68 protein-coding genes and 1 pseudogene (1 of these 69 running past the window's edge) are annotated in these 115,343 nt (G+C 32.4%); 61 read left to right on the top strand and 8 right to left on the bottom strand.

Going from position 1 to position 115,343, the window contains the following annotated elements; translation table 11 throughout:
• The 4 genes from MPF19_RS11300 to MPF19_RS11285 all read left to right on the top strand — a co-directional run.
• Positions 1-1,537 carry the 3' portion of an arylsulfatase gene (locus MPF19_RS11300; RefSeq protein ID WP_249988318.1) on the top strand. The gene continues 257 nt to the left of window position 1, outside the view, so 1,537 of the gene's 1,794 nt are visible here — the last part of the coding sequence; the start codon falls outside the window, past its left edge; it ends in the stop codon at positions 1,535-1,537.
• An 11-nt stretch (positions 1,538-1,548) separates the two neighbouring features.
• Positions 1,549-4,197, top strand: coding sequence for a VPS10 domain-containing protein (locus MPF19_RS11295; protein WP_249988317.1), 2,649 nt, complete (start codon positions 1,549-1,551; stop codon positions 4,195-4,197).
• A 34-nt stretch (positions 4,198-4,231) separates the two neighbouring features.
• Complete coding sequence (locus tag MPF19_RS11290) at positions 4,232-6,427, top strand: glycoside hydrolase family 3 C-terminal domain-containing protein (protein ID WP_249988316.1); 2,196 nt, start codon at positions 4,232-4,234, stop codon at positions 6,425-6,427.
• A gap of 283 nt (positions 6,428-6,710) precedes the next feature.
• Positions 6,711-7,892 carry a carboxypeptidase-like regulatory domain-containing protein gene (locus tag MPF19_RS11285; RefSeq protein ID WP_249988315.1) on the top strand — a complete coding sequence of 394 codons (1,182 nt, stop codon included), beginning with the start codon at positions 6,711-6,713 and terminating at the stop codon, positions 7,890-7,892.
• Positions 7,893-7,989: 97 nt separating this feature from the next.
• On the opposite strand, the gene MPF19_RS11280 is transcribed toward MPF19_RS11285, so the two are convergent.
• Together MPF19_RS11280 and MPF19_RS11275 are read right to left on the bottom strand one after the other, a co-directional pair.
• On the bottom strand, positions 7,990-9,522 hold the full coding sequence (locus MPF19_RS11280; protein ID WP_249988314.1) for a sulfatase family protein: 1,533 nt from the start codon (positions 9,520-9,522) through the stop codon (positions 7,990-7,992).
• A 308-nt stretch (positions 9,523-9,830) separates the two neighbouring features.
• Positions 9,831-12,248, bottom strand: a complete 2,418-nt coding sequence (locus MPF19_RS11275; RefSeq protein ID WP_249988313.1) for a LamG domain-containing protein — start codon at positions 12,246-12,248, stop codon at positions 9,831-9,833.
• 586 nt (positions 12,249-12,834) lie between these two features.
• Here MPF19_RS11275 and MPF19_RS11270 point away from each other — a divergent pair.
• The 30 genes and pseudogenes from MPF19_RS11270 (at position 12,835) to MPF19_RS11125 (ending at position 59,598) form a co-directional block, all read left to right on the top strand.
• Positions 12,835-15,426 (top strand): WD40/YVTN/BNR-like repeat-containing protein, encoded by a 2,592-nt coding sequence (locus MPF19_RS11270; RefSeq protein WP_249988312.1) that lies wholly within the window; start codon positions 12,835-12,837, stop codon positions 15,424-15,426.
• Between the two features lie 171 nt (positions 15,427-15,597).
• Entirely contained in the window at positions 15,598-16,956 is a 1,359-nt protein-coding gene (locus MPF19_RS11265) for an MGH1-like glycoside hydrolase domain-containing protein (protein WP_249988311.1), read from the top strand.
• 37 nt (positions 16,957-16,993) lie between these two features.
• Positions 16,994-18,559: a sulfatase family protein gene (locus tag MPF19_RS11260; protein ID WP_249988310.1), complete on the top strand. Its 1,566-nt coding sequence runs from the start codon at positions 16,994-16,996 to the stop codon at positions 18,557-18,559.
• Complete coding sequence (galB, locus tag MPF19_RS11255) at positions 18,556-21,057, top strand: beta-galactosidase GalB (RefSeq protein ID WP_249988309.1); 2,502 nt, start codon at positions 18,556-18,558, stop codon at positions 21,055-21,057. The genes MPF19_RS11260 and galB overlap by 4 nt, the downstream gene beginning before the upstream one ends.
• 45 nt (positions 21,058-21,102) lie before the next feature.
• Entirely contained in the window at positions 21,103-22,620 is a 1,518-nt protein-coding gene (locus MPF19_RS11250) for an alpha-L-fucosidase (protein ID WP_249988308.1), read from the top strand.
• A gap of 39 nt (positions 22,621-22,659) precedes the next feature.
• The gene (locus MPF19_RS11245; RefSeq protein ID WP_249988307.1) at positions 22,660-24,300 is read left to right on the top strand and encodes a sulfatase family protein; all 1,641 of its coding nucleotides are present in this window, start codon (positions 22,660-22,662) and stop codon (positions 24,298-24,300) included.
• A 42-nt stretch (positions 24,301-24,342) separates the two neighbouring features.
• On the top strand, positions 24,343-26,454 hold the full coding sequence (locus tag MPF19_RS11240) for a hypothetical protein (protein ID WP_249988306.1): 2,112 nt from the start codon (positions 24,343-24,345) through the stop codon (positions 26,452-26,454).
• A gap of 48 nt (positions 26,455-26,502) precedes the next feature.
• Positions 26,503-27,726 carry an SGNH/GDSL hydrolase family protein gene (locus MPF19_RS11235; RefSeq protein WP_249988305.1) on the top strand — a complete coding sequence of 408 codons (1,224 nt, stop codon included), beginning with the start codon at positions 26,503-26,505 and terminating at the stop codon, positions 27,724-27,726.
• 67 nt (positions 27,727-27,793) lie between these two features.
• Positions 27,794-29,305, top strand: coding sequence for an alpha-L-fucosidase (locus MPF19_RS11230; protein ID WP_249988304.1), 1,512 nt, complete (start codon positions 27,794-27,796; stop codon positions 29,303-29,305).
• A gap of 1 nt (position 29,306) precedes the next feature.
• Positions 29,307-30,722 carry a sulfatase family protein gene (locus MPF19_RS11225; protein WP_249988303.1) on the top strand — a complete coding sequence of 472 codons (1,416 nt, stop codon included), beginning with the start codon at positions 29,307-29,309 and terminating at the stop codon, positions 30,720-30,722.
• Between the two features lie 13 nt (positions 30,723-30,735).
• Positions 30,736-32,151, top strand: coding sequence for a sulfatase family protein (locus MPF19_RS11220; RefSeq protein ID WP_249988302.1), 1,416 nt, complete (start codon positions 30,736-30,738; stop codon positions 32,149-32,151).
• A gap of 24 nt (positions 32,152-32,175) precedes the next feature.
• The gene (locus MPF19_RS11215) at positions 32,176-33,588 is read left to right on the top strand and encodes a sulfatase family protein (protein WP_249988301.1); all 1,413 of its coding nucleotides are present in this window, start codon (positions 32,176-32,178) and stop codon (positions 33,586-33,588) included.
• A 10-nt stretch (positions 33,589-33,598) separates the two neighbouring features.
• Entirely contained in the window at positions 33,599-35,104 is a 1,506-nt protein-coding gene (locus MPF19_RS11210; protein WP_249988300.1) for a sulfatase family protein, read from the top strand.
• A 120-nt stretch (positions 35,105-35,224) separates the two neighbouring features.
• A complete protein-coding gene (locus MPF19_RS11205) occupies positions 35,225-36,784 on the top strand; it encodes an arylsulfatase (protein ID WP_249988299.1) in 1,560 nt (519 codons plus the stop codon).
• A gap of 5 nt (positions 36,785-36,789) precedes the next feature.
• On the top strand, positions 36,790-38,307 hold the full coding sequence (locus MPF19_RS11200) for a sulfatase family protein (protein WP_249988298.1): 1,518 nt from the start codon (positions 36,790-36,792) through the stop codon (positions 38,305-38,307).
• A gap of 51 nt (positions 38,308-38,358) precedes the next feature.
• A complete protein-coding gene (locus MPF19_RS11195; RefSeq protein WP_249988297.1) occupies positions 38,359-39,957 on the top strand; it encodes an arylsulfatase in 1,599 nt (532 codons plus the stop codon).
• Between the two features lie 9 nt (positions 39,958-39,966).
• The gene (locus MPF19_RS11190; RefSeq protein ID WP_249988296.1) at positions 39,967-41,538 is read left to right on the top strand and encodes a sulfatase family protein; all 1,572 of its coding nucleotides are present in this window, start codon (positions 39,967-39,969) and stop codon (positions 41,536-41,538) included.
• Between the two features lie 9 nt (positions 41,539-41,547).
• Entirely contained in the window at positions 41,548-43,110 is a 1,563-nt protein-coding gene (locus MPF19_RS11185) for a hypothetical protein (protein ID WP_249988295.1), read from the top strand.
• A 36-nt stretch (positions 43,111-43,146) separates the two neighbouring features.
• Complete coding sequence (locus MPF19_RS11180; protein WP_249988294.1) at positions 43,147-44,922, top strand: arylsulfatase; 1,776 nt, start codon at positions 43,147-43,149, stop codon at positions 44,920-44,922.
• 6 nt (positions 44,923-44,928) lie between these two features.
• Positions 44,929-46,422 (top strand): annotated as a pseudogene (locus MPF19_RS11175) (sulfatase family protein).
• 17 nt (positions 46,423-46,439) lie between these two features.
• Entirely contained in the window at positions 46,440-48,071 is a 1,632-nt protein-coding gene (locus MPF19_RS11170) for a sulfatase-like hydrolase/transferase (RefSeq protein WP_203393816.1), read from the top strand.
• Between the two features lie 550 nt (positions 48,072-48,621).
• Positions 48,622-50,292, top strand: coding sequence for an apiosidase-like domain-containing protein (locus MPF19_RS11165; RefSeq protein WP_249988293.1), 1,671 nt, complete (start codon positions 48,622-48,624; stop codon positions 50,290-50,292).
• Between the two features lie 78 nt (positions 50,293-50,370).
• Complete coding sequence (locus MPF19_RS11160) at positions 50,371-50,625, top strand: hypothetical protein (RefSeq protein WP_203393817.1); 255 nt, start codon at positions 50,371-50,373, stop codon at positions 50,623-50,625.
• A 39-nt stretch (positions 50,626-50,664) separates the two neighbouring features.
• Positions 50,665-52,245 (top strand): alpha-L-fucosidase, encoded by a 1,581-nt coding sequence (locus tag MPF19_RS11155; protein ID WP_249988292.1) that lies wholly within the window; start codon positions 50,665-50,667, stop codon positions 52,243-52,245.
• Between the two features lie 97 nt (positions 52,246-52,342).
• Positions 52,343-53,905: a sulfatase family protein gene (locus MPF19_RS11150; RefSeq protein WP_249988291.1), complete on the top strand. Its 1,563-nt coding sequence runs from the start codon at positions 52,343-52,345 to the stop codon at positions 53,903-53,905.
• A 308-nt stretch (positions 53,906-54,213) separates the two neighbouring features.
• Positions 54,214-55,224 carry a helix-turn-helix transcriptional regulator gene (locus MPF19_RS11145; RefSeq protein ID WP_249988290.1) on the top strand — a complete coding sequence of 337 codons (1,011 nt, stop codon included), beginning with the start codon at positions 54,214-54,216 and terminating at the stop codon, positions 55,222-55,224.
• A 114-nt stretch (positions 55,225-55,338) separates the two neighbouring features.
• Positions 55,339-56,514 (top strand): MFS transporter, encoded by a 1,176-nt coding sequence (locus tag MPF19_RS11140; RefSeq protein WP_249988289.1) that lies wholly within the window; start codon positions 55,339-55,341, stop codon positions 56,512-56,514.
• Positions 56,515-56,520: 6 nt separating this feature from the next.
• Positions 56,521-57,666, top strand: coding sequence for a Gfo/Idh/MocA family protein (locus tag MPF19_RS11135; protein WP_249988288.1), 1,146 nt, complete (start codon positions 56,521-56,523; stop codon positions 57,664-57,666).
• Between the two features lie 16 nt (positions 57,667-57,682).
• Positions 57,683-58,735 (top strand): sugar phosphate isomerase/epimerase family protein, encoded by a 1,053-nt coding sequence (locus tag MPF19_RS11130; RefSeq protein WP_249988287.1) that lies wholly within the window; start codon positions 57,683-57,685, stop codon positions 58,733-58,735.
• A 14-nt stretch (positions 58,736-58,749) separates the two neighbouring features.
• On the top strand, positions 58,750-59,598 hold the full coding sequence (locus MPF19_RS11125; RefSeq protein ID WP_249988286.1) for a 3-keto-disaccharide hydrolase: 849 nt from the start codon (positions 58,750-58,752) through the stop codon (positions 59,596-59,598).
• Positions 59,599-59,674: 76 nt separating this feature from the next.
• On the opposite strand, the gene MPF19_RS11120 is transcribed toward MPF19_RS11125, so the two are convergent.
• Positions 59,675-60,355, bottom strand: coding sequence for a hypothetical protein (locus MPF19_RS11120; protein ID WP_249988285.1), 681 nt, complete (start codon positions 60,353-60,355; stop codon positions 59,675-59,677).
• Between the two features lie 377 nt (positions 60,356-60,732).
• On the opposite strand from MPF19_RS11120, the gene azu reads away from it, so the two are divergent.
• From azu to MPF19_RS11095, 5 genes are all read left to right on the top strand, one after another.
• On the top strand, positions 60,733-61,242 hold the full coding sequence (azu, locus tag MPF19_RS11115) for an azurin (RefSeq protein WP_249988284.1): 510 nt from the start codon (positions 60,733-60,735) through the stop codon (positions 61,240-61,242).
• A 115-nt stretch (positions 61,243-61,357) separates the two neighbouring features.
• Entirely contained in the window at positions 61,358-61,747 is a 390-nt protein-coding gene (locus MPF19_RS11110; protein ID WP_249988283.1) for a transmembrane 220 family protein, read from the top strand.
• A 159-nt stretch (positions 61,748-61,906) separates the two neighbouring features.
• Complete coding sequence (locus tag MPF19_RS11105) at positions 61,907-64,714, top strand: TonB-dependent receptor (RefSeq protein ID WP_249988282.1); 2,808 nt, start codon at positions 61,907-61,909, stop codon at positions 64,712-64,714.
• A gap of 104 nt (positions 64,715-64,818) precedes the next feature.
• Positions 64,819-66,702 carry a 3-keto-disaccharide hydrolase gene (locus MPF19_RS11100; RefSeq protein ID WP_249988281.1) on the top strand — a complete coding sequence of 628 codons (1,884 nt, stop codon included), beginning with the start codon at positions 64,819-64,821 and terminating at the stop codon, positions 66,700-66,702.
• Between the two features lie 18 nt (positions 66,703-66,720).
• Complete coding sequence (locus MPF19_RS11095; RefSeq protein WP_249988280.1) at positions 66,721-68,700, top strand: plastocyanin/azurin family copper-binding protein; 1,980 nt, start codon at positions 66,721-66,723, stop codon at positions 68,698-68,700.
• 337 nt (positions 68,701-69,037) lie between these two features.
• Here the strand turns inward: MPF19_RS11095 and MPF19_RS11090 are convergent, their stop codons facing one another.
• Genes MPF19_RS11090 through MPF19_RS11075 form a run of 4 tightly spaced genes read right to left on the bottom strand, consistent with a single transcriptional unit; the run spans position 69,038 to position 76,345 of the window.
• Positions 69,038-70,429, bottom strand: coding sequence for a c-type cytochrome domain-containing protein (locus MPF19_RS11090; RefSeq protein ID WP_249988279.1), 1,392 nt, complete (start codon positions 70,427-70,429; stop codon positions 69,038-69,040).
• A gap of 18 nt (positions 70,430-70,447) precedes the next feature.
• Complete coding sequence (locus MPF19_RS11085) at positions 70,448-71,554, bottom strand: twin-arginine translocation signal domain-containing protein (RefSeq protein WP_249988278.1); 1,107 nt, start codon at positions 71,552-71,554, stop codon at positions 70,448-70,450.
• A gap of 10 nt (positions 71,555-71,564) precedes the next feature.
• On the bottom strand, positions 71,565-73,079 hold the full coding sequence (locus tag MPF19_RS11080; RefSeq protein ID WP_203393832.1) for a DUF1501 domain-containing protein: 1,515 nt from the start codon (positions 73,077-73,079) through the stop codon (positions 71,565-71,567).
• A 26-nt stretch (positions 73,080-73,105) separates the two neighbouring features.
• Positions 73,106-76,345: a DUF1553 domain-containing protein gene (locus MPF19_RS11075; RefSeq protein ID WP_249988277.1), complete on the bottom strand. Its 3,240-nt coding sequence runs from the start codon at positions 76,343-76,345 to the stop codon at positions 73,106-73,108.
• A 157-nt stretch (positions 76,346-76,502) separates the two neighbouring features.
• Between MPF19_RS11075 and MPF19_RS11070 the strand changes: the two genes are divergently transcribed.
• From MPF19_RS11070 to MPF19_RS10970, 21 genes are all read left to right on the top strand, one after another.
• Positions 76,503-77,366, top strand: coding sequence for a helix-turn-helix domain-containing protein (locus MPF19_RS11070; RefSeq protein WP_249988276.1), 864 nt, complete (start codon positions 76,503-76,505; stop codon positions 77,364-77,366).
• Positions 77,367-77,370: 4 nt separating this feature from the next.
• Positions 77,371-78,234 carry a helix-turn-helix domain-containing protein gene (locus MPF19_RS11065; RefSeq protein WP_203393835.1) on the top strand — a complete coding sequence of 288 codons (864 nt, stop codon included), beginning with the start codon at positions 77,371-77,373 and terminating at the stop codon, positions 78,232-78,234.
• Between the two features lie 161 nt (positions 78,235-78,395).
• The gene (locus MPF19_RS11060; protein WP_249988275.1) at positions 78,396-79,184 is read left to right on the top strand and encodes an IclR family transcriptional regulator; all 789 of its coding nucleotides are present in this window, start codon (positions 78,396-78,398) and stop codon (positions 79,182-79,184) included.
• A gap of 182 nt (positions 79,185-79,366) precedes the next feature.
• Positions 79,367-80,383, top strand: coding sequence for a zinc-dependent alcohol dehydrogenase (locus MPF19_RS11055; RefSeq protein WP_203393837.1), 1,017 nt, complete (start codon positions 79,367-79,369; stop codon positions 80,381-80,383).
• Positions 80,384-80,531: 148 nt separating this feature from the next.
• Positions 80,532-81,296 (top strand): SDR family NAD(P)-dependent oxidoreductase, encoded by a 765-nt coding sequence (locus tag MPF19_RS11050; RefSeq protein ID WP_203393860.1) that lies wholly within the window; start codon positions 80,532-80,534, stop codon positions 81,294-81,296.
• A gap of 34 nt (positions 81,297-81,330) precedes the next feature.
• Complete coding sequence (aldA, locus tag MPF19_RS11045) at positions 81,331-82,785, top strand: aldehyde dehydrogenase (RefSeq protein ID WP_284041483.1); 1,455 nt, start codon at positions 81,331-81,333, stop codon at positions 82,783-82,785.
• A 24-nt stretch (positions 82,786-82,809) separates the two neighbouring features.
• Positions 82,810-84,366: a sulfatase family protein gene (locus MPF19_RS11040; protein WP_203393838.1), complete on the top strand. Its 1,557-nt coding sequence runs from the start codon at positions 82,810-82,812 to the stop codon at positions 84,364-84,366.
• 7 nt (positions 84,367-84,373) lie between these two features.
• Entirely contained in the window at positions 84,374-85,468 is a 1,095-nt protein-coding gene (locus MPF19_RS11035) for a mandelate racemase/muconate lactonizing enzyme family protein (protein WP_249988274.1), read from the top strand.
• 28 nt (positions 85,469-85,496) lie between these two features.
• Complete coding sequence (locus MPF19_RS11030; protein ID WP_203393840.1) at positions 85,497-86,531, top strand: aldose epimerase family protein; 1,035 nt, start codon at positions 85,497-85,499, stop codon at positions 86,529-86,531.
• A 49-nt stretch (positions 86,532-86,580) separates the two neighbouring features.
• A complete protein-coding gene (locus MPF19_RS11025; RefSeq protein WP_249988273.1) occupies positions 86,581-87,594 on the top strand; it encodes an L-rhamnose/proton symporter RhaT in 1,014 nt (337 codons plus the stop codon).
• A gap of 10 nt (positions 87,595-87,604) precedes the next feature.
• Positions 87,605-90,115, top strand: a complete 2,511-nt coding sequence (locus MPF19_RS11020) for a glycoside hydrolase family 2 protein (protein ID WP_203393842.1) — start codon at positions 87,605-87,607, stop codon at positions 90,113-90,115.
• A gap of 111 nt (positions 90,116-90,226) precedes the next feature.
• On the top strand, positions 90,227-92,452 hold the full coding sequence (locus MPF19_RS11015) for a DUF7133 domain-containing protein (protein ID WP_249988272.1): 2,226 nt from the start codon (positions 90,227-90,229) through the stop codon (positions 92,450-92,452).
• On the top strand, positions 92,449-93,654 hold the full coding sequence (locus MPF19_RS11010; protein ID WP_249988271.1) for a glycoside hydrolase family 117 protein: 1,206 nt from the start codon (positions 92,449-92,451) through the stop codon (positions 93,652-93,654). Before MPF19_RS11015 ends, MPF19_RS11010 begins: the two co-directional genes overlap by 4 nt.
• Positions 93,655-93,769: 115 nt before the next feature.
• Complete coding sequence (locus MPF19_RS11005) at positions 93,770-95,305, top strand: alpha-L-fucosidase (RefSeq protein ID WP_249988270.1); 1,536 nt, start codon at positions 93,770-93,772, stop codon at positions 95,303-95,305.
• Between the two features lie 329 nt (positions 95,306-95,634).
• A complete protein-coding gene (locus tag MPF19_RS11000; RefSeq protein ID WP_249988269.1) occupies positions 95,635-98,838 on the top strand; it encodes a SusC/RagA family TonB-linked outer membrane protein in 3,204 nt (1,067 codons plus the stop codon).
• Between the two features lie 15 nt (positions 98,839-98,853).
• A complete protein-coding gene (locus tag MPF19_RS10995; RefSeq protein WP_249988268.1) occupies positions 98,854-100,800 on the top strand; it encodes a RagB/SusD family nutrient uptake outer membrane protein in 1,947 nt (648 codons plus the stop codon).
• A gap of 23 nt (positions 100,801-100,823) precedes the next feature.
• Complete coding sequence (locus MPF19_RS10990) at positions 100,824-102,905, top strand: hypothetical protein (RefSeq protein ID WP_203393847.1); 2,082 nt, start codon at positions 100,824-100,826, stop codon at positions 102,903-102,905.
• 227 nt (positions 102,906-103,132) lie between these two features.
• Positions 103,133-105,601, top strand: a complete 2,469-nt coding sequence (locus MPF19_RS10985) for a glycoside hydrolase family 2 TIM barrel-domain containing protein (protein ID WP_249988267.1) — start codon at positions 103,133-103,135, stop codon at positions 105,599-105,601.
• 56 nt (positions 105,602-105,657) lie between these two features.
• Entirely contained in the window at positions 105,658-108,492 is a 2,835-nt protein-coding gene (locus MPF19_RS10980; RefSeq protein ID WP_249988266.1) for a VPS10 domain-containing protein, read from the top strand.
• Between the two features lie 64 nt (positions 108,493-108,556).
• Entirely contained in the window at positions 108,557-109,651 is a 1,095-nt protein-coding gene (locus MPF19_RS10975) for an SGNH/GDSL hydrolase family protein (protein WP_249988265.1), read from the top strand.
• Positions 109,652-109,698: 47 nt separating this feature from the next.
• Positions 109,699-111,252 carry a DUF4955 domain-containing protein gene (locus MPF19_RS10970; protein ID WP_249988264.1) on the top strand — a complete coding sequence of 518 codons (1,554 nt, stop codon included), beginning with the start codon at positions 109,699-109,701 and terminating at the stop codon, positions 111,250-111,252.
• Between the two features lie 93 nt (positions 111,253-111,345).
• On the opposite strand, the gene MPF19_RS10965 is transcribed toward MPF19_RS10970, so the two are convergent.
• Positions 111,346-111,645 (bottom strand): hypothetical protein, encoded by a 300-nt coding sequence (locus MPF19_RS10965; RefSeq protein WP_249988263.1) that lies wholly within the window; start codon positions 111,643-111,645, stop codon positions 111,346-111,348.
• A 486-nt stretch (positions 111,646-112,131) separates the two neighbouring features.
• Between MPF19_RS10965 and MPF19_RS10960 the strand changes: the two genes are divergently transcribed.
• The gene (locus tag MPF19_RS10960; protein WP_249988262.1) at positions 112,132-115,050 is read left to right on the top strand and encodes a glycoside hydrolase family 2 protein; all 2,919 of its coding nucleotides are present in this window, start codon (positions 112,132-112,134) and stop codon (positions 115,048-115,050) included.
• The last annotated feature ends 293 nt before the right edge of the window (positions 115,051-115,343 follow it).

Raw genomic sequence — 115,343 nt, 5'->3', positions numbered from 1 at the left:
TATTACAGGGAAATATCCTATTAATAATGGTGCATGGGCAACTTTTAAAGGACGAGACGCTTTAACTCAAAATACCAAAACCATGGCAGATGTTTTTAAACAAAATGGTTATAAAACGGCGATGTTTGGTAAATGGCATTTGGGTGATAATTACCCAACAAGACCAACAGATATGGGGTTTGAAACAGCAACGCATCACTTAGCAGGTGGCGTTGGAGAATTGTCTGATTATTGGGGAAATAGTTATTTTGACGATGTGTATTATGTAAACAACAAACCCAAGCAATTTGAAGGATATTGTACAGATGTTTGGTTTGAAGAATCAACAAAATTTATCAAAAAAAATAAAGAAAAACCATTCTTTTTGTATCTACCAACAAATGCGCCTCATGATCCTTTAATTGTTGCAGAAAAATATGCAGCACCTTATAAAAAATTAGAAGGAAAAGATATTATTAGCGCCAATTTATATGGTATGATTGCCAATATTGATGAGAATTTCGGGAAGTTTCATCAATTTTTAGAAAATGAAAAGCTGTTAGAAAACACCATTCTTATTTTTATGAGTGATAACGGAACCAGATTTGGATATTCTAAAGATGGCAAGTTAGGTTATAACAAAGGTTATAGAGGAATAAAAGGAAGTAAGCAAGAAGGAGGGCATAGAGTTCCGTTTTTTATTCGTTGGCCTAATGGAAATGTGCAAGGAGGAAAAGACATTAATAGTTTGGCAGAACATGTAGATTTAATTCCGACGTTGGCGGGTTTGTGTAATTTAAAAATCCCGAAAGGAATGAATTTAGACGGACAAGATTTTTCGCCTTTGCTAACTGGAGAAAAAAATAAATTAAAATCGAAAGTTGGTTTTATTCATCATAGGCAAGATTGGAGGCAACCAAAAGATGTGGATCAAACGTGTATTATGAAAAATCAATGGAGATTGATTAATGGTAACGAACTTTATGATATAGAAAAAGACCCAAAACAACGTACTAATCTTGCTGATAAATATCCTAAAATAGTATCAGAATTATTAAAAAAGAATGCTAAGTTTTTAGAGCGTGTAAAAGAAAATCGTGAGTATTATGAACTGCCTTTTAGTGTTGTTGGTAATGAAGCTCAAAAAGAAATTAAATTAACTATTCAGCATGCTATTGGAGAGGATTCAGGAATTTGGAAACCAGAACAAGTTGCTGCAGGAATGAAGAATACCAATAATAAGCATGCTTTAAAAGTAGAAAAAGCAGGCTTGTATCAAATATCTTGCAGACGATGGCCAAAAGAATGTCCAGGGCCAATTTTAGGAATTCCAACGGAAAATCCAAAGAATTTATTCAAGTATGAAACGATATCGCCTGAAAAAGTTAGGATTAGTATTGCAAATCAAATGCTTGAAAAAGACATAAAAGAGGATGAAGCTGAGGTTTTGTTTACTGTGAAGCTTGAAAAGGGAAAAACAATTTTAGAAAACGATTTTATAGAAGGAAAAAGTAAGTATGGTGTGTATTATACTTATGTAAAATATTTAGGAGAATAATAATTAAGTAAATGAAAAAATTAATTCTTTTAGTTTCAGTTTTGATTTTCGCTTGTAAAAGTGAATCAGATTCTCAGTTTTTCGATAAAATTAAAAATACAAAAATAGCATCCGATCAAAATGTAGAATGGAAAAACTTTGGACCAGGAATGTCTGGTTATAATGAAGCATTTTGGAGTCATCCTACCGACCCAAACGTTATGTTTTTGGGACCTGATATGCACGTTGCATACGGAACTTGGGACAACGGTAAATCTTGGCAATCCATTAAAGATCCTGATGGTTTAGGACTTGAAATGAAACGAGTTTTAGATATCGAGTTTTCAATGCAAAATCCAGATTTTGGAATGGCGTTAGATTGGAATGGTTGGGTGTATGAAACTGCAGACAGAGGTCGTTCTTGGCAAAAAACGAAGGAATTAGGTAAAAGTTATAAAGAAGTTGGTATTGATCCTAACGATTTAAATTCTTTTAAAAAAGGATGGTATTATGAACAAGAAGGAACACGTCACAGTGAATTGGCAGTAGACCCAACCAATGAAAATATTTGGTATGTAGGCGCTGGCGATTTTTGGAATGTAAAAAATAATGTAAGAACGAGAGCTAATCCATATGGAACTACTTTTAAATACGCTTCTTATGGTTATATATACAAATCTACCGATAAAGGAAAATCTTGGAAAAAGATTTCTAAAGGGCTACCTAAAAATACCGATGTTGGGAGAATTATAGTAGATCCAAATAACAATAACACTGTTGTTATGGCTGCTAACATGGGCTTGTTTCATAGTTTTGATGGTGGTTTGTCTTGGAATATAATAGCAAAAGGCTTACCTAATAATATTCCAAGAGATTTAACTTCATATTATAATAAGGACACCAAAGAGTTTGTGTTGTACTTGGTAGAACAAACAATGTACGAACCTAAAGGAAAAAGTATTTCAACAAAAGGAGGTGTTTATAAAAGTATTGATACCGGTAAAAACTGGACAAGTATTACCGGTGATTTAGGTGTTGATTTTAATGAAATAAATGACCAATCGCATAGAAATAACTATTACAAAGCCTTGAGTATTTTTTTAGAAGAAGATTCAAAAAAGTTATATCCAATTATTCCTAAAAATACGTATTCAGCGTTTAATAAAATAGTGGTAAACCCAACAAATAAAGATGAAATTTATTTAGTAGCAAATCAACGTCACGATAGAAGTTTTGGTCCAGGTGATGCTTGGAAAACTGAAAACGGTGGTAAAACTTGGGTTATTTGTGCACGTTCTGGTGAATACTGGTTGAATAAGAAGGATGAAAATTATTGGAAAGAAAAAGGAAATCCTATTGGAGCAAATGTTGAATTTTCTCATGTAAGTCGTTCTTATGAAGAAATGAGTGAAACTCGATTTGGAAACAGAGTGTTAGGAATCAATTCGATAGGAGATGTTTTTATTGAAGTTGGTCAACAAACACAACGATCTACAGATGGTGGTGCAACTTGGAAGCAAATAGATGATTTTGAAACATCAAAGGGTAGTGGAAAATGGATTGGTCGTGGAGATAGTAATTTACCGGGAAGATTTATGTTGCATGAAACAGGGATTAAAGAAAGAAGATTGCTTTGCAGTGGAGAACACGGTTTATGGCAAACTACAGATTTAGACGGTTGGCCAGATAAACAAGCTGTTGCTGTTGAGCAAATTGAAGGTCAGAATAACGATCACGGTGGAAAACACGGAGCACATTCAATTTCTACGGTGGCTGTGCATCCTAAAGATCCAAATACTATTTACATTTTAGCATGGCGTCAAGAACATAGAGGTAAATTACGTAAAACAACTGATGGAGGTAAAACGTGGAAAAATATAAGTACCATTTTTGAAGCTGCTAATGCAGAATATCGAAATTTAGCGCCACAAAATTCATTACTTATAGATCCTGTGAATCCAGATAATATGTATTTCTGTTCAACGACTGTTAAAATAGCAGAGATTAGTGGTTCTCCTGCGGAAAAATTAACAAAAGGAGGTTATGGATTCTATCGTTCTTCTGATGGCGGGTACACTTGGGAACTGAGTAACAATGGTTTTCATAAAGATGCAAGTGTAAGAAGAATTGTTATGGATTTAGATAATCCAGAAACGTTGTATGCAGCTTTAAATGACGATAATGGAGGTTTGTATAAATCTACAAATAAAGGAAGTGATTGGGAAAGAGTCACAATTCCTTCAGTAATAAAATCGGTTAATAGTGTTTTTATAGACCGAAATACAAAAGACATTTTAATTAGTACAGGAAGACGAACCGGAACTTATGAAGAAGGTGGTGTTTGGAGAAGTAAAAATGAAGGCAAATCTTGGAAACGGATTTTCAAAGCACCCTATGTTTGGCAGGCAGAAACGTCGCCAGTTAATTCAAAATTAATAGTGATTAGTGTTCCTGGGCAAATTGTAAGTAAGGCGCATGAGTTTATGAATCCAGGGATTTATCTCTCTAAAGATGATGGAGAAAACTGGACGAAAATAAATAAAGGTTTAGGAAACCAAGATAAAATGACGGACATAAAACCAGATCCATATAACGAAAATGTTATTTGGAGTGCAGCTTGGGGTTCTGGTTGGTATGTTGCCTATTTAAATGGATCAACGGATGGTTGGTTAAAAGAATAAAATAATGAATATAATAACTTTTAAAAGAAGAAAAATGAAAATTAAATTTACGTTAACGATGTTTTTTGTATTGTGTTTTGTTAGTCTAAAAGCTCAAAATAAAGAAATAGATTTTTCGTTTCAAGACACTAATTTATCATTAGATAAAAGAGTAGAGATTTTGGTGTCTCAAATGACTACCGATGAAAAAATAGATCAACTAAGAAATGGTGCGCCCGAAATTGAGAGATTAAAAGTGCCAGATTATGATTGGTGGAACGAAGCTTTACACGGTGTTGCCAGAAACGGAAAAGCAACTATTTTTCCGCAAGGAATTGGTGTAGGAGCAACCTTTGATCCTGAATTGGCAGAAAGAGTGGCATCTGCAATTTCTACAGAAGCAAGAGCAAAATATATTATTTCTCAAAAACATGGGAATCATAGCAAATATGCTGGTTTAACTTTTTGGACTCCAAATGTAAATATTTTTAGAGATCCACGTTGGGGAAGAGGACAGGAAACCTATGGAGAAGATCCTTTTTTAACATCTAAAATAGGTGTTGCCTTTGTAAAAGGATTACAAGGAAATGATCCTAATTACCTAAAAAGTGCTGCGTGTGCTAAACATTATGCGGTTCATTCTGGTCCAGAATCTATAAGACATCATTTTAATGCAGAACCTACAAAACAAGATTTATACGAAACGTATTTACCTGCTTTTGAGGCGCTTGTAGTGGAAGGGAAAGTAGAAGGAGTTATGACGGCTTATAATGCTGTTTATGGTGTGCCTGCAGGAGCTAGTAAGTTTTTAATACAAGATATTTTAATTGATGATTGGAATTTTGATGGTTATGTAACTTCAGATTGTGGTGCTGTTAGTGGAATTTCTAATAAGTTGAAATACGTAAAAACAGCGGAAGAAGGAGCTTCTGTAGCTTTAAAAGTAGGAATGAATTTAAACTGTGGAGGTGCTTTTAGTCAATTGAAAAAGGCAGTTAAAAACGGATTAGTTTCTGAAGAATTAATTCATGAAAGAACCAAACAACTTTTTAAAACACGTTTTAGATTGGGGATGTTTGACAAGGTTGATAACAATCCATATACTAAATTAGGATCCGAAAACATTCATAGTAAAGAGCACATTTCTTTAGCAAGAGAAGCAGCTCAAAAATCGATTGTTTTATTAAAGAATACCAACAATACCTTGCCTTTATCCAAAGAAATAAAAGTTCCTTATGTTACAGGTCCTTTTGCAAATTCTGCGGATGTATTAATGGGAAGTTATTACGGAGTAAGTCCAGGAATTGTTACCGTTTTAGCAGGAATTACAGACGCAGTTTCTTTAAGTTCGTCTTTAAATTATAGAAGCGGAGCATTGCCATTTCATAAAAATATTAATCCGAAGAATTGGGCGCCTAATGTAGCTGCAGAATCGGATGTAACTATTTGTGTAGTAGGTTTGTCTGCTGATAGAGAAGGAGAAGAAGTAGATGCAATTGCCGCTTTAAATGTTGGTGATAAAATAGATTTAAAATTACCAGAAAATCAAATTAACTATGTAAAACAAATTGCAAAGGTTAAAAAAGGTCCTTTGGTGTTGGTAATAGCCAGTGGAAGTCCAGTTTCTTTAGAAGGAATTGAAGAATATTGCGATGCAATTTTACAAATTTGGTATCCTGGAGAACAAGGTGGAAATGCGGTTGCAGATATTTTATTCGGAGATATTTCGCCTTCAGGACATTTGCCAATTACGTTTCCTAAAAATGTGGCACAATTGCCTTCTTACGAAGATTATTCTATGCAAGGTCGTACCTATAAATACATGACTAAAGAGCCAATGTTTCCTTTCGGTTTTGGATTAACCTATTCTAAAACCACACTTAAGAATCTTACTGTAAGTGATAAGAAATTAAAAAAGGATGAAAAATTAGAAGTAACTGTTGATGTAACGAATACCGGAAATTGCGATATTGATGAGGTTGTTCAATTATATGTAAGTCCAATAAACAACAAAGAAAATTTACCTATTACCAGTTTAAAAGCTTTTAAAAGAATAGCCTTGGCAAAAGGAAGTTCTAAAAAAGTGTCTTTTTCTATTGATGCTGATGATTTAAAAGTAATTAATAAAAAAGGAGAAAAAGTGTGGTATAAAGGTGATTATAAGTTGATTGTTGGAAATTCATCACCAGGGAAATTAAGTGAAAAATTAGGAGCAGCAATGCCTCAAGAAGCGATAATTACCTTAAAATAATTGTTTTAAGGTAATCACATAAAAACCATAAGTTCTATTAAAAAAGACATACAAAGTATTGGTTTGTTTAAAATGTAAATATATTTCGGTGCTAATTTTAAAACAATTTGTTACGTACAAAAATATGAGGTTGCTTTATTGTAAGCAATTATAGTACTTAAAGTAGTACTTTTTTTTGACTAAATAATTGTATCATTTTAGTGATTGTAAATGTTAGCTTTTTTTAAACGGTTAACGTTAGCGTATTTCAAATTAATTTTATTCAAATTAAATCTATTATTTTATGTTTAAACTAAATAAATACTTTTTTTTCTTTTTATTAATCGGGGTAACATTTTCGGTTAATGCTCAACAAAAAAATCTAAAGCTAAGTGGTTTGGTAGTTGATGAATTCAATGAGCCTATTCCGTACGCAGCAATTGGTGTTCCTGCAAAATCTATTGGTACAGCAACAACAGAAGAGGGTACATTTTTTCTATTAATCTCTAAAACGAATTTAGTGGATGTTTTAGAAGTTTCTAGTATTGGTTTTGAAACTTTTAAAATTAAAATTCAAGATTTTTTAAATTTAAAGGAACAAAAAATTGTTTTAAAAGAAGCAGCTACACAGTTAGATGAATTTGTTTTATCAACCATAAAACCTATCGACTATATAAAAACGACCATGAAAAAACTCTCTAAAACCACTATAAATAGAGAGCATAAACTAAAAGTGTTGTACAGACGCTTTTCTGTTGAAGATAAAAAAGCTAGGTTGTTGGTAGAGCATTATTTGTATGTTTTAGATCCTGGTCCTAAAAGAGGAGATTTTATTGGAATAAATATTGTTGCAGGACGTAAATCTGCCGATTATAGATTTGTGAAAAAGAAAATTTATGGACATCCAATGCATGTAATAGGGTATAGAAATCCTATGCGAAAAGGGTTTAGAACAAAAGATTATAATTGGGAAAGAACGGGAGATACTTCTTATGATGGTGAAGATGTATTAATTGTAGAAGGTAGGCTTAAAAAGAATAAAAATGATTTTATTCGGTTTTATGTAGGTATGGATTCTTACGGAATCTATAAAATTGAAACGTCAGATTTAAAGGCATTATATGTGTATAAAAAAGATGCGGATGGCAAACTCGTTTTAAGCTATCATAATAGAACAAGAACAAACAATATTAAATTGACAGATTTTCAAAAGAAAGCACTGAACACCAAAAAGAATTTTATTACAGAGTCTTATAAGCATGAAGTGTATGTGCTTGGAGTGGAAACAAAGGGAAGAGATGTATATGATTGTGATTATATTAGAACAAAAGGAGATATTGGTGATTTAAAAGTAAATTACAATCCTGACTTCTGGAAAACTTTTAATATGCCTCCTAATACAGCCTTTTACAAGCAAAGTGCAAAAGAATTAGAATCTATATACGGCGTACCTTTGTCCGAACAATTTAAACTAGTGAATCAGTAAATTTTAAAGCTCTAAAAGGGTTAAGAATAATTGCATAAAAAAAAGTGTATTGAATAATTTCAATACACTTTTTCTATTTTAAGAAATACTTAATATTTTAATTATCGGCATTAAACTTAGTTTGTATTGATGAAATATCTAAAGGGTCTTTCATCTCTTTTTGCAGCTGAATTAAATCTGTAAATAAGGTATTTACTTTAGATTTATATGCTGAATTGTCAGCTAAATTGGTTATTTCTTCAGGGTCATTTTTTAAATCGAATAGTAATACTTTATCAATTTTAGGATAGATAATTAATTTAAAATCATCTTTTCTAATCATACGTTGTAAATCTCTATAACCATTGTAAATACCATCATAATGGCTTTCTTTTCTGGTGCCATCAACAATATCCATAACGCTATTGTAAAAAATATAATTAGGTTTTTTAACGCCAGCAAGGTCTAAACTTGTAGCCATGGCATCTTGTAAATAAATGTCTTTATCTATTTTTGCTCCTTTTTTAATATTAGGACCAACAATCATAAAAGGAGCTCTAATACTATGGTCAAATTGAGATTGTTTTCCTATTAAACCATGTCTACCAGCAGCTATACCATGGTCTGCAGTAAAAATAATATAGGTATTATCCATTTTTCCAGTTGCTTTTAATCGCTCTATAATTTTACCAATTTGCACATCTAAATGCGTAATTAAAGCATAATACTCACGTATATGTGTTTTTGTTGCAAACGGAGTTCTAGGGAAAGGAGCTAAAGCTTCATCTCTTAAATTTTGGCCACATCCCATATCATCTTTATAAGTATATTCTGGCATCCAACTTTTAGGTAAACTAATTTTGCTTACGGGATATTTATCTAAGAATTCTTGTGGAGCTTGTCTAGGATCATGAGGCGCATTAAAAGCTAAATACATAAAAAATGGATTGTCACTTTTTTCTGCTTTATCAATAAATCCAATAGCATCATCTTTTAAAACTTCACTCCAATGTTTACCACCTTTCCAATAACCTCCATATTTAGTGTCAGAAGATGTCCAGATAGTATCATTTTCATTCAAAGGTCTATTGTAGCCTACAGGCATTATAGTTGCTGGGTCTATATCTGTACCTTCTATTTCTTTAAACTTTTTAGTCATTGCTGCAAAATCCCATGAATCCTTAGGCATACCACCTCTTACGTGTACTACATTTTGAAACACTTTATTAGGCTGTGCATCTACATGCCATTTACCAGTCATGTAAGTATCATAACCACCACTTTCCATCAGTTTTCCCCAAGTTTTGTCTATTTCTTTATTTTTCTTCCAATTTAGTCTAAAATCGTTTACGTCCCAAACACTTCTTCCAGATATAAGCATTGCTCTAGAGGCAGCGCAAATAGCACCACTCCAAGATCCCATATTGTAAGCATGCGTAAAAGTAGTTCCTCGTTCTACTAATTTATCAAGGTTAGGCGTTTCAATTTCAGAATTACCCAATGCATTTATAGCGGAGTAAGTCATATCATCAGCAAAAATAAACACAATGTTCGGTTTTGTTTTTACTGTTTTTGTAGCTTTAGAGCATCCCCAAGAAAGAAATAATATTGAAGATAATAGTATTAAAAAAAATCTTTTGTTCAGATTCATAAAAAATAAATTTTAGTGTACAGTTAGAATAAAGAATAAAATTATGGTAAAATATTGTAAATCACAACGTTTAAAATAGTTTGTGTCCTTAATAAGAACATTTGAGATATTAAAAAATTGATTCGTATTATGAGTAAGGATAGTATTATACTTTCAGCTTTTAGGCATTGCTTAAAAGGCATTAACAAAAGAAAAATACTTGTCGTAAAAAAACAAATTGGAGTGATTTTACATACTTATTTATAAGTTAGCATTACATGTCGTTGTTTGTGATATTGCAATTAGAAAGAAACAGTAGTTTAGGGAAACTACTCCCAAATATTTTTTAAGTCTTCTTGTAAAAACTCTTTCAGTTTGTACCTAAATTTAACAGCGTTTATTACTTCATATTTTTGGCAGAAATTATCAAAAATAAAAATTATCTTGTTCTTACTTCCTTCTTTAGATAAGCTATGTAGTTGATAATACAAAGCTTGTATATTTAGTTCATCAATGGATTTAACATAAGTTGTAACTTGCAATACTGTTTGGAAATTTTCTTTGTAATATTCTTCTTTGCAGTAACATAATAGGGGATCGAGAATATCAAAATTTAAATTAGAACGCTCTTCTAAAAGCCATTCTTTTTTTGCTTCTGGTAAAAATTTCCCTCTTTTAACAACTTCAAAAAATTGTTGGTAATTGTGCAACCTAGAATTTATGAAACCGAGAACCCAATTGTAGTCTAAATAAATATTTTCATTCAATTCAACTTTCCAAAATTTATTTTGATAAACTACATTAATACCCTCGGTAGATTGAAGTATTTTTTTTAATGCATTAAAAGAAACACCTCTATTGTTTGCTGCCTTGGCAGGAGGAAATCCTTCCCATAAAATATCTGTTAATTCGCTTGTGGTAATCCCTTTTTTATTTTTTATAGTTCTAAGTAAAACAAGTAAAAATAATTCTTTTAATTTAGGAGAAAAATCGGCTGCAATATCAACGCCATTGGCATTAATTAAACTGAACTTTCCAAATAAATAAATTGCATTTTTCTTTGGAATATTTTCTACAGAAACTAAAGGTTCTACCTTTTTTTTCTTAGCACGTCTTACATAAATACTTAAAAAAATTAAAGCTATTACTAAGCACGAGCTAATGATTAAAAGTAGGGGAGTCGTTTTATACGTAGTAGGCTTTTTCTTTAAGTCTAAAGTATTGTGTGCTAACCATTTTATTTCATCATCATTTAGGGCTCTGTTCCATATTTGTAAGTTATCTATATAGCCGTTAAAATAATTATTATTATTTTTAATACCGTATCCCAATAAAAGATTTGAGGTACCAATAAAAGATGGACGATTTGTCGCTTTGCCAACAATAGCGCCATCAATATAAATACTTTGATTTTGTGTGTCTAAATTATATTTTACAACTAAACGGTGCCATTTTTCTGGGCTAACAGAGTAGTTTGGTTTACAGTCGTTGGTGTAAAAGCCAAATACTGGTTTTTTAGAAAGAATGCTTACATGTAAACCTTTTCTAAAACCTTGTTCATCACTACCTAATATGCAGTATGTTTTTTGATCTTCCGTAGTAATATATTTAAAATCGACGGCAATTGTAAAACTAGAATTCACCAATTTATAATTTGCCACTTCTTGTAGCTTGATGTAGTTTTTGTTTTCAATTTTTAAAACGGTTCCCTTAACTTTATCATTAATAAATACAGGAGTGTTTTTGGCTAAGTGTTCTTGCTTAATTTCATTGTCTAAGGTATTTTCAAATTTGTATACTGCCGTTAAATTTTTAGTGATATCTAATTTTGTAGCTTCAAATTTAAAGCTTTTATTAGGTATGATTTTATCAGAGATTTTAACGGAACTAGGTGTAAATTCATATCCTTCTTTTAAAGGTTTTAGTACAAATTCTGTCCCCTTTTCATATGGGAAGTTATAATAACCATCGGTATAAGATTTTATTTTATGTTGCCAGTTTATACCTTTTAAAATATTGGTTTGGCTCAAAACTGTTCCTTTAATAGAGGGTGTTTCATTTATTAAATTGGTTAAATAAAAGAGTGTGTTTTTATGTTTTATTGATGAGTAAAAAATAAAATTAGGACGTTTTCCTGTAATTTTCCAAGCACGAAGTAAATATTGAATGCTATAAGGGTTTGTACTAATACTATTCCATTGTTTTGGAATATTGTTCTTTGCTATTTTTTTTTCTGTAAAATGTTTAATGGATAAAAATTCGTTTCCTATAACGCTATCTAAATCTGTCTTATCTCCATTATTAAATAGGGCATATTTAGTAATGTGATTAGATGTGTTGTTTATATAATTACTTTTAGAATCTTTATTGAAGATAATCAGTTGTTTTTTCTGCTTAATGATATCTTCTATAGTTGGCCAGCGTTCTCCAACCGGATTATAAAAAGATTTATCAAGTAAATTTGTAGCACTAAGTAGCTTTATTAATTTGTCATCATTGCCAGAGTACTTAATAAATAATGGAAATACTTTTTTTTCTGTTTTATTTATTTGAATAGAGAGTAACTCAAAAAATCTTTTTAAAGGTAAACTACCTTTATCCAGTTTTAATTTTAAGTCAGCTGTATTAGGTTCTTCGATAACATGAATAGACATACCATAATATCCTTTTGATAAATCATCTTGCAGAATAGATGTTATACTCTCTTTGTCTGAAAATTCAGCGATAGCAAAACTACGTTCGTTCATATTTTGACTGAAGCTGTTTTGTACAAGAAACAATAAAAAGAAAAGGATTGTTTTTATTTTAGTTGGTAAATATTTTTTTTCTTTTCTAAACATAAAGGTTAAAGCATTCTATATTTTGGTATGGAGTTCAAACTTAAGAAAAACAAATAATAAATCAAGCTGTTTTATCCAGAAATTAGGAAACAAAAGGGTTTAATTACTTTGAGAATAATTATTTTTAATATTTTTTAATTATTTGTTTTACAGTGTTTTATTGTTTTTATTAAGTGCTGTATTAAGTGTTGGTTAAGTGTCTGTTAATAGTATTTTAAGGTGCTTTTAATTAGTGACTGTTACATTTACTTTTTTATTAAAGTATTTTAATCGTAGGGCGATGGCCAAGGTTTCAATTCCCCGAGGCTTGCCTCGAGATTTAAAAAAAATGTATCGGAAGCATACCTCGTATCCTTGGGGCGAGGTTGTTGATTTAATAAAACTATAATATAAGGAATGCGAAACTAAATGTATTTAAAAGGAATTAGAATATTTAAGTGCAATGAGGGAATTCAAAAGCCGAAATTAAAAAAATAATTTAAGACATAACATCATGAAAAAATTACTGAAACTAGCTATAATAAGTATGCTATCTTTTAATGTTTTGATACTATTTGCGCAAACTCCACAATATTTTAAAGACCTACAAACCAAAAAAAAAATATCAACAACATCTGTGAATTGGACAAATGTTGGTCCTGGTATGTCTGGGTATAATGAAATATATTATGCACACCCAACGGATCCAAATAGTATGTACATGTCTTTGGATATGGGGAATGCATATTATACACACGACAATGGTTTAAACTGGACAACTATAAAAGATTGGGATACTGACGGAGAGAAAGGACGTACAATGGATGCTGATTTTTCAAGACAAAACCCTGATTTTGGATTTGCGCTTGATGCTTCAGGGAAACTAATGGTTACTCATAATAGAGGAACATCATATCAATGGGTTTCCTCATGGCCTGGTTCTAAAAAGCATTCATGTATTACTGTAGATCCAAATAATGATAACAATTGGTATGTAGGAAGCGGACAATTTTGGAGGGTTAAAAAAATGCATAGAAGCAAAGCAAAACTTCATGGTACAATTCCATTATCAGGAACTGAATATGGTCATATTTATATTTCTAAGGATAAAGGTTTAAGTTGGAAAAAAATAACAGATAAATTTAATTCAGATTTAGATGTTGCTAAAATATTTGTAGATCCCAAAAATTCTGATGTAGTATATACTTTTACAAATTATGGTTTTTATAAAAGTACTGATGGTGGGTACACTTGGGCGCGTAAAGGAAAAGGATTACCATATAACTTACCTCGTGATGGTGGTATTTTCTTCAATAAAAAAACAAGTGAAGTTAGCCTTTATTTAGTAGAGCAGACCAATTATAAAGATAACGGCAAAGGTGGAGTTAAAACATCAGGAGGAGTTTTCAAAAGTATCGATGGAGGAGAAAACTGGGTTTCTATTTTGGGAGACTTACCTTTCGATTTAAATAAAATTAATTCTTATGATAATACTGTAAGATATTACAAAACATTGGCAAATTGGTTTAGTATTTCTATAAACGAAGCCAAAAAAAGGTTTCCAAACAAGCCTGCATTCACGTATCCTGTTTTTAATAAGTTAGTAATAAGCAAAACGAATTCAAATGAAATTTATTTGAGTTCAAATGTTGGGCACGACAAATCTTTTGGCCCTGATTTGTGGGTAAGTAAAAATGGTGGTAAGCACTGGGAAGTTTGCCTGCGTACTGGAGCATATTGGGTGAATAAGACAGATAAAGAATATTGGAAAAGTAGAAATCAGCCGTTGGGTATGAATGCCAAATTTGCTCATTTACATAAAGAAAAGACAGAGGCTAAGGTATCTTCAAGTGTACGAATGTTATTTTCAAAAGTTAATGGAGAAATAATTACAGGTTGTGGGCAACAAACACTTCGGTCTACAGATCAAGGAACTAGTTGGCAACAAATTCATGACGACGAAACAACTCCTGGTTCTGGTGCTTGGGTTGGTAGAGGTGGAAGTAACCTTCCAGGGCATGACATGTTGTTGGAAACAGGAACCTCACAGTACCTTCTTGTTACTGGAGAGCATGGTTTATGGACAACTACTACAGGCGGAGAAAAAATTAAACCAGATGCAGTAGCCGTAAAACAACTTGAAGGACAAACACAAGGAAATACTAAGAATAATAAACACTCAAGTTCGGTAGCTGCAGTAGCTGTTCATCCAAACGATCCCAACACTCTTTATATTCTTTCATTTAGGCAAAGTAACAGAGGTGCATTTCGAAAATCAACAGATGGAGGTAAAACTTGGAAAAATATTAGTCAGCCAGTTTCAGATAGCTCGAAATTAACAAATTCAATTGAGCAAAAAGATATATTGATAGACAAAAAGAACCCAAATAACATCTTTTTTATCGTTCCACTTGAAGACCACGCTCCTTGGGCCAAAGAACTTCGAATGATAAATGGACGAAAGACAAAAAGAGAATTTGAAGTAGGAGTATATAGATCGCAAGATGGAGGTTATAACTGGGAGGTCGTAAATAAAGGTTTACCAAAAGGTGCTAATGTTTTTAGATTAGAAATGGATCCTAAAAATTCGAAAATATTGTATGCTTCAGTGAATAGACCTATGGATAAATCAGCTAAGGGGGGATTATATAAATCAAAAAATAGCGGTAATACTTGGTCTAAGGTAAAAATTCCTTCTGAAATAAAAAGTGTTAACCATTTTAGTATCAATAAAAAAACAGGAACCTGGTACCTAAGTGCAGGTGAGGGAATTGGAGAAATTGATGCAGGTGGTACATGGATTAGTAAAAACAAAGGAAAGAAATGGAAGAAGATATTCTTTATGCCTAATGTATTCGAAACATATTCATCTAACGTTGATTCTAATACCATTTTGGTTAATGTACAAATGGGACATAAAATTAAAAATCTTAATCCGGGAGTTTATTTTTCAAAGGATGGAGGTACATCTTGGACAAAAGCAAATTATAAAATAGGACAACCTGCTCGTATTATGACGTTACGTCCAGATATTAAAGATGCCAATGTCTTTTGGTTAGCAACATATGGTAGCGGATTTTACAGAGGGATATATAAACCTCAATAATTAGATTATAGTTCGCATTCATCACTATAAAAAATAAAACATTCATAGAATGCTGTGAAACCTTAGGTTTAATAGTATTTGTGTCCTTAATAAGAACATTTGAGATATTAAAACAATATTTTTTTATGTTTTTTTGAAGAGGCAAAAGTTTCAATAATTAAAATAAGTTTTATGTCGAAAGTATTAATTGTTAAAAAAGTTATTTTTTTAAGTGTCTTTTTGATGATGTTCTTTGCTTTAAATGCAAACGCACAAGATAAAAAGAAAGAACAATTTAAATCAAAAATTAGTAAAAAGTATGTTGCTCCCGCTCATGTAAAATTTGATGCAAATTCAATTGTATTAAAAACAAGATTAAGAGAACTAAATAGAGATATAAATAATTTCGGAATTTTATTAGACACCGAAATAACCAACAAAAAATTGTTAACAGGATATAGATACGAACAATTTTACGATTGGGATTTATATTTTGAAAACATTTATATGTCGTACTACGGAATTTCAAAATACAACTTCGATAATTTAGAGGGCTTTTTTGCAGTGCAACATCCAGATGGATTTATTAAAAGATCATTTGGCCCAAAATTATTTGGCGCAGATCATCACTTTAAACCCTTTATAGCCCAAATTATAGTATTGGGATCTCGTCAAACTAAAAATTGGGAATGGGCTAAAAAGTACTATCAAAAAACGCAATTATATTTAAAGCATTGGTTTGAATACGATACAGATAAAAATGGATTGGCCTATTGGTCTGGGCAGCAAAAAGGAGCTTGGTCTGGCGCATCAGACCATAGTGGTATGGACAATCAAAATACTAGAACTCTTGGTTTAAGTGAAGGTGTAGATTTAAATTGTTATTTGGTGCGTGAATTACAAGCAATGGCAGTTATAGCAAAAAAATTGGGGAAACATAAAGATGCTAAAAATTATTTAAAACATGCTGATAAGTTAAAGGACTTGATCAACAAATATTTATGGGATGAAGCGTCTGGTTTTTATTACGATAGAAATGAAGAAAATGGAAAAACAACTTTTGTAAAGTCGGTTTCTGGTTTTACACCAATTTGGGCAGGAGTTGCATCAAAAAAACAAGTAAAACGAATGGTTGACGAGCATTTGAAAAACCCAAAAGAATTTTGGTTAGAATATCCTGTTCCGGGTTACGCAAAAACAGAACCAGATTATCGTCAGAATTATCAAGGACAAAAAGGTTGTAACTGGAAAGGTTCTACTTGGATTCCTACCAATTATATGATTTGCCATGGATTAATGGATTATGGGTATGATTCTTTAGCAAAAGAAATTGCGCTAAAAACGTATAATATGGTATTAGGAAATAAAAATACACGTGAATTTTTTAATTCAGAAACCGGTGAAGGACTAGGAATGAATCCATTCTTTGGATGGTCTTCTTTAGCCTATATTTTACCTTTAGAATTAGAATTAAAGTACAATCCTACAAAGTTAAATCAAGAAAAGATACAACCAATTGTTATTGAGAAAATGGGTGTAAATTTTAAATAATTAGGATTTGTTAAGGAATGAATCAATAAAAAATATCATGAGAAATAAGTATAAAACTTTAAAAGCTACAAGTAGGTTTGGTTTGGCACTTCTAATAGTGACATTATCACTAATTTCTTGTGAAAAAAAAGTAGAGAAAAAACCAAACATTCTTTTTTGTATTGCAGATGATGCTTCTTTTATTCACACATCTATACAAGGAACAAGTCAACTTAATACACCAAATTTTGATAGGGTTGCAAGACAAGGAGTGCTTTTTAATAACGCTTATAGTAATGTGTCATCTTGCGCTCCATCAAGGGCTGCTATTTTAACAGGAAGAAACCTTTGGGAATTGGAAGAAGGAGGATTGTTATTTGGAGGGTTACGTAAAAAGTTCCCTACGGTTTCAAATATGTTAAAAGAAACCGGTTACGCTACAGGATATACTGGTAAAGGGTATATGCCTGCAAGTTTAAAAGAACCGTATCAAACAGAACCATTGGCGCCGGAGTTAAACAAAATCAGAATGAAAGTTCCTAAATTTATTTCAAATAAGGATTATGCTAGCAATTTTGAAGACTTTCTTGATAAAAAAGAAAAAGACAAACCTTTCTTCTTTTGGTTTGGATCTCACGAAGCACATAGGGCTTATAGTCAAGGAATTGGAGTAAAACATGGAAAGGATATTTCGAAAATTAAAGTACCCGGTTTTTTACCAGATACAGATTTAGTACGAAGCGATATTGCAGATTATTATTATGAAATAGAATGGTTTGATACGCATTTAGGACGTATGATTAAAGCATTGGAAGCTTCTGGTGAATTAGAAAACACCATTATTATTGTTACTGCTGACAATGGAATGCCTTTTCCAAGAGCAAAAGCATCATGTTACGATTATGGAACCCATATGCCATTAGCTATTTATTGGGGAAATAAAATTAAAGGAGGCGCTAACGTTGATGATTTTATCAGTTTTACCGATTTTGCTCCTACATTATTAGAAGCTGTTGGTCTTGATATTCCGAAAGAAATGTCAGGAAAAAGTTTTTTAAATGTTTTACTTGCCAATAAAAGCGGACAGGTAGACGCTACAAGAAATCGCGTTTTTACAGGCTTAGAACGTCATGCGTATTGCCGTCCCGAAGGTTTGGGTTATCCTGTACGTACCATTAGAAAAGGAGATTGGTTATACATGGTAAACTTTGAACCAGACAGATACCCTGGTGGAAATCCCGATTTTTATTCAGTACATCAAGGTTATTATGGAGAGGTTGATGCTGGACCTACACGTTCTTATTTAATTGATAATAAAGAGGATATCGATGTAAAATATTATTTCGATTTACAGTTTGCTAAACGTCAAAAAGTAGAATTATATAATGTAAAAGAAGATCCTTATCAATTAAAAAACTTGGCATCCGAAGAGAAATATACAGATTTATGTGATTCTTTAAAAACAGAACTTTTTACTTATTTAAAAGAAACGAATGACCCAAGAATGGAAGGGAAAGCTCCTTGGGATAATTATCCGTATTACTTTAAAGGATTGGATAAGAAATATTTATTACCAATAGGGCAGAGAGATATTAACTATAAAACCAAAAAAATCAACAAATGAGAAACTCCAAACTTCTGAAATTCATTTTATTTACACTATTTGTAGCTTTTTATATATCATGCAAATCTGGGGCTAGTGAGTCTGCATCAGAATCATTATCCGTATCTGATGAGAACTTTAACAAAGGATGGCTTTTTTCTAAAGGTGATTTTAAAAATGCACAAAATGTCAATTTTGATGATGCGAGCTGGAGAAAATTAAATCTACCCCATGATTGGGCTATTGAAGGTCCTTTTGACAACAAATACAACGCAAGAACAGGTGGTTTACCTGTACATGGTGTTGCTTGGTATAGAAAACATTTTAAGGTTGACAGTCAGTTTAGTGAAAAACAAATTTCTGTTGAGTTTGATGGAGCCATGAATCTTGCTAAAGTTTGGCTGAATGGTGAATATATTGGAGAAAGACCTTATGGTTATATCGGCTTTGAACTTGATCTTACCAAGCATATTAAATTTGGAGAGGATAATGTTATTTCTGTGCAGTTATCACCAGAAGATTTAGCAGCACGTTGGTATTCCGGAGCAGGAATATACAGAAACGTAAGACTTAAAATGAATGAGCAAATTCATATTCCGCAGTATGGAACATTCATTACAACCCCAAATGTTACCAAAGAGAACGCTGAAATAAAAATTGAAACGAAAATTAAAAACGCTTCTACCATTACAAAAAAGGCGGAACTTAAAACAATCATTAAAAATAATAAAGGTGTTGTTGTTGCTGAAAATACTACAAAATTATCAGTAGTTAAAGGTGCTGAAGTAAAAGAGTTGGTTTCTTTAGAAGTAACAAATCCTGAATTATGGGATCTAAAATCACCTACTTTATATACCGCAAAAAGTATTGTAATTGTTGGTGGACAAATTGTGGATGAATATGAAACTAAATTCGGAATTAGAACTATTAAGTTTGATAAAGACAACGGTTTTTTATTAAATGGAAAACAAGTTGAATTAAACGGTGTGTGCATGCATCATGATCAAGGTCCGTTGGGAGCAGCTATAAATAACAGAGCCAAACAACGCCAAATGCAAATTATGCAAAGTATGGGCGTAAATGCATTAAGAACGAGTCATAATCCGCCATCACCAGAAATATTAAGAGTTTGCGATGAGTTAGGTATTGTTGTTATTGTAGAAGCTTTTGACGAATGGAAAATAGGAAAAGTAGAAAACGGTTATCATAAGTTTTTTGATGAATGGCACGAAACCGATTTAAGAGATATGATTAAAAGAGATAGAAATCATCCTTCTGTAATTATGTGGAGTATTGGTAATGAAATTCTGGAACAAAGTAAAAAAGATGGATGGAAACTAACTAAAAAGTTAAATGATATTTGCCATGATGAAGATAATACCAGACCAACTACCGTTGGATTTAATTATTTCCCTGCACCGTTTAAGAACAATTTAGCAGAGCAAGTAGATATTGTTGGTATGAATTATTGGCCAGAAGAGTACAAAGCTATTTTAGAGAAAAATCCGGATATGATTGTATATGGTTCAGAAACATCTTCATTAACAAGTAGTAGAGGCGTGTATCATCTGCCAATAGAATTCACTCAAAAACATGAAACCAATCACGTTTCGAGTTATGATGTAATTGTTGGTCCACCTTGGGCATACGCACCAGATATTGAGTTTGATGCGCAAGCTAAAGAGCCAAGATCTTTAGGGGAATTTATTTGGACAGGTTTTGATTATTTAGGAGAGCCAACACCTTATGGAGGAAGAGATAACTCAACCAACGGACATTGGAATGATGATTGGCCATCACGTTCATCTTATTTTGCTCCTGTTGATTTATCAGGATTTCCAAAAGATCGTTTTTATTTATATCAAAGTCAATGGACAACAGAACCAATGGTACATGTTTTACCGCATTGGAATTGGGAAGGTAAAGAAGGTGATATCATTCCGGTATATGCGTATACCAATTGTGATGAAGTAGAACTATTTGTAAACGGAAAGTCTTTTGGTAAAAAGATTAAAGGAAAAGATTTTACTGAAATACCATCAGAATATCATGGGTTTAAAAAAGGAATGTACAAATCTAAATACAGACTTTCATGGAATGTGCCTTATCAACCAGGAGACATCAAAGTAATAGCATATAAAGATGGCAATGAAGTAGCTTCTAAGCAAATTAAAACTGCAGGAACTCCTGCTACCATAGAATTAGTCGCAGATAGAACTGAAATTGATGCAGATGGTAATGACCTTTCTTTTATTACAGTGAAGGTTTTAGATAAAGACGGTAATTTTTGTCCGCTTGCAGATAATTTAATCAACTTTAATATCTCTGGAGAAGGCGTTTTAGCAGCGGTAGGAAATGGAGATCAAACATCATTAGCGTCTTTTCAAGCAAACAAAAGAAAAGCGTTTAATGGAATGTGTTTATTGGTGGTGAAATCGACAGAAAATAGCGGAATTATAAACATTACAGCATCTTCAGATAATTTGGAATATCAAAAAATAGCAATACAAACAAAATAAAAAAATAGATAGTAATACTGCTAACAAACCCCAAAGTAAATAGACATGAAACAAAGAATATTATTAATACTAGTAGCTGTTATGACAGCAATAAATGTATCAAACGCACAAGATAAATTTAAGCCAGAATGGGAAAGTTTAAAAAAACACAAACCTTCTCCAGAATGGTTTGCAGATGCAAAATTAGGCGTTTATTTTCATTGGGGAGTGTACAATGTGCCTGCTAATGGAAATGAGTGGTATGGTCGTTTTATGTATGATAAGGACCGTAGAAAAAGTTGGGGTAAAGATATTTATGATTACCACACAAAAACCTACGGAAGAGATAAGCAATACCACGATTTTATCCCAGAATGGAAAGGAGAGCAATTTAGTGCGAAAGAATGGGTTGATAAATTTGAATACATGGGTGCTAAATTTATAGGTACTATAGCTGAACACCATGATGGATTTTCGCTTTGGGAAAGCAAAGTAAATGAATGGAATTCTAAAAATATGGGACCTAAAATTGATGTTGTTAAAGAAATGGCATTAGAGGTTAAAAAGCGTAATTTAAAATTCATGACTACTTTTCATCATGGTTTTCATATGATGTTTTTTCCAAAAGTAGAAAATAGTGCACTTCGTCCTTTAAGTCAGCACAACGCAGTTTACCAAAACTGTGAAGTACCTCAAGACCCAAAATACCGTAAGCTTTACGGAAATATGAGTTATCAAGAAGAATGTGATATATGGTTAGGAAAACTAGATGAAGTTATAGACGAATATTGTCCTGATTATATTTGGATGGATTTTGCTCAGGGTTATGTAAATGAAAAATATCGTAAGCAATTTTTAGCAGACTATTTTAACAAAGCAGCTGAGTTAAATAAAGAAGTAGTTGTAAATACTAAAGGAGATTTTTTTCCAACGGATTTAGCAATTGTTAATTTAGAGAGAGCAACCATGGAAGACATTACGCCTGAGGTTTGGGTAACAGATTTTCAAATAGGAAGTTCTTGGGGATACAATAAGGACAAACGTACTGCTATTAATCCACAAAAAGCAATTAGAATTTTAGCTGAAGTTGTAAGTAAAAACGGAGTGATGATTTTAGCTGCTGCACCAATGGCAGAAGGAATTATTCCGGAAGAACAAGTGGCTGCAATGGAAGGTATTGGAGACTGGTTAGGAGCATATGGAGAGGCTATTTACAAAACACGTCCTTTTGTAGAGTTTGGTCAAGGTTCAACCATATTAAAAAGAAACCCGGAAGATGAGTGGAATGCTTATGGAGCAATTAAAGCAGGTTTACAAGACTTAAATTCTAAAGATATTAGGTATACAAAAAATGGTAAAAATGTGTATGCTATTCAATTAGGGTGGCCAGGTGCTAAACAAGAAATTACGCTTAAAACTTTTGCAGGAAAAGCGAAAGATTTAAAAATTAAATCGATAAAAGTTTTAGGAAGTAAAGAACGTATCAAATGGAATAAAACAGCAAACGGATTAACAGTTACATCACCTAAAAAAATGCCAGAATTTGGTGAAGCTGCCATTGTATATAAAATTACTTTAAAATAAGTATCAGATATAAAATCATAAAGTGTAAATCAGAATAGTATGAAAACTCCAATGTTGAATTTTCTTGTTGTAACCGTTGCTTTTTTAAGTTTAAGTAGCTGTGGTGTTGATAAAAGTGAAGTAAAAGAACGTCAAAAACCGAATATCATATTTATCATGGCAGATGATCATACATCGCAAGCTATTGGTGCGTATGGTAGTCGATTGGCAAAACTGAATCCTACACCAACAATTGATAGATTGGCAAAAGAAGGAATTCTTTTTGAAAATGCCTTTTGTACCAATGCTATTTGTACACCATCAAGAGCAAGTATTATTACAGGACAATACAGTCAAGCTAATGGCGTGTTAGATTTAGACGGGAATTTACCTGCAGACAGACAATATTTGCCTATCGAAATGAATAAATTGGGCTATCAAACGGCGGTGATGGGAAAATGGCATTTAAAAGATGCACCGGAAGCTTTTGGTTATTACAAAGTATTTTACAATCAAGGAGAATACTTTAATCCTGTAATGCGAGAAAAAGGAGCGTTAGATTCTGTTTCTAATTATAAGCTTTATAAAAAAACGGGAACGTTTCCGGGGAAAAGATACGAAGGTCATTCTTCTGATGTTGTAACGGATGCTTCTTTAAATTGGTTAAAAAATATTAGAGATAAAAGCAAGCCATTTATGTTGTTGCATCATTTTAAAGCGCCGCATGATATGTTTGAATTTGCGCCACGTTACAAAGATTATTTAGAAGATGTTACCATTCCAGAACCTGCAAGTTTATGGGATAATCAGAATAATGGTTCTATAGCTACTAAAGGAATTAATGGTTCTTTAATGGATACCATAGGTTCATCCGTCGGAAAAAGAAATGTAATTAGAAACATGGGGCAACATATGGAAATTGATCCAAATCTTTCTGATGATGAATACAAAAGACAAGCGTATCAAGAATATTTAAAAAGGTATTTGCGCTGCGTAAAAGGTGTAGATGATAATGTAAAACGTCTTTTTGATTATTTAGAAAAAGAAGGATTGATGGACAATACTATAATTATGTATACCGGAGATCAAGGTTTTATGCTGGGAGAACATGATTATATCGATAAAAGATGGATGTATGAAGAAGCAATGCGCATGCCGTTTTTGGTGAGATATCCTAAAATGATAAAAGCCGGAACAAGAACTGATGCCATTGTAAATAATACAGATTATGCACCAACCATTATAGAATTGGCAGGAGGTAAAACGCCATCTTATATGCAAGGAAACAGTTTTAGTGAGTTATTAGAAACGGGTAAAGAACCAGAAAGTTGGCAGCAATCTACCTATTATCGTTATTGGATGCACATGGCACACAAGCACAACAATCCTGCTCACTTTGGAATTAGAACAAAAAAGTACAAGTTAATATTTTTTTATGGTGAACCATACAGAGATGATTTGGTGCATTGGAAAGGTAAAAAGAAAAGACCATTATTTGCCATGAATACGCCAGCAGCTTGGGAGTTTTATGATTTGGAAAAAGATCCGAAAGAAATGGATAATAAGTACAATGATCCTGCGTATGCAGAAATTATACAGCAATTAAAAAAGGATTTAAAAGAAAAGCGAAAGTCTTTAAATGAAGAAGATGCTAAGTATCCTAATATTCAGAAAGTAATTGAGGACAATTGGGATAAGTAGTTTTGATTAATTCGGATAATTTTAAACGTTAGAAAAGAAATAATGAAAAATAATTTAAAGAGTATTTTATTTTTGATAGTAGGTTTCCTGTTTTTAGGAAATGTTACTGCTCAAAATAAAGATTTTATAATCCATACAGATATAAATACAGGAGGTATCCAAAAGATTATGAATAAGGGTGATAAATACAAAATGAATTGGATTTTCAATTGTGATGGATCCGATTTAGAATGGTTTACACCTGAATATGCATGGGGACTTGGATTTATTACTCTAGAAAAATCAGGAAAGCAAGAAACCTATAAATGGAATTCAGTATCTGATATTTCTGAAAAGAATGGTAAAACAATATTGTCTTATGAATTTACAGATTTCACTTTAAAAATTACACGTTCTTTTAATGCTGATGGGGATTTAATAGAGAATTTCAAAATTGAAAATAACAGCTCAGAATCCTTAAAAGTAGTTGATATGGGTATTTATACTCCTTTTAAAGATTGGTATGCTGGTGGCGCAGAAGTATGTATGACGAGTCGTTGTAATACACATGTTTGGGCTGGTGGATATAATTCGTCTTATGTAAATGCTATTAGAATGGGTACTGAAGCACCGCATTTAGGTTTGGTTTTAACAGAAGGAAGTATTCGTCATTATGAATTAATAAACACAAGAGATTTACCAAGAAAAGTAGCAGGTTCTAATCTTCGGGGAGGAATTACACTAAAAGTGGAACCAACAACCATTAAACCAGGAGATAATTATGGTTTAACATGGAAAGTGTTTTGGCATAAAGGATATGAAGATTTCTACAAAAAAGCGTTGGAAAGTGGAACTGTAATTGCAGAAGCAGATAAGTATTTTATCCCTGTTGGAGAAACAGCAAAAATGCGTTTTAAATCAAAAAATAAATTAGAAAATGTAAGTTGTAGTGTTGATGGAAAGTCACTTAAATTCAAACAAAATGGGAATTTAATTTCAGTTGAATACAAGGCCAAAAAACCAGGAGACAAAATAGTAACCTTAAACTACAACGGAAAAAAGACGGTCATCAATCTTTTTTATTCGACTCCTACGGAAAAGTTAATGAAAAATAGAGTTGATTTTATCATCGATAAGCAACAAATGGGAGATAAAACGGATGAGAAATTCGGTGCTTATATGGTGTATGACAATGAGGAGAAAGAGATTTATCCGAATATTCCTTTTAAAGTAGATCATGATGAAGGAGCTGAACGTTTGGGAATGGGAGTTGCCATTGCGAATTGGTTGCAACAATTTCCAAATTCAAATAAAAAATATAAGAAGTCTCTTGAAGAGTATTATCAATTTGTACGTTACAAATTACAAACAAAAGACTATAAAGTATACTCTACAGTCGCTCATAATAAAAGACATAGAGGGTATAATTATCCTTGGGTAGCAGCATTTTATGCAGAATTATACAAGCAGACTAAAAACCCTGTTTACATAATGGATTGTTATCATACCATGCGAAAATGGTATAAAGAATTTGGATATGATTTTTATGCAATCTGTGTACCCATCAAAAAAAGTATTGATTATTTGCGTGAAGCAGGTTTTAACAAAGAAGCTGAAATTCTGTTGAATGATTATAAAAAAGTAGCAATAGAGTATGACAAAAACGGTATTAATTACCCAAGTCATGAAGTGGTGTTTGAACAGTCTATCGTTTCTCCTGCCGTTAATTTTTACATGGAATTGTACTTAATTACTCAGGATACACATTATTTAGAAGAAGGAGAAAAACATTTGGCAATCTTAAAAGCTTTTAATGGTCAGCAACCAGATTATCATTTAAATGAAATAGGAATCCGTCATTGGGATGGGTATTGGTTTGGTAAAAGACAATCTTGGGGAGATACAATGCCGCATTACTGGTCTGCACTTACTGGTCGTGCTTATATATTATACTACGCAGCTACTGGTAATGAAGATTATTTGCGTAGAGGGAAAATTTGCTTAGAAAACAATCTGTGTAATATTAGAAATGATGGAACTGGCGCTGCTGCATACATTTATCCAGAAAAAGTAAATGGAGTTAAAGCTGAGTTCTATGATGAGTTTGCCAACGATCAAGATTGGGCCTTGTTCTTCTTTTTGGAGATGAATGAGTTATTGAGTTGGAAAATTTAGTATTACCAAGAATAATAAAAGATTAAATATTAAAAAAAAAACATACAGATGAAATTTAAAATCACATTATTTTTTAGTTTGCTTATAATCGCTTCAAGCAGTTTATTAGCACAAGTTTCCAAAGAAAAATTTAATTTCGATCCAAATAAAACAGAGGAACTTAGAGTAAGGAACGGTTTGCCAAACTTCTTTAAAAAACTAAAAGCAGGCGAAGATGTAAAGATTGGATATATTGGAGGAAGCATCACCAATGGTGGATTGTGGCGAACTAAATCTATAGAATGGCTTAAAAGTGAGTATCCAAAAGCAAATATTACACAAGTAAATGCTGCAATTGGAGGAACAGGTCCAGAATATGGAGCTTGTAGAATAAACAATCATTTGTTGATACGCAATCCAGATATGGTTTTTATTGAATACAGAGTTAACAATGGTGGCGCGTATCAAGGGCGTGCTTTAGAAGGATTGATTCCACAAATTTGGAAACAGAATCCGAATGCAGATATCTGTATTGTATATACAATTTCTAAAGGAATGATTGCCGATATTCAAAAAGGAAATCAAACCAATGCAGGTAAATTTATGGAGCCAGTTGCTAATCATTATGGAATTACTTCCATAGAATTTGGATTGGAAGTTGTAAAGTTATTAAATGAAGATAAGCTTGTGTTTCAAAAAGGAGACAGTCCATCAAAAGGGAAAATAGTATTTACAAATGATGGTACACACCCGGTAGAAGCAGGGCATGATATTTATAGAGATGTTTTAGTAAGGTCTTTAAAATCTATTGAAAATTTTGGGACTCCAGGTATTCATAAAATACCGAAACCTTTAAAAGAGAATAATTTTTCCGGAGCTTCTTTAGTGCCCGTAACTCAAGCTAAATTTAGTAAAAATTGGCAAAATGTTGATTTAGGTGATGAAACGATGATCAATGATGATTTAACAGATAAAAATGGTGGTACTAAAACACTGTTTGAGAAAGCGATGAAAACTGAAACCATTGGCGAAACATTTACATTAAAATGGGAAGGATTTTTATTAGGTTTTACTTCAATATTAGAAGCTAAAGGAGCAATAAAAGTAGAAGTAACTACGGATGGTATTTCTAAAATTTTCGATATGAAATCTCGAAATGGAAAAACTCAAACCAAATATACTTTTTTGAAGGAACTAAAAAGAGGAGTGCATACAACCACAGTAAAATTGATAAAATTAGCACCAGGTAAAGTATTTCAAGTAGGTCAGTTTTTGGTGGTTGATCATCAGTAATATCAATGGGTTTTTAGAAAGTATTAGTTGAACTCAAAACGAAAAAGGAATATAACTTTCTCATAATATGAATACTAAAAAATATATAATTTTCTTGTTAATTGGAGTTTTATCAATTTCTTGTAAAGTAAAAAACGAACAGATTGCAGAAGCTTCAAAAGAACAATATCAGGCCAATTGGACTTCTTTAAGAAAGCACCAAACGCCTAATTGGTTCGATGATTTAAAGTTTGGTATTTATTGTCATTGGGGACCTCAAACAGTTGAGGTTATGTATAAAAAAGATGAAATTACACGGTTGCAAGCTATCGAGCAATGGAAAGGAGATAAGTTTAGTGCTAAAAATTGGGTAGATGTAATGCAGAGAACAGGTGCGCAATTTGGTGGTCCTGTGGCTTGGCATGGTAGTGGTATTGTAAATTGGGATAGTGATATTACAAACTGGAATTCTACCAAAAAAGGACCTAAAGTTGATATTTATGGCAGTTTGTCTAAAGAACTTCATAAAAGAGGAATGCCCGTAATAGCAAGTTATCATACAGGTGATTTTTGGAGCAGAATGTGGGGACAAATAAGTTTAGAAAATAAATCAATTATAGATCCTACACAAGACAATTCTAAATATGCAGTTTCTAATAACGGACGAATTAGCGATCAAATTTTTGATGCGTGGTACGCCAGAATTTCAGAATCTGTAGATAAATATCAACCAGATATGATTTGGTTTGATACCGGTTTTGGAGGTACGGTTCATAAAGTTCTAAAAAAGGAAATGGTAAATGGCCGTTTACTTCCAAATGTTTCTAATAAATTGATAAGTGCGCCAGAAACATATCAACAAAAAATGATTAGTTATTTCTTTAACAAGGGGTTAGAGTGGAATAAAGAAGTTGAGGTTATTTATAAAACGCATGATATTCCTGTTGGCATTGGTGTAAGAGATATTGAAGATGGTAATTTATTGGGTTTACAATATGATCCTTGGATGGCAGATGTAAACATGCAACGTCATTTTGATTGGCGCGCTACTTGGTTTTACAATCCTTTAAACAAAGTGAAAGATGCCGGCATGTTGGTAGATATGTTAGTGGATATGACCAGTAAAAATGGTAGAATGTTATTAAATGTTCCTCCAAAAGCAGACGGTACTTTTGCAGAAGAAGTTAAAAAAGAACTTTTCGAAATTGGAGATTGGTTAAAAATGAATGGAGAAGCAATTTATGGTACCATGCCTTGGGTATTTTATGGTGAAGGCCCAACAGAAGTTACAAACCCGGGTCATCATGGTCAAGGAAAAAATCATGGAGATTTTATTCCAAAATACACTTCGGAAGACATTCGTTTTACACAAAAAGAGAATGTATTGTATGCTATTTGCTTAGACTGGCCAGGAGAAGAATTAAATATTAGAAGTCTAGGAACTTATGGAAAACTATATCCTGGTGATATAAAATCGGTTTCGATGTTAGGTAGTAATGAACAGATTAAATGGAGCCAAAACAAAGAAGGAATGCTTTTAAAATTACCTTCAACACAGCCATGTAAATTTGCAGTGGTTTTTAAAATTGAAAGAAAATAATATGCAGAAATTTAAAATACTAATCGCTTTTTGTTTATTGATAAACATGATGCATGCTCAGACCCAGAAAAAAAACTTCATCATTATTTTTACGGATGATCAAGGTTATGAAGATTTAAGTTGTTTTGGCTCTAAAAATGTCCATACACCTAATATAGATCAAATGGCAGCAGAGGGAATGAAGCTAACAAGTTTTTATGTAGCTTCATCAGTATGTTCTCCTTCAAGAGCGGCTTTATTAACCGGTAGAATGCCAAAACGCGCGGGAGTTCCCAAAGTTTTATTTTCTACTCCAGCCATTTTTAACGGACACGGATTGCCGCCAGAAGAAATTACAATTGCAGAACATTTAAAAGAAAAAAATTATGAAACCGCATTGGTTGGTAAATGGCATTTAGGTCATGAAAAAGAGTATTTACCTTTAAATCAAGGTTTTGATTCTTATTACGGAATTCCATATAGTAATGATATGTCTATTGCGCCTAATATGGAAATTTCTCCGGATGTAGTTTTAAATGATGGCTATACCATTGAACAGTTACATTCTGATGCAAAAAGAGTGGATAAACATTATAGTGAATTAAGAAACAAACCGCCTTTAATGAGAGGGAATAAGGTGATAGAATATCCTGCAGATCAATCAACTTTAACAAAAAGATATACCAAAGAAGCCATCTCATTTATCAAAAAAAACAAAGAAAAACCGTTCTTTTTGTATTTCGCACATACGTTTCCACACAGACCCATTTATGTGAGCGATCCATTTAAAAATTCAAGTAACGGTGGTCCTTATTACGATGCAATTAAAGAAATTGATTGGAGTGTTGGTGAAGTTTTAAAAGCTTTAAAGGAAAATAAATTAGATAAAAATACAGTGGTTATTTTCTGTTCAGACAACGGTCCTAATAGTTTAGGTTCTGCCAAACCTTTAAAAGGGAAAAAGTTTTCTACTTATGAAGGCGGACAAAGAGTGCCAGGAATTATTTGGGCGCCAGGGGAAATTAAAGCAGGATCTGAAAGTGACGAATTAATTTCTTCTTTAGATATTTTTCCTACCATAGCTAAATATGCTGGAATTAAAATGCCCGATAATAGAATTTATGACGGATATGATCAAACCGCATTTTTAAGTGGGAATTCAAAAAAATCGGCTAGAAATGAAATGTTTTATTATTCTGCAAATACAACAGTTATTGATGGAGTTCGTGCTGGTGATTGGAAATTTCTATATAAAGGACACAAAGTAAAAAATGCAGGGAAATTAAAAGGCGATGATTTGGTTGATAAACTATACAATGTAAAAAAAGACATTTCAGAAAAAAACAATTTGTTTAAAACAAATCCTAAAAAAGCAGAAGAGCTTATTAAACTAATGAAAGTATTTGATGTAAAATTAGAAGAAGATATTCAACAATAAAAAAAAAGAAAATATGAAATATTTTGTAATACTATTTTTAGCATTGTTCCAAACAGCAATACTACAATCTCAAGTAAAAAACGTGATTGTTATTTTTACGGATGACCAAGGGTATGAAGATTTAAGTTGTTTTGGTTCAAATAAAGTAAAAACACCTTACATAGATCAGATGGCAGAAGAAGGACTAAAACTAACAAGTTTTTATGTAGCTTCTTCTGTTTGTTCACCATCACGAGCTGCTTTATTAACTGGTAGAATGCCTAAACGAGTTGGGATTCCTGGAGTTTTATTTCCTAAAAAAAATGAAAAAGGACTTTCTCCAAATGAAATTACTATTGCGGAATTATTAAAAGAAAAAAACTACGCAACGGGTTTGGTTGGAAAATGGCATTTAGGGCATGCTAAAAAATACTTACCACTGAATCAGGGTTTTGATTCTTATTACGGAATTCCTTACAGCAATAATATGTCTATTGCCTCTGGAATTGATATTTCTCCAAACATAGTTTTAAACGATGGTTACACATTAGAAATGATGTATGATGATATTAAAAAAGTAGATAGCGGAGAGAAAAAATACAAGAATGAATTAAAAGATAAAGCGCCTTTATTAAGAGGTAATGAGATTGTAGAGTATCCTACAAATCAAACAACTTTAACGGAGAGATACACAAAAGAAGCAGTTTCATTTATCAAAAAAAATAAAGAGAAACCTTTCTTTTTGTACTTCGCACATTCTTTTCCTCATGTACCAATTTTTGTAGGTGATAAATTTAAAGGAATCAGTGGAACAAGCCCTTATTACGATGCTATTGCAGAAATAGATTGGAGTGTTGGTGAAGTTTTTAAGGCTTTAAAAGAAAATGGTTTAGATAAAAATACCTTAGTGATTTTTGCCTCAGATAATGGGCCAAATAGTCATGGTTCTGCAAAACCATTAAAAGGAAGAAAGTTTGAAACCTATGATGGAGGACAAAGAGTACCAGCAATATTTTGGGCTCCAGAAGAGATTAAAGCGGGCATTACAAGTGATGAAGTAGTTTCTTCGTTAGATGTTCTTCCAACTATTGCAAATTTCACCGGTATTTGCATGCCAAAAGATAGGGTTTATGATGGTTATGATCTTTCAAAATTTCTAAAAGGGAAAACGAAAGAATCACCAAGAAAAGAAATGTATTTCTATGGTTCTAATTCTACAAAAATAGATGGAATTCGTCAGGGAGATTGGAAATATTTAATTAAAGGGTACAGAAAAGCAGGTTGGTATAAACCTAAAGGAGATGATCTTAAAATTAAGTTGTTTAATCTGAAAGAAGATATATCAGAATCTGAAAATTTAATTGAAAAAAATCCTAAGAAAGCAAATGAGCTTTTAAATAAAATGAAGGATTATGATGCTGATTTAACTAAAGATATTTCAAAAAAATAAAAAACATTTTTAATTTTAAGACAGATGAAATGTAAAACCAATATTTTAAATTCCTTATTGATGTTTTTAGTTTTTATCCAGCTTTCTGCACAAGAAAAACCAAATATCATTCTTATTATGGCAGATGATGTAAGTTGGAATTGCTTTAGCACTTATGGAGCAGAAGATTATAAAACACCCAATATTGATGCTTTGGCGGCAAAAGGACTTCAATTTAATCATTGTTATTCTATGCCAATTTGTACACCGTCTCGTGTAAAAATTATGACGGGTCAATACAATTTTAGAAATTATACTCATTTCGGGTATTTGAATCCAAAAGATAAAACTTTTGGGAATTTAATGAGAGATAACGGTTATAAAACAGCCATTGCTGGTAAGTGGCAACTAAACGGTTTGTATAATAAATTACCAGGAAGTTTAGATAAAACAAGACCATTTAAGGCAGGGTTTGATGAGTCTTGTTTATGGCAAGTAACTACAGGAAAAAAAGGAAAAAATGGAGGAGAACGCTTTTGGAGTCCACCTTTACTTCAAAACGGGAAATTTCTTAGCATAGAAGATAATCAAGGAAAATACGGTCCAGATATTATGTCTGATTTTGTTTGTGATTTTATTGAAAAGAATAAGGATGCACCTTTCTTTGTGTATTATCCAACGGTGTTGGTACACAGTCCTTTTGTTCCTACACCAGATACTATAGGAGATGGAGATAGGTCTCAAAATGCAAATCATACGCCGAAAGACAAAAAATTAAAAAAAGCCAATTATGTGGCAATGGTGAGTTATTTGGATAAAATAGTGGGTAAAATAGTTGCTAAAGTTGAAGCTGTTGGTCAGTTAGAGAACACAATTATATTATTTACTTCGGACAACGGTACAGCTTCTATTACTTCAAAATGGAAAGGAGAAAATGTTGTTGGAGGAAAAGGAAAAACCATAGATATGGGTACACATGTGCCGTTGGTTGCTTATTGGAAAGGACATACGCCAAAGGGTGTTCAAAGTAACGATTTAGTAGATTTTACAGATTTCTATGCAACAATTGCAAGTGCTGCAAAAATTAAACTTGGTAAAGACGATCCTATTGATGGACGTAGTTTTTTACCACAATTAGAAAATAAAATAGGAAATCCAAGAGATTGGGTGTTTTGGCAATATCAACCCTATTGGGGGAAATTTGAAGGAATTCAGTTTGTTAGAAATCAAACTTATAAATTATATAAAACAGGAGAGTTATATGATATTCCGAATGACTTGCATGAAAAAAACAATTTAAAGTTAGATACAAACAATATTGAGGCTCAGAAAGCTAAAAATAATCTTCAAAAAGTGTTAGATGTAGCACCACCAGCACCATTAGTTGTTGGAGGCAGATATGCTAAAAAGCGAGAAGTGTATCCAGATTGGAAGAATATTGTAAATCCTAATGATTAAAAATAAAATAATGAGAACAAAACAATTCCTTAAAATTTTAGTGCTATTTTGTTTATTCGCAAATACTATTTCAGCACAAAACAAACCCAATATTGTAGTAATTATGGCTGATGATATTGGTGTGGGAGATATTGGTTTTTATCACAAACAACGTACCGGGAAAGAACCTGTAGTGCCAACCCCAAATATTGACAAATTAATAGACCAAGGAATGCGGTTTTCTGATGCGCATTCACCGGCTTCACTTTGCGCACCTACACGTTTTTCTATGATGACGGGTAATTTTTCATATCGAAATAAAAAAGGACCTTGGGGCGTTTGGGGACCAGATAGAGATGCTGGAATAGAACCAAACTTTACAACAGTAGCGCGTGTAGCAAAAAAAGGAGGATATAATACCGCTTTTTTCGGAAAATGGGGACTTGGTGGCGATTGGGATGCGAAGCCAAAGAGTATTTCTGGTTATGAAAACTTGCAAAAAGGAGCTGGTTATTACGGTTTTGATTATTCTGTTGCTTTGCCAGAAGGTATTCAAAATGTTCCGTATGCATTTTATGAAGATGGAAAATTTATGAAGCTTAAAGCAGATTCTAAAATTACAAAAATCCCTTTTGAGCAACTAAAATATTCTGACGAGAATAAAAGAAAAGTAGGAGGTAGTGTTGGTGATTCTAATTGGGATCCTGCGTTAACTGGACCTATTTTAGCTAATAAAGTGGTTTCTTATATTAACCAACAATCAAATAATAAAAAACCTTTCTTTCTTTACTATTGTAGTCAAGCAGTGCATGTGCCACACACTCCTTCATCAACATTAAATGGAGAAAAAATTTCAGGTTCTACACTTGAGAATCATGGTGATATGATTAAAGAATTGGATGCACAAGTAGGTATGATGATTGCCGCTTTGAAGAAAAATAATTTATATGATAATACTCTTATCGTGTTTACATCAGACAATGGAGGTTTGTCAAACAGTAAGCACAGTCCTCTTTTAGAAAAAGCGGGACATGATTCTAGTGATGGTAAGAATGGATATAAAGGTTCCATTTATGAAGGTGGACATAGAATTCCGTTTGTTGCCGTTTGGTCTGGACATATAAAGCCAAAAAGTGAATCGGATATTGTTATGGTTGGTCATGATGTTATGCCAACAATAGCAGCAGTTACAAATGTTAGTTTAGAAAAAGAGGAAGTGCTAGACGCTGCAAATTTATTACCAATTCTAACAGGTAAATCCGAAGCTCCTATTCATAAATATTTAATGCATCAAGCTCAAAAAGGGAAAGGTGGTTATTACGCTATTCGCGAAGGAGATTTTAAATTAGTGATGTCTGTAACTAAAAGAGATGTTTTTGATGATTTAAAGGTTGATGGGTTGTATAATCTTAAGGATAATGTTTTAGAAGATCCATCAGGAAATCTTAAGGAAAAAGAAGTGTACAAAGAAAAAATAAGTCAATTGAAAAATAAGTTTTTAGCATTGAGAAAACCAGGTGCATCTACTCTTTATTAAGGTAGGTAAACTAATATTCAATACTAATTATTTAGATGGTGCTATTAGATGCAGGTATTTATATGCGACCATTTTTCCTGAAGCAAAATAATAAATAATAAAGGTAAAAATTAAAAGTATATGAAACTGAATGTAAAAGTTGTTTCTAAATTAGTATTTGTATCTTTTTTGATACTGACAAATATAGTTGTTGGGCAAACAAATCATAAAAAACCCAACATTGTTTTAATTATGGCTGATGATATTGGTTTCTCTGATATTGGTGCGTATGGAGCAGAAATAGAAACGCCAAATATAGATAAGCTGGCAAGTGAAGGATTACGATTTACCACATTTTATAATATGGCAAAATGTGCAGCAACAAGATCATCACTCTTAACAGGTTTGTATAATGGAGGTAAAGGAGCGGTTCATTTAGCCAACTTAACAAAACAAGCGGGTTACACCAGTATGATGAGTGGTAAAGAGCATTTTAATAATTGGGTACCTGAGTATTGCAGATCACAAAATGCTTTTGATAAATCGTTACTTTTTTGGGCAACTACAGAGTATTATTTACCTCCATCTGGAGAATTTTCGCAGAAATTCCTTTTAAACGGTAAAGAATTAAAACCGAGTGAAATTAAGCATGAAATTTCACCAATGTATAAAACAGATTTTATGACGGATTATGCATTGAATTGGTTAGATGAATCTTTCAAAGAAGAAAAGCCTTTCTTTTTGTATTTACCTTATCATGCCGGACATTATCCATTACAAGCAAGACCTGAGGATATTGAGAAATATAGAGGAAAGTATAAAAAAGGTTGGGATAAATTACGTGAAGAACGTTACAAAAAAATGCTTGCCTTGGGCGTTATTTCTAAAGAGCATAAGTTAAGTCCGCCAGAGAATAATTTAAACAAAAAAAGAGGTCCTTTTGTAAAGGATTATACCGATTATTACCCTTGGGAAAGTTTATCCGAAGCAAAAAAAGATTCTCTAGATTTAGAAATGTCTGTGTATGCTGCAATGATTGATAGAATGGATCAAAACATAGGTCGTGTTTTAGATAAATTAGAAAAAGAAGGCGTGCTAGAAAATACAATTATTCTTTTTTTAAGTGATAATGGGGCTTGTCCTTTTTATTCTAATAGAGTAAAAGATGTACAACCTGGGCCAGCAAATTCTTATTGGAGTTTGCGTACAACCTGGGCAAACTTAGCGAATACACCTTATAGACAATATAAGCAATCTGGAATGGAAGGCGGCAGTCATACGCCATTTATTGCCTATTGGCCAAAAAATATCAAACCCAATACGTTTACTGATCAACCAGGACATGTGGTGGATATTGCACCTACTTTTTTAGATATTCTAGGTATTGAATACCCAGAAACTATAAATGGTGTTGCTACAAAACCTTTACACGGAAGTTCTTTAATGCCAATTTTTAAAGGAGAACAACGTAAAGAACCAGATTTCTTTATTTCGGGGATTAATGGATTTAAAATGTTTAGAAGTGGCGATTTTAAGATAGCACAAATGAACAAAGGAGAATGGGCATTGTATAATATTAAAAAAGATCCAACGGAGTTGGTTAATCTGGCAAGTACAAATCCAGAGAAAGTAAAAGAATTGGCTAATTATTACGCAAGAGCGCTTAAAGGAAAGAATTCAATAAAAAAGAATAAAAAATAGAAATCATGTATAAAATAATCAGAAATTTAATCGTTTTAGTAGGTTTTATTAGCCAAGTTTCTATGGCGCAAACCAAAAGACCAAATGTATTATTTGCAATTGCAGATGATATGTCGCACGCTAGTGCTTATGGATATCATTTTTTACAAACACCTAATTTTGATAAAGTAGCCAAAGAAGGATTGCTTTTTAATAATATGTTTACACCAAGTAGTAAATGTTCTCCTTCTAGAGCAGTTGTTGTTACAGGTAGAAATCCATGGCAAATAGAAAATGCAGCTAATTTAACACCTATTTGGCCAGATAAATTTAAAAGTTTTATTGAAGTGATGGGTGAAAACGGATATACTACCGGTTTTACCGGAAAAGGTTGGGGACCAGGTATGTTTGAAAAAGGTAAAAAAAGAGAACTCACAGGTAAAGCATATAACGAAATTAAAAATAAAAATGTACCGGCTGCAGGTATTAATAAAATAGATTATGCTGAGAATTTTAAGGTTTTTATGGATAAAAAACCAAAGGATACTCCTTTTTTCTTTTGGTATGGTTGTAAAGAACCACATAGAAGTTACGAGTTTAAATCTGGTGTAAATAAAAATGGAAAGAAGTTTTCTGACTTAGATTTTTATCCAACATTTTGGGGAGATTCTGATGATGTGAAGCACGATATTTTAGATTATGCAGTAGAGGTAGAGCACTATGACAATCACTTAGGTAAAATGCTAGATTACTTAGCTAGTATAGGCGAATTAGAGAATACAATTATCATAGTAACTTCAGATAATGGAATGCCATTTCCGAGATATAAAGGGCATCCTTTTGATTTTGCTACAAGAGTTCCTTTTGCTGTAAAATGGCCATCTAAAATAGTAAAACCAGGTAGAGTTGTCAATGACTTTGCAAGTTTTATAGATATTGCGCCAACTATTTTTGAAATTTCAAATATTAAAGAAAAAGGTAGCGGAATGATAAAAATGGAAGGGAAAAGTTTGCTAGATATTTTTAATAATAAAGCGGATAAAAGTAGAGATATTGTAATAACAGGAAGGGAAAGAAATGACCCAAGTAGACCAAATGGTTGGGGATATCCTGTACGTAGTATTCATAATAAAGACTTTGTGTATTCTTATAATTTTCATCCGGAAAGATGGCCAAGTGGTACTCCTGATGCAGATTATAGAGATACAGATACTAGTCCAACTAAAAAATATACTAAAAACTTACCTAAAACGAGTTTGCCTTTTCAGTGGAATTACGGAAAAAGACCTCAGGAGGAATTATACGATTTAAAGAGAGACCCGGAATGTTTACATAATTTGGCATCAAACTCTAAATATGATCAAATTAAAAAGAAGCTTCATAAAGAACTTTTTTGCGAATTAGAAAAACAAAAAGACCCAAGAATGTCAGATAATGGAGATGTCTTTGATTCGTATGAAGGCGAGGCAAGAACTAAAAAATATTTATTATTGGTAGAGTGGTTTAAAACGGGTAAAAAACCAAAAGGAATTAAACCACAGTAAAAAAAACGAAAGATATTATAACGAGCAATCCGTTTTGAAAAATTATAGCATATGAAGTTTAAAATTATAAAATTAGTACTGTTTGTAGGGTTGCTAAGTCAAGTTGTTAACGCACAAACTAAACAACCCAACGTCATATTAATTATGGCAGATGATATGGGCTATTCTGATATCGGTTGTTATGGAGGTGAAGTAAAAACCCCAAATTTAGACGGATTAGCAAAAAACGGAGTACGTTTTAATCAATTTTATAATAACGCAAGATGTTGTCCAACCAGAGCTTCCATTTTAACAGGACTTTATCCGCATCAAGCAGGTGTTGGCGGAATGGTTGGCAATGGTTATGGAGATTTAAGTGAAAAGGCAGTTACAATTGCTGAGGTTTTAAAATCAAACGGATATGCAACCTATATGACAGGTAAGTGGCATGTTGCAGACTCTTATACAAAAGAGGATATACACAATTGGCCAAAACAGCGTGGTTTTGATAAGTTTTTTGGAACCATACAAGGTGCAGGAAGTTATTTTGATCCCTTTACGATAAGCTATAATAATGAAAGCGTAGATTTAAAAACAACAGATAAGTTTTATTATACAGATGCAATTTCAGATTCTACAGTAACATTTTTAGATCAACATTTTAAAGAAAAAGCGAAGCAACCCTTTTTCTTTTATGTTGCTTATACAGCTCCACATTGGCCATTACATGCTTTAGAAAAGGATATTGAAAAATATGAAGGTGTTTACGATAAAGGATGGGATATTTTAAGAGAAGAGAGATTAAAAAGAATGAAAAAAATGGGAATTGTTCCCAAAAACACCAAACTAAGTCCACGTGATCCTCGTGCAAAAGAATGGAGTTCTGTAGAAAATAAGGAGTGGGAATTACAGCGCATGAAAACTTATGCGGCCCAAGTAGATAATATGGATCAAGGTATTGGTAGAATTATAGATGAACTAAAAAAAGAAGGCGAATTTGAGAATACCTTAATTTTATTTTTATCTGATAATGGTGGGTGTATGGAAACTTTGAATGAAGTTGAAAAATATATTGATTCACGTGAATTGACTGTTACTTTGGATGGTGAAAAAGTTATCTCAAAAAATATTCCAAATCTTATGCCTGGGCCAGCTACAACATATCAAAGCTATGGTCCATCTTGGGCTAATTTAAGCAATACACCTTATAGAAAATACAAAAAATCTGGTCATCAAGGTGGGGTTGCTACTCCATTTATTATGCATTGGCCGAAAGGAATCAAAAATAAAAATGTTTTAAAAAAAGAGGTTGCTAGTATTATTGATATCATGCCAACTATTATAGATGTTACAAATGCTGAATATCCTGTAAATTATCATGGAAATAAAATTCAACCTATGGAAGGGCTAAGTTTGATACCTGTTGTTCATGATAAAAAATTAGACAGAGACGAGTGGTTTGTAGAGCATGGTACCAATAAAGGGTATAGAAAAGGAGATTGGAAAATTGCATATTCAAGAGATGGAGATGGAAAAAAATGGGAACTCTATAATTTAAAGAAAGACCCTACTGAATTGAATGATCTCGCATTGGTACATCCTCAGAAACTAAATACCATGAAAGAGAGATGGTATGAATGGGCTAAACGAGTAAAAGTAGTTCGTAAATAAAATTAAATATTGAAAAAAACTATAATAGAAATGAATAGAATTGAAATTTACTTAGTAACTCTAATTTTGATGGTTGGTTTTACAAATAATACTCAGGCACAAAAGAGCAAAAAACCGAATGTAATTGTTGTTTTAGCTGATGATATAGGGGTAGGTGATATTTCACATTATAGAAAATTACATAGCAATCATATTGTTTTAGAAACTCCACATATTGATAATTTAGCATCGCAAGGAATGATGTTTACGGATGCTCATGCTTCTGCAGCATTGTGCGCAACATCTCGATATTCAATTATGACCGGAAATAGCTGCTACAGAAGCACAGAACCTTGGGGTGTTTGGGGAGGTTATTCTCAATCTGCAATTCAAGATGACCAGCTGACTCTTGGAAGATTAATGCAGAAAGCAAATTACCAAACAGCATTCTTTGGAAAATGGCACTTGGGTACAGGTTTTCCTCAAAAAGATGATCCCAAAACTATATTTGTTCCAAAAAGAGGAAGCAAGGAAGCTCGTGCACCTGTTGATATTAGTAGAATTTTGCGTGGTCCAAAGCAATTCGGTTTCGATTATAGCCTTACTTTACCTGCCGGAATTCAGGGTATGCCGTATGCAATTTACGAAAACCATGATTGGTTACCACTTCGTAAAAATTCAACCATAAAAGTGATTGAGAAGGCATATATGACCAGTATTGGTGTAGACCACTTTAGTAGAGAAGGTTATGGAGATTCAAATTGGAATCCGAGTGAAATAGGGCCTCTATTAGCAAATAAGGCTGTAGATTATATTGCACAAAATGCAAATAAGAAAGATCCGTTTTTTATGTATTACTGTTCTCAAGCAGTTCACACACCACATGCAGCTCCTGTTGAACTTAATGGCGTAAAAATTAAAGGAACAACACCATCTAAACATATCGATATGATCAAAGAGTTAGATGTACAGGTAGGAATGCTAGTCGATGCACTAAAAGCTCAGGGCATTTATGAAAATACGGTTATTATTTTCACATCCGATAACGGAGGGTTACATACTGATGGAGATACTTGGAATGCACATCATGAACCAAGTGACATATACAGAGGCGCAAAAAATGACCCTTTTGAAGGTGGACACAGAGTTCCATTTATAGTTGTTTGGCCAAATGTAGTAGAGAAAAACACGAGTAGCAATAAGCCTATCATTGGATTAGATATTATGGCAACTTTAGCCGGTATCACAAAACAAAAAGTAGGTAAAAAGGTTGCTCAAGATTCTCATAATTTGGTTCCAGTATTTAAACAGATAAAAGGAGCTAAAACACATGATTTTTTAATGATACAAGGTGGTGCTAGGAAAGAATATGCAATTAATGATAAAGGTTGGAAGCTAATACTTCAAGTAAATAAAAAAACAAAAGATTATTTGACTGCTAAACCAGTTTCCTTATTTAATCTGAACGATAATATTACTGAAGATGATATGAAAGATTATATAAACAATCCTGCATATCAAGAAAAAGTTCAAGAACTATTAGAAAAGTATAAAAAAACTATTAAGAGTAAGGTTTATTTAGGGAACCATAAATTAAAATAAGTTACAATTATGAGAAAACAAACGATATTTATAACAATGCTTTGTTTATGCACTTTCATACTTCAGGCAGAAGTAAAAGTTGCCAATATTTTTGGTAGCAAAATGGTATTACAGCGTAATCAGAAAAACCCTATTTGGGGAACCGCATCTATCGGAGAAAAAATTAAAATTTCAATTGCAGGACAGACATACAAAACTGTTGCCAATAAAAATGGACAATGGCGTATAAAGCTGAATTCAATGAAAGCAGGTGGTCCATATACAATGATTATCAAAGGAACAAATAAAATCATTTTTAATGATATTCTTGTAGGTGAAGTTTGGATATGCACCGGACAATCTAATATGCAATGGAGTGTAGAGGACTCTAATCATTCTGAGTTAGAACTCTTAGCTGCCGATTATCCTGAAATACGTTTATTTACAATTCCTCTTGTTGCATCTTCTAAACCACAAACAGAAATAAGAGATTCAGTATGGCAGGCTTGTACACCAAAATCATTACCTAAGTTTTCGGCTGCTGGTTATTTCTTTGGAAAAAGATTGCATAAAATTTTAGGAGTTCCTATTGGTTTAATTAATGCTTCCTGGGGAGCTTCTTCCTTAGAAACCTGGATTCCGCGTGATGCGATAGAAGAAAAATACAAACATCCTGAATTCTTAGAAGATTGGGATTGGAGAATGACCCAGTTTACAGATAAGATGTTTAAAGATTATACAAAACAATATATCGCATGGGAAAATGCAGGGAAACCTGGAAAAAAAATGCGTCCACCAAGAGATATTCGAATTGGACAAAATGCACCAGCAAATGCTTATAATGGTGTTATTAACCCTGTAATTGGCTATGGAATAAAAGGTTCTATATGGTGTCAGGGCGAAGGAAACCTTGGACGTGGTGATCAATACAGCGAACTTTTTCCAATTATGATAAACTCATGGAGAGAACGCTGGGGGCAAGGAGATTTCCCTTTCTACTGGATTCAAATAGCAAGTATGAAAGAACCAGATTTAGAACCAAAAACGAGTTCATGGGCAGAACTACGCGAAGGAATGTCCAAAACACTTTCCTTACCAAATACAGGAGAAGTAATTTCCATGGATAAAGGAGAAGGAAACTTCATTCACTATCGCAACAAACAAGAAATGGGAAACCGTTTGTCTCGATTAGCTTTAGATGAAGCATATGGATACAATATAGAAGGTAAAAGCCCACGTTATAAGTCGATGGAGATTAAAGGAAATAAAATAATTATTACGTTTAATAATATAGACCAAGGTTTATATGCTTTTAACACCAATACTATTAAAGGATTTTCTATGGCCGGAGCAGATCAAAAGTTTGTTTGGGCAGAAGCGAAAATAATTAGCGAAAATAAAGTTGAAATATTTTCTAATAAAATAAAAAATCCTGTTGCTGTTCGTTACGCATGGTCAGATAAACCGAATAGTAATTTATATGATAAAAATGATTTACCAGTAGCTTGTTTTAGGACAGATACTTGGCCTATAGCCTCAGAAGGTAAATATTTATCACCAAGAAGATATGAATACAATAATACTAAAAAATAAGAAATAATGTTCAATAAATTCTTTTATTTCATTTTAATGGTCCAATTTTTTGCAATTGGAACAGCACAAGTTAAAAAAAAACCTAATGTAATTTTAATTATCACAGATGATCAGGGTTATGGCGATATTGGAGCCCTGGGGAACAGGATTATTAAGACCCCCCACATGGATAAACTCCATGACATTGGAATACGTTTTACCAATTACCATGCAGGTACTACTTGTGCACCTAGTCGTTCTGGTTTAATGAGTGGAGCTGAAGGAAACCGTGCAGGCGTTTGGCACACTATTGGAGGATGTAGTATAATGAGGGAGAAGTTCACTATTATGCCGCAAATATTCAAGCAAAATGGGTATTCAACAGCGATGTTTGGAAAATGGCATTTGGGGGATTCATATCCATACAAACCAGAAGATCGTGGTTTTGATGAAACAGTAGTACATGGTGGAGGTGGAGTAGGGCAAACACCAGATTTTTGGGATAATGATTATTTCGATGACACCTATTGGCACAATGGTACTCCTCAAAAATATAAGGGCTATTGTACCGATGTGTTTTTTTCTGAGGCCATCGATTTTATTGAAACTAAAAAAGACGAACCATTCTTTGTATACTTGTCTACCAATGCGCCACATGGCCCGTATAACGTTCCCAAAGAATATTATGACCTGTATAAAAAGGATACCGAATTAAATGAATTGCAGAAAGCTTATTTTGGTATGATTACCAATATCGATGATAACATTGGAATTCTTGAGAAAAAGCTAGAAGAACTAGGCATAAAAGACAATACCATTTTAATTTTTACTACGGATAATGGTGCTGCTTACCAAACCGTAAAAGATGGAAAAAGTAAATATGTGTACAATGCAGGAATGAAAGGTTTTAAAGGATCTGCTTACGAAGGAGGACATAGAGTTCCTTTCTTTATTCATTGGAAGGATGGTAAAATAGAGGGCGGTTATGATATAAATGAACTCGCTATGAATTTTGATATTTTACCTACATTAATTGGTTTATGTGGATTAAATAATGATCCTAATTCAGGGCGAGATGGACGCGATCTTTCTCCTTTAATTAAACAAGAAGTAAAAGACTGGCCAAAACGTTTTTGTGTGGTCGATAACAACAGAATTCAACAGCCAGAAAAATGGCGTTCTTCTGCTGTAATGGAGAACGATTGGCGACTAATTAATGGAAAGAAATTATATAACTTAAGCAGAGATCCAGGTCAAGAAACGGATATCGCAAATAAAAATCCACAAAAAGTAGAAGAAATGCGTGATGCTTACGAGCAATGGTGGGCATATACCTCTCGTGATTTTGGACACTATGAGGCTTACCCAGTTGGAGTACCTAATATTAAGGAAACTACCATTACAGCACACGACTTACACACTTTTGACGAGGTGACTTGGGATCAATCCTACATTAGAGATCCATACAGTAGCAAAAAGCCTGCATTAGGTACTGGTTATTGGATGATTGATGTGCAACAAGAAGGTGATTATGAAATTGAGTTAAGAAGATGGCCACACGAATCTAATTTAGGATTTAGTGCTGCCGTACCACAATTAGGAGTAGAATCTTCTTGGTATGATATAAAACCAGCAGGTGTAAAACTAGAGGTTAAAAAAGCAATACTAGACATTGAAGGTATTCATATGGAGAGAAAAGTAGATATGCAAAAAAAGGAAGTAAAATTCAAAGCATATTTATCAGAAGGAAGACAGCATCTTGAAGCCAATTTTATAGGAGAAGACCAAAAGAAGTTTGCTGCTTTTTATGTGTATATTAAAAAACTAAAATAGAAAGAAATGAATAAAATACTATTAGTATCCTTAATTGTAGTTCTCTTTACCGCAACTAAGTTCACTGCCCAAAATAAACCAAATATAGTTGTTATTATGGCAGATGATATTGGTGTGGGAGATATAGGATTTTATCACAATCAACGAACAGGAAAAAAACCTATTGTACCAACTCCTAATATTGATAAATTAATTGATCAAGGGATGCGATTTTCTGATGCGCACTCACCTTCATCACTTTGTGCACCAACTCGATTTTCTATGTTAACCGGTAATTTTTCATATAGAAATGAAAAAGGACCTTGGGGTGTTTGGGGTCCAGATAGGGATGCCGGAATAGAACCTAAATTTACTACCGTAGCACGTATAGCAAAACAAGGAGGATATAATACTGCCTTTTTTGGGAAATGGGGTCTTGGAGGAGATTGGGATTCTAAACCAAAAACGGTTTCAGGTTATGAAAAAGTTGACAAGGGAGCTGATTATTATGGTTTTGATTATTCTGTTGCCTTGCCAGAAGGGATACAGAATGTACCTTTTGCTTTTTATAAAAATGGAAAATTCATGAAGCTACAAGAAGATTCAAAAATGACTCGGGTTTCTTATGAACAGCTAAAGCTTAAAAATGAGAAAAAAAGAATAAAAGGAGGTAGTGTGGCAGATTCTAATTGGGAACCTTCAGAAGCAGGACCCATTTTAGTGAATGAAGCTGTAAATTATATTCATAAACAAGCAAACAATAAGAAACCGTTTTATTTGTATTACTGCAGTCAAGCAGTTCATGTTCCGCATGCACCTACCGCTACATTAAATGGACAAAAAATTGCAGGTGCAACTTTAGGAACACACGGAGATATGATTGTAGAGTTAGATGTGTAGGTTGGGATGTTAGTAGCATCTTTAAAAAAGAATGGATTGTATGATAATACGTTGTTTGTGTTTACATCAGATAACGGAGGCTTAAACGAAAATAAGTTACTTGTAGACGCAGGGCATAATTCTAGCAATCAATTTAGAGGTAAAAAAGGAGCTATTTACGAAGGAGGTCACCGTATTCCGTTTGTAGCAGTTTGGCCTGGTAAAATTAAACCGAATAGCCAATCTAATGTTGCTGTTTTTGGGCAGGATATGGTAGCAACTATTGCTTCTGTTGTAGGAGTTTCTGTGGATAGAACTAAAATAATAGATTCAGCCAATCTGCTACCTATTTTTACAAAAGGGAAAAAGAAAGCGCTTCATAAATACTTAATGCATGCTTCGCAAGAAGCTGGAGGTCCATTTTACGCCATACGTGAAGGTAATTGGAAATTAATAATGAAAGGTGAAAGTATGAAGGTTTTAGGAGAGCTTAATCCAATAGAATTGTACAATCTTAAAGATAATGAAACTGAAGATTTCACAAAAAACTTAATTAATAACCCAAAACAAGCAAAGCGAATTGAACAGATGAAAGCAAGCTATTTAGCACTTCGTTCAAATAAGGCTTCTACATTATTCTAGAATTAAAAAAATATCAAATGAAAAAATTACTATTAATAACAGTGCTAGCCTTGTATGCTTTTGCAGCAAGTGCTCAAAAAAAACCAAATATAATTTTTATTCTAACGGACGATCAATCCTATGGAATGATGGGGTGTACCGGGAATGAAACAATACAAACACCAAACCTTGATAAATTGGCAGGAGAAAGTGTTCTTTTTACAAATGCACATGTAACTAGTGCTATATGTACGCCTAGTAGAGTTTCTATTTTATTAGGACAATATGAGCGAAAACATAGTGTAAATTTTAATTCGGCTACTGCTGTTTCTGAAGAAGCTTGGGCTGAATCTTACCCTGTATTAATGCGTAAAGCAGGATATTATACAGCTTACATTGGTAAAAACCATTCGCCAATTGGTACCTTAGGTTATGAAAGCGGATTAGCAGAAAAAAGTTATGATTATTGGTACGCTAGTCATGGTGGTGTTTATTTTTATCCGAAGGAAAGACATAAAATATATGAAGATGCTATTGCAGAAACACAAGTTGAAGTTTTAGAAGAAGGTGTAGATCAATTTTTAGATCCTAATGCAAGAAGATTAAAAGGAGCAATTAGCTTTTTAGATAATCGCCCTGCGGATAAGCCATTTTTATTAAACTTAATGTTTAATATACCACATGGAGCAACCACATCTACTATGAAATTAAGAGAAACAGATGATGCTATATACCGCACATTATATCGTGACCTTGATATACCATTACCGGATAACTATATTGCTAAAGCAGATATAAAAACACCTAAATTACCAGCAGAATTGCTACATGCTAGCGACCGCCAAATGGGGTATAATTATGTTGATACGCCTGCTACAGAAAGAGAAAGATATATTCGTCAAATACAGTGTATAACAGGGATAGATCGTTTAGTGGGGAAACTTAGAAAGCAATTAAAAGAGATGAAATTAGATAAAAACACGATTATTATTTTTACTTCAGATCATGGTTTATTTATGGGGGAACAAGGTTTGGGAGGAAAGGCATTGTGTTACGAGAAAACAACTCATGTACCAATGTTTATATACAATCCAAAGCAGAAAAAAGGGTATAAAAGTGATGCTTTGGTACAAACTATAGATATTGCACCAACTTTATTATCTCTAGCTGGCGCACCTATTCCAGAAGCATTTCAGGGGAAAGATCTTTCCGGTTTTATAAATGGAAATACAAAAGAAGTTCGTGATTACGTGTATACAGAAAATTTATGGTCTACTAAATTTGGGAACCCAAGATGTGAAGCTGTTCAAACTAAAGAATGGAAATATATTCGGTATTATCAAAACAATAATATTTCGGCAGCAAAATCTGTAGAATATTCAAAGGAATATAAGGTGTCTCAGCGCATTATGCTATATGAAGTGCACCCAAGTCAATTTGCAGTGTATCGTAATTTTATTGAAGGACCTTTAGAGGGAGAGAAACCGGTGTATGAAGAATTATATCATTTAACAAAAGATCCAAACGAATTACATAACTTAATTAATGAACCTAAGCATACATCAATTCTAAATGAATTAAAAGCTGCTTGGAAAGTTGAAATTAAGAATGCTCGTGGAACAGGGAAACCTAAGGTTCGAATTTATACCAATATAAAATCGCCTGTATAAACATCTTTTAAATTATAAAAAATATAAATTTTTGAACTAAAAAATAAAGGTTAGAGCGTTAGTTAATATGTATTAAAAACAGCATTTTTATGCTGTTTTTAATGTGTATTAGATTCCCTAATTATAGTTAATCAATCAACAAATAAAGTTTTGAAACCAACTATACAGTAATTTTTTTTATTATAATTAATGAAGTTAAAGTAGAATTGGGTTTCATTATTTTACATTGTTTAAAAATTCAATTAAAACGGTGAGGGTGCTGTGGTATTGCATTATGCAACAGATTCAGAAAATATATTGAAGTTCAAGGAACACTAGAAACTTGAAATTCAACTTACGGATACAAAAGATAACACAAAAGTATTCGGTAGTAAATGGAAAAATATAGTAGTGTTGCATCCTAATGCGGGTACGGACTGAATTATAGCATTTACGAGTCTATAATAAAAGGGTATCCAAAAGCAGTAAAAATTAGAAAAGTATTATAGAAAAAAGTTATTTAAAATAATAAGAGTTTTCAAAAAATAAGAACCGCTAAAACACCATTTATATGACGTTAAAAATTATTACATTAATTACTGTTTTATTAGTGACACAAATTGGCTTTTCACAAATAAAGGTCTATGATAAACCTAAGTCAAATAAAACAATTCAATCGGTTCAATGGGAAGTAAATGATTTGATTTATCATACAAGAAAGTCCATTGAAAAACCATTTTCTAAAAAAGTTTTTGCCATTGTAAAAAGTGAAAAAGAAGAGCAAAAAGTACCCTTGTTTTATAATGGTAATAATGAATGGGTGTTTAGATATTCAAGTTCAATAACCGGAAAAAAAACGTTTGCCATTACTTCAGAAATAAAAGAACTGAATGGAAAAAAGGGGGAATTTAATTTCACGGAGAATAAGAAAAAAGAGCGTCATGGCGGTATTGTAAAAAATAAAGATGATTTGAGGCATTTTTATTACGAAGACGGTACTCATTACTTTAATCTAGCTTTTGAATGTGATTGGTTGTTTGCGCTTGATTATGGTAACAAAGATATTTCAAAAACCGAACATCTATTGGGTTTGATTAATGAAAATAAATTCAATCAAATTGTCATGAATGTGTATGCTTATGATCCAGATTTAGATTGGGTTAAAGATGATCGACTAAAAGAAAATCCGCAGCATAATTACGGTGCCCGAGAAGATATATTTCCATTTTTAGGATCTAATTCTAAACCAGATTATAGTAGTTTAAACGTAAATTTCTTTAAACATTTTGATAAAGTAATTGCTGAAATGCACAATAAAGAAATTGTAAGTCATTTAATGATTTATGTTTGGAATAAACGTGTAGCATGGCCAAAAGCAGGTTCGGAAGCAGATAATATGTATTACGATCATGTGATACAGCGTTACCAAGCATTTCCAAATATTATTTGGGATGTTTCTAAAGAAGCAGCTTCAAGTATTGCAATTGCTCAGAATAAAAATATTGTTGAACATTTGGAAGAACGCATTGTTCGTACTCGAAAATTAGATGCTTTTAATCGTTTATTATCGGTACATGATTATGGTTTTTGTAAAACACATAAAGAGGATGTCGATTTTATTTCTACGCAAGATTGGAAACTTACAATTCATCAGAGTATGTTAAAAGCATATAACCAATTTCCAGATAAACCTGTGTTTAATATAGAACACGGTGGATATGAAGAGTCTCCGTATAACGTTTTTCCTGGAGGATATAGCAATGCAGAAATGTGTTTGAAAAGGAATTATTTATGTCTGTTTGCAGGAACTTATACCACCTATTATTGGCAAGGAACATCTTGGAATGCGATCATTCATAATCCGTTTGAACAGCCAGATAATTTTATAAAACCACATTTTGAATATTTTAAATATATGAGAAAGTTAATGGACAAAGTAGGTTATGAGAATTTTGAACCAGTAACAAAATACAATGTAAGGTCTTATAATTTAACAGATTATAAAAATGGAACCATCATGTTGTATATTCCTAAAGAAGTGCATTTTGATGATGTAGAGCGTCAACTTAAAGCAGAATTTTATTATAAAGATGCTACAAAACAATGGTTTAATACCCTTACAGGAGAGTTTACCAAAGAAGAAAAATTAGTATTTAAACATAAATACGGATTTTGGGATTATAGACCTTGGAGAAATAAAGCAGATGCCATTCTTATTATAAGTAACTTAAAGAAAATTTAGAAATTGCAGTTTTTTTTGCTAGGTACAAATAGCGAAACGAGTAAAAGTAGAAATTACTTAGAACTAAAAATAAAACAAATGAAAACGAGACTTTTTATACTTATAACTTTAATAAATATTCAGTTTGTTTTATCACAAAAGAACATTGGTGTAGAAACTTGGTCTTTTAATAATTTTACTTTCGAAGAAACTTTAAGTAAAATGGAGACGGTAAATATTAGCACTTTAGAGATGTATCCTAAACAAGTGTTTAGCGCAACAGATAAATCTTTAACGACTTATAAAAAGCCAAAAGAAAAACTAAAAAAGATGCTAAATAAATATATAATCTAGCATTTTTAAAAAAGCACATTAACTAACTATAAAAGCGGAATGAAAGTATTAAAATTTATCTTTTTTGCCTGTATTATAAGTCAATTTACCTCATGTAAAAATAATTCCGAAGGAAAAGTAAAGGAGGACGTTGTACAGGATACGACACTATTTAACAGTTCAGATGCATCTTTAGTGAATTATGAAATTCCAGAATGGTATAAAGATGCAAAAATAGGCTATTGGGCTACATGGGGAGTATATTCTGTGCCAGCGTATGCTGGAGATCATGCTGCAGAATGGTATGGTAGATGGATGTATACTGTTGATGACGGTTCTGGAGAAAAAAAAGGGAAAACATTTGATCAAAGAGGTTTAAAAATGGCAGCATTTCATAAAGAAAAATATGGTGATCCAGCTGTTTTTGGTTACAAAGACTTTATTCCGATGTTTAAAGCAGAAAAATGGAATGCAGATGAATGGGCAAATTTATTTGAAGAAGGTGGTGCTAAATTTTTTGTTTTTATGGCGATGCATCATGATAATTTTTGTTTGTGGGATTCAAAAACTCAACCTTATAATTCTGTTAGAATGGGACCAAAAAGAGATTTTACTGCAGAAATGAAAATTGCAGTGAAGAAAAAAGGGATGCATTTTGGAGTTTCTAACCATTCTGCTTGGAATGGTAGTTTTTTTGAATACAATCACATCAATGGTTTTGATGGTTTAAAGAAAGAAAATCAAGGTTTGTATGGTACCGGAAAAGTTGATTCATTAGCGATAGATCGCTGGTGGAAAACAACTATTGAACTGGCAGATAAATACCAACCAGATTTATACTATTTTGATTGGGGATGGAATTTAAAACCTTTTCAAGAAAAGCATCGAAGAAAATTTTTAACGCATTATTATAACAAAGCTTTAGAATGGGGGAAAGGAAAGTATCCTGCTCCAAATGTTGTTGTGAACTATAAAAACAGATCTAAGTTACCTGTTGGTTCTGCTGTTTTAGATTTAGAACGTGGTGGTATGAAAGAAATAGAGAAAGAATTGTGGCAAAATGATACTTCATTGGGGTTAAAAAGTTGGTCTTATGCAATGGATGAAGAGTACCGTTCTGCAAATCAAGTGGTAGATATGCTTATGGATATTATTAGTAAAAACGGTGTTTTATTGCTAAATATTGGTCCCAAAGCAGATGGTAGTATTCCGCATGAAGCTGCCATCCCTATAAAAGAAATAGGAGCATGGTTAAAAATTAATGGTGAAGCAGTTTACGCAACCAGACCATGGGAAATATTTGGAGAAGGACCAACGGTACCTAATGAGAAAATGCACGGAGATCAAGTTGAATATACATCTAAAGACATTCGTTTTACAAAAAGTAAGGATGATAAAAATTTATTTGTTACATTTTTAGGATGGCCTTCCAATGATGCCATTGTTACTTCTTTAAAATCTGATAAAATTGATTTAACTTCCTTAGAAAAAGTTACCTTGTTGTCAAATAATGAAGATATTAAGTGGAATCAAAAAAACGATGGATTGCATTTTTATTTGCCTCAGAATAGTAATGTAAATGAGCATGCTTATTCTTTTAAATTAGCGTTTAAAGATAAGATTACTGGGTTAAAAAAATGATTGATGAAAAGGGAGGTATTTCACCTGAATTTTAATAAGAAATAAAAAGTAAAGAACTTATGAATTGTAATAGTTATATGTTTAAAAATAATGTTTTATGAAGAATACAAATTATTTAAAATTGGGGTTTCTTTTCCTATTCGTATTCTTTTTTACAGGAATAAAAGCACAAAATTCAGCAGTAAAAACGCCAAATGTTATTGTTATTCTTGCTGATGATATTGGGTATGCAGATGTAGGATTTCAAGAAAACACTGCACTTGGAATTCAAACTCCGAATTTAGATAAATTAGCAAAAAAAGGTATCGTTTTTAATAATGCATATGCTTCTGCAGCGGTATGTAGTAATTCTAGATTGGGTCTTTCCACAGGTCGTTATCAACAAAGATGGGGAGCTTACTATTATAATCAAGGGGGATTACCAAGTAACGAATTTACAATAGCAGAAATGATGCGTGAAGCCGGATACAAAACCATGAAGGTTGGGAAAACTCATTTAAATGGTGGGCCAAAATCAGATCCTATGAAACATGGATTTGATCATTGGTTAGGCTTTAAAAGTCATTCATATGATTATTTCTTGTTGAGTCAAAAAGATGTAGATGCTTACAATAAAAAATATCCAGGAAGTGCTGCAAAAGCAAAAATGATACCTTTTGGGCCTTTAGTTCGCGATAGTAAAACAGTAGAATCGTTTGAGAATACAAACACCACAGAAGTGTTTACAAATGAATCTGTAAAATTCATTGAAAGTGCCAATGAAAAACCTTTTTATCTGCAACTAGAATACAACGCGTTGCATACACCGTTATACAAGGCACCGGAAGTAATGCGTAAAAAATATGCAATCCCAACTCGTTCTTTTAATAGAGATGATAAAGTTTGGGAATATCCACATTGGGACCCAATTATTGAACCTGATTACTCTAAATGGTATAGTGAAACCTGTCATTTAGGAATTGCAGATCCTTATGGTCGTAAAATTTATTTAGCACATTTGGAGTATATGGATATGATGATTGGTAAAATTGTAAAGGCTTTAAAAAAGAAAGGAATTTTAGATAACACCATTATTGTTTTTTCTTCGGATAATGGCGGGTCAAATCAATCTTATGCTAATAATTTACCAATTAATTCATACAAATATTGTTTGATGGATGGCGGAATTAAAGTTCCTATGTTTATACATTGGCCAGAAGGAATCGCTAAAAATAAAAAGGTGGATGCGCTTATTACGCATCGCGATTTATATGCGAGTCTTTCTGAATTAACAGGAATAGCCCCTAAAAAGAAGTTAGACGGTAAGAGTCTTTTTCCGTTGTTTAAAGGGGGTGAAAAAGAAATACATAACGAACCTTTATTTTGGGATTCTGGTGATAAAGAAAAAAATTGGGTAGTGCGTTCTAACAATTGGAAATTAGTTTATAGAAACGAATCTAAAAACTATGCTTCTTATGTTTTGGATAAAAAAGGATTGGTTACAGGACTAACTGAAGAGCCTATTCCTGCTGGTTATCAACTTTATGATTTAAATAAAGATCCTTATGAAACACAAAATATAGCAAGTGTAAATACAGCAAAAGTAGCTGAAATGAAAAAGCTATATACCGATTGGCGAGCGCAAATGGGGAAACCAATTAGAGGAAGTAAAGCAAAATAATTGTATTTAATTAAGCATGTTAAAGGGGGGGCATTTTAAGATATCGAGCATTTTTCTTTACTGCGTCTTTACACGATATTTCTATAATTCAAATTTACCAGAAAAAGATGCTGAAGCCTGTTTGTTTTAGTTCGGAGAAAAAAAATGAACAGTTTTGTGATTTATTAATAATAGATGTTATTTTGTTATTAAAATAAATTACTTGTTGCTGGTGCTTATCTTTTAGTGGTTTTTATCTTTTTTATGTTGGGTTAAATTTGCTAAATTGTATTTTTTTAAATGTATAATATATTTCAATGAGTTTAAAGATGATAAAAATACAACCGTATAGAGAAGAAAATGTAGTTTATCATGCAGACACATGTGCTGCTCTGATTGATGCAGCAGATAGAAAAAAAATAGAATTAAATGCGTTGGGTAGGTATACATATCCGGGTGAACGATTAGGCGATGAAACAATAGGATTAAATAGTGTTGGTTGTTGGAATGCAAATGAGTCTCAAGATTGGGGATTAGATTGGCATAGAAATGAAGGGATTGAATTTCATTTTTTAGAATCTGGTTCAATGCCGTATGCTCAAGAGGATAAAGAAATGTTATTAACGCCAAACCATTTAACAATCACACGTCCTTGGGAAGTACATAAAGTTGGGAATCCTACTATTGGAATGGGAAAATTTTATTGGCTAATTATTGATTTAGGAGTAAGAAGACCTCATCAAGAATGGGTTTGGCCTAAATGGATTTCTCTTACAGAAAAAGATCTCTTAAGATTATCAATTATTTTAAGGCAGAACGAAAAAATGTCATGGAAAACCGATAAAAAAATTCTGGAATGTTTTAAAAAGATTGAACAAGCTATTAAGACTTTTGATAAAGGGAAAAAGGCTTCTAAATTAAGGGTTTTAATTAACTATTTATTGGTTCTTGTTCTAGAGTTGTTAGATACAGATGATGTGGTTTTAAATGAATCGTTAACAGATAGTTCTAGAAGTGTATCATCTTTTTTAAAAGAATTAGACAATGATTTGTCGCGAGATTGGACGGTTAAAAGTATGTCTGATTCTGCAGGAGTAGGAGTAACCCGTTTAACGCATCATTGCAAACGACTAACAAATTTAACACCCATGAAATATTTATTTATTAGACGGTTAGAAATGTCTAAAAAAATACTTCAAGAAGATAACGGGCTTACTATAAGTGAAATTGCCTATAAATGCGGTTTTTCTAGCAGTCAATATTTTTCTACAATTTTTAAAAAGTATGAAAAATGTACGCCAAAAGAATATCAGCAAGAAAAAAAGTTAGTATCTCTTTAAATAATTTGTGCAATATTTTTCACTGAATTAAAAAACACATAAAGCGAACTTTTATTATGTAATTTACACAATGTTTAAAAATTAACTATAAAAACTACGTAAATCTTAATAAATATGAAGGAAATTAATAAAAGCCGTCTTTTTTTAGCTAGCTGTTTGGCTTTAATTGTTACTGCAATGACATTTGCTATTAGAGTAAGATTAGAAACAGTATTTGGTCCAGAAGGAATTGGATTAACTCTAGAAGATTTAGGATATGCTTTTACTCCAGCTTTTTTTGGCTTTACAATTGCCATGATTGTTGGTGGGCCTTTAGTGGATTTATTAGGAATTAAAAAAATATTAGGAGTTGCTTTTATAACGCATGCTGTAGGAATTATATTAACGCTTACAGCGGATAGTATGACGTCTTTATTTATAGCTACTTTATTTGTTGGTATCGGAAACGGAATGGTAGAAGCGGCATTAAACCCAATGATCGCTTCTATGTATACAGATAATAAAACAAAAATGCTAAACAGATTTCATGTTTGGTTTCCTGGAGGAATTGTAATTGGCGCATTGTTAGGATGGTTAGTAATGGATGTGATGGGCTTAAGCTGGCAAGTGATGGTGTCTTTGTTATTCATTCCACTTATTGCATATGGTGTAATGTTTTTAGGACAAAAAATACCAGTTACAGAGCGTGTTCAATTAGGAATTAGCAATAAAAAAATGTTTGCGAGTGTGGCAAATCCGTTATTCTTATTCATGGTGTTTTGTATGTTTTTAACAGCGGCGTCAGAATTAGGAACAACACAACGTATAGAATCTTTATTAAAAACATCTGTAGAATCTCCATTATTAGTTTTGGCATTTATCAACGGAATTATGGCTTTAGGTAGGTTGTCGGCAGGTAAAATTGTCCACAAATTAAAACCATCCGGAATGTTATTGTATTCTGCAATTTTTACTTTTATAGGATTATGGTTGTTAACAGTAACAAGTGGCGGAATGATTTTTGTGGCTGCAGCAGTATTTGCCGTTGGAGTTACTTTTTTCTGGCCAACCATGTTAGGTTTTGTAGCAGAATATTTACCACAAACAGGTGCTTTAGGATTGTCTATCATGGGTGGTGCAGGTATGTTTTCTGTCTCTTTAGTTTTACCAATAATGGGACGTTTAATGGATGGAGCAAGTGGTCCTGGAGAAGCATTACGTACGATGTCTATTTTACCGGCAATTTTAATTATCGCCTTTTTAGGCCTGAATATTTACATGAAAAAAAGAACGAATAAAGTACAAGCATAAATTAGTATGACAAGAAAATTAAGAATGGGAATGGTTGGCGGAGGCGCCGGATCATTTATTGGAGGAGTACATAGAAAAGCAGCTGCTATAGATGGTATGATTGATTTAGTTTGCGGTGCATTTAGTAGTAATGCAGAAAAATCAATTGCTTCAGGAAAAGACTTAAACTTAGATGAAAGTAGGTGTTATGGTACTTTTGAGGAAATGATTCTGAAAGAAAAAGAGTTGCCTGAAGATATTCGTATGGATTTTGTAGCGATTGTTACTCCTAATCATATGCATTTTTCTCCTGCAAAATTTGCTTTAGAAAACGGATTTCATGTGGTTTGTGATAAACCTGTTACCTTATCTTTAGAAGAAGCTATTGAGTTAGAAACGGTTATTCAGAAAAGCGGTAAATTATTTGCGTTAACGCATAATTATACGGGTAATTCTTTAGTAAAACAAGCAAGAGCTATGATTGCCAAAGGAGAATTAGGTGAAATTAGAAAAATTCAAGCACAATATTTACAAGGTTGGTTGTCTACAGATTTAGAAAGTACGGGACAGAAACAAGCAGCTTGGAGAGTGGATCCTAAAAAATCTGGAATTGGTGGTGCACTTGGAGATATAGGAACGCATGCAGAAAACTTAATTGAATATATTACCAATCTAAAGATTGATGAAATAGCTGCCGATCTAGGAGTCTTCGGAAAAGGAAGGGTTTTAGATGATGATGCAAATATGTTAATCCGTATGGAAAATGGTGCCAAAGGAAGTATTTCTATTTCACAAATTGCTTTAGGAGAAGAAAATAACCTTTCTATTAGAGTTTATGGTACCAAAGGAAGTTTGGAATGGCATCAAGAAAATCCGAATGAATTAATTACAAGGTGGTTAGATCAACCTAAGAAAATTTATACACCTAACGGAGCAGGATTGCATGCAGAAGCTTTGGAGGTTAGTAGAATTCCTGCAGGACATCCAGAAGGATATTTAGAAGCGTTTGCAACCATTTATAAAAACTTTGCAACACACGTTTTGGCAGTTAACAATAATAAGGAAATTGCAAAACCAGACTATCCAGGTATTGAAGACGGAGTTAGAGGTTTAAAATTTATTTATGCTGCTGTAGAAAGTAGTAAAGAGAATGCTGTTTGGAAAAAAATATAAATTTAAAAATTACAAGATGAAAACAATAAAAGGACCTGCAGTATTTTTAGCTCAATTTGCAGGAAGTGAAGCACCATTTAATTCTTTAGATGGAATGTGTAAATGGGCTTCAGAATTAGGGTATAAAGGAATTCAAATCCCTACTTGGGAAACGGGTTTAATAGACATAGAAACGGCAGCTAAAAGTCAGACTTATTGTGATGATTTAAAAGGAAAAGTAAATTCTTACGGATTAGAAATTACAGAACTTTCTACACATTTACAAGGTCAATTAGTAGCTGTAAATCCTGCTTATGATACTATGTTTGATGGTTTTGCACCAGAACATGTAAGAAACAATCCGAAGGCAAGAACAGAATGGGCAGTAGATTTTGTAAAGAAAGCTGGTACTGCAAGTGGCCGATTGGGGTTAAAATCTCACGCAACTTTTTCAGGAGCTTTAATGTGGCATACAGTTTATCCTTGGCCTCAGCGTCCAAACGGATTGGTAGATATGGGCTTTAAAGAACTGGCAAATCGTTGGACACCAATTTTAAATCATTTTGATGAACAAGGAGTAGATGTTTGTTATGAAATTCACCCTGGAGAAGATTTACATGACGGAGTTTCTTTTGAGCAATTTTTAGAAGCAACAGGAAATCATAAAAGAGCAAATATATTGTATGATCCTAGTCATTTTGTACTGCAACAATTAGATTATTTAGCATTTATAGATATTTATCATGATCGTATTAAGTCGTTTCATGTAAAGGATGCAGAATTTAATCCAACAGGTAGACAAGGTGTTTATGGCGGATACACAGATTGGAAAGATCGAGCTGGTCGTTTTAGATCTTTAGGAGATGGACAAGTAGATTTTAAAGGGATTTTTACAAAATTAACAAAGTACGAATGTGATGTCTGGGCAGTAATGGAGTGGGAGTGTTGTATTAAATCTTCGGAACAAGGCGCAAGAGAAGGAGCGCCTTTTATTCAAAAACATATTATAGAAGCTGCAGAACGTAGTTTTGATGATTTTGCTGGAGGAGATATCGATGAGAATTATTTAAAAGGAATATTAGGAATTTAAATTTTAGAGTAAATATGAAAAATTACTTACTAGTATTACTTGTAGTCCTAAGTTCGGCTTGTGCGCAAGCTCAAAAGAAAAAGGAACATAATAATCCTAATAAAGATTTTGTTAGAGATGAAAGTATTAGAAAAGCATTGGAATCTAATACCTTTTACGGAACACCTTCACCTACAGATCATCGGGAAACAGAATTTTACGATCCAGTAGCTGTTGTAAACCCTACGGGTCAAAATGGTGTGCCAAGTGATGCTATTGTGTTGTTTGATGGCACAAATTTAGAGGAATGGATAAACCAAAAAGACGGGATTCCATGTACCTGGAAATTAGATACAGAGGAGAAATCGATGACTGTTGCAAAAGGAGGGATAAAAGCAAATGCAACTATTGTTACCAAGCGTAAATTTGGGGCTGTACAATTACATTTAGAATGGAGATCTCCACCAGCTGTAAAATCTAGAACAGGTCAAGCGAGAGGAAATAGTGGTGTTGCTTTAGATGATAAATACGAGGTTCAAATCTTAGATAATAATGACAATGAAACGTATTCAAATGGAATGGTTGGGTCTATATACAAACAAGCTGCTCCGTTAGTAAATGCTTCTGTTGCAACAGGAAAATGGAATAGTTATGATATTATTTACCATCCACCTGTTTTTGAAGGAGAGAAAAGAGTTAAAGACGGAACAATAACAGTGCTTGAAAATGGTGTTTTAATTCAAGATCATTTTGCTTTACAAGGTGCAGTTGCTTATGTTGGTTGGCCAAGACAAGAATTGCATGGTAAAGGCCCAATTAGATTGCAAGACCATGGGAGTGCTGTGAGTTATAGAAATATCTGGGTAAGAGAATTGAATAATTAAAGAAGCTTTTTTCTGAAGTAGATTTATAAAAAAAGTGAAGGTAATTTTAAGTTACTTTCGCTTTTTTTTATTCGGGTTATTCAATTTTTCTACCTTCTAAGTATTTTACTCTTTTATAAGTATTTTCTTTAAAAAGGCCTTTTTTATCAATTCTAATAATAGACCAAGTGGTATCTACTCTAGAGTTATTATTCGTTTCAACAAAATCATCATCGTAATAAGAAATAGTAATCATATCCATAATGTCTTCGCTAATCCATTTGCCATATTTATCTCCTAACCAACCATCTTTATCACCAGTAAAAGCCAATTCACCTAAGTTAATAATCTCTAAAGAACCTTTTTTTGTAGTTACGCCATAAAGTGTTTTGCAGCAGGTTCCGTTTTCATAAGTAAAAGTGAATAAATTAAAAGCAGGAAATTCTTTGTATTCTTTAAAACAAAATCCGTCATAATTGTTAAGGTCTAGAAGTTCTGAATCTCCGATTGCAATTTTTTGAGAGCTTAAATATTTTGATATAAACTCCTTGTCCATCCTATTTTTTTTAGAACAAAACTGACTGTAAACTTCAACGTCTTTTTTAGCTTTTGAAGTTTTAGCTTTTATGTATTCAAAATCTATCTTAGGTAAGATTATTGTAGTGTCTACAAGTATTAAATTAGAAGGTTTATTAAAACAAATATCTTTTTTTACTTCAGTAAAAGAGAAGAAAAAAGGGATTAATAAAAGTGCCAAGACCGTGATTTTTTTTATCAAAACAAGCGTTTTTTTATAAAACAAATATAATTGTTTTTTATATGAAATGAATAGTTCGTTTTTTACGGATGTATGTACTTTTAAAAACCGTGTTTATCGTAATATTCATGTTTTTAGCTGTTTACATGTTTTTTTGTGTTGGTGAGTGCTTGGGTTAAGAATTAATTAGACGATAAATCGCCTTAATAAAATCATTTGAAGCTATATTTATAAGGATAATTTTAGAAATTTGGCTTGTTCATATAAGACAACGATTAAGTAAGACCAAATAGTTTGGTATTAACAAGATTATTAATATTTTTGATGATACTTAAAGTAAGCGTTAAAAATTATTTGAATCAAATTTCGAACGGTAAATAAATATAAAAACAAACTAAATGAAGACCTTTAAACATGTAATGATTGCCTTTTTTTCTTTAATGATATTAGCAAGTTGTGCTAAAAATGAAAAGGAAAAAACAGAAAATAAAACTTCTAAGAAAAAAGTAGTTGCAGTAGAAAAGAAAGTTGACAAGATTAAAAGTTTTGTAATAACCGGTAACGATGTAATGAAGTTTAACAGAACAGAAATTAAAGTAAAATCTGGTCAGAAAGTAAAAATCACTTTAAAACATGTTGGTCAATTGCCTATAAATGCTATGGGGCATAATTTTGTGATTTTAAAAAAAGGTGTTGACATGGCAGCGTTTGCAGCTAAAGCTATAGCAGCTAAAGAAAACCAATACATTCCTGTAGGTTCTAATGATATTATTGCACATACTAAATTAATTGGTGGTGGAGAAAGCGATAGTGTAGAGTTTGATGCTCCTGAAAAAGGAACATATCAATTTTTATGTAGTTTTCCAGGACACTATGGTATGATGAAAGGTGAGTTTATTGTTGAGTAAAATTTCAATATAATTACCTTATATATAATTCCATTCTGGGGTATTGCAATGTGTTTTCTTAAAAAGGAGAAAAGCATTATCAATACCCTTTTTTATTCTCTATTAAAACAAATTCGTGAGTAATTTCTACAAATTAAAAAGATCTGAAAAAATTATAAATTATATTTTATTTGTGTTATTTGTAATTTTCGCAATTATTCAACTAAATGATCCTGATGGAGTTTTATGGTTTTCAATCTATTTTTTTGTTGCCTTAATTTGTTTCATTGCTAATTTTAAGGTGATTCCAAAATTTATTTTAATAACAACAATAGTTGGTTTGCTTTTATATGCTGCATTTCATTTTACACTATTTATAGATTATATACAAACCGAAAATAAAGAAGAAATTTTTGGAGAAATGGTTTATGAAAAGCCTTACCTAGAAGGAACAAGAGAATTTCTAGGTTTATTAATAGCCGCTTGTGGTGTTATTTATCAACTAAAAAAAGTTAATAAACTTTAGCCATAAGGTTCTAATCTTAATTTTTTATCAAATTACTAAACAGCCTTAATTGGTTTGTTTTCTTTCAGTGAATTTCTAAGCACATTAATAAAGTAACAATTTTTTAGCTTTGTTGGGTGTGTTTTCTATATTAAAACTTAAAAAAATAAAAATCTAATAATGAATAAATTTATTACGCTATCATTTTTTGTCTTAACATTTTTATATTCTGGCATCAGTTTTTCTCAAAATTCCATTTCAGGTAAGGTAAAAGACCTTGCAGGGAAATCAATAGAAAATGTTGTTGTAGCTGTAGAGAAATCAAAACTGTTTAGTACAACAGACAGTGAAGGAGAGTTTAAAATTAAAAATATAGGGAACGGAAATTATAAAGTCACTATTTCTCATTTAGGCTATAAATTAATTACTAAAACACTTACTCTTGATAATAAAGATATTACTGTGTCTTTTACTTTAGAGGACGATTTAATAAACCTTAATGCTGTTGTGGTTACTGGGACTTTCGATCCTAGAACTAGTTTAGAATCTAGTACTTCTATAAGTGTTTTAGATACAAAAGCTATTCAAAATACCTATACACAAGGTACTGCTGGTTTATTACAAAATATACCTGGTACATTTACAGATGCATCAGCAGGAGAAATATTTACCAGAGTTTATACACGTGGTATTTCTGCCTCTGCAGAAGATGATATGGGTTGGTATTATGTGTCATTGCAAGAAGATGGTTTGCCAGTAAGTTTGGTACAACACTCTTATTATAGTCCAGATTTGTTTCATCGTGTAGATTTAACAACGCAAAAAGTAGAAGCTATTCGTGGAGGAAGTTCATCAATTACGGCCATGAATGCACCAGGAGGAATTTATAATTTTATTTCTCATGGAATACATCAAGAGTTAACTGGAGACGTACAAGTTTCTACAGGACTGCAAGGAAATAATAATTTTCTTAATAGAATTGATGCTACTATTGGTGGTGCTCTTGGTAATGATTGGTATTTTAATGCAGGTGGACATTACCGTAAAGATGATGGCGCTAGAGATACCGATTTTACGTTTAGTAAAGGTGGTCAGTTTAAGTTTAATGTGATTAAAAAATATGACAAAGGTTTTTTGAAGTTTTATGGAAAATTATTAAACGATAAAACAAACCGTTATACAGGTGTTGCTGCTACTAATTGGGAAAACCCAACAGCTGCATTTGGTCAAGATTTTAGAAACTCATCATTATTAATGCCTAGTTTTGATGCTAAAATTCCTGATGCACGAAACCTAGAGAATACCATCAATTTTAATCCTTCTCAAGGTGTTCATGCTAAAGATTATGCTTTTGGTGTGGATTTCTTACATGATTTAGGAAACAATTGGTCTATTAGAAATAATATTAAATTTTCTGCGAAAGATGCGAATTGGCAAACATCAATTAGTAATGCTTTTGTTTCACTTAGCGATCCAACAGCGTATTTTATTAGTGGTGCTCAGTTTCCTATTGGACAAGTAGTTTTTAAAGATGTACAATCTGGGTCTGAATTGGCGCGTGTAAATAATGCAGGTATTTTAGGGGGGCAACCTTTTGAATATATAAGTGGATCATTACCATATGATGCAATTATGGGAACATCTGCTTGGTATAAAGAAAATAAAGCTGATGAATGGATGAACCAATTAACTATTAGAAAGAAACTAGAAAATCATGATATTAATACTGGTCTTTCTTTAGGTTTTTCTGATACTTCGCATTTTACACAAGGTAGTTTTGCCTTTGCTACGTATGAACCAAACCCAAGGATATTAGAGGTTACTTTAGAAAATCCTGGAGATCCTGTTTTGGCTTTATCAGATAAAAATGGTGCTAGTAATTATGGAGGTTTGTTTTTTGTGAATTCTAGAGCAAATGTGAGTCAGATTGCTCCTTTTATAAATGACCGATGGAAAGTATCAGAAAAACTGTATTTAGATTTGGGAGTGCGTTATGAGAGCATCAACCATAAAGGAAGTAAAGATAGATATGCACCGTTTTCTCAAGATGGTGGAGTAGATGGAGATGCAACAACAGCATACGATAATGGTGTTTTAACCCCAACGGGAGATCAAGATGATTTTGATTTTACGTATGATTACGTATCATATTCTGGAGGAATCAATTATAAAATAAATGAAAATGCTGCATTGTTTTCTAGATATTCAAAAGGAAATAAAGCACCAGAATTAAACTACTATTTTAATAATTTTGCATACGTCCCAATCAATCAAAAAGGCGAGGTTCAGAAAATAATACAAACAGAACTTGGTCTAAAATTAAATGCTAAAAATGCCTCTTTTACAGGTACTGCTTTTTGGAGTACACTTAAAGATGTTGGTATTGCTAATTTTGAGTTTGATGGTGATACAAATAGTACTTTTTATACGCCAATTCAGTTTAATACTTCAGAAACTTTTGGTTTTGAATGGGAAAGTGTTTTTACGCCGATAGATTATTTTAGTTTCAGATTTAATGGAGTTTTACAAAGTCCGAAAGCTAAAGATTGGAAAGTGTATGATGCAGCCGGTTCTGTAGATACAAGTGATGATGTTATTACAGATTATTCTGGTAAAACATTGGCTTTTAACCCTAAAGTAATGTTTAATTTAAGTGCAGAGTTTGAAAAAGATAAATTTTCAGCATCTTTAAAATGGCAGTACATGGGCAAACGTTTTGGAAATGTTTCTAATGCGTTTGAATTGGCTGCTTATAGTGTTTTCGATTTAGGAACGGGTTATCAAATCAATAAAAATTTATCTGCTAACATTTTAGTGACCAACCTTTTTAATTCTGATGGTTTGGCTAACTTTTTTGGAGCAAATAGTTTTGGTGCCAATGCTAATGGAGCAACATCAGATTTTATTGCAGCAAATCCGGATGCTAGTTTTGTAGTCTTTCCAATATTAAGAAGAAGAGCAATGTTAAAAATAAATTATCATTTTTAATAACGAATACTGTTCTAAATTTGAACATATGAGTTCCTCTTTCAGGGATGATCATTGCTATTTTTACAAAGTTAAAAAGTAGATAAAAACTAATAATTTATAAGATGAAAAAAAACATATTCTATTGTTTGGTATTTTTACTGATGGTATCCTGCGGAAAAGAGGAGCACAAGTCAGTAGAAAAAAAGGCTAGCACAGAAAAAGACGCAGAAATAAGTTTACCTTTTTCTAGGATTGAATTAAATGATCTAGCAGGTTTTAAAGCAACATCAAGCAATTGGAAAATTGTAGGAAATGCTATTGCAGACAGAAACAAGGAAAAAACATTTACGGCTACAGAAGGCGTAGGTATTTTATTAAATACGCCAAATAAGGAAGCTAAAGGAAATATATTTAGCAATTTTGAACACGGAGATATTGAATTAGAACTAGACGTAATGATGCCATTAGGATCTAATTCTGGGGTTTATTTTCAAGGAAGATATGAAGTTCAGTTATTTGATAGTTGGGGAGTAACAGCACCAAAATATAATGATATTGGAGGTATTTATCAACGTTGGAATAAAGAAGCGGCAAAAGGTAAAGAAGGGTATGAAGGGCATGCACCAATGGTAAATGCATCAAAAGCTCCAGGTTTATGGCAACATTTAAAAGTTATTTTTCATGCGCCAAAGTTTAATTCCGAAGGAAAAAAAACAAAGAATGCTTGGTTTGAAGAAGTTCGTTTAAATGGTGTTTTATTACATGAAAATGTAGAAGTTACAGGAGCAACAAGAGGCGGGAATGCTAAAGAAGTTGCTACTGCTCCGTTTATGATTCAAGGAGATCATGGGGCAGTTGCTTTTAAAAATATAAAATACAAACTTTATGGAAACAAGAAGATTGGTATTAAAGAATCTACGCTAAAAGTATATGATAATCCTGATAAAAGCAGAGGCTTAAAAAAGTATGAAGAACGTAAATTAATTCAAGAAATTAAGGTAGATTCTATTTCTCCTTTGGTAAGGTTTAAGCCAAACGTGCAGCATACTCTTAACTATACAGGTCAGTTTGATATACCAACAACAGGAGAATATTTATTTGATGTAAATGTGTACGGTACCGCTGTTTTGATAATTGATAAGGATACTGTAGTGAACACTGGTGGAATTGGTTCTGGTAAAATAAAACTTCAAAAAGGAACAGTGAATTATACCTTGTTGTATAACAAACCATATCCTTGGGGATTACAATTCGACCTTCATGTGGAAGGTCCAGAAATACAACGTTATTCTATATTAGAAACAAGTATGGCGGGTATCAACAAAAATAAAACTATTAAACCTATTGTAATTGATGCCACAACCGAGAATCAAATTCAACGTTGCTTTTTGTTTCATAAAGGTACCAAAAGAACACATGTTATTACTGTTGGTTTCATAGAAAAATTAAATTTTGCTTATGATTTATCATCGGCTTCTTTATTACAAGTTTGGGGTGGCGAATTTTTAGAAACTACAGATATGTGGCATTCCAGAGGAAAAGAGCAAGTGGGAAGCCCGCGTGGTTTTATTGTTTCTGCAAGTGGAAATATAGATTTTGCAGTTTTGGAAAATAAGAATCAAGATTGGCCATCAGAAATAAATGAAGAAACGAACTTTAAACAAAAAGGATACAAATTAGACAAGAATCAAATTCCTGAGTTTTTATGTAGTATAAATGATGTAGAAATAGCAGATAAAATAATAGCTTCTACCAAAGAAAAAAGAGCTGTAGAAAGAATTATACATATAGATGGAAAAAGTGCAATTTGGCATAAAATAGCGGTAGGAGAATCCATAGAAAAATTGCCAAATAATATATTTATTATCAACAGTGAAAGTTATTATGTAGATTTTTCTGGCAACAATACTTTAGAAACGATTATACGTTCTAAAGGAGGGAAAGAAGAGTTGTTAGTAAAAATACCTGCAGGGAAACAAACTATTAATTACACTATTATCTGGTAATTCTAAATCTAAAAAAAAATGAAGACTTTATATAAAATATTAGCTGTTGTAGTGTTGCTTTTTGCAAGTCAAGTAGGAATCGCTCAGAAAAAAGGTAAAATTGTAAACAAAGCACTTGCTCAAAAAGAATTAGACTATTATAAAATAGTAGATGTTCCTATTCCTAAAGACATAGTTTTAGAAGTTGGAGGATTGGCATTAACCGATGATGGTAAATTAGGTGTTTCTACAAGAAGAGGTGAAGTTTGGGTGCTGGATAATCCGAACGCTAAAAAACCAACCTATAAGTTATTTGCCAAAGGAATGCATGAAATTTTAGGTTTGGCTTATAAAGATAATGGGTTTTACGCTACCCAACGTAGCGAGTTAACAAGATTAGAAGACGAAGATAAAAATGGAGTTGCAGATTATTACAAAACTGTTTTCTCATGGCCATTATCTGGTAATTATCACGAATATTCTTACGGACCTAAATTTGATAACAATGGAGACATGATACTCACCTTAAATGCAACTTATATGGGAGATGCTTTAAGTATGGCAAAATGGAGAGGTTGGTTGATAAGAATAACACCAGAAGGAAAAATGACACCATTAGCAGCAGGTTTAAGATCTCCCGCAGGTTTTGATGTGAATGCCAATGGCGATATATTTTATACTGAAAACCAAGGTGAATGGGTTGGTTCTGGACGTATGACACATATTGAAAAAGGAGATTTTGCAGGTGGAAATCCAATGAGTTTACAATGGACAGGGGATAAATTATCTCCACTTTCTATGAAGCCAGAAGATTTAAATCCTGATGAAGGTGTGACACTTTATGAATATGCAAAAATAAAAAAAGAAGTAAAAGCACCTGCAATATGGTTTCCTCATACCATTCAAGGCATTTCTACTTCAGATATTTTGTATGATACAACTAACGGAAAGTTTGGACCTTTTGCAGGTCAAATGTTTGTGGGAGATCAAGGACATAGTAAAGTTGTGCGTGTATTTATGGAAAAAGTAAATGGCGTGTATCAAGGAGCTTCTTTTCTATTTAAAGAAAATTTCTCTTCGGGTGTTTTAAGAATGATTTGGGGCGATGATTCTAATATGTTTGTAGGTATGACAAGTAGAGGATGGTCATCAACAGGAAGAAAATCTTATGGTTTACAACGTTTAGTTTGGACAGGAAAAACTCCGTTTGAAATAAAAAAAATGAAAGCGTTAAATGATGGTTTTGAATTAGAATTTACAAAGCCCATCAACAAAAAAATGGCGCAAGATTTGTCAAACTACAAAATGTCGACTTTTACGTATGGTTATCATAAAGAATATGGAAGTCCTATTGTAGATGCTCAAAAATCTATGATACATAAAGCAGTTATTTCTGCGGATGGTTTAAAAGTGAAATTAACAATTCATGGAATGCGATTGGGGTATATTCATCAAATAGAAATTCCGAAGTTAACATCTGCTTCAGGAGAATTATTATTGCATAATACCGGATATTATACTTTAAACGAAGTTCCAGGAGGTGAGTTAAAATCGCCACAAATGCAGATGTCAAAAACATCAAAGAAAACAATAAAACAACCTAAACGCGTTAACACAATGCCGTCTTCTTGGGGAGAACGTGGTGCAGATGAGAAAGTTGTTATAGGTACCATTCCTGGGTTAAAATACGATACTGAAGAGATTACAATCAATAGAAATAGTAATATTGAATTAACTCTGAATAATAATGATGATATGATACACAATGTTGTTATAACCAAACCAGGTAAAGAAACGCCTCTTAAAATAGGGGAGTTGGCGCTTAGTTTAGGGCTTGAAGGTTCCGATCTAAATTATGTTCCGTTTGATGATAGAATATTATTTCATACAGGAACTGTTCCTCCAGAAAGTAATGAAACTATTTACTTTAAATCTCCAAGTGAACCTGGAGAATATTGGATAGTTTGTACCTTTCCTGGGCACTCTTTTTCTATGAGAGCAAAATTAATTGTGAAGTAGAGAGCTTTTAATTTTATTAAAATTTAAAATGCGATTCCAAAAATGGGATCGCATTTTTTTATGGAATAGTAATTTAATCGAAATAAATTAATTTATGAACCCATCTTTTTATTGATAAATAATACAGGTTATAAGAATTATGGAGTAGAGAGTAAAAGTTCTTTTACTCCATTTATGAGTTTAATAAAAAGTTTACTGTACGCTGTACAACCGGAAAAAGATAACTTTATCAAGTTATAAAAAAATAAGTTCCTTAGAAGTTTTACTGTTAAGTATAAAAACTATAATTCCCGCTTTTGTATATCATTTTGATAAACCTTAGCGGGAATCTAATTTTTTAATTTATTGTTTTTCCTAAAACTACTTGAAAAGCTCCTTTTTTTAAGAAAGGTTTGCTGTTTTCTGCTGTTATTTTAGTTTCCCAAGCGTAAATTTTTTGTAAGTTTTTCAATTTAGATAAACTACCTAAACTACCTTCTGTAACTTGTGTATTGTATAGATTTATACTTGTTAATTTAGATAAGGCATTCAATTCAGAAATTCCAATATCTGTAATTGGATTGCTGTTCAATTTCAATTTTTGGAGATTTTTAAACTGATTGATATCTTTTATATTGGCATCACTTAAGTTATTGTCCTGAATAGATAACCATAAAATATGATCTTTAATCCCTACTAGTTTCTTTAGTTTTTCCTCAAGTAAATCTGCATTAGCAACGGTAATTGTATTTGAAGGTAAAACGGCTTCGTATAAATTAGATCCAAACACTAATTCTCTTAGGGTAAAACCTTCGGATAGAAGTTCATTTAAAACTTTTTCATCTATAACACCTAATTTAGGTAGTTCATTTCCATTGTTTCCATCACTAGATAATCCTAGCATTGTGGTAGCAATTGCTAATGTTTTTTTAGAAGATTCTATAGCTCCAATTTTAGTTGAAAAACTGGCATTTGCGTTATCAATCCAATAAGTTATAATAGCTATTTCTTCTTCTGTTAAAGGAGTTTTTCCTTTTGGAGGCATAAAGTCATCATGATGCGGATTTAATAAAACACGACGAATTAATTCTGACTTGGAAGCATCTCCAGCCACCAAAACAGCACCGTTTTTACCACCACCTAAAATAGCAATACTATCATGCAGCATTAAACCACCTTTCTTTTTATCAGTATTATGACAACTGGTGCATTTGTTTTCTAAAATAGGAGCTACTAAATAGCTATACACAACAGCATCTTCCACTTTAGTTACCGGTTTTAATGGTTCTTCTTTCTCTTTAAAAGGAGCGTATTTTGTTAAATAATCACTTCCGTGGGTAAGATTACCTCCATAATGTCCTGTAACACTTAATAAAATAACAAGCAGAGCAAGTGTTGCAATATTAGATTTGACGCTGTTTAGTTTGCTTATTTTTATTTTATCAATTCTAATTAACCACGCCATAAAAGCAATAACTGTGGTAGCAATTCCAAACCAGAAATGAGAATCAATTGCGGCATCATCATAGCCACCACTTAAAGATAACATATACCCTAAAATACAGGCAATTGCAGCAGTTACGGCTCCTGTTAAAAGAGCTAGCGGAATTCCTGCATTAAATACAGAGTCTTTTTTCCATTTACTATAGATTTCTAATAAAAAAGCAAAGAATAAAAATCCAATAGGCATATGTACCACTAGTGGATGAAATCTTCCTAGAAAGATGATAAAGTCTGGTGTTTCAGTCATAAAATAAATGCTAATAAATTATACGCGTTCTAGTTTTAATGGCGGTGTTTTATCTGCTCTCCATTGGCAGATGTACAAGTTTTTATCATTATCTACACAAACATCATGACCATGAGAGATAGGTTTGTCTAGTAATTGATATGATTTTTGCAACTCGCCATTTACATATAATGGAGCAGTAGCTCCTGGGTTAGAAACCACTTTGTCTCCTTCTAAAATAGTTACAAATCCTGTGGGTTGTTTCCAGTCAGTTTTTCCAACTTCTGGTTGAGACCAGCAAACTCCAGCATATAAATTTGTATCATCAAAAACAGGTCTACAAACTTGCATATTTGGCAGGTGAAGTGTTTTAATATATTTTCCATCTAAGGTAAACCACTTAAAACAAGCCTGACTTCTAGAGGTAACAACCACCATTGGGTTTTCTTTATCTCTGTAATCTATGGCAACACCATGAGCGCTTTTAATTTGATAATTTTTATCTGGATTATCACTTCCTCCCCAATGTCTAATATAGCGACCATTATAATCGTATTGAATAATTCTACTCATTCCATAACCATCAGCTACATAAATATCTCCATTAGGACCTATTGCGGTTTCTGTTGGGCAAAAAGATTCTCCTGGTTTGTAAATTCCAATAGTAAGTGGATGTCCAATGTCAAAAACAACACGACCATCCATAGTCGTTTTTGTAATTCTACCGTTGTGTTTTGTCCAGCCGCCTTGCTTGTTTAAAAACCAACCAGAATCTGCTAAAAATAAGTATTCATCTCCTCCTTCGTCGGATATTGTTAAACCATGTCCACCAGGATATGCAGTTCCCCAAGAGTCTATAACGTTTCCAGATTTATCAAAAATAATCACATTGTTTTTAGGATGATCTCCAATCATCACCAATCTGCCTTTGCTGTCCATTTGCATTTCATGGCAATTAAGCAAAGGGGTTTCAATGGAGCTCATTTTAGCCCAATCTCGTATTAATCTATACTGATAATCTCCATGCCCTAGAATTACATCATCTTTTTTTGATTTTTTAATCATATGAAAACCAAATGTAGGCGCAGCAGTTATAGCAGCAGTTGCTAGTCCAGCTTTTTTAATAAAATCTCTTCTTGTAGACATCTATTTTGTTTTATGTTAATAAATCTTTTACAACATGTCCGTGAACATCTGTTAATCGATAACGTCTTCCTTGGTGTTTAAAAGTTAATTTCTCATGATCTATACCAAATAAATGCATTAACGTTGCATGGAAATCATGCACATGTACAGGATCTTTGGTTACATTATAACTAAAATCGTCTGTTTCTCCGTAAGAGAATCCCGGTTTTACACCTGCACCTGCCATCCACATTGTAAATGCTTTTGGGTGATGATCTCTACCATAATTTGTATCTGTTAATTGACCTTGAGAGTATACTGTTCTTCCAAATTCTCCACCCCAAACAACTAACGTATCATCTAACATACCACGTTGTTTTAAATCTTTTATTAAGGCAGCATTGGCTTGATCTGTTTTTCTGGATTGACTTTTTGTTCCTCCCGGACAATTGTTATGTTGGTCCCATCCTTGGTGATATAATTGTACAAATTTCACACCTTTTTCTAATAGTTTTCTTGCCATTAAACAATTGGCAGCATACGTACCAGGATCTTTACTGTCTTTACCATACAAATCGAAAATATGTTCTGGCTCATCAGATAAATCGGTTACTTCTGGTACAGAGGTTTGCATTTTAAAGGCCATTTCGTATTGCGCCATTCTTGCCTGAATCTCTGGGTCACCATAAGCATCTTTCTGAATATTATTTAAATTCCCTAAATAATCTAACATATGTCTTCTATCGTTTCCGTCGTAATTTTCAGGATCACTTAAATACAATACAGGATCTTTACCAGATCTAAATTGCACTCCTTGATGTTCTGTTGGTAAAAATCCATTTCCCCATAAACTAGCTTTTAGCGGTTGTCCTTTTCCGTTTTTAGAAACCAAGGTGATAAACGTTGGTAGGTTTTCATTGTCAGATCCTAAACCATAACTTAACCAAGAACCGATAGAAGGTCTACCAGGTAATTGATTTCCTGTTTGCATAAAAGTAATTGCCGGCGTATGATTAATTTGATCCGTTTGCATTCCTTTTATAAAGCATAAATCGTCTACAACTTCAGATAAATAGGGCATGGCATCACTAACCCAAGCTCTAGATTCTCCATATTGTTTAAAATTAAAAGTAGAAGGAGCAACGGGTAATGTACTTTGACTACCGCTCATTCCCGTAAGTCTTTGACCGCCAATAATAGATGGAGGTAATTCTTTACCAAACATGTCTACTAATTTAGGTTTATAATCAAATAAATCTAATTGAGAAGGACCTCCACTTTGAAATAAATATATAATACGTTTCGCTTTTGGTAAATGATGAGGTAAACCTAATCTATTTTTATTATAGGTTTCTAAAATCATTTCTTCGGTACTTTTTTTACCGGTAGCCCCAAACATTTTATCTGCACCTAATAATCCACCTAAAGCAATTGCTCCTAAACCTAATGATGTTTTTTTAAGAAAGGCTCTTCTATCAAGCTGTCTTTCTAACTTTTGTAAATCTCTATTGTTAGATGTTAATTTTTTATGATGATCATTACACATAATTTCTTTATTTAGAGTTTAACAATTTATCGTTTTGTAATAGTTGCATCTGCGTTCATAATTGTACTAGCTACAACAGAATTAGCTGCTATTAATGCTTTATTATCAGTTTTAGAAATTTTAAAAGCACCTGCTTGAAGCCAACCTTTGGTTTTTTCAATATTGCTATCAAAATTTTTATATTCTTCCTTTTGTAATGCTGTTAATAGAGTTAATTCTTTGTCAGAAATTTGTCTTCCGGTTAACTTTTTAAATACAGAAGTTATTCCTGTTTTTAAGTTTTCTGCATCTGTAATTTGTTTTCCTAGTACTCTAGAAGCTTCAATATAGGTTGGGTCATTTAAAACAACTAAAGCTTGTAGAGGTGTGTTTGTTTTTTGTCTACGTGTTGTACACAAATCTCTTGTTGGTGCATCAAAAATAGAAATTGTAGGATTTGGTATGGTACGTTTCCAAATAGTGTACATACTTCTTCTGTATAATCCTTCTTCACCATCTTGTACATAGGTATCTCCATTTACTTTCCATAATCCTTTAGGTTGATATGGTCTTACGCTTTCTCCTCCAATTTTTCGGTTTAATAGACCAGAAGCAGCTAATGCGTTATCTCTTAGCATTTCTCCAGACAGTCTGTTAGAAGGGCCTCTTGCGAGCCATTTATTTTCGCCATCTTTAGCTAAAAGTTCTTCCGTAATAACAGAACTTTGTTGGTAAGTGTTAGACATCATAATTGTTTTATGAAGTGCTTTTACATCCCAACCAGAATCCATAAATTGAATAGCTAACCAATCTAATAATGCTGGGTGACTTGGCATTTCTCCTTGATTTCCAAAATCTTCAGCCGTTTTTACAAGTCCGGTTCCAAAAAGATTTTGCCAATATCTATTTACGGCAACTCTGGCTGTTAATGGGTTGTTTTTGTCTGTGATCCATTTAGCTAACCCTAGTCTATCTTTTTTCACACCTTTTGGCATCGGAAAAATATCTTCTGGTACATTTGGAAAAACACTATCTGTAGGGTTGTCATAATTTCCTCTACCTAAAATATAGGTTTGTCTATTATGTTTGCTTTCTTTCATAACCATTATCTGTTTGATAGGGTCTATACTATCCACTAGAACTTGCCTGTCTTTTTCTAATTGTTTTAGGGCGATTGTATATGGTTTTGAATTTGCAGATAAATAATAATTGACAAATTTTTCTTTTTCAGCATCAGATAAATCTTTGCTGCTTTTTTGCTTCATACTTTTTAATGTTTCTGTATTGGCAATTTGTAGTACTTCTAGTTCGCTTAATTCTTTATTAAACACAAGTAAATCATCAACAGTAGCACCTTTAATACCTTTTCCTCTCCATACAGCACCAATTCGTAAACCAGGTTCTAAATGCGGGCTTTTGGCCCCATATAATTGCAAACCATGAAAAACAATGTCTTTATATAAATTATCAAATTCTGTTTTAGTTTGTTGTTTTTCTCCATCTACATAAATAGAAACGCCATTAGCTTTACTAGATCCATCATACGTGAAGGTTAATTGTACCCATTTTTCTTTTGGAACCTCGTTTAAAGTTTCAACAACAATGGCATTATCTGGATATACGTGAGCCAAAAGTGCTTCTAGTTTGTTGTCTTTAATTTTTAAATGATATCCTCTAAAACTATGTAGTTCTGGACTATTCATTTTATGAAAAATTACGCCTTCTTTTAAATCTTTAGGAATAAAAACTTGTATACCAATACTAAAAGGTTGGTTTCTTTGAAAGATTCCAATTTTGTCTAATTCTAACCAAGTGTCACCATTCATAGAAAGTCCATTTCCATGCGCTCCTTTGGTGTAAATAGCTTTTTCGTTATCAACAAATTGTTGACGCATTCTGATGTTGTTCTTTCCGTTACCACCAACTGTATTTACAAGTTTTTTGTTATTGAAGTCAAAAGCAGCAATTAAACTTTTAGGTTTTGCATTAGTAGCTATTTTTTTATAGCCATTACTAGCAATCCATTTAGTTGCTTTAGCAGTTTCTGTTGTACTTATTTTAGCTACTTTTTCTTCGGTATCATCTACAAGAGTTTCTAAATAAGCCAATACCTTTTCTTGTTCTTCTGTAGGCAACATCATTGCTGGTACTGGTGTCGCAAGATCCCAAGGAATTAAACCGGTTTCATCAATATTATTAAAAAAACTATACATTTCGAAATAGTTTTTTTGAGAAATAGGATCGTATTTGTGGTCGTGGCATTTAGCGCATTCAAAAGAAAGGCCCATTAAACCCTGACTTACAGTAGCTGTTCTGTCGGCAACATATTCAGATCTAAATTCCTCATCAATAATACCTCCTTCTAAGTTTTGAGGATGTAATCTATTAAAGGTAGTCGCTAGTTTTTGTTCTTTGGTAGCGTTTTCAAACATATCACCTGCAAGCTGCCAAGTAATAAATTTGTCATACGGCATGTTCTCATTAAAAGCATTAATAACCCAATCTCTCCAAGGAGATGTATCTCTGTATTTGTCATTACTATAACCGTGTGTGTCTGCATAACGAGAAAGATCCATCCAGTCTAAAGTTTTATGTTCTCCATAGGCTTTAGAAGCTAAAAGGCGGTCTATTTGTTTTTCGAATGCATTTGGAGATGAATCGTTTATAAAGTTGTTAATTTCTTCTATGGTAGGAGGTAAACCTGTTAAATCTAGAGTTGCTCGTCTTAATAAAATGTCTTTTTCTGCTTTCTTAGAAGGTGAAAATTTTAAGTTTTCTAATTTAGCAATCACAAAATTATCAATAGGACTAGCTACAAAATCAGTATGTTCTACCGTAGGAATTTCCGATAATTCTGGTTTTAAAAAAGCCCAATGTTCTTTGTATTCTGCTCCTTCTTCAATCCATTTTACAAAAACAGCTTTTTCATAATCACTTAAGGTTAGGTGAGAGCCTGGTTCTGGCATTATTAATTTAGGATCGTCGGTAATAATACGATGAAAAAATTCGCTATTTTTTAAGTTCTTCGGGTCTATAGCAAATTTACCAGGACTTTCAGAAAGTTCTGCATACGCTAATTCTGCTGTATGTAATTGTAGTCCTCCTTTTATATTTCCTTTATCTGGACCGTGACATAAAAAACATTTATCCGATAAAATTGGTTTTACATGTTGATTAAAGTCAACTTTTTTAGGAAGCTTTTTATACTCCTCAGCTACTGAATCCGGTAAACTTGGACCACAAGAACTAAACAGTAGTAGTCCAATAATAAATAAAAATAACCTCATGCCTTTTAGTGAATCTAATATTATAGGTCACAAAACTAGCATTAAAGTAAAAAATTAACTTAATTAAATCAGACTTAAAAATGCTTATTTCCGATATTTGTTCTATATTTCAGGCTTAACATGATAATTGTCTTGTTTTGATTTAATCTTTTTTTGTATGAATAATTTATTACCTTTTCTAAAGTTAAGTATGTTGCATACAGGTGTAGCTAAACTTAATGAAACATGGCGTTTTAGTAATGTGATAAGTCCATTTGTAAGGTTGTTTCTAGTAACAAAAGGAGAAGCAGAGGCATCTTACGGTGGGAAGACTTTTGTGTTAAAACCAGGTTATATGTATTTAATTCCTAGTTTTACTTATAATGATTATCAATGTAAAGATTTTCATGAACAGTATTATACAGGTTTTTTTGAAGAGATAAAATTAGGGATGTCTATTTTTAATACAAAAAAGTGTAAATATGAAGTGAAAGCAAATGTTACGGATTACGACTTTTTTGAAAGGTTACTTGTTTTAAATCCTAATAAAGCTGTTTTAGATAATAATCCTATGACACACATTAACAGTAAGTTACCTAATTATAAAAGTAGTAAAGATGCTTATTTAAATTACGATATTGAAACACAAGGTATATTGGCAATTTTACTTTCACGATTTGTTGAAAATGCTGCTGTTTTGGATGATAAAGGAGTTTTTAAAGGTGACTTAAATAGGGTTTTAATATATATTGCAAAACATTTAAATGAAGAATTAATGGTGGCTACTTTGGCAGCATATTGCAATTTAAGTCCAGATCATTTTACAAAATCGTTTTATTCAAAATTTAAAGTAAACCCTAATAAATACATTCAGCTAAAAAGAGTAGAAAGGGCGCAGTTTTTATTACTTACTACGAAGGATTCTTTAGAGCAAATAGCGGAGAAAGTGGGCTTGAAAAGTTTGTCTTATTTCTCCAAAAAATTTAAAGAAATAGTAGGTTTAAGTCCTGCGAAATTCAGAAAAGAACAACTTAATTTATAAACTCTTGGCAAATCATTATAAGTCTTTAAAATTAAAATTGATAAATGCAGGTTATGATAAATTAGATCATAATTGGAATTTTGATAACGTTATTAGTCCGTTTACTAGGTTGTATTTAATTACAAGCGGAGAAGCGTTTGTGTATCATCACAATAAAAAATTCCACCTTTTACCTGGCTATTTATATCTTATTCCCAGTTTTGTGTATAGTAGTTATAAATGCGATTTAAAACATGAGCAATATTATGTCAGTTTTTTCGAAGAGTTAGGGAGTGGTTTGTCTATTTACAATTTTGTAAATTTTAATTATGAAGTAAAAGCAACATGTTTAGATGCTATTTGTTTTGAAAGATTGTTGACTATAAACCCCAATAGAGGTTTGATAAATAATGATCCTAAATACTATGATAATCATAGAACAATGGTTGCGTTTGAAAAACGAAATATAGATTTAACTGCAAGTAATTATTTAGAAACGCATGGGATTTTAAAAGTTTTATTATCTAAATTTATTGATGCGAATCAAACTGTAGAAAAATCTAGTAATTCTAATTTAGATAAGGTGTTAAGTTATATTTCTGAAAATTTGAATAACAATTTAAATATAAAATTATTAGCGGAGTATTGCAGTATGAATAAGGATCATTTTTCTAGAAGTTTTAAGAATAAATTCGGAATTAGTCCAAGCAAGTATATTCAAAACATGCGCATAGAAAGAGCGATGTTATTATTAATAACAACGGATTTCTCTTTGAAAGACATTGTTATGAAAATAGGTTATGAAAATTATTCTCATTTTTTAAGAACTTTTAAGGAGCAGGTGGGGAAAACACCTAAAGAATTTAAGAAAGAGCATTTTGTAGTTTGATATTTTTTTAAATAAATTAATACCGATTTTAAATCTTTAGTTTTTAATGTTTTATACTTCTTTAGTTTACTGTTTTTTAAGCAATGTTTAGTGCTTTAGGATGAGGGAATATTTCTGTTAAATAAATAATACTACTTTTGTGTTCTTAAAGAAGAGGTTTTATGAATAATGATAAAGTAGTTGGTAAACCTGCGTATAGTGTACCAAATTTAGAACGAGGCTTGTTAATAATAGAGTTGTTGGCAACTAAGACACGTGGCCTAACTTTGGCCGAAATAATAGAATCATTATCTTTATCAAAATCCAGTGCTTTTCGTATTGTTAGTACCTTAATTTATAAGAATTATTTGCAAAAAAACGAAACGACAAAAAAAATTACTTTATCAAGAAAGATGTTAAGCCTTGGTATTTCTTCTATGAATGAGCAAAGTATTGTAGAGGTATCTATTGATGTGATGCGGGCTTTAAGAGACGAGTTAAAAGAATCTGTAATGTTGGGTGTTATACTTGGTAGCACAGGTACTATTCTAGAGCAAGTCTCATCATCATTCCCTGTAAAACTATTTGTAGAGCCAGGTACACAGTTTAGTTTACATAGCTCAGTCGGAGGAAAGTCTATATTAGCAAATTTACCAAAGGAAGAGTCGAGTGCTATCTTAAAAAATATGTCTTTTACAAAGTTTACTAAAAATACAATTGTTTCTAAAGTAGCTTTTAAAGAGCAATTAAAAGAAGTAAAAGAAATGGGCTATGCTGTTGATAATGGCGAGGATATACAAGGTATTCACTGTTTAGGAGCTCCCGTATTTAATGAGCATGGTTATCCTGTAGCTGCATTATGGATTACGGCACCGCATGGTAGATTACCGCATGAAGAATTTCATGTTAAGGGAGAAATAATTGTTAAGTACGCTTTAGAAATTTCTACAAAGTTAGGTTACTTGGGTTAAAATTTTATTGCCACCATTATTTTATTGAGTTTTATAATAAGTACGGTTGTACTTTGTTGTAATTTATTTTTTTGAAACTAATTTCATATATGAAATTAGTTTCATGTGTTTTTGTGTGCTTTTTTTTATTACATTTGTTTCAAATAAGATAACTGTTTCTTATTTGAAACAAAAATTATAAGATGAAAGCAACACAATACGAAGGGAATAAAACCTTTAAAGTAATCGAAAAAGAAGTACAGAAACCAGCAAAAGGAGAAGTAAGAATAAAAGTAGCTTATGTTGGTGTTTGTGGAACAGATGTGCATATTTATCATGGAATGATGGATAAGCGAGTAGATATTCCAGTTACAATTGGTCATGAAATGTCTGGAGTAATTGATGCAGTAGGAGAAGGTGTAACAGGTTTTTCTGTTGGTGAAAAAGTTGTTGTTCGTCCGTTAGATGATAGAAAAGTAAAAGCATCAGACAAAGGATTTAATCACATTTGTGAAGAATTAAAATTTATTGGTATTGACAGTGAGGGGGCAATGCAGCAATATTGGAATGTGCCTAGTTTTGTTTTACATAAATTAAAAGAAAATACCGATTTAAAATTAGCCGCTTTAATAGAACCTTTATCTGTGGCAACGCATGATGTTCGTTTAAGTGGATTGGTAAAAGGAGAAACTGCTGTTGTTTTAGGTGGTGGTCCTATAGGATTATTAGTTGCTTTAGTGGCTAAAGAAGTGGGGGCACAGGTTATTGTTTCTGAAGTAAACCCTAAACGTATTGAAAAAGCAAAAGCATTAGGTTTTGATGCCGTAAGTCCTATTGATATTGATTTAGTTGAATATGTAAAAGGAAAAACGGAAGGACGTTTAGCAGATGTAGTTTTTGAAGTTGCAGGAGTTCAGCCAACGCTAGATGTAATGACAGAAGTTGCAGGAATTAGAGGTCGAATTTTAATGGTTGCTATTCATGGTGAGAAAAAACCAGTAGACTTATTCAAATTTTTCTGGAAAGAATTAAAATTAATCGGAGCTCGTGTTTACGAAAAAGAAGATTATGAAAAATCTATCCAATTAATTACTGCCAACGAGTTGCCTTTTATCGACATGATAACAGATGTACAGCCGTTAAGTAACATTCAGCAAGTTTTTGAAAACATAGACAATAATCCTGATGGATTAAAAGTGTTAATGGACTGTCAATTATAGATTCGCATTTAGCCATTGGCTTTTAGCTATTGGCTGAAATGTTAGTTCTAGTGATTTTCGAATTATGAAAAAAATCATATAGAGAAAAATAACCACAATATATACTAATGGCTAAAAGCTAATAGCCTTTTAAAAATAAAAAATGAGTATTTTAAATAGTTTCAGTTTAGAAGGAAAAGTAGCAATCGTAACAGGTTGTAAAAGAGGAATAGGAAAAGGAATGGCAATTGCTTTGGCAGAAGCTGGTGCAGATATTATTGGTGTTTCGGCATCTTTAGAATTATCTGGTAGTGCTATCGAAAAAGAAGTGACTGCTTTGGGTAGAAAGTTTACTGCGTATCAGTGTGATTTTTCAGATAGAAAAGCGTTGTATGCTTTTATTAGCGATGTAAAAGCGAATCATCCTCAAATAGATATTTTAGTGAATAATGCAGGAACAATTTTAAGAGCTCCTGCTGCAGAACATTCAGATGAATTATGGGATAAAGTGATTGAAGTAAACCAAAATTCACAGTTTATCTTAACACGTGAATTCGGTAAAGATATGATTGCTCGTGGTTCTGGTAAAGTAATATTTACGGCTTCATTATTAACATACCAAGGTGGAATTACAGTACCAGGTTATGCTGCTAGTAAAGGAGCCATCGGACAAATGATTATGGCATTTGCGAACGAATGGGCTGGTAAAGGAGTAAATGTAAATGGTATTGCACCAGGTTATATTGCGACTGATAATACAGAAGCATTGCGTAACAATCCAGAACGTGCAGATTCTATTTTAGCACGTATTCCTGCAGGTCGTTGGGGTACACCAGAAGATTTTGCTGGGCCAATAGTATTCTTATCATCTAAAGCATCAGATTATATGCACGGATCTATTACACTAGTAGATGGTGGATGGATGGGTAGATAATTCCAGTGTAAATTAACCTTTAAAAATTATTAAAATGTCAGAAATTAAAGAATACCAATTGTTTATTAATGGTGCGTGGGTAACCTCTACATCAGGAGAAACGATCGATATCATAAGCCCATCTACCCAAGAAATTGTAGGAAGGGTTCAAAATGGTACAGCAGCAGAAGCTATTGAAGCATTAGAAGCTGCGGATAAAGCGCAAAAAGAATGGAAAAAATTACCTGCTCGTGAGCGTGCAGATTTGTTATATAAATTAGCTGATGAAATAGATGCTAATACAGATTATTTAGCAGCATTATTAGTTAGTGAGCAAGGAAAATTATTAAAAGTAGCAAAAGGAGAAGTTGCAGTTACCGCTTCTTTTATAAGATATGCCTGCGAAGGCGCAAGAAGAATTGAGGGAGATATTATTCCTTCGGATAATCCTAACGAACAAATCTGGATTCAAAAAGTACCAAGAGGAGTTGTTGTTGCAATTACTGCTTGGAATTTCCCATTGGCATTGGCAGGACGTAAATTAGGTCCGGCTTTAGTTGCAGGAAATACGATTGTAATTAAACCAACGTCAGAAACACCATTATCAACTTTAGAGTTAGGAAACCTTGCCAATAAAGTAGGTATTCCTGCAGGAGTTATTAATATTTTAACAGGACCAGGAAGAGCAATGGGTAACGCTTTAGTAGAAAGCCCTATTTGTAAAATGGTTACTATGACGGGTTCTACACCAGTAGGACAAGCAATTGCAAGAAATGCTGCAGAAAACTTAACACATGTGCAATTAGAATTAGGAGGAAAAGCACCTTTTATTGTATTTGCAGATGCGGATATAGATGCTGCTGTAGATGCGGCATTGCATTCTCGTTTTGATAACTGTGGACAAGTTTGTACTTGTAATGAACGTATGTATATTCAAGAAGATATTTACGATGTTTTTATGGAGAAATTCATTGCTAAAGTAAAAGCGATAAAAGTAGGAGACCCAATGTTAGAAGAAACCGATATGGGACCAAAAGTAAATGGCAATGAATTAAAAAACATGGAGCATTTAGTAAAGGTAAGTTTAGAAGAAGGAGCAACACTTGCTACTGGAGGTAAAAGACCAAAAGGAGGTGTATTTGACAAAGGGTTTTGGTTTGAGCCAACTGTTTTAACAAATGTAACTCAAGACATGACTATTGTTCATGAAGAATCATTCGGACCTATTTTACCTGTATTAAAATTCAAAACTTTTGATGAAGTTATTGGGTATGCAAATGACTGTGAATATGGTTTAGCTGCAATGGTTTTTACCAATGATATGAATACAATTATGAAATGTAATGATGAACTTGAGTATGGAGAAATCTATGTAAATAGAGGTCATGGAGAACAACATCAAGGTTTTCATAACGGATATAAAAAATCAGGATCAGGTGGTGAAGATGGTAAATACGGTTTTGAACAATACATGGAAAAGAAAACTTTCTATATTAGACATAAAGCGTAGTTTTTCTAAAAAAAAAATAGGATCATGAAAATAAACATTTACATCGCTTTTTTAACCGTTTTTTTGGTTGGTTGTCAATCATCAGAAAAGAAAAAAGAAGCTAGTTCAGAAACAAGTAAAAAACCAAATATTGTGGTTATTTATTTAGATGATTTAGGTTACGGAGATTTAAGTTCTTACGGCGCAACTTCATTTAAAACACCAAATATTGATGCGCTTGCAAATGGCGGAATTAAATTTACAAACGCATATGCTTCATCTGCAACATGCACACCAAGTAGGTATGCGTTGTTAACAGGGGTTTATCCTTGGAGAAATAAAGATGCACATATTTTACCAGGAACGGCTCCTTTGGTTATTTCAACTGCTCAAGAAACAATACCTAAAATGCTTAAAAAAGTAGGATATCAAACAGGTATTGTTGGTAAATGGCATTTGGGTTTAGGATCTGGCGTTGTAAACTGGAATGAGCATATTTCACCAGGACCGAATGAAGTAGGTTTTGACGAGTCTTATATTATGGCGGCTACGCAAGATCGTGTGCCAACGGTATATATTAAAGATGGAAATGTAGTTGGTTTAGATCCTAGTGATCCTATTGAAGTAAATTATGATACTAATTTTGAAGGTGAACCAACAGGAAAGGACAATCCAGAATTGTTAAGAATGAAATGGCATCATGGTCATAATAGTAGTATTGTAAACGGTATTCCAAGAATTGGATTTATGAAAGGTGGTGAAGCTGCAAAGTGGACTGATGAAGAAATGGCTGATAACTTTTTAACAAAAGCACAAGCTTATGTAAAGACACATAAGCAAGCACCTTTTTTCTTGTATTATGCTATGCAACAACCACACGTGCCAAGAACTCCGCATCCAAGATTTGTAGGAACTTCTGGTTTAGGACCAAGAGGAGATGTAATTATAGAAGCAGATTGGGCCGTTGGTCAGTTAATGAAAACTTTAAAAGAAGAAGGTCTTTTAGAAAATACAATTGTAATTCTTTCTAGTGATAATGGCCCGGTTTTAAATGATGGTTATTTTGATGATGCAGAAGAAAAATTAGGAAATCATGATCCTAAAGGAGGATTAAGAGGAGGTAAGTATAGCTTGTTTGAAGGCGGTACAAGAGTTCCTTTTATTGTTTCTTATCCAGGAAAAATTCAACCTAAAGTTTCTGATGCATTGGTAAGTCAAATAGATGTGTTAGCTTCTTTAGGGAAGTTAGTTGGAGCATCTGCAGGAACACCAGTAGATAGTGAAAATCACTTAGATGTTTTATTTGGGAAAAGCGAAAAAGGAAGACAAGATTTAATTTTAGAAGCAACTTCTAGAACAGCTTTAAGAAGTGGGGATTGGTTGTTAATTCCGCCATACAAAGGTTTACAAGCTGTAATTGAAGATGTGAAAATAGAAACAGGTAATGCTGATGTTTTTCAGTTGTATAACTTAAAAGAAGATGCAGGTCAGCAAAATAACTTAGCAGACAAACATACTGAAAAGGTGAAAGAATTATTTGCTAAATTTATTGAGATAAGAGGAGAGAATTATAGTAAAACACAGAAATTAGAATTAAAGTAATTTAGAGATGAGCACAAAAATAGCCAATATAAAAACCCAGTTATTTACAGTTCCATTACCAGAGGTAATGTCGGATGCAAAACATGGAGATCATTATCATTTTGAATTGGTAACCGTTACTGTTACTTTAGAAGATGGAAGTGAAGGAACCGGATATACATACACTGGTGGTAAAGGAGGATTTGCCATAAAGGCGATGGTAGAACACGATTTTACAAACGTTTTAATTGGTAAAGACGGAACAGATATTGAATCTATTTACGACTTTTTAGAATGGCATGTACATTATGTTGGTCGTGGAGGTATTGCCTCTTTCGCAATTTCTGCCGTAGATATTGCTCTTTGGGATATCCGTTGTAAAAAAGCGAATAAACCACTTTGGGAAATGGCTGGTGGAGCAGGAAATACTTGTAAAGCATATTGTGGTGGAATCGATTTAATGTTTCCAATAGAAAAACTTTTAGGAAACATGAAAAGTTACCTAGAAAGAGGATTCAATGCTGTTAAGATTAAAATCGGTAGAGAAAATTTACAAGAAGATTTAGACAGAATAAAAGCAGTGAGAGAATATATTGGTCCAGATGTTACTTTTATGGTAGATGCCAATTATTCTATGACGGTAGAAAAAGCGATTAAAGCGATAGAAGGTTTTAAAGAACATAATATTACCTGGTTTGAGGAGCCTATTATTCCGGATAATTACAAAGGATTTGGAGAAATAGTTGACAAAACAGGATTTCCATTAGCTATGGGAGAAAATTTACATACGATTCATGAATTTGAATATGCAATGGACCAAGCTAAATTATCTTTTGTGCAACCAGATGCTTCTAATTGTGGAGGAGTTACAGGTTGGTTGGCAGCTGCAAGATTAGCAGATAAGCATAACATACCAGCATGTTCTCACGGAATGCAAGAATTACACGTAAGTTTAGTTTCTGCGCAACCAAACTCAGGTTGGTTAGAAGTGCATAGTTTTCCTATTGATGAATATACAACTAGACCTTTAGTGGTAGAGAATTACAGAGCAGTAGCGCCAGATTACCCAGGAGTTGGAGTTATTTTTGATTGGGAAAAATTAGCTGAATTCGAAGAAAAATAATTAGTCATTAATTAAAAACACATCTTAAATGAGCGTAGAGATTTCAAAGTTTGGAAAATATAAAAGTGAACCTATCGAAGAATTTACTTTAAAAAATGAGAATGGAGTTGAAGTTAGTATTACAAACTTTGGTGCAACTATAACTAAAATTTTAGTGCCCAATAAGAATGGAGATATACAAAATATCGCTTGTGGTTTTGATACTTTAGATGGATATTTTGATAAAAAATATTTAGAAAACTCACCTTATTTTGGAGGAACTATTGGTAGATACTGCTCTCAGATTAAAGATTCGAAATTTAATTTAAATGGTAAAGAATATCAATTAACAAATAACTGTGGAGATAATAATTTACACGGAGGTGCTGTTGGTTTTGATAAAAAAGTTTGGCATGGAGAAGCTGAGGGAGATAGTGTAATTATGTCTTTATATAGCCGAGATTTAGAAGAAGGTTTTCCAGGGAATGTAGAAGTTTCTGTCACTTTTACGTTAACAAATGATAATGAATTAAGGATTGATTATAGTGCTACGCCAGATCAAGATACGCCTCTGTCATTAACAAATCATACGTATTTTAATCTGAATGCTTTTTCATCAACGGTAGAAAATCATCACGCAAAAGTTCATACAACAAAAAGACTTGTAATGGATGAAACTGGAGCAGCAACTGGGGAAATAGCAGCAATTTCTGGAGAAGCAGATGATTTATCCGAAGGAAAAATAATTGGAGATGTACACAAAGAATTAGGAGATGGATTCGAACATTTTTATGTATTTGAAGACGCTAATTTTAAATTGAAAGAAGTGGCTCAAATTACTTCAGAAATATCTGGACGATCATTAACAGTATCATCTACAGAACCTTGTATGTTGTTGTATACAGGTAAATATACATCAGATGAAATAAAAAGGGAAAATGGTGAGCAATATGGAAAATATAAAGGTTTTTGTTGTGAAACACACAGATATCAAAATGGCCCAAATATTAAAAATTCGCCAAAATCGATTACAAAATCAGGAGATGAATTTAAAAGTACTACCATCTTTAAATTTGGGTGGTAATACTTTCAATTTGAATAAAAAATATTAACTAAACTTAAACGATTATTTTATGATAACAGGTGTTCTATTTGCTATTCTAGCAGGATTATTATTAGGATTGTATGCATTACCAGAAAAATTTACAAAAGATTTTGAATTTGAAAATACGTGGAGTATGTTCTTTGCCATTAATACTTTTGTAGTACCAAATGTTGCTGCATTTCTTTTAATAGATGGTTTTTCTGATGTTTTAGGAGCGATACCAACAGACGTTTTATTAACCATGATTGTTTGTAGTGTTCTTTGGGGTATTGGTGCTATGATGTGGGGAAAAGCAATTAATTACATCGGTTTATCTTTAGGATTTTCGATTTTTATAGGTACGGTAATATTAGTAGGTTCTCTTTTGCCTTTTATACAAACAGGTTTACCAGAAACAAATATATTTTTAACAATTCTTGGAGGTTTAGCTGTTGTTTTGGTTGGTGTAATGGCCAATGGTAGAGCAGGTATTTTACGTCAAAAAGATGAGCAAAAAAATGCAGAATCCGGAGAAAAGAAAGGTGGTTCTGTAATTACGGGTATTATAATTGCAGTTGTTGGTGGTTTATTAGCTACAGGTTTTAGTTATGCCAATGCAGCTGGAGCGCAAATTATTGATGCAGCTTCTCAAGCACAAGGAAATGAGTCATGGAAAAGTGCCATTGCTGTTATGTATGTAATTTATATGGCCGGTGGTGTTGCTATTGCAATCTATTTTGCACAGCAATTAACAGCTAAAAAATTGTGGGGTAAGTTTAAAACACCTCATTTAGGTAAAAATATTATGCTTACTACCGTAATGGGCGTCTTCAATTTTGCGGCGTCTTCAATATTTGCATATGCTGCTTTTAAATTAGGAGAAACTGGTGGTAGTGTAGGTTATGCTATTTTTAACACGGCCTGCGTTGTAACTGCTATTATAAGTGGTTTAATTACTAAAGAATGGGTAAATGCATCTGGCAAGGCAAAAGGATCTTTATATTTTGGCTTAACTTGTATGGTAGTTGGAATTCTAATAGTGGCTTACAGTAATAGTTTATAAAAAAAATATAATGAAAAAAGCAATTTGTATCTTAGTCTTTTGTCTAAGTTCAATATATGTATTTGCACAACCAAGTACTATAAGTAATCACAATGATAATAGCCAGCAAATAACTAGTTTAGATAGTTATAGATGGAAAATGAAAATGATGCTACCGGGTGAAGGTGTAAAAGCGGGGCTTAATGAATTGCCTCCAGGTGATATTGAAACCTTAGTTTGGAACCCTGCAAAAGTTCCGGGAGATGTGTATACCGATTTATGGAAAGTGGGAGCTATTGAAGATCCTTACTTTGGTAGAAATAGTGTAAAGGCACAATGGGTTATGCAATACGAATGGTGGTACTCCATTCAATTTAAAGTAAATCAAGATTTAACGGATAAAGTTGCTCGTTTAGATTTTCAATCAATAGATCACGAATGTGATATTTGGTTGAATGGTCATTTTATTGGTAGTCATAAAGGCTCGTTTTCTTCTTTTTCTTTTGATGTAAATGAAGCTATTTTAACGAATAAGCATTGGTTGAAAGCAACTAATATGTTGGTGATTAGATTGGCACCACCTCCGCAGGTAAACGCTAAAGTTGCAGGGTTAAAAACACCTTGGTTTGGTGATTATTGGAGAGATTTAATTCCGTTTGGTATAACAGGTTCAATTGATTTGGTTTTTACTGGTAAATCTAGAATATTAGATGTGTATGCAAAACCAAATGTTACAAATGAAAAGAAAGCATCTGTAACTTTTGAAATTGAAGTTGAGAATACGGAAAAAGTAGCAAAAGAAAAGAATATTACAATATCTTTTAAAGGTCAAAACTTTGATGGCAAACAGCAAACCGTTCGTTTTAAGAAGTTATTGCAGCCAGGTAAACAAATAATAAAAAAGGAGATTGAAGTAGAGAATCCTCAACTTTGGTGGCCTTGGGATTTAGGAAAACCGAACTTATATGAAGCAAAAGTTTCTTTAGATGAAGGTAAAATAAATCAAGATTTTAAAGAAATTACGTATGGTTTACGTAAAGTTGAAATGGCTTGGAATCCTGGGTTTTCTAGAGATGAAGTTTCTTTTCCAAGAACAACAATGATTAATGGAAAGAAAATTTTTATTCGTTCTGCTTGTTGGGGAGGACCGCCAGATATTTTTGTAGGTAGAACTTCAGAAGAAAAGTATAGAAAGTTAATAGCATTAGCCAAAGAAGCGAATATGAATAACATTCGTATTTTTGGATGGCATCCACCAGAAATTCCATTGTTTTACAAGTTATGTAATGAGCAAGGAATTACAGTTTGGCAAGATATGATTCCGTTAGGAACAGGGAATATTCCTAATGATCCAGAATTGTTAGAGCGTATTTTTCAAGAAGGAGAAAATGTAGTTAAAAACAGAAGAAACAATCCGTCGTTAATTATGATGGAAGGTGGAGAAGAAATGTTACTAAGAGCAAGTGATCCTGTGTATGCAAGAAAATTCTTGGAAACTTTAGGAGAAAGATACCAAAAGATGGTTGATTTACCATATGTTCCAGACTCTCCTTTAACGAATGATCCTTCGCTAGAAGCAGGTTTTAAACCAAAAGAAGCAGTGCATGCTTTAGGTTATTTTTATGGAATGGGTAAAAAGCCTATGGAAGAATGGTTTAAAAGTCTAGATTATCCGATTGTTCCAGAATTGGCAATTACATCAGTTCCGAATGTAGAAAGTTTAAAGAAATTTATTCCTAAAGATGAATTATGGCCTCCAGGACCAAGTTGGGGACATCATTGGGCTGATTTAGATCGATTAAGAATTCAGAATTTTGATACTTTTGGAGACGAGAAAAAAGGTTCTTTACAAGAATTTGTAGATGCAACTCAAGATGCTCAGGGTATAATTTTTCAATTGTCTATAGAACACTTCAGAAGAAATAAACCCAAAACAAGTGGAATTGCATTATGTCACTTTATTACCTATTGGCCAGATATGAAATGGGGAATTATTGATAGTTATTTGCAACCAAAACGTTCTTTTGAATTTGTAAAAACGGCATATCAACCAGTACTGGTTAATTTGAATTTTGCAAAACGTAGATGGTTGAATTCAGAAACATTTAAAGGTCAGTTTTGGATTGTGAACGATTTATATAAATCATATAAAAATTGTAAAGTTTCCTATTCAATTTTAGATGATGATAAGAAAGTGTTGAAAAAATCTTCTTTTGATGTTAAAAAGATTGAAGAAAATAGTTCGAAACAATTTTTAGAAATTGAAGCAAAGGTTCTTAAAAAGGTGAAAAAGAATTTCTATGTTGATGTTGAACTTACTGATGCAAATGGAGACGTTTTATCTTCAAATAATTATATGTTTTTAATTGGAGACCAAAGAGGTGATGCTGCTAAATTTAAACAAATGGGTGAAGAGATTAGAAATAGAAATAGTGAATATTCTTATGGAAATTATCTAAGGTTTTTTGATCAAATAATAGGAGCAAATAAAAAGGAATACGAGAGTAAAACGGATACGATAAAAACAAGAGGGTTTGAGTAAAAATTATCAATAATAAACTTCTTTTAAACCATTTGTTGTTTTATTCGGAATAAATCGCTTGTATATTTCGTAATGTATTCAATATCTTGCGAGAATAAAACCAACTAACCAATGAATAAACCTTTTTCGAATTCTAATTTTTCATTTTTAATAGCAGTAAGTTTTGCATGTCTTCTAGCTAGTTGTACTGAGACAAAAACAAAAACATATTCAGATATAATTTATAAGAAACCAGCTATTGTTAAAATTCCCGAAGTAAAATTTCTTTCTCCAGAAGAAAGTATCAAAACCATGCATTTACCAGAAGGGTATCACATGGAATTGGTTGCAAGCGAACCTATGATAAACGAACCAGTAGTAATGGAATGGGATGCAAACGGAAAGCTTTATGTAGCAGAAATGCTTACCTATATGCAAGATGTAGATGGAACAGATGAAAATAAACCTTGGAGTAGAATTTCGGTTTTAGAAGATCTAGATAATGATGGTAAAATGGATAAAAGCACTGTTTTTATTGATAGTATTATCTTACCTAGAATTATAAAACCGCTAGATGATCGTTTAATTGTTGGTGAAACTTACAATAGAGATATCTGGAGTTATAGAGATACCGATGGAGATAATGTTGCAGATGAAAAAATATTATTATTAAAAAGTAATAAAAGAGATAATGCTAATTTAGAGCATCAATCTGCAAGTATTTTATGGAGTATAGATAACTGGATGTATTTATCTAGAGATGCTATTAGATATAGATTTACCCGTGGAAAAATAGAAACGGATACTTTAAGAGATGCACCAAATGGTCAATGGGGATTAACACAAGATGAAGTTGGTCAATTGTATTATTCAAGTGCGGGTGGAGAAAACTCATCTTTAGGTTTTCAGCAGCATCCTACCTATGGTAATTTAGAATTAGAAGGGCAAAAACAAGAAGGTTTTGAGGCTGTTTGGCCTATTATAGGAACACCAGATGTGCAAGGTGGACCTAAAAGATTGCGAGAAGATGGTACTTTAAATCATTTTACGGCAAGTTGTGGTCAAGGTGTATTTTTAGGTGATAAACTTCCTCTTTATGGAGATTTATTTATTCCCGAACCAGTTGGAAGATTAATCCGAAGAGCAAAAGTGGAACACATTAACGGAAAAACGGTGTTAAGTAATCCGTATCACGAAACAGAGTTTTTAGCTTCTACAGATGCAAACTTTAGACCTGTAGACACAAAAACAGGACCTGATGGTTGTTTGTATGTTGTAGATATGTATCGTGGTATTATTCAGGAAGGAAATTGGGTTAGAAAAGGAAGTTTTTTACGTCCTGTTGTAGAAAAATTAGGACTTGATAAAAATATTGGAAAAGGTAGAATTTATAGAATTGTTCATGATGAAATTACGCCTTCTAAAAAAGTGAAATTATTAGATAAATCACCAACAGAATTATTGCCATTTTTAGATAATGATAATGGTTGGCACAGAATGAATGCTCAGAAGTTAATTATTTTAAAAGGAGATAAAGCGATTATTCCTGCTTTGCAGAAAAAAGTAAAAAACGGAGCGTCTGCTTTGGGTAGAATGCATGCACTTTGGACACTTGAAGGTTTAGATGCTATTGATGAAAATATACTTATTGTAGCCTTAAAAGATGAAGATTCTAGAGTAAAAAGAGCTGCAATAAGAATTAGTGAACCTTTTTTAAGTAAGGGGAATCAAAATATTTTTGATGCTGTATCCGCTTTAAAAACAGATGCAGATGTAGAAGTTCCGTTACAAGTTATTCGTTCATTTGGAACAAATAAAAATGCAAAAACGAAAGCTGTTATTAAAGATATTATTAAAAACAATCCTACAAACGAAGTCGTTTCAATTATTGGTACAGAAACCTTAAAAGATGTACCACCGGTTATTGAGCAATTAAAGAAAAAACATATTTTAAAGAGCAGCCAGGTTAGAAATGCTATTGTTCAAGGATATAAAAACTTTAATACAATTTGTATGGCTTGTCATGGTGTAAATGGTAAGGGAATTGAAGGTGTTGCGCCATCTTTGGTGGGATCTCCTCGTGTTACTGGTAATCCAGAAATAGCAATTAAAATATTATTAGATGGTTTAACGGGGCCTATTGATGGTAAAGAGTATGCGGGTGTTATGGCCGGTATGAAACATCAAGATTCAGAATGGCTTTCTAGTGTTTTAACATATGTTAGAAGTGAATTGAATGATGCGGGTCCAATATTGCGTTGGAAATTTGATAACTTTAAAAAGAAAAAAGAAATTAAGGAAAGAGATACGTATTGGACTATTGAAGAATTGTATAAAAAGAAAAATAATAAAAAATGAAAATAAAAATACTACTAGTTAGTTTTTGCCTAATCATGGTTTCTTGTAATACTAAAGAAAAAATAACTGGACAAAAAGTAAAGGATATGGAAATTACTGATGAACAACAAGATTATTTAGGAATTACTGATAAAGAACATTTAAGTGCAGCATCTAAAAGGGCTTTAAATTGGCCTAAAGAGGCTACAAATGATTGGTATTTTGAATATCAGATTCAAGATTTAAAAGGAGACTTGGCATATGAAGAAGGTGTTGTTAGAAGAGATCCAAGTGGAATTATAAAGCATGATGGAAAATACTATACTTGGTATACAAAAAGTACTGGGCCAACTCAGGGGTTTGTTGGTGATATAGAAAAAGTAAAAGTTTTTCCTTGGGATAGATGTGATATTTGGTATGCAACCTCAAAAGATGGAATTACTTGGAAAGAAGAAGGAGTTGCTGTAAAACGAGGAGAAAAAGGAAGTTATGATGATCGTTCTGTTTTTACTGTAGAAATTATGGAAAATGAAGGGATGTATTATTTATGCTATCAAACTGTAAAATCACCTTACAATAAAAGAGTGAAAAATCAAGTAGGTTTAGCTTGGTCTACATCGCCAAATGGCCCTTGGACAAAAAGTAAAGAACCAATTTTAAGTCCTGCAGATAATGGTGTTTGGATAGGTGATGATTTACAAGACCGTTTTTCTGTTGCTAAAAAAGGAGACTTTGATAGCCATAAAGTACATGATCCTTGTATTATCCCTTTTAAAGGGAAATTTTACTTGTATTATAAAGGAGAACAAATGGGAGAGCAATTTACATTTGGGGGTCGTCAAATAAGACATGGAGTTGCTATTGCAGATAATCCTAAAGGGCCTTATGTAAAATCGCTTTACAATCCTATTTCTAATAGTGGACATGAAATCTGTGTTTGGAAATATAATGGAGGTATTGCGTCACTTATTACTACAGATGGGCCAGAGAGAAATACGGTACAATGGTCTCCAGATGGAATTAATTTTGAAGTTAGAGGAGCTGTAAAAGATGCACCACATGCCATTGGTTTAAATAGAACAGCAGATAATGAAAAGGAGCCAACAGAAATTTTAAGATGGGGATTGACTCATGAATATAAAAATTCTGATTATCAATATATAAGAAGGTTTACAACCATTAATAAAAAGCAACATGGTTCTTTTACAGAGGGAGCAAAATAGGAAGTAAAGTAAAATAGTGAATTTAATATCCAAAAAAAGACTGCTATATGTGGTTTTTTTTTGAATAATACGATTAATGTTATAGAATTTGATTATTAAAATTTAAAGAAGAGTAATGATGAAAAAATATTGGATTATAGTATTCGTTTTTGTAATTTCTTGTAAAACCAAAGAAAACAAAGAAATAAAAGAGCCAAAGTATACTGCAAATTGGGAATCTTTAAAACAACACAAAACTCCTGAATGGTTTTTAGATGCAAAATTCGGAATTTACTGTCATTGGGGCCCTTATTCTGTTCCGGAATATAAGAATGAGTGGTATGCACATTGGATGTATGTAAACAAAGACAATCCGGAGGCTAAAAATGGTGAGGCAAGTGATTTTTATAAACACCATGTAGCAACGTATGGAACATTAGATAAATTTGGATACAAAGATTTTATTCCCATGTTTACTGCAGAAAAATTTGATGCCGCAGAATGGGCAGATTTGTTTCAAAAGGCCGGAGCTAAATTTGCAGGTCCAGTATCTGAACATGCAGATGGTTTTGCCATGTGGGATAGCGATTTAACCAAATGGGATGCTAAAGAAATGGGACCTAAACGAGATGTAATGGGTGAGTTGTCTAAAGAAATTAGAAAACGAGATATGAAATTTATTGCTACTTTCCATAGACAATGGTTATATGGTTGGTTTCCTACTTGGGATGAAACTACAGATGCATCAAACCCTGAATTTGCAGGTTTGTATGGACCAAAAGTAAACAGAGGAGATTTTAAATTTCCTAGTAGAAAGAACCGTAACGGAGATACGTATTACCCATTAGCAGGTAAAGAATTTAATGATCAATGGTTAAATCGTTTAAAAGAGATTGTAGACAAATATGAGCCAGACATGGTTTGGTTTGATAATAAAGTAGACATTATTGCAGAAGATCACCGAAAAGAATTTTTAGAATATTATTACAATCATGCAGATAAAAATAACCAAGAAGTAGTTTCTACCTACAAATTTGAAGATTTTGCTAAAGGATCGGCAGTCTTAGATTTAGAACGAGCAAGAATGAGTGAAAAACAAGATTTTCCTTGGCTTACAGATGACTCTATCGATTGGAACTCATGGTCGCATATTAAAAATCCTAATTATAAATCAACAAATAGATTAATAGATTTTTTAGTAGATGTTGTTAGTAAAAATGGAGCGGTATTGTTAAATATTACGCCTAAAGCAAACGGAGAAATTCCGGAGCCTGTAAAAGAACGTTTATTAGAAATGGGAGAATGGTTAAAAGTAAATGGAGAAGCTATCTATGGTACAAGAACTTTTGATATTTATGGCGAAGGAAGTTCTAAAGTAGTAGAAGGGCATTTAAGTGAACAAAAAAATGCAGACAATACAGCAGATGATATTCGTTTTACAACTAAAGGTGCAACTTTATATGCTATTGTTTTAGATTGGCCAGAAGGAAAAGAATTTACGATTCATTCTTTAAAAAAGGGAAATGGCTTGTTCCCTAAAGAAATAACTTCAATACAATTGTTAGGAGGTAATGGTAAGAATTTAAGTTTTGTAAGAAATGAAGATGGTCTTACTATTAAACTTCCAGAAAACAAAATAGGAAAACATGCTTTTACATTTAAAATTATGTAAAATAATAGTATTTTATTTTAATTTTTTAAGTGGCTACAATGATAATTGTAGCCACTTTTTTTTTGAAAACCTAAATTTAAAATTAACAATACTTTAAGAATGATTATCATTGCAAACTATACAGTATTAACATTTTTTTATACTAAATTAATAAAAATTATATAACGGTAATAGTTGTGTATTTGTTTAATTCGCTGTTTTACAGTGTTTTGTTGTTGTTTTTATTGTTTTAAAAGAGTCGATATGTTTCCTCATATAGAACATCTGTAGCCTTTAAATGGGTACAATAAATTGATATTTGCTTAGTATAAACCCAAAAATAGAAAAACATGAAAATTAATTTACTTGAAAATAAAGAATTCAAGAAGTTCCGATTTCAATCGGTCATTTTAGTTTTTACATTACTTTTAAGCATTAGCGCAGTGCATGCACAAAAAGTAACCGTAAAAGGAGTCGTATCGGGAAGCGGAGATCCACTGCCAGGAGCAAGTGTTGCCGTTAAAGGTGCAAAAAATGGAACAGTTACAGATTTTGATGGTAATTATGTTCTAAAAGTTAATCCAGGAAAGATTTTAGTTTTTTCATATCTAGGTTTTGCTTCAAAAGAAGTAAAAATAGGTAGCAATAAAAACATAAACGTTTCTTTAGAACCAGACGTAGCTGCTTTAGATGAAATTATTGTTGTTGGTTATGGAACTCAGAAAAAGAAAGAAGTTACTGGTGCTGTAGTTCAAGTAAAAGCAGAGGATTTAGCTAAAACAACAACAGCAGATATTGGTTCAGCTTTACAAGGGCAGATTTCTGGTGTAAATGTTACAGCGAGTTCTGGAGCGCCTGGAGAAGGATCTAATATTTTAATTCGTGGTTTTAGTTCTCTTTTAGACGGACAAAACGGACCTTTGTTTGTAGTAGATGGTATTCCTTTTGATTCTGATCCTGGATTAAGTATTAGTGAAATTGAAAGTGTAGATGTTTTAAAAGATGCAGCTTCTGCTTCTATATATGGTACACGTGGTGCTGGTGGTGTTATCTTAATTACAACAAAAAAAGGTAAAGAAGGGCAAATGAATATTCGTGTAAACACTGAGTATGGTATACAAAACATAACATCTCAGTTTCATACAATGTCTACTGCTCAGATTAGCTATTTTAATCTTACTAAAGCATATATAAATAGTCGTAAAGTAAAAGGAGGAGTAGAGTATGAAATCACTAGAAATAGATCTTACTTAACTAATGATACAGATATTAAACAAGTTTTATTAAATGATAATGCTGCTATTCAGAATCATTCAGTAAACTTATCTGGAGGAAAAGCAGGGTTAACTTATAGCTTAAATATGAATTATTTTGGACAAAAAGGAGTCGTTTACAATTCAAATTTAGATCGTTTTAATATTCGTGCTAATACACAATTTGTTACTGGGAAATGGAAGTTTGTTACAGGAATAAATTTTAGAAGAGATCAAAAATTAGTTCCTTTATCTAATATGGTAAGTAGAATATTTGATTATAAAGTATTTAGACCTCTTATTGATTTAGATGATTCATCATTACCTAATGCTACAGAAGTTGGTACAGATGATCCTGATAATGATTGGAGATTAAATGATGCTAGACAGAATGCGAATAATATTAGAGCTTTTAAAACAGAAGAAAAGCATAATACAAACATTACTACAGGTAATATTCAAGTTGAGTATAACATAACAAAAGCTTTAAAAGCTACAGCTAGATTAGGAGCAACATATTCTAATAGAAAAGAAACTAAGATAGCACCAAGGTTTGACATTTTTAACACAAATGGTGATTTAATTACGAACCCATCGGCGATTACTTCTCATAGAGTAGTGGTAACAGATAATTCTAAATTAACATCAGAAGAATTTCTTAACTATAATAAAAAATTTGGTAAGCATAGTTTAAACTTATTGTTAGGTACCTCTTTTGAGAGATCTACACAAGAAAGATTAAGTTTAGAAGTTAGAAATAATATAAACTCTGCTATTACAGTGATAGATAATTATGAGATAGATTATAATATTGAATCTGGTGGTAGAGACTATACAAGAACATTAATAGGAAACATTGCAAGGGTAAACTATAATTTTGATGGTAAATACCTTATTAGTGCTAGTGGTAGATATGATGGTTCTTCTATGTTTAGTGATGGAAAAAAATGGGGATTCTTTCCTTCTGCTTCTGTAGGTTGGAATATCTCTGATGAGAACTTTTGGGATCCTATGAAAAGTGTGGTAAATTCATTTAAATTTAGAGCAGGTGTTGGTACTACTGGTAATGATAGATTTGCATTATATAGCAATCAATCTGTAGTAGAGCCTGGAGCAAATTATATTTTTGGAACTAAAAATGCGTCTTCAGACTTAGCAAATCCTTCTGGAGAAACTACTGCTTTAGGAACCACTCAATTAGAATATGCGAATGCAGATTTAAGATGGGAAACGAAAGTAGAGACAAATTTTGGTTTTGATTTAGGACTTTTTAAGAACAAGTTAACACTTAGTTCAGACTTTTATAGAAGTGAAATAAAAGATTTATTATATCCAGTTGTAAACTCTCCTTCTTCGGGTGTTTCTGGTAATTATCGTAGTACAGTGTTCAATATAGGAAACATGAGAAACTCAGGTATTGAGTATGCTGCAAATTATAAACATAGAGGTAGAAACTCTGGTTTAAACTGGTCTGTGTCTGGTACATATACTAGTAATGATAATGTGGTAACAAAAACAGCAGATAATAACCCTATTGTTCGTTTAGATAATAGTTATATTTCTACAGGAGGTACAAGAGAATTGGTAAGTGTACTTAAAGAAGGATATGAAGCAGCTGCATTTTTCTTAAGAGAAACAGATGGTGTTATTAAAACACAAGAACAATTAGAAGAATATAAGAAAATTAGTCCAGGTGCACAAATGGGAGAATTTATGTATATTGATCAACTAACTGTAGATACAAATGGTGATGGTATTCCTGATAAAGGTGATGGGGAAATTAATGATGATGATAAAGTGTATTCAGGAAGTGGTACTCCAGACTGGGAGGGAGGATTAAACCTTACTGCAGATTATAAAGGGTTCGATCTTTCTATGCAATGGTATGGTGCTTTCGGAGGAAAAGTAATGAATGGTACTAAAGCATATGCATACCAACGTGGCGTACATAGAGACTTGGTTCATTCTTGGACAGAGGTAAATACAGAAGCAGATATACCTTGGCATAATGGTAACAATAGTACATCTTATAGAGGTGGGTCTAGTTACTTCTTAGAAGATGGAGATTTTGTTAGATTACGTAACGTTGCTATAGGATATTCTTTATCTAAAAAAGCTTTAAAAAGTATAGGTCTTAGTAAATTTAGAATTTATGTACAAGGACAAAACCTTTTAACATTTACCGAATACACAGGTTTCGATCCAGAGGTAGGTGGTAATGGTTTAAGTACTAGGGGTATTGATAGAGGTAGATACCCAGTATCTTCTCAATACAAATTAGGTCTTCAACTTCAATTTTAATTTAAAACGAAAGAGATGAAGATAGTAAAGATAAAAACCATAAAAACAAACTTAAAGATGAAAAATACACTTATAAAGAGAATAGTTCCTCTATTAGGGCTTGTGTTTATATTTCAAGCCTGTTCTAGTGAACTAGATCAAGTAAATCCAAATGCCTTAACAACAAGTAGTTTTTGGAAAAATTCTGCAGATTTAGATGCAGGTTTAAATGCTACGTATGCAGCATTAAGAAATGAGGATATTCAAGGCATACTAACAGAACCTATGCGTACAGATATTGCTACACCTAGAAATTTTAGAAATAATACCACAGGAAACCCTATTTACGATCAAACATTTGATTTAACAACCAATGAAGTGCAAGATAAATGGGATGCTTGTTTTAAAGGTATCTTTAGAGCAAATCAAGTTTTAGATGCTTATGCTAGATTAAAACCGACTTTTAATGGAGAAAAAAGTGTAGCTAATGGTGTTCTTTTAGAAGCGCAAGCTAGAGCTTTAAGAGGATATTTTTATTATGTATTACATAGCTCTTATAATGAAGGTTCGTTGCCATTATATAGTACAGTTCCTAAGGCATTTGATGATTTTCAGAAAACTTTTTCTACTTCAGAAGAAATTAAAGCTTTTTATAGAGAAGATTTAAAGTACGGAATGGAAAATTTACCAGGAACCTACAATTTATGGAGATCAGAAGTTGGTGCTGGAAATTTAGGACGTATTACTGGTGGAGCTTGTGAGGCACTTATAGCTAAAAGTTATATAAATGACAATGATTTTGTAAACGCAGAATTATATTTAAAAAATGTTATCGACAATTATGACTACGCTTTGGTAGATGATTTAGAGAAGTGTTTAACAGGTATCGAAGAGTTTAATTCAGAGTCTATATTTGAAGTAAACTACAGTTTAGCGAATCTTTTAGGTTCGGATGAACAAGATTTGTCTCAAAGAGTTACATCTCGTTTGCATAACTCTAATGATCACGTTATGTCATCATGGTTAAACTTAGCATTTAGAGCAGAAAGACCAGATCCTTCAGATCCTGCAAATTACGTAGATAGACCTCAATGGGACCCAGCTACAGGAAAGCAAGTAGTAGATGCAGACGATAACCCAGTTTTTGATGAAAATGTACTAAGAAAATATAGTAAACGTATGGCAAGTACAATATCAATTGTAGATGAACCAGATTCACCTATGTATGGTGTTACTTCAGGAGAATTCGGTAATGATTCAGATGCAAGTCCACATTCTAAATCGAATACTTCTATTTGGAAAAAATTTACAAGTTGGAATGTTCCTAATGGAGGAAAGGGTGAACTAGAAGATACAGAATACAGAGGGAAATCTGAACTTAACATTCCTGTTATTCGTTTGGCAGAAATTTATTTATTGTATGCAGAATGTATGATTGAAAAAGGAAATTTATCTGAAGCTTTATTGTATATCAATAAAATTAGAAAACGTTCTCATTTATATTTATTAGGAAATGAAGCAGAGTTTGCAGGACAAGCTACGTATTTAAACGATATTGATTTAGATGACAGTAACGGTGAAGAAGCAGTAACTTTAGAAAACTTAATGGACCATTTACGTTTTGTAGAAAAGCCTTTAGAATTATGTTTAGAAGGGCAAAGAACTGTAGATTTAAGAAGATGGGGTGTTTGGAAAGAGCGTTTGGTTTACTTAGCACAATTTGAATATGATTCATGGAATTACAGAAAAAATCTTAATGGGAAACACAATCATAGATATAGAAGTTATATTTTGCCTACAGGTGAGGTGCCAACGTACACACTTATTAAGCCAGGGAAATTAATAAATCAAGGTAATGGATTTTCTAAAGAACCAACATTGAGAGATTGTCTTTTAGCTTCTCAAAATTTCGTTGAAAGTCTAAATGCTTATTATCCTATTCCACAAGATGAGAGAAATGCAAATTTAAATTGGAACAAATAATAAAAGAATAAAATTTATTAAATATGAAAATCATAAAAAATATATTATACGTATTGACGTTGCTATTCTTCTTTATAGGATGTAATAGTCAGGATTATGAATCTCCTGGAGAAGAAGTTTCAGATCTATATATCTTAACATCCGCAGGAGTAAATACAACCAATATGCGAGCTGAGGTAAATAAATTCTTTTCCTTTTTAGATATCTCTCAGGGTACTTTAGATCGTAAGTGGACTATTCCTGAAGGAGCTTTTTTCTTGCAAGGACCAATTCCTAATAATTTACCAAACCACGATGAGTACATTATAAATGCTGGAGACACTGTTTCTACGGATCAAACAGTACATGTAATGTTTAAAAAAGGAGATTCTCTAACGGAGGTAAAGTACTATGGTGTGTTTAAAGATTCTACTGAGTTTGAATTTTATATAGATTACGCAGATGGGCTTCCTGTTCCGGACACAATTAGAACAGAGAGAATGGATGGTAAATGGGTTGCAGAATATACTTATTTAATAGATGTATATGATACTGTTGTAGCTAAACCAGAATTAAGATATTTAGATGAAACTATTTTAGATCATCTAAATACAGCTACTATGACTGTTCAGTATGGTGATAAAATTATTTTAGAAGACCTTAGTGCGCTTTCATTAGATAATAATGCGCGTCCAGAAGCAACTAAATGGAGATTACATACTCTAGAAGAGAATGAAGAAGACCGTACGTATTCTAATACGATTAATTTTGATAGAGAAGGTGATTTTACACAAAGAGTAGTTGATACTTTAACATTTACAAAACTTGGCGAATACCAGTTAGAATTACAATCTACTAGAACTAGAGATGATGATTTAGGTGCAAGCTCAGATACGTATGATATTCCTACAATATTTACGGTAGTTTCTTTAGCAGAAGATTTAATGTTAATTGACGGGGAAGATATTGTTGAGACAGATGATAATCGTATTATGATACCAATTAGTTCTCGTTTAGCAGCTATTGATGAAGATCTTTCAGCAGACTTTACTGTTAAGGTAGATGGAACTGTGATTCCTGTTGAATCTGTGTCTATAACCAATGCGTCTCTTAATGGTAACCCAATAGGTAGAATTGTACTTAGTTTAACAACAGATTTGGTACCAGCAGATGCAAGTAAAACTGTTACAGTATCCTATACTGGAACAACTTTAATGTCTTTAGATGAACGTGTGCTACAAACTTTTACTGATGAACCAATTGAGGTTTATGTACCTTCTCCTGTTCAGCAAAAACAAAATGTTACAAAAGATTTTGATACTGATGAATTATTAGTTTTGTTTAGTCAGAATATGAGTGAGGATAGTATAGATCAAGTTGCTGATATTTCTAAAGGATTTACAGTTACGGTAACCAGTAAATTAGGAGCAGGAGTAGATATTCCTGTTAATATTACCTCTATATCTGTAGATTCTAATAATTCTAAAATATTGAGATTTAAATTAGATGTTGAATTATATAGAGATGATCTTATTACAATTTCTAGTGATGGAACAAGTGATCTAACTTCTGCTGGAGGTGGATTAATAGACGCATTTGGGGCTGTAACAGTTGATTATGATGATAATAACATTCTTGGAGATATTGGGATGTATGAAACAGATTTTGGTGTTGACTGGATAAGACTTAGTACTATAGCAGATGCGAATGCAGAAACAGTAACTCCTTCACTTAGCTCTGCAACAGGTAAAGCAATGCATTTGCAAGTGTTTAACAATAATAATGCAATGATTGAGTCTGTAAATGAATATTCATTAACATCTAATACGGAGTATAGAATTAAGTTTAAGAAATATATTACGGATGATGCTGCTATTACATCTACTAAAACAGGTAATAGTCTCGTTAGAATACAATCTGGAGGTTCTAAAGAAAATTTTGCGTTCAATAGAGATATAACGGATCCATCAAATCTTAATACTTGGTTTGATGAAGAGGTTGTATTTAATACAGGAACCAATGCAATTTATAATAATTTTAAAATAAGACAATTAGCTGCATGGGACAATTGGTCAGATATCTATCTAGATAATTTAGTTATTCAACTAGTAGACGAAAGACCATAAATATTTAAAATAATTTAGATTATTTAGGCTTAAAACCTCCATTTGATTTTCAAATGGAGGTTTTTTACATATTAGTAGCATTAATCTTTACTATGAGGATAAAATAAGAAAAGATAAAATCGTTTCTATAATCAAAAGTGTCGTTATAAAGAACATTTGTTATAAGGATATCTAAACAGTAATTATAAATTTGAATTTCAAGCTAATTAACTTTATAAAAAGTATATATGAACAAGATTTTAATTTCAACAACAAATAAATTATTTTTAGGACTCTTCTTTATCATCAGTTTTATTTCTTGTTCAGAAACAAATACAAAGCCAGAGCACATTAATTTTAATGAAGGTTGGAAATTTATTCAAGAAGATGTACAAGCAGCAATAAATCCCGATTTTAATGATACCACTTGGGAAACCGTAAAAGTACCTCATGACTGGAGTATTAAAGGTCCTTTTTCTAAAGACAACCCGTCTTTTTCTAGAGGAGGTTGGTTGCCAACGGGTAAAAGTACCTATAGAAAAACGTTTGATGTAACTGCAAATAAAAAAGATAGTAAAGTTTTTGTTTATTTTGATGGAGCTTACAGAAATTCTGTAGTTTATATTAATGGAAACAAAGTAGGATACAGACCAATGGGATATATTGGTTTTGAATATGACTTAACTAAGTATATTAATTTTGATAAAAAAAACGTATTAACAGTTACTTTAGATAATTCTGCACAACCAGGTTCTAGATGGTATACAGGAACAGGTATTTATAGAGATGTAACTTTAAAAATTAAACAAAAAACATTTATACCAAATTGGAGTTTGTATGTAACAACTCCTAGTATTTCTAAAGAAAATGCAACTGTAAATGCTGTTTTTACAGTTGAAACAGAATATACAAAAGGACAAGAAGTTGTTGCTAAAACAAGTGTTTTAAAAGACGGAATTGTGGTAGCTTTTTCCGAAGAAAATATAAAATTAGAAGGAAATTCATCCAAAGAAATTAAAGTTGATTTAGATATTGAGAATCCTAAATTATGGTCTCCTGAAACTCCTGATTTATATACAGTACAAGTTGATATTCTCAAAAACGGAACTTTAATAGGACAAGAAAGTACTAGAACAGGAATTAGAGATTTAGGTTATGATAAAGACAAAGGCTTTTCTATCAACGGAAAACAAATAAAATTAAAAGGGGTGTGTTTGCATCATGCTGGTGGTCCTTTAGGTTCTGCTATTTATAGAAGAACAATAGAACGTCAGTTAGAAATTTTAAGAGAAATGGGCTGTAATGCAGTAAGAACTTCTCACAATCCTTTTTCTACAGAATTTTTAGATATCTGTGATGAAATGGGCTTTTTAGTAATGAATGAAGTTTTTGATGAATGGGAAATTGTGAAAAAGCCTACTACTATTCAAGATGGAAAAAAAGTACGTATTCCTGTAAAATATTATGCTGATAAATTTAAAGAATGGGCAGATAAAGATTTAACAGATTTTGTTTTACGTGATAGAAACCATCCATCTGTGGTGATGTGGAGTATTGGTAATGAAATAGATCAAATGAAAACGGATGAAGGAATTCCTATTGCGAATCGTTTAATTGACATTATTCATAATCTAGATGACAGACCAGTTACAAATGGATTAATTGGGTATGGTTGGGATGCTTGGCCAAGTGAAGGAGCAGCGAAAACTAGTGATATTAGAGGATACAATTACATCAAAGAAAATGGTTTAGATAGAGAAAATGAAATTGCGCCAAATGCCTTGGGAATCGTTACAGAATGTGCTTCTGCACAATCTTATTATCCAAGAAGCACCTATTTATATGGAGATGAAAAAAAGGCGTTTTGGGATAAATTAAACTATTCATCAGAAGAAGCTCACGATTGGGTAGAACAAAGAGAACTTATTGGTTTTAGAGGTGTTCAAGCTTGGAAAGATATCAAAAACAGAGAAAACATAATGGGCCAATTTATTTGGACCGGTTGGGATTATTTAGGGGAAGTAATTCCTTATGGATGGCCAGCACGTTCTTCTTCTTTTGCACCAATTGACTTGTGTGGTTTCCCAAAAGATGGATACTTTTTCTATCAGTCTCAATGGACAGATAAACCAATGGTGCATATTTTTCCGCATTGGAATTTAGAAGGTATGGAAGGCAAAAAAGTAACGGTGTATGCATATACAAATGGAGATACTGTAGAATTATTTCAAGACGGAAAATCTTTGGGTAAGAAAACCAACAATTTAAATGATGTAGAATACCAATCTTGGGATGTTACTTACAAACCAGGGGCTTTAAAAGCAATCTCTTATAAAGACGGAAAAGAAATTGCAACTAAAGAAGTAAAAACAGCTGGTAAAGCGGCAAAAATTGAAGTTTTTGTAAGAAGAACAAACTTAAAAGCGAATGATAAAGATTTGGCGTATATAGAATGTACTATTCTTGATAAAGATGGAAATGTGGTGCCAAAAGCAGACAATTTAATTCAATTTTCTATTGATGGAGAAGCTACGTTAATTGGTGTTGGAAATGGAGATAATTTTAGTCACGATTCTTTTCAAGCTAAAGAACGTAAGGCATTTAATAGTAAATGTTTGGCAATAATTAAATCAACAAAAACAGCAGGAAATATTCAGTTTAAAGCTTCTTCCAAAGGTTTAGAGTCTGCGGTTGTATCATTTAATTCAGAAAAATAATTTTGTAATTAGATGCTGTTGTTAGTCAAATTTATATCACTAAAAATACTTGTTTAATGAAAGCTATTTTAAAATTTATTCTTGTTTTATTTTTATCAAATTCGGTTTTCGGACAATTGGATACGGAATATTTCCAAAAACTTCAAACTGAAAAAGTAATTTCTTCAGATAAGTTAGATTGGAAACAAGTTGGCCCTGGAATGGCTGGTTATTGTGAAGAGTTTTGGTGTCATCCAACGGATGTAAATGTCATGTTTATGTCGCCAGATATGTACAATAGTTACGGTTCTTGGGATAATGGTAAATCTTGGCAAACCATTAAAGATTATGACGGTAATGGTAAAGGAATGCGAAGAATTCAGTCTATTGTATTTTCGCATCAAGATGCAGATTTTGGGTATGCCATTGATGTAAGAGGCGAGCTTTTTAATACAACAGACAGAGGTAGAACTTGGACTTTTGTTAGAGATATGGGAGGTAAACATGCAGAACTTGCTGTAGATCCATCAAACGATAATAATTGGTATATTGGTGGAGGAGATTTTTGGAATGTAAAAGCAAACCACAGAAAGCAAAGTGATTTATTAGGCTATGTTTATCAATATTCAGATTACGGTCAAATTTTTAGAAGTACCAATAGAGGAGCTTCTTGGCAAAAGAAAAAAAATGATTTGCCAGCTACGTTAGATATTGGAAGAATAATTGTGGATCCAACAAATTCTAACAACATTATAATGGCAACCAATGCTGGTGTGTATAGAAGTACCAATAAAGGTGATAATTGGAGTATCAGTGGAGCTGGTTTGCCTAACAATCTACCTCGTGATATGACTTCTTTTTACGATAAAACTAGCGGAGAATTTATTTTGTATGTAATAGAACAAACTTTTTTTGAGGGCAACGGTACTACTACAAATGCCAAAGGTGGAATTTTTAAAAGTATAGATGGAGGTGAAAATTGGACTAGCATTACAGGTGATTTTAGCTTTGATTTAAATGAAATAAGTAGCTATCAAGCACAACAAAAATATTGGAAAGCTATTGGGTATTGGTTTGGTAAAAGTACAAGCGATATTAAAAATATGTATCCAGATTATCCAACAAATACATTGCCTGTTTTAAACAGGTTGGTGGTAAATCCTTTAAATAAAGATGAAATTTATATTTCTCATAATGTAAAACATGATTATTCTTTTTTACCTGGAGATGTTTGGAAAACAACAAATGGAGGTCAAAATTGGAGTACCACAACAAAAACAGGAAGCTATTGGAATAGTAATAAAGATGCAACCTATTGGGCATCAAAAAATACAACTACAGGTCAGAATACCACATTTGCGCATTTGCATGATGAAAAAATGAAGAATGAAGAAACGTTTGGGAATCGATTTTTAGAAATAAATGCAAATGGAGAAGTCTTTATTTGTTTAGATCAACAAACGATGAGATCTAACAATAATGGTACTTCTTGGCATCAAGTAGATGATTATGAAACCGAAATAGGAAGTAAACATTGGGTTGCAAGAGGCGATAGTAATTTACCAGGACGTTTTATGTTATTGGAAACGGGTATAGAAGATAGATATCTTTTTTGTAGTGGAGAACATGGTTTGTGGCAAACAGCAAGTTTAGGCACTTATGAAGATGATAAAGCCTATGCTGTAGAGCAAATTGAAGGTCAGAATAACGATAAAGGAGCACATTCTATTGCTTCTGTAGCGGTGCATCCAAATAATCCAAATATCATATATACACTTCAGTTTAGACAAAATCATAGAGGATATTTTAGAAAATCTACAGATGCTGGTAAAACTTGGGAAAACGAATCTTTTCCATTGGCTTATGGTGGTAATTTATCTAGCGATAATATATTTCAATATTCGTTAACTATAGATCCAAACGATCCTGCAAATATTTATTTTTGTGTGATGTCTAACCCAATTGCAGAAGTTTCAAGCAAACTACTTCCAGATGATTTTACCACGCTTGGTGTTATTAAAAGTGCTGATGAAGGAAAAACCTGGTCTACTATGAATAATGGTTTACCAGAAGGATTTAGTGTTAGAAGATTAAAAATGGATCCTGCAAATTCATCAACTTTATACGCAGCATTAAATGAAGGCCCAACAGAAACTAAAGGAGGTTTGTATAAATCTACAGATAAAGCAAGTAACTGGACTAAAGTTTCAATTCCTGCAGAAATAAAAGCGGTAAATAATGTTTTTATTGATAGAAATACAAACCATATTTTTATTTCCTGCGGTAGATATGAAGGTACTTTTGCAGAAGGTGGAGTTTGGAGAAGTAAAGATTCAGGTGCAACTTGGGAAAAAATATTTAACATGCCGTATGTTTGGCAAACGGAAGTTTCTCCAATAAACTCAAACTTAATCACAGTTAATGTACCACTTCAACATGAAAACAAAGGAGCAACAACCTACAATCCAGGGGCTTATTTATCTAGAGATGCAGGTGTAACTTGGATGAAGATAAATAAAAATTTAGGGCAACCAGATACCATAACAGATTTAAAACCAGATCCTAATGATGAAAATGTGTTTTGGTGTGCATTAAAAGGAAGTGGCTGGACTAGAGGTGTTTATTATGATTCAGATTCTTCTTTAAAAGTAGGAGATGTAAACATATTAAATAATCAGAAGAGTTATCCAAACCCGTTTACAGACAGTATTAATTTAGTTTTTAATGATAAGAACAGTGAAACCGTTACAATCAAATTACATACTATTTTAGGTGGATTGGTGTTTTCTAAAACGGAATCTGTTCAGGATAATAAAGTAACTTTAAATACAGCTAACCTTGCTAAAGGCATGTATGTTTTGTCTGTTAAATCATCAACAAAATCAGAAAACATAAAGGTTTTAAAGAAGTAGATCTTTCATCCTATAGCTAGAAACAAATTAGTAATTTGGGGTATCAATTTAAAAATAGTTTTTTATGCAATCGTCAATAAAATATGTATTCATTTTATTTTTAGTAATCTCTTGTAAGTCAATTAAATTACTGGAAGTTTCGAAAATAAATTATAATGATAAATCCATTGTTTTTGAAGGTAGAATAGGAGAGAATCCGAAAGAAAAAGCGAAAGAGATTTATTGGTCTGGTTCCTCCATTAAGTTGAACTTTAAAGGAACAGCTCTTAAAGTAGTTTTAAATGATGAAAATGGAGTCAATTACTTTAACGTTATTTTAGACGGAAAACCTATTGATGTATTAAAACTAAAGAAAGGATTATCAACCTATACTTTAGCAGAAAATTTAGAAAACAAAGCACATAGTATAGAACTGACAAAGCGTAACGAATGGACTTATGGCACAACGTGCTTTTATGGTTTTGAACTTAACGGAATTGTTTTAGCGCCAGACAATACAAAGAAATTATTTATAGAATTTTACGGAGACTCCATAACTGTTGGTCATGGAAATGAAGATTATGATTCTGGACAAGATAGAAATGATGGAAATGTAACAAACAATTACAATTCTTATGCAGCAATTACGGCGCGTAATTTAAACGCCTCATATGCTTGTATTGCTAGAAGTGGAATTGGAGTTACCGTTAGTTGGTTTAATATGATTATGCCAGAAATGTATGATCGATTGAACCCTAATGACGCAGAAAGCAAATGGGATTTCTCAAAAAAGCAACCAGATATTGTTGTTGTAAATTTATTTCAGAATGATAGTTGGATTTTAAATAGACCAAAGCATGAAGAATTTAAAAGACGTTTTGGCAACAAAAAACCAACAGAAAAAGAAATTATAGCTGCGTATTCAAACTTTGTAAAAAGTATTAGAACTCATTATGCCAATGCTTCTATAGTTTGTTTATTGGGTGATATGGATATTACAAAAGAAAATTCTCCTTGGCCAAATTATGTTACTAAAACGGTGAATGATTTAGGTGATAAAAAAGTATATACTTGTTTTGTGCCTTATAAACAGACTAAAAAACACCCAAGAGTTAAAGATCATCAGGTAATGGCGAATCAATTAACAACATTGATAAAAAGCAGTATATTAGTTAAGTAGATTGTTTTTAGAAGTTCTTATTCGTTAAAAAATAAAAACCAAGACTAATGATACAAAGAAATTTAGCAACACTTTTTTTGTTGATTGTTTTCACAAATTGTCAGGGGCAGAAATCTGCTGTTTGGGAAGATTTTAAAAAATCAAAAATAAATAATACAACCGCTATTTTACCAGATTTCTCTTATGTAGGTTATAAATATAGTGAAGAAGCAATACCAAATGTAGCTTTTAAAGTTTTTGATGTAACTAATTTTGGTGCGATTCCTAATGATAAAATTTCTGATAAAAGAGCAATAAATAGTGCTATAAAAGCGGCATCAGAAAATGGAGAAGGAATTGTTTATTTTCCTAAAGGGACATATTACATAAATACGAATGAAGATGATGATCGTACCATTTTAATAACCTCTTCAAAGATTGTATTTAAAGGAGAAGATAAGAGCAATACCATTCTATTTTTTGAAAACGATTTAGCACCCACAGATCCTAATAAATTATGGAGCGTACCGAGTGCCATAAAAGTAAAAGCTGAAAAGAAAAGTAAAAAAATAACTAGAATTGTTAAAAATGCTACAAAAGGAACTTTTACAATTGAGGTGGAAGATGCTTCAAAAATTAAAAATGGAGATTGGATAACAATCGCAGTTTTAAACAACGATAAAGACTTTGTAAAACAGGATATTTATCCTTTGAAGCCAGATCCAAAATGGACTTCGATAACTAAGAAAGGAGTACAAGTAAATGAACATCATAAGGTTTCTAAAGTACATGGGAATATAATTACGTTAAAAGAGCCACTATATTATACGATAGAAGCTAAATACAATTGGTCCGTAAGTACTTTTGAAAATTTAAACCATGTTGGTTTCGAAAATTTAACTTTTGAAGGAAATTGGTTGAAAAAGTTTGTACATCATAAATCTCCACAACATGATGGTGGTTGGAGTATTTTAACAATTTCTGAAGTAACGGATTCTTGGTTAAAAGATTGTGTTTTTAAAAACGTGAATAGATGTGCCACATTTTCATCCGCGGCAGCGTCTACTGCCATAAACATTTCTATCGAAGGTAATATTGGTCATAGCGCGGTTCATGCCACAGGTTCAACGGGAATTTTAATTGCAAATTCTAAGGATAAAGCTGGTATGCATCATTCCTTTGGAGTAGGCGGTGGGAGTACTTCTAATACGGTTATTTGGAGGTCGGAGTATGCTGCTCATACGTGTTTTGAATCTCATGCATCTCAACCAAGAAACACATTGTTTGATAATGTATCAGGTGGTTTTTTTCAAGGTAGGGCAGGAGGAGCAAGATTGAATCTTCCTAATCATGGTAAAAATTTAGTATTATGGAATTTTAATGAAATTGATGAAGCCGAAAAAGATTTTAGGTTTATTGCTACAGATAGCTGGTATTGGCGAATTGTGCCTCCAATTATAGTCGGTTTTCATGGTAGTGGAACCACTTTTAAAGAAGATGAAGTTCAGGTTTTAGAAAGTTTAGGCACACCAGTAAAGCCAGCATCTTTGTTTGAAGAACAATTAAAATTACGTTTAGGTAAATTACCAGATTGGATTATTGATGTAAAGAAGAAGATGTAAGATTAATTATTGGTATAGGTTTTAATGAATAAAAAAAGACAAACTCTTTTAAAAGTTTGTCTTTTTTATATGGTTTATATTTAAGTAATAATATTACTTCTTTTGCCAATATTGGTTCATTGCTTTTTGTTTTTCTTTACTTATTAAAGCTTTAATTTCAGCTGTAGAAGTTTTTTTAGCTTCTTTAATTTTAGCATTTTCATCTTCTTTAGATAATTTTTCTTTTCTAATGGCTTTAATAGCTTTTACTTTTTTATTATAAGATTTCATTACATTTTGTGTTTCAACTTGCGTTAAGCCAGCATGTTTTATAGCTCCTTCAAAAGTCTTTTTTTGTGCATTTATTGAAATAGTAAGCATTAAAGCGAATACAAATAGTACTAATTTTTTCATTTTTAGGTTGTTTTAATTAATAATTAGATTGTTTTCAAATTTAAAAGTATTTGTTAGTAAGAAGGGCAACAAATGTTCTAATTCATAAAACATCTGTACGTTTTGTTATCGTTTCTCTAAATTATCTTCTCGAGAGGTTCCTTCATGCACGAATACAAACCTTTGGAACACTATTCTCAGAAATAGATAGAAGGTTTTACATTTCGTTATTATTAAATTTTAGCTATATACGTAATCAATGTTTTATAAATGTAATACTTAAATTAGAAAATAGTTTGTATAGAAATTTTAAAGCAATGTAATTGGGTATGCAATAGAGCTAGCTAAGAAGTAAATTACGTATGATAAAAATAGTATTTAGTTTTTGTTATTAGTTCAATAATTTATATTCATAAGCCTTTTGTTCCTTTAATATGAACATCTGTGTTTAATGAAGAAAAAAGAATGTAATATTTTTACAAAAGTTAAATAAATAAAATTTACGGTATGGTTCGATCAATAATAATTAGTTTTCTATGTGTTTTATCTTTTGTCTTTAAAATAGAAGCCCAAGAATTGCCATTTGGTTTTCCAAATACAGATCGAACTAAAATTAATTTAAATCAAAATTGGAAGTTTCAATTAGGAAATCCGGATGCTACTAATTATGAAGCGGATTTAGACGATTCCAATTGGGAACAAGTTAATGTGCCACATACCTTAAAACTGACATCTTTAACGCTGGATGGTTTAGAAGATGAAAAAACACAATTAGTATTTCATAGAACCGTTGGCTGGTATAGAAAGGATATTAAGATAGGTAATTCTAATAAGAAAGTCTTTTTAGAATTTGAAGGAGCTCATCAAGTAACCGATTTATGGATAAATGGAAAACATGTAGGACAACATGCTGTTGGTGGGTATACACCGTTTCATTTTGATATTACAAACTTTGTTAATAAAGGAAAAAGTAATCAAGTGACACTTTTAGTTGATAATAGAAGAAATGAAATTATTCCTCCAGATCCTGGGCCTTTTGATTATGTGAAATTTAGCGGTCTTTATAGAGATTTGTATTTGGTTGAAACAAATAATGTGCATGTTACTTTTAATTGGGAAACATTAAATTCTGGCGTAAACATCACAACTCCAACCATAGATCCTGTAAACAAAAATGCTACGATTGATATTAAAACGGCTGTTAAGAATGAAAAAAATACAGCTGTTATTTGCAAATTAGTAACACGAATCATCAATAAAGAAGGCATTGTTGTTTTGCATTTAGAAGATTCTTCTAAAATATTGTCAGGTCAAGAATATCAATTTAACCAAATTGGTAGTTTAGAAGATGATGTTCATTTTTGGGGGATAGACAATCCGTATTTATACAGAATAAATAGTGTTGTTAAAATTGATGGAAAAGAAATTGATTTTGTAGAAACCAAAATAGGACTTAGAAAATTTGAACTAGATCCAATAAGAGGTTTTATTTTAAATAATAAACCTATTGAATTAATTGGAGCAAACAGGCATCAACAATATCCTTATATAGGAGATGCAGTTCCTAATTCTTTACATTACAAAGACATGCTGCAATTTAAAGAATATGGATTCAATGTTATGAGAACAGCCCATTATCCGCAAGATAATGCGCTATTAGAGGCTTGTGATGAATTAGGAATTTTGGTGTATGAAGAAGCGCCAACATGGGTTTCAATTTCAGATAATGATGCCTGGTGGAATAACTTAGAAAGTGCAGCACGTACGATGGTTAGAAATCATAGAAACCATGCTTCTGTAGTTATGTGGGGTGCTGGTGTAAATCATCGAGGGTATGTTCCAAGAGTTCACAATACCATAAAAAAAGAAGATCCTACGAGACTTACTGCATCACAAGGAGCGCGTTGGACAGGTTGGCAAACTTCTGGTTTAACGGATATTAATGCCAACATGCTTTATGGTGCTTTTATTTGGGACAGATCAGAGCCTATTTTTGCAATGGAAGGTATTCGAGGAGCTGCAGGAGTAGCACCTTATAAAAAGGATCCGTTAATGACAGGGTTGATTTCTTGGACAGCGCATGCTTATTATACTTTTCATCCAACGCATAACAAAGCAAAAAGTAAGATTGATAGAACTAGAAGTGGTATGATGACTATTTTTAGAAACCCTAGACCTAATTTAGAATGGTATAAGTCTGAATTAGTAAAGAAACCATTTATAGATATTGAAGAAGAATGGACAGAAGGCACAAAAAATATTACGGTGTATAGTAATGCTGATGAAGTTGAATTATTATTGAACGGAAAAACAATAGAAAGATTAAAACCAAGTACCGATACTATTTATGATGGTTTAGAACATGCTCCATTTCATTTTAAAAATTTAGAATACAAACCCGGTAAATTATTAGCAAGAGGGACTTTTAAAGATGGTAAAACAATTGAAACCTATAAAAGAACAGCAGGAAAGCCGTATGCACTTCAATTAAAATTAGATACTGTTGGACGAGATTTTAAAGCCAACGGATCAGATATATTGTTAGCATATGCAACAGTGGTTGATGAAAATGGTACGGTAGTGCCAGATACCAAACATTTAATTAAGTTTTTAGTTAAGGGAGACGCTTCTGTAATTGGTGATAAAATTGATATAAATGCAAATCCTATGTTTACGGAATACGGTATTGCTCCGGCATTAATTAAGGCAGGAAATACTGTAGGAAGTATTACTGTTACGGCAAAATGTAAAGGTTTAAAATCTGCCAGTAGTTCCGTTGATTTGGTGTCTTTTTCTAACAACGAAATTTTAAATAAGGCAAAACGTATTTATGATTTTAAATGGGAACGTGTAGATTTAGGAGCGTCAGATCAGTTGCTTCAATTTGGGTGGAACCCTTGGTACGGTAAAGATGAAGCTGATAATTCTTATAAAATGAAATCGTTTAAAGATGCAACAGTAAAAATTGAAAAAGGAACAAAATCTGGGGTAAACAGATGGTTGGGCGAAATGAATGTAATAGGTAAATATGGTTATGCTTATGGAGATGGTGTTATAGCAATAGATAATAAAGGTGTTAATCTTGTTTTTGAAAACTTACCAAAAGGAATTTATAAGTTAAAAACATGGCATCATGCGCCAAGAACTAATTCAGATTTGATGGATCCTAATAAGGATAAATTAAAATCGTTAAACATACATAAATTACCTTATGAAAAAACAATTGTTATTTCATCTGATGCTATGCAAAAGGAGCAGGTAATTAATGTAACTGAAGGGAAAGAAATGCAGTGGGAGTTACCAGGAATGAGTGATTTTACTTTTATTTCCGACGGAAAAAATCCAGTTAGTATTAATTTTAAAGGAAAAGGTAATAAAGGAGTTTGGTTAAATGCTTTTGAACTTAGTGAGTGGAACAAGTTTTAAAGAAGTCTAAATGACATTGATTAAATTATTTTTTGACACTATTATCTACAGAATGTGTGTAAGATAGAAATTACAGGATTAAATTTTTTATAATTTAATCCTGTTTTCAAAGAAATCTAAAAATTGGTTTAAGTGTTCTAAATAGTTTTGGGTGCGTTTATGAGACAGTGCCTTTTAAATTAAAACTTTGCTTTTAAAGACACTATCCTAAAATCTGTGTAAGTTGAAAAACTCAGGGTTAAATTATTTATAGTTTAATCCTGTTTTCAAATATAGCTAAAAATTGATTAAGT

The organism is Polaribacter sp. Z014, from assembly GCF_023555435.1.
GTDB lineage: Bacteria > Bacteroidota > Bacteroidia > Flavobacteriales > Flavobacteriaceae > Polaribacter.
This window is presented reverse-complemented; position numbering and strand designations above follow the sequence as displayed.

What these genes read in the sequence shown, in the direction of transcription:
- MPF19_RS11295 (WP_249988317.1), top strand. Translation starts at nt 1,549, where the DNA reads ATGAAAAAATTAATTCTTTTAGTTTCAGTTTTGATTTTCGCTTGTAAA.
- MPF19_RS11290 (WP_249988316.1), top strand. Translation starts at nt 4,232, where the DNA reads ATGAAAATTAAATTTACGTTAACGATGTTTTTTGTATTGTGTTTTGTT.
- MPF19_RS11285 (WP_249988315.1), top strand. Translation starts at nt 6,711, where the DNA reads ATGTTTAAACTAAATAAATACTTTTTTTTCTTTTTATTAATCGGGGTA.
- MPF19_RS11280 (WP_249988314.1), bottom strand. Translation starts at nt 9,522, where the DNA reads ATGAATCTGAACAAAAGATTTTTTTTAATACTATTATCTTCAATATTA.
- MPF19_RS11275 (WP_249988313.1), bottom strand. Translation starts at nt 12,248, where the DNA reads ATGAACGAACGTAGTTTTGCTATCGCTGAATTTTCAGACAAAGAGAGT.
- MPF19_RS11270 (WP_249988312.1), top strand. Translation starts at nt 12,835, where the DNA reads ATGAAAAAATTACTGAAACTAGCTATAATAAGTATGCTATCTTTTAAT.
- MPF19_RS11265 (WP_249988311.1), top strand. Translation starts at nt 15,598, where the DNA reads ATGTCGAAAGTATTAATTGTTAAAAAAGTTATTTTTTTAAGTGTCTTT.
- MPF19_RS11260 (WP_249988310.1), top strand. Translation starts at nt 16,994, where the DNA reads ATGAGAAATAAGTATAAAACTTTAAAAGCTACAAGTAGGTTTGGTTTG.
- galB (WP_249988309.1), top strand. Translation starts at nt 18,556, where the DNA reads ATGAGAAACTCCAAACTTCTGAAATTCATTTTATTTACACTATTTGTA.
- MPF19_RS11250 (WP_249988308.1), top strand. Translation starts at nt 21,103, where the DNA reads ATGAAACAAAGAATATTATTAATACTAGTAGCTGTTATGACAGCAATA.
- MPF19_RS11245 (WP_249988307.1), top strand. Translation starts at nt 22,660, where the DNA reads ATGAAAACTCCAATGTTGAATTTTCTTGTTGTAACCGTTGCTTTTTTA.
- MPF19_RS11240 (WP_249988306.1), top strand. Translation starts at nt 24,343, where the DNA reads ATGAAAAATAATTTAAAGAGTATTTTATTTTTGATAGTAGGTTTCCTG.
- MPF19_RS11235 (WP_249988305.1), top strand. Translation starts at nt 26,503, where the DNA reads ATGAAATTTAAAATCACATTATTTTTTAGTTTGCTTATAATCGCTTCA.
- MPF19_RS11230 (WP_249988304.1), top strand. Translation starts at nt 27,794, where the DNA reads ATGAATACTAAAAAATATATAATTTTCTTGTTAATTGGAGTTTTATCA.
- MPF19_RS11225 (WP_249988303.1), top strand. Translation starts at nt 29,307, where the DNA reads ATGCAGAAATTTAAAATACTAATCGCTTTTTGTTTATTGATAAACATG.
- MPF19_RS11220 (WP_249988302.1), top strand. Translation starts at nt 30,736, where the DNA reads ATGAAATATTTTGTAATACTATTTTTAGCATTGTTCCAAACAGCAATA.
- MPF19_RS11215 (WP_249988301.1), top strand. Translation starts at nt 32,176, where the DNA reads ATGAAATGTAAAACCAATATTTTAAATTCCTTATTGATGTTTTTAGTT.
- MPF19_RS11210 (WP_249988300.1), top strand. Translation starts at nt 33,599, where the DNA reads ATGAGAACAAAACAATTCCTTAAAATTTTAGTGCTATTTTGTTTATTC.
- MPF19_RS11205 (WP_249988299.1), top strand. Translation starts at nt 35,225, where the DNA reads ATGAAACTGAATGTAAAAGTTGTTTCTAAATTAGTATTTGTATCTTTT.
- MPF19_RS11200 (WP_249988298.1), top strand. Translation starts at nt 36,790, where the DNA reads ATGTATAAAATAATCAGAAATTTAATCGTTTTAGTAGGTTTTATTAGC.
- MPF19_RS11195 (WP_249988297.1), top strand. Translation starts at nt 38,359, where the DNA reads ATGAAGTTTAAAATTATAAAATTAGTACTGTTTGTAGGGTTGCTAAGT.
- MPF19_RS11185 (WP_249988295.1), top strand. Translation starts at nt 41,548, where the DNA reads ATGAGAAAACAAACGATATTTATAACAATGCTTTGTTTATGCACTTTC.
- MPF19_RS11180 (WP_249988294.1), top strand. Translation starts at nt 43,147, where the DNA reads ATGGTCCAATTTTTTGCAATTGGAACAGCACAAGTTAAAAAAAAACCT.
- MPF19_RS11170 (WP_203393816.1), top strand. Translation starts at nt 46,440, where the DNA reads ATGAAAAAATTACTATTAATAACAGTGCTAGCCTTGTATGCTTTTGCA.
- MPF19_RS11165 (WP_249988293.1), top strand. Translation starts at nt 48,622, where the DNA reads ATGACGTTAAAAATTATTACATTAATTACTGTTTTATTAGTGACACAA.
- MPF19_RS11160 (WP_203393817.1), top strand. Translation starts at nt 50,371, where the DNA reads ATGAAAACGAGACTTTTTATACTTATAACTTTAATAAATATTCAGTTT.
- MPF19_RS11155 (WP_249988292.1), top strand. Translation starts at nt 50,665, where the DNA reads ATGAAAGTATTAAAATTTATCTTTTTTGCCTGTATTATAAGTCAATTT.
- MPF19_RS11150 (WP_249988291.1), top strand. Translation starts at nt 52,343, where the DNA reads ATGAAGAATACAAATTATTTAAAATTGGGGTTTCTTTTCCTATTCGTA.
- MPF19_RS11145 (WP_249988290.1), top strand. Translation starts at nt 54,214, where the DNA reads ATGATAAAAATACAACCGTATAGAGAAGAAAATGTAGTTTATCATGCA.
- MPF19_RS11140 (WP_249988289.1), top strand. Translation starts at nt 55,339, where the DNA reads ATGAAGGAAATTAATAAAAGCCGTCTTTTTTTAGCTAGCTGTTTGGCT.
- MPF19_RS11135 (WP_249988288.1), top strand. Translation starts at nt 56,521, where the DNA reads ATGACAAGAAAATTAAGAATGGGAATGGTTGGCGGAGGCGCCGGATCA.
- MPF19_RS11130 (WP_249988287.1), top strand. Translation starts at nt 57,683, where the DNA reads ATGAAAACAATAAAAGGACCTGCAGTATTTTTAGCTCAATTTGCAGGA.
- MPF19_RS11125 (WP_249988286.1), top strand. Translation starts at nt 58,750, where the DNA reads ATGAAAAATTACTTACTAGTATTACTTGTAGTCCTAAGTTCGGCTTGT.
- azu (WP_249988284.1), top strand. Translation starts at nt 60,733, where the DNA reads ATGAAGACCTTTAAACATGTAATGATTGCCTTTTTTTCTTTAATGATA.
- MPF19_RS11105 (WP_249988282.1), top strand. Translation starts at nt 61,907, where the DNA reads ATGAATAAATTTATTACGCTATCATTTTTTGTCTTAACATTTTTATAT.
- MPF19_RS11100 (WP_249988281.1), top strand. Translation starts at nt 64,819, where the DNA reads ATGAAAAAAAACATATTCTATTGTTTGGTATTTTTACTGATGGTATCC.
- MPF19_RS11095 (WP_249988280.1), top strand. Translation starts at nt 66,721, where the DNA reads ATGAAGACTTTATATAAAATATTAGCTGTTGTAGTGTTGCTTTTTGCA.
- MPF19_RS11090 (WP_249988279.1), bottom strand. Translation starts at nt 70,429, where the DNA reads ATGACTGAAACACCAGACTTTATCATCTTTCTAGGAAGATTTCATCCA.
- MPF19_RS11085 (WP_249988278.1), bottom strand. Translation starts at nt 71,554, where the DNA reads ATGTCTACAAGAAGAGATTTTATTAAAAAAGCTGGACTAGCAACTGCT.
- MPF19_RS11080 (WP_203393832.1), bottom strand. Translation starts at nt 73,079, where the DNA reads ATGTGTAATGATCATCATAAAAAATTAACATCTAACAATAGAGATTTA.
- MPF19_RS11075 (WP_249988277.1), bottom strand. Translation starts at nt 76,345, where the DNA reads ATGAGGTTATTTTTATTTATTATTGGACTACTACTGTTTAGTTCTTGT.
- MPF19_RS11070 (WP_249988276.1), top strand. Translation starts at nt 76,503, where the DNA reads ATGAATAATTTATTACCTTTTCTAAAGTTAAGTATGTTGCATACAGGT.
- MPF19_RS11060 (WP_249988275.1), top strand. Translation starts at nt 78,396, where the DNA reads ATGAATAATGATAAAGTAGTTGGTAAACCTGCGTATAGTGTACCAAAT.
- MPF19_RS11055 (WP_203393837.1), top strand. Translation starts at nt 79,367, where the DNA reads ATGAAAGCAACACAATACGAAGGGAATAAAACCTTTAAAGTAATCGAA.
- aldA (WP_284041483.1), top strand. Translation starts at nt 81,331, where the DNA reads ATGTCAGAAATTAAAGAATACCAATTGTTTATTAATGGTGCGTGGGTA.
- MPF19_RS11040 (WP_203393838.1), top strand. Translation starts at nt 82,810, where the DNA reads ATGAAAATAAACATTTACATCGCTTTTTTAACCGTTTTTTTGGTTGGT.
- MPF19_RS11035 (WP_249988274.1), top strand. Translation starts at nt 84,374, where the DNA reads ATGAGCACAAAAATAGCCAATATAAAAACCCAGTTATTTACAGTTCCA.
- MPF19_RS11030 (WP_203393840.1), top strand. Translation starts at nt 85,497, where the DNA reads ATGAGCGTAGAGATTTCAAAGTTTGGAAAATATAAAAGTGAACCTATC.
- MPF19_RS11025 (WP_249988273.1), top strand. Translation starts at nt 86,581, where the DNA reads ATGATAACAGGTGTTCTATTTGCTATTCTAGCAGGATTATTATTAGGA.
- MPF19_RS11020 (WP_203393842.1), top strand. Translation starts at nt 87,605, where the DNA reads ATGAAAAAAGCAATTTGTATCTTAGTCTTTTGTCTAAGTTCAATATAT.
- MPF19_RS11015 (WP_249988272.1), top strand. Translation starts at nt 90,227, where the DNA reads ATGAATAAACCTTTTTCGAATTCTAATTTTTCATTTTTAATAGCAGTA.
- MPF19_RS11010 (WP_249988271.1), top strand. Translation starts at nt 92,449, where the DNA reads ATGAAAATAAAAATACTACTAGTTAGTTTTTGCCTAATCATGGTTTCT.
- MPF19_RS11005 (WP_249988270.1), top strand. Translation starts at nt 93,770, where the DNA reads ATGATGAAAAAATATTGGATTATAGTATTCGTTTTTGTAATTTCTTGT.
- MPF19_RS11000 (WP_249988269.1), top strand. Translation starts at nt 95,635, where the DNA reads ATGAAAATTAATTTACTTGAAAATAAAGAATTCAAGAAGTTCCGATTT.
- MPF19_RS10995 (WP_249988268.1), top strand. Translation starts at nt 98,854, where the DNA reads ATGAAGATAGTAAAGATAAAAACCATAAAAACAAACTTAAAGATGAAA.
- MPF19_RS10990 (WP_203393847.1), top strand. Translation starts at nt 100,824, where the DNA reads ATGAAAATCATAAAAAATATATTATACGTATTGACGTTGCTATTCTTC.
- MPF19_RS10985 (WP_249988267.1), top strand. Translation starts at nt 103,133, where the DNA reads ATGAACAAGATTTTAATTTCAACAACAAATAAATTATTTTTAGGACTC.
- MPF19_RS10980 (WP_249988266.1), top strand. Translation starts at nt 105,658, where the DNA reads ATGAAAGCTATTTTAAAATTTATTCTTGTTTTATTTTTATCAAATTCG.
- MPF19_RS10975 (WP_249988265.1), top strand. Translation starts at nt 108,557, where the DNA reads ATGCAATCGTCAATAAAATATGTATTCATTTTATTTTTAGTAATCTCT.
- MPF19_RS10970 (WP_249988264.1), top strand. Translation starts at nt 109,699, where the DNA reads ATGATACAAAGAAATTTAGCAACACTTTTTTTGTTGATTGTTTTCACA.
- MPF19_RS10965 (WP_249988263.1), bottom strand. Translation starts at nt 111,645, where the DNA reads ATGAAAAAATTAGTACTATTTGTATTCGCTTTAATGCTTACTATTTCA.
- MPF19_RS10960 (WP_249988262.1), top strand. Translation starts at nt 112,132, where the DNA reads ATGGTTCGATCAATAATAATTAGTTTTCTATGTGTTTTATCTTTTGTC.